The organism is Pseudomonas azerbaijanorientalis, assembly GCF_019139795.1.
Taxonomy (GTDB): Bacteria; Pseudomonadota; Gammaproteobacteria; order Pseudomonadales; family Pseudomonadaceae; genus Aquipseudomonas; species Aquipseudomonas laurylsulfatiphila.
In genome coordinates this window covers 2230858-2342988 of record NZ_CP077078.1, presented here as the reverse complement: position 1 = coordinate 2342988, position 112131 = coordinate 2230858, and the positions used below count along the sequence as shown (strand labels likewise).

The following is a 112131-nucleotide window of genomic DNA, read 5'->3' as shown; positions in this document are numbered from 1 at the left end:
TCCCGCCATGCTCAGCGCAGAACCGACCCCGGTTGAAGGCGGCAAGGCACGCATTGAATATCGCCCGCTCGGCCCGATTCTCGCCGTCATGCCGTGGAACTTCCCCATCTGGCAAGTGCTGCGCGGCGCGGTTCCCACCCTGCTCGCCGGCAATACCTACGTACTCAAGCACGCGCCCAACGTCATGGGCAGCGCCTACCTGCTGCTGGAAGCCTTCAAGCAGGCGGATTTTCCTGAAGGTGTCTTCGAGGTCATCAACGTCACCCCGGATGGTGTATCCAAGGCAATCGCCGATCCACGCATCGCGGCTGTCACCCTCACCGGTAGCGTGCGTGCAGGCATGGCCATCGGTGCTCAGGCCGGAGCCGCGCTGAAGAAATGCGTATTGGAACTGGGCGGCTCCGACCCGTTTATCGTGCTCGACGACGCGGACCTCGATGAGGCGGTCAAAGCCGCCGTAATCGGGCGCTATCAAAACACCGGACAAGTCTGCGCCGCTGCCAAACGCCTGATTGTCGAGCAAGGCATTGCAGAGGAATTTACCCGCAAGTTCGTCGAGGCCACCCAACGACTGGTCGTCGGTGATCCGCTCGCCACCACCACTTACATCGGCCCGATGGCGCGCTTCGATCTGCGCGACGAACTGGACCAACAGGTGCGCGACACACTGGAAGAAGGCGCGACCTTGCTGCTGGGTGGAAAGAAGGTCGAAGGCACCGGCAACTACTACGAACCCACTGTACTGGGCGACGTGACCGATCAGATGACATCCTTCAGACAGGAGTTGTTTGGTCCCGTGGCTTCAATCATCACGGCCCGCGACGCCGCCCATGCGCTGGAACTGGCCAATGACAGCGAGTTCGGCCTCACCGCCACTATTTATACGCGCAATGGCGAACTCGCCCGGCAGATGGCTGGCGAACTTGAAACCGGCGGCGTATTCATCAACGGCTATAGCGCCAGCGATCCGCGTGTCAGTTTTGGAGGCGTGAAGAAGAGTGGCTTTGGCCGGGAACTCTCGCACTTCGGAGTGCGCGAGTTCTGTAATGCTCAGACGGTTTGGCTGGATCGGCGTTAAGGGCAATACAGTGCTTCGATCTGGCTCAATCTGGCTCAACGAACGCAGCGCAAGCAGTCAGCCTGACATCGCGATCCTCAGCGCCACTGCTGCTTCAAGCAGCTTGTTCGCCTGGGTCGAGACAGCTGCAGCCATTTCTTCATCCCCTGCTTCTCTGAGCGTTGCAGCCAGATCGAGCAGCTTCCCCACCTCGGCCTCGATAGTGCGGACGGATTCGCCTATTTGGTATTTAAGTGAATGAGCCATCTCGATCAGACCTCGGACCGGATTAAAGACAAATCCCACCTGGGCGAATACTCAAGCCATTCAGTGGCGCTTCACTGACCGCCATTCGATTGCCCCAAAACCATTGTGGAGTACTGAGCAGAGAGTATCGAAAGTTTTGATGTCGTGTCGTACTCCAGTAGCACTTGGCCCAACGGTTACGCCACGGTATTTCGTATTCAGCTGTCACACCTTCGTCACACCGATCAAGCACAATACGGACAGCCAAAGGGATTTGGCCCATCTACAGAAAGCCCGGCCCAGCGCCGGGCTTTTTACTTTCTGGCCCATGTTCCCCAAGGCGGACGACTGATTCAGAGTACAGGGTGGTTCAATTCAACCCGCTCTGATGGTGCCCGGCGAATTGTCTCTGGAACCAGTCCGAGAGCATCGCCTTGATCGATGCTCGGCCAGGTAATGTCGCGCATGAAGCGCACCTCATAGGCGTTTATCCTCCAGGGTTCGTAACGACCGGCCAGGTCGATGTTGCGTATTTCAATTTGCAGCTGCTGGTCGGCTGGCAGGTACCGCTCGCCAAGCGTCTGGAGGTAGCTGCGCAGCTCTTTCATGACATAAGGATCGGCCACACGTTCATAGCCCGGACTGTCCAGGCTGGCATCGCTGAATTTTTCGGGGTTATTGAAGATGACTTCGACCGAAGACGCTGCGGTGGCCGGTGGCAACTTGAACAGCGCCAGCAGTGCGATCGAGGGGCAAAAGGTTATTGAGCGCATGGCATCCCCTTCGGGTGCAACGCTTTTCAATGCATGCGGCACCCTGTTCAGTTTACGCCTGAAGCGCATGCCCGCTGCGTGTGTTTCCACCTCCTGTCGTGGGTCAGCGCCGCTCTTTTCACACCAGCCGAATGAGCAGCAAGACCATCAGCGCATTCAATGGCCGTGCGCAGGCGATCCTGGCGCGCGCGACCTGACTCAACCGCAGCACGCTCCATGACCTCGGGATGAACTGAAGACTTCACCCGTAACGCGCCTACACTAAAAGGTACAGCGATTGAGAGGACATGGAGCTCCACGCATGCGCCCTAGCGCCCTTGTGATACTCCTCATCAGCTATGGCGTGCTGATGGTGGTTTTTTTCAAGCTAAATGCTCGAAACAATCGACGCCGCAGAGAAGGTCTTTACGAAGCCTTTGAAACTGCAATGCGACAGCATGGGATCAAGTCCTTCGAGATCATCAAGGAAAGTATTCATATCGGTAACAACTTTCGACCATCAGAACTCTACCGGATATTGTTAGACGACTCAGGGCACTACTTTCTTTACTTGCACGCCAGTAACGCGCAGCCAACTTTAATGCCACTGACCGAAGAGGGAGCGTTACAAGCTGCACAGGACGAGATGGGAATTCAGGCATAGACCATCGCAACCGCCACCACCAGGGACCATGAAGAAGCGGGGATGGTGGTTAAAACAACTCGTACCAAAACAGAATCATGCTCGTAGCCAAGCCGCTGGTAACGATCCCGACTCCAAACATGACGCCCAGAAGCAGAGTTTTTGCCCACATGGCTCGAATCTCCGGATACCGCATTCAATGAATGCTTCAGTATCAGCACCCGAGCAAAATCCAAGCCATTTGGCACAGGTAAAGCCCGGGCCCAGCGATTGCACTGAAAAAGGTCTATTCGGGTCGTGAAACATTCCCCAACAAGGGGTTCGCTTACCCTACATTTTGGGCTGAAACACCCAATGACTGGGGCTCGGTTTGATCTAGGCTTGAATGAGATCACCCGGGAGAAAAACACCATGTCCCTCTCTCTCAGAAATCCATTGGCCTTTGCTTTGGCGGTGTTCTTTTGCACAGCCGCGCGCGGGGAAGGAGCCACAGACACCTACCACCCACCGGCAATACTTCCTCTGGAATCCGAGACGGCGCCAAGACTCATTGCCGAGCCGCCGCTTGCCGAGCCCCTTGCCCGCGGAGTCGTCATTATCCAATACCGCACAGAGCACGCGAGGATCATGCCGGTATTTGGTAAAGCGGCGGCTGATGTATCACCCCGCCTCGGGCACCTTCACGTGACCGTCGACGACTGGAAAGGTACATGGGCGCACACCAGCGAAGACCCGATAATCCTGGTCGGACTGCCCCCCGGCACTCACCAGGTTCTTCTTGAAGTGGCCGACCCGACTCACAAAATCCTTACCAGTACGACAGTGCGGTTCATCGTTCCGGAAAAGAAACCGGCTGACGCCCCTCATTAATCGCCACTCCGCCTCAGTTGTCTTTTTGCCGCAATCGAAGAAGTTTGCCTCCAATACTGACTGTTCCCCAGTCAATAGCGGAGGTTTGCTTAATGGCCTACGCTCAGATACGGCAGTAAACCAGCTGGAGTCTCGGCGTGTTCAAACGCTGATCAAGACGTCCAGGGCAGAGAGGATCTTGGTCGGGAGCGACAAAGGATGAAACCGGAATATTCATGCATCAAATGGATCGCCATCGCTGCCGTTTCGGTGGCGCTTGTATCAGGCTGTGCCAGCAAAAACGACCCCGTGGCCCAGGCCGAGAAAGCCGATGCAGCCAAGGGCATCGCCGCGCCCAGCCTCACGGAAACGAAGGCCATCGCCGAGGAAGCCTTCATCTATGGACTGCCGATCGTAATGAACTATGCGGTGATGTATGAGTACGCCGTGGACAAAAGCGGCCCGCAGTTCAAGGCCCCCTTCAACCAGATCAAGAACGAACCCCGTGTCTTCACTTACCAGGATACGGCCATCGTCACGCCCAACAGCGATACCCCCTACTCCTTCCTATGGCTGGATCTGCGCGCCGAGCCCATGGTGCTCACGGTACCTGCAGTAGAAAAGAAACGTTATTACTCGGTGCAACTGATCGACGGCAACACCTACAACTACGGCTACATCGGCAGCCGCACCACGGGGAACGGCCCGGGTAACTATATGGTGGTCGGGCCTGACTGGAAGGGCTCCATGCCACCCGGCATCAGCAAAGTCTTCTATTCGACAACGCCCTTCACGGTGGCCGGCTACCGAACCCAGCTCTTCAATCCCAAGGACATGCCGAATGTGATCAAGGTCCAGTCCGGCTACAAAGTCCAGCCGCTGTCGGCGTTTTTGAAGCAACCGGCGGCGCCTGCTTCGCCGGTTATCAATTTCCCTCCAGGCACCACCGCGGGGATCAAGGAGAACTTCTTCGAGTATCTTGACGCCGCACTCCAGTACGTACCGCCAACACCGGAAGACCGGGAAATTCGGGCTCGAATCGCGAAAATCGGCATTGGACCGGGCAAGAGCTTCAAGCTCCAGGACCTCTCGCTCGAGCACAAGGCCGCTGTCCTGCTGGGCATGAAGGAAGGTGACGAGAAGGTGGACAAGTGGTTGTCCGGCGGACTCAAGAACGTCAATGGCTGGGGCATCGGCTCGTACTTTGGCGACCGCCATTTCTACAATGGTGACTGGTTGAAGCGCGCGGCCGCGGCCAAAGGCGGTATTTACGGCAACGATGCCGTGGAAGCCACTTACCCCATCACCCGCACAACCGCGACCGGCAAGCCACTGGATGGCAGCAAGCATAACTACACACTCACCTTCCCGGCGGGGCAACTACCTCCAGTGAACGCCTTCTGGTCGGTGACCCTGTACGACGGCAAGACACAGCTCCTTATCAAGAACCCGATCGACCGCTATCTACTGAACTCGCCCATGCTGCCTGGCATGAAAAAGAACGCCGACGGATCGCTGACCCTCTACATCCAACGGAACTCGCCCGGCAAGGCGCTGGAAAGCAATTGGCTGCCCGCCCCCGACGGCCCGATTTACCTGGTGATGCGCCTCTATTGGCCCAAGGAGGCACCGCCTTCAGTCCTGCCGGCTGGCGAAGGCACCTGGAAGCCAGCAGGCATCGTGGTATCGAAATAGAACACGCGCCAGATCGCGCAGCCCCCCGGCATTTGTCGGGGGGTTTACCGTTCCAGTACAAGCCTGTCTTCGCTGACAGGCAACAGGTGCGGTGCATTTATCCGGCCTTCCAATCTGCTCACGAACGCCAAGGCTTCGGCATAGCTGCGAAACGTGACGCACCACGCGTTCATCCAGACATTCCAGTCTTGCGGTGTCCTCGCTTTTTCGATTTTTATCAGCATCCTGGCATCCCTCCTTTTTGCGGTTTAACCCAGCCTCGAACCTGGAAAAACCGAAATGCGGCGTGTGAACTGTTGTCTGTGTGTCCCGGTTGAAGGTGTGGGGAGAACGGCCCACAAGGTGAGGAGGAGCAGATGCGGATTTGGCGGCATTAGAAGCTTGCGTCAAAGCGAACGGCAGGACCTGCCTTTGCTTACCTTCCTCGAGGCGCATTTAAAACGGCTGAAGGGGGGATTAGAAAATCAATAATCATCAAAAATATGTCTATGGGAGCCTTGGCGGGACTTGCAGGGGCAATCTGGGGGGATGGTGGTCAGCCCGGATGTTGACGCATCCGATCAGGCTGTTTTTTTGCTTCGGTGTTGAGACTTCGTTGGTGTAGGCCTGGCAGGCTGCCGGCTGAACCGTCGGCAAGGAGGACTGACAGCCGCAGGTCCACAGTGACAAAGCGATCACGCAAGCGCTTATCGGAAAACAGAGCATGGCGTTTGATCGTATCGAGCTGGATGAGTGGGCGGACGCCTACAGTACGGTCAGAGTAAGGACTGGTTTTTTTCGTACAACGGCAATGCGATGCACCGGATGAATGATTCGGCCTGGAAGAAAGCGCGGGTGAGAGCGGCGAATCTCTGGCGGGAGGAAAACCTTCGCCCCGCTCACCAATGAAAAAGCCCAACTGGTTAGAGTTGGGCTTTTTCATTGAATAATATGGTCGGGACGGAGTGATTCGAACACTCGACCCCTAGCACCCCATGCTTGAAATGGGCATAAAGCCCAGCATTTGCTGAGTCTTCTACTGGCGCTCGCTGCAAACGGTGCCTTACAGAGCCAAACCGGGATTAGCGAATCCCCGAAAAAGTCCCCACACTCTATCCGTACTCCCTAGCGTCTGGGCAAATGCTCCCTTCTACCTATTTTACGATCAACCTCTAGGCGAATCAGGTCGAGCAACGCGGATCGGCGGACTTGATATAAGCGTCGATCGTAACGCCCGTAGCTCTCAGCTTTCGACGTATTCAGTACACAGTCTGGGGGTCGATACTGCCACTGAATTACCTTTGCGTAGCCCAAATAGGGGATGGGGATTAGAACATTTTTCACATCCACGAGGGATTTTAAGTCCCAAGAGAAAACCAATCAGGACGCGCCTTTCAATAGTTTTTCCGGACCGCAATCACGCCTTTTTGGCTGCCATCCTGGCCAATGTTTCCGCATACCTTTCAGAGATTGCGGACCGAAAAAAACTCCATTTCAGCGTCAAAGTATGGTATCGCTCCGAAGCGACTTACACCGCAGATATGCCGATCACGCATACCGTAGCGTTTCGCTGTGTGGTTTCGTTCAAAGCGTTGGGCGATCTTCTGGAGAGAGTCGCCTTTCTGCTAGTGATCCCACATCAATTTTTTCTGGCTTTCGGTGTAATAGATCCGAGGTCTCTGCTTCATCTGCAACACTCCTTCTGCTTACTGTGTTGCATCGACCCGTTGAATCCACAGCCAAAAACAGCCATTCCGTTGTGTCTACGAAACAGGGGTGATTCAGTTCGACAACGTCTGAAAGCCCCCAGATCTTCTACCCATGATACCGTCCTTATCAGAGTAAACCGTCCGGGCATCCCGTCTGGACTGGCCCCGCCAAGCTAAGAGATGGTGTCCACTTTTCAAGTAAACACCATCCTGGTCGCTCCGCGAAGCGCTGCGCATTAGCGCTTGGTCGACAGGTAGGCGAGGCTTCCTTCAACTACTGCTTCGTCTTGCCCTGCCCGGGAAACAACGACTCGAATCGCGGCGTCGCCCGGGCAACGAATCCCTGCCCCTGGCGCATGATGAAATAGGCAGCGAGGTCATGCCGCTCGGCGAAGGCATAGCCTTCCTCCGGGCCGAGCACCATCAACAGCGTAGACAAGCCATCGGCATGCAGCCCCGAAGGGTCGACTACCGTCACTGCCGCCAGCGCGTGCTTAACCGGCCTGCCGACACGTGGATCGAAGGTGTGCGAATAGCGCTGGCCACCTTCCTGGAAATAGTTGCGATAATCGCCGGAGGTGGAAACGCTGTAGCCATCCAGTGCAATGGCCCGCTCCATTTGCTGCTCGCTTCCGCCGCTCGGCACCTCCAGGGCGATGCGCCAGGACGAGCCATCCGGCTTGCGGCCGAGCGCCTTGAGTTCGCCGGTGATCTCGACCAGATAGGCCTGGATACCCAGGGCCGAAAGCCTATCGCCGACCCGATCCACCGCATAGCCGGCGACCATGCTGTCGAAATCCAGTTGCGCCGCCACATCCTTGCACAGCTTTTCGCCATCCAGGCGCAAGTGCTGATGCCCTACCCGTGCCCGCTCCCGTGCCAGCGCGCTAGCATCCGGCACGTGCTCCCCCCGTGACTGCGGACCGAAGCCCCAGAGGTTCATCAATGGCTGCACCGTCAGGTCGAAAGCCCCACCACTTTCGCGGAACAGAAACTCACCGTACGCCAGCAAGCGATGCATATCTTCCGGCAACGCCTGACAGGCGCCGGCCGGCAGATCGTTGAAGTGGGAAACCACGGAGTCGTCGCGCCAGTTGGAAAACTGCTGGTCGAGCGCCCCGAGTATCGTCTCGACTTCGGCCTTTACTCGCTGCGAGTCGGGCGTCTGCGCGGCGGGTACGTACTGGATCGAATAAGTGCTCCCCATGGTCGGTCCGGAAACGCGCTCGATCCGTTCGCCACAGCCATACAGCAACGTCAACAGCATCACCAGCAGGCTTACGCGCATCAATCAACCCCTCTCTGATCCTGGCTGCCCCTTCGCGGCGCGCTTTTTTACCCAAACTGCAGGCACCACTGCTTACAAGAGATTAAAGCTGCATTGCTGGGAATAGCGCCCGGCACGCCCCGCACGCTGGCGCTACCCGCCACGATCACTGCCTGACATCGTTCCCATGCTCCCACATGGGGTGACCAACCGTTCATCAGCAAATTTGATCAAAAAATGAACAAAACCTCCATTCGGCACTCTGAGTTCCGCGGGTGATCAATTGTCCCCCTCTCTTTCCGCTCTACGTCCCGGAAGCAAAAAAACATTATGTGCATTAGCGCATAGGGGTGTTTTTTGCCAAAAAATTGGAGGACAGAAAATGTCTAGCCATTCGTTGCAGAGCGTCGAACGCATGCAGAGCCGCGTCCGCGCCCAGCGTCAGCCGCAACAGAAACCCTTCTGGCGCAGCCTGCTGGCCATCGCCTCACCCTCACAGCGTAGTTGGCACGGAGGGATCGAGCTCAGGGGCTACAAAGAATTATCCAACGCCACGCCGGTTGCCCCGGTCGCGGTCGCAAACATACAGCTGGCGATTCCGCTCGAGCGGGGTCGCCGGTCTGTCCAGCCTTGCGTGCAGCCGGGACAGCATGTGCGCAAGGGCGAGGTGATCGGTATTGGCGATGACAACACCCCTTGGGTGCATGCCAGCACCTCCGGCATCGTGGAACGGATTGATCTCGCCTTCGCGGCCGACTCGGCCGAGCCGGTCATGGCCGTCATTCTGAACGCAGATGGTCTGGATGAGTGGATCGAACGCCCAGTGCTGGGGCTACCGCAAACGCCCGAGGCGCTGGTCGAACGAGCATTGCAGATGGGTATAGTCGGCCTTGGTGGGGCGGGTTTCCCGACGGCCCTCAAGCTGGCCGGCGCCCAGCAGCCCGATCTTCTGCTGATCAACGGTGCCGAATGCGAGCCCTTCCTTACTTGCGATGACCGTCTCATGCGCGAACGTGCCGAGGCGCTGATCGAGGCCGCCGACTATGTCGCCGCACTGATGGGAGTAACGCTGACCCGCTTCGGTATCGAAACCAACAAACCTCAGGCGATGGCCGCGTTACGCGCCGCCGCTCGCCAGGCGCGCACCCGGGTCGAGATATGTCCGCTACCGGCGCGTTACCCGGCAGGGGGGCAGCCGTTGATGATCAAGAGCCTTAGTGGCCGCAACCTGGCGCCAGGGACCCTGCCCGCCGATATCGGCGTACTGGCGATGAATGTCGCGACGCTCTACGCACTGGGCCGGGCCATCTTCCATGGCGAACCACTGGTAAGACGCGTGCTGACGCTGACCGGGGACTGCGAGCGCCCCGGGAATGTCCTGGTGCCGGTGGGTTACCCGGTCAGCGCACTGCGCGCAGTTGCTGGCGCGGCCCCCGAAGGCCAGTTGACCCAGGTCGGCGGGCCGATGATGGGACAGCCGTTACCGGCCCCCACTGCCGTCATCAGCAAGACCAGTAGTTGCCTGATATTCGGCGCCGAGCGCTACTTGCCGGCACCTCAGCCCGTAGGCAGTTGCATTCGCTGTACGCGCTGTGTGGATGTCTGCCCGATGTCGCTCAGACCGCTGGATCTCTACGCTGCTGCCGAACGCCTTGACAAGGCCAGCCTGCAGGAACTGCGATTGGATGCCTGTATCGAATGCGGTAGCTGCAGCAGCACCTGCCCGAGCAATCTGCCGCTGCGCGAACGTTTCCGCCAGAGCAAGACGGAGCTACGTGCATGAGCCTGATACTCCGTCCTACCGCGCACCGACAACTGCGCACAATGATGCTGCTGGTCAGCCTGTGTCTCCTGCCAGGCACCGCACTGTACGCCTGGCAATTTGGCATCGTGGTCTGGTTGCAGACCTTCTGGTGCGTGCTGCTCGCCCTGGGCTTCGAAGCCGGCCTGCTACGCCTGCGCGGACGTAATGTCCGCGAGGGTTTGAGCGACCTGAGCTGGCTGGTGCTAGGCCTGATACTGGCTCGGGCATTACCGCTGCTGGTGCCGCTGTGGATGATCGCCCTGGCCAGTTTTGCCGCGATCGCACTGTGTAAACACGGCAGTGGAGGCCTGGGCCGCAACCGCCTCAACCCCGCCATGGTTGGCCTGGGGATCATCGCTATCTGCTTCTACCAGCTATTGTACCCAGCGCCTTCGAACTATGCCCCCTGGACTCTCACCCTGAACGCCAAGGCGGTTCTTCTACAACAGTTACAGCTGGCGCCACGCCTTAACCTCGATGCGTTCGCCGGCGCCACTCAGTTGGCCAAGAACCAGTTCACACTGATCACCCCCAATCTGTCGGGGTACGGCTACATTGCCGGCGGTTTGCTACTGGCAGCCCTGCGGGTGATCCGAATCGAGATTCCGCTGGCGATGCTCGCGAGCACAGTATTGCTGTGCATGGCAGCCGGCCATAGCCTACAGGAAAGCCTGTACAGCCTCAGTCTCGGTGGCTATCTCTTCACCGCCTTCTTCATCGCCACTGATCCGGTCACCAGTCCCGATACACGCGCCGGTCGCATCCTCTTCGGCGCGGCCATTGGCGCGTTGACTGAATTGATTCGCGAATTCGGGCTTTATGCCGATGGTCTCTGCTTCGCCGTGCTAGCCGCCAATCTGCTGGTGCCCCAGATCGATCGGTTGGTGCTGCGCATACAGCGCCCCGTACATACGAACACTTGGCACTGAGAGCGTGCGCAGCGAGTAGCCCGCGCCTTTTCGGCGGCTAAACGCCCCTTCAGCCACATCAACTCGACGTTGTGTTCGGCCTCGCGTTCTAGCCGACGGCTGAACTGAATCCGATTGAGATAGCCGTGAATGTAGATCTTCAGCAAGACCGCTGGATGGTAGGCCGGACGCCCCGTTGCAGCAGGATCGACACCCTCAAACCCAAGAGCACCCAGGTCGAGTTCATCGACGAAAACGTCGACCACTTGCACTGTATTTTCATTGGCAACGTAATCGTCCAAGCACTAAGGCAGCAACGTGACTTGCGTCCGAGCCTCCCCCTAAATGAATCGCTTCATGATCGCCCCCGATACGATCTTGTAGTGGTCAACTGATCCCGGACACGACGTTAAGTTTTTTCTCGGTCTGAGCTGGGGCCAGCCCACCGCAACAGACTGCAATCGGCCAAAATCAGCCCTTTTCGACCAGTCAAATCCTGTCGTCTCAGGGCAAGAAGCCTCAACCAAAAACGGTCGGTGAAATAGGGCCTCAAGTATCTCCATAAATGGGGCACTAGACCCACCCAGCCAAACGTTCACCACCAAACCTGAGGAATATTCCCCACTCCCCCGCTACTCTCGCCTGTAATATTTAGAAACAGACTGCTAATTAATTTGAACTTTTTCTTCCCTCTATGGTGGTGGCTCATTAGTTGCACCACCCCCTGATACCCGCAACAGCTGTCGTCCCGGACATCATGGAGACGGCGGGGGCCTGCCAGCTTCGGCATGACGCGAGGGGTGAAAAAATGAAACGCGCGACACTACGATGCAGCTCCATCACCTTTCTGCGCAGGTCAAGCCTGCCCTGGGCGATGCTCCTTACCCTGACCACCGTCAACGCCGTACCGCTGGATGATTTCGGCCCGCCACCACCGACGGACCCCTCGGCGTTTAGCAACCCGCCGGCCGATCTCGATGCCGCGGCGGCTGCCATACGGGCCATGCCACCCGTCAACCAGGGCGCCATCGCCCTGCCCAATGGTGTTTTTGGCACCCGCACCACGCCGACGACCGACAATGTGCTGCCGCCAGCCCTGCAGACCTCCTTCAAGATCCCCACCAATGGCAAGCCCAGCCCATTGTTCGGGGCTCAGCCGTACACTCAGCAATTGCTGCTGTTCGAAGAATTCGGCACGGAAAAACTCGACCCGACACTGCCGGCACCGCCCCTGACCTTCCCGGTTCCGCTCGTCGGCCCGGCGCCCACACAGGACCCGAACAACATCGCCCGCAGTGGTCCTTCGGCCGCAGCGCTGGTAGCCTTCATGCGCCAGCCGGGGCTGTTCCCGTTTCCGTCGCAGTTTTCCAACGTGCTGGACCGCAACCCGTGGAAAGCGCAGATCGAAGCCTTCCTCAACCGCCATCCGGTCGGTTCGCCGGCCGAAGGTCGTCCGCCAGGAAAAGGCTGGTCGCACCAGCGCTGGAACGAGTTCTACCCACAGGTCGCCTTCAAGACCGTGCAAGCGGGCGCCCAGCTCAACAGCGGCATGCGCGACCGCCGACAGTTGCACAACTACGCCGTCGGTGAGTTCGGGCCTGGCGGGCTGTACAACCAGACCTCGAACACCCCGGTCATTGCGGGCACCACCAAAGGCATAAATGTTCGTTTTCACCCCAACATGCCGATCCAAAACCACAAGGCGCTCTGGACCTTCGACGGCACCTTTCCGCCAAAGCTGTTGATGGTGCGTTACGGTCAAGCCGCGCTGATGCGTCACTACAACGCCCTGCCGATCGATCCGTCGGCCAACATGGGGTTTGGCCTGCACACCCTCAGCACCCACGAACACAACGGCCACTCCCCTGCCGAAAGCGATGGCTTTTCCGGTGCGTTTTTCTTTCCGGGGCAGTACTACGACTATCGCTGGCCGATCCAGTTGGCCGGTTACGACACCATCAACACCAGCGCCCAGGATCCGCGTGCAGCGTTCCCCTGCGCCCCGGGCGAAACCCTGTTCGTCAACGATGCCACCCCGGGCCTGAAGACGTGCAACAACGGCAGCATCAAGATCCGTGGCGACTGGCGCGAAACCATGAGCAGCCACTGGTTCCATGACCACATGGTCGATTTCACCGCGCAGAACGTCTACAAGGGCAACGCGGTGATGATGAATTACTACAGCGCCCTGGATCGTGGCAACGAAGCGCTGCAAGACGGCGTCAACCTGCGCCTGCCCAGCGGTTCGGCATTGCCCTGGGGCAACCGCGACTATGACGTCAACCTGCTGGTAGCCGACAAGGCCTGGGATCAAAACGGCCAACTTTGGTTCAACCCGTTCAACACCGACGGCTTTCTCGGCGACCAGATCCTGGTCAACTGGCAGTACCAGCCGCGCCTGAATGTGCGCGCGCGCAGCTATCGCTTCCGCATCCTCAATGGCTCGGTGTCACGCTTCTTCAGGATCGCGCTGGTGCGTGAAGTCGTCGGCACCGGTGGCGAATTCCCCGGCCCGACAGGTTCCGGCCTGTCTTACACCCGCGTGCCGTTCCACTTGATCGCCAACGACGGCAACATAATGGAACACGCCGTGCCGTTCGACGGCAGCCTGGATCTGGAAGGTAACGGCGACCTGCAGGACCACAACGCCATCTTGCCCAGCATGGGCATCGCCGAGCGTTACGACATCATCGTCAACTTCGCGAAAAACGGGATCAAGACCGGCGACAAGCTGTACTTCGTCAACCTGATGGAGCACCAGAACGGCAAGGGGCCGGAGGCCACACTGCTGAGCCTGGCCGACGTACTGTCCGGGAGGTACAAGGCAGTGCTCAAACTGGGCAGCAAAGGGCTGGAATGGGACGCCGGCGACCCGGCGGTGGGCAAGTTCATGCAGATGGTGGTCCAGCCTTATGCTGGCCAGGACGTGAGCATGAACCCCGCCGACTACGAACCCGCCAAACCGGGCAAACCGGCCGGCAAGACCATGATCCCGCTGACCCTCAACCGCGACGACCCAGCGATGCAGGCCAAGCTCAAGGTGGCGCGGCATCGCGAGTTCATCTTCGGCCGCTCCGACGGTACCGACGAAGCCCCCTGGACGATCAAGACGGACGGCGGTCTGGGCTTCCAGATGGACCCTCGAATCATCAGCGCCGCTCCGCAACTGGCCAACGGCCCGACCGCTGCCGGGTTCTCCGGCGATGGCACCCTGGAAGTGTGGAAAATCAAGAACGGCGGCAACGGCTGGAACCACCCGGTGCACGTGCATTTCGAAGAAGGCATCGTCCTCAACCGTGACGGCAAGGCACCGCCGGAATGGGAAAAATGGGCGCGCAAGGACGTCTATCGCATCGGTCAGGGCATCGACAGTTCGGTGGACGTGGACATTGCGATCCGCTTCCGGGAGTTCGCCGGGACCTACATGGAGCACTGCCACAACACCCAGCACGAGGACACCTCCATGCTGCTGCGCTGGGATGTCGAACACCCCGGCCAGTTCCAGTTGATGCCAACCCCCCTGCCTGGCTGGGACGGCGTCACCTACGTCAATTCCGCCGCGCTGCCGACCTTCCGCACTGGCGATAGACGTGAAGAGGACGGCGATAACCAAAAACCTGTCGCCAACCCCGACAGCGCCATCAGTAACACCGGCCAACCGGTGATCATCAACGTGCTGGCCAACGACACCGACCCTGACGGTAACGTGCCACTCAAAGTGGTGGGCCTGGAGCAACCGGACTCCGGCAAGGGCGTGGTCAGCACCGATGGTCTGCGTGTGATCTACACACCACCGGCCACGGTCCCCGCGCCGTTCACCGCGACCTTTTCCTATAGGGCCAGCGATGCCAGGAACGCGGAGTCGACACCGGCGACGGTGTCCGTGGCGGTCTCGGCAGCGATCAACGAGAACCTGATCGTCACCGGCGCCACCGTCACCGCCCGCAGCAACAGCCGCTACTACTGGGTACTGTCAGGCACCACCTCGCGTGGCACGGGCAATAGGATCACGGCGACGGCCACGACCACCACCGGTACGGTAAACCTTGGCGCCGCCACCCTGACGCTGACACCGACAGGCGCGCGCTGGAACATAGCGGTGACGACCGCCGGCAGTGGCCCGTCGCCTAACCCGACGGCGACCATCAAGTCGGCCTTCGGCAAAACCGTGACAGTGCCAATAAAGCCGAACTGAGTACAACCAGGCTTTAGCAATGAGGGCCTCCTTGAGGCCCTCATTGCTACAAGCAAATTGGCAACTTACCTGATTGTCAAATATCAAGAATACCGGCATTTCAAGCCGTATCCATATGATTGTCAGTATTAGGCCGACCGAGGCCCCTCGCACCAGGCCACAATCGGCCAGCAGCAGCTACTCCTGGTAGTTAATCGGAGGGTGGTATAAGGCTGTCGGGCGGGCGACCATCGAGACACGGCATAGGATCTGTTTCTACAGCGTAAAGCAGCAGGGCCCAAGCATCATATGCGGCCTTCTGGCGCATTGCGGCTTCATTCCATCGGGGACCTGAGACCTCTTTTGCTACCACGAGCATCATCAGGTGGTTCGTCGCGGCATCGAGGTCCAGCAAGAGATGGTGAGATTTGAACCGGAAATCATCGATATTGACCATGAATCACACATCCGGACAGGAATGGTTCGGTACTACGAACCGTTATTCCTATGACATCAGTGTGGCCAAAATACCTCGGGTTGGAAAGTAGGTAACTCAAACAAGCTCTTTGCTACCCATGATTCTCGATCAAACGGCTAGAAATCCATTGCCTAATGCCGTGACTGCGATCTTCAAAATGCTTATGGCTCCTGCTTTCCGTCTACGGATGGTACCAATGAGCTATCGAGTACCCGTTGCATTTTTCTATATGCCTCGCGCTCTCGCTCAATGGCGGCCTACCACTGCTCCCCAAATGCTTTTCCTGCTCTAACGAAAGCCATGACGACTTCCGTCGCAGCTTTCACTTCCGCACTGGCTTTAGCCAATTCTTCTTGGTCTGCTATGGGTCGCAAGACATTCGGGTATGAGCAAAGCGTGGCACAGTTTCCGGGGGTATTTCGACGTCGTAGCGTCGCCGCGGCAAGGAATTTTACTGAGTTGGAATGGCTGGGAAATAGCAGTTGCGAGAGAAATAAATCTCATTCGATACTTATCTGACGCACGCCTGAAAATCGTCGGATAAATGGCGTTTCGCGTTGAGCTTTTACCCTCCTGACCTAGGCTCAAGCCATGTGGGGAGGAGGTGCAGTCCATGCCGCGTTTCATGGGCAATAGGATCACGGCGACCGCCACGACCACGACCGGTACGGTGAACCTTGGCGCCGCCGTCCTGACGCAGACACCGACAGGCGCGCGCTGGAACATAGCGGTGACGACCGCCGGCAGTGGCCCGTCGCCTGGTGCGACGGCGACCATCAAATCGGCCTTTGGCAAAACCGTGACGGTGCCGATAAAGGCGAACTGAGCACAACCACGCGTTAGCAATGAGGGCCGCCTTGAGGCCCTCTTGCTACAAGCAAATTGACAACTTATCTGGTTGTCAAGTCTCAAGAAGACCGGCATTTCAAGCCGTAGTCCGGAGCCAGGCTTTCCATCGTCGGCAGACAAAATGACCGTTATAGGTCGGTTACAGCCCTTCGTGACAGGCAAAAGGCGGCCAGAAATAGCCTTGCTCAAAAGCCTCAAAACCAAAAAGGCTCGCACAACCGCAAACCTCTACCTGTAATCTTCCATTCCCGCGATTATCACTCTGTTTTTTTTGCTGTTGGAGAAATCGACCGGAGATCGTTGTCATATCACCTGCAGGCACAACGTTACGTTTGAAGCTGATACGGTGGACTACGGGAAAGCTTGGCCTGCTGCGTCGTGTGTTTTATTACAGAGGTGGTGAGATGAGTGTGAGACCCATGCTTGGTATGTGGGTGGTGGCTACACTTTGCTTAGTCATGTTGATGCCAGCGTCAGCGGACTACCGGCGAGGCGGACACGAAGGTGGCGAGTGGAAGGACGAGTACAGAGACGGGCCATGCAAGGTGAAGATCGAATCCAAAAACGATCAATACAAGGAAGAGGTCAAATGCCCGGATGGCCGCGGCGCCAATTGGCGTCGGGGCGAGTGGAAAGACGAATACTGGGAGCGTGGCTGCAAGGTCAAGATCGAGGCCAAGCGGGATGAGTACAAAAAAGAGGTCAAGTGCGATGGCGATGATTGATCGGTTGCTCCAGCAACGCGTGAAATGGTGAAGTAAGCGCGATTAATTTTCTCCTCTTCATTGAACATACGCCCTGTTCGCCAACTGAAAGCCGAGTTTTGTGGTGGAGAACCCATTGCCTATGAAGTTCCGGTGGGATGAATCATAAAAAACCATCCAACAAGAAACCCTGCAAGCGCTTATCCGCGACCAGGTGCTACGTATGTTGCGCACTTGGGTGTAAGGGTCAATTAATCTCGGACACTATGTTAATTTTTCTCTCGGCCTGAACTGGCGCCTCGTTTGGGGCCCTTCAGGCGAGCCTGACGGCTGGCCGGCAGCCTAATTACGGCAGCATGGGAAGCATTCGAGTGTGTTGGATATCGATACGGTTGTGGTCGTCGCAATGGTGCAGACGTGCCGATACCCCCCTAGACTGAATCACTAGTCCCCCTGACACTGGTTTACGCAGAGACCGCCACTCACTCGAAAAGGACACGTCATGGCCAGCCCTGCCCTGCTCGATGCACCGCCCGAACTCTTCGTCAAGGAATCGCTGGGCTTCGGCCTGTTCGCGGGGTGGCGCTGATGACCTTCTCCTATCGCGGTTTCGTCGACGTGGTGTTGGTCGGTGCGGACGGCAGTAACCATGTTGAGCGCTTCCCGGCCATCCTCAATGAAACCCTGCCCGGCCTGTTTGAAATGAGCACGCCGTACAGGCTGCCGGCGGCTCGCGGCTCGCACACGATCTGCATCACCGTGGACGATGGCCAGACCCTTAGCGGTGATGTCGGTTATGTCGGCGACTACGGCCTGACCTTCAGCCGACCCCGGGGTGAGGGATGATCAGCACTTACTCACTGCGTGAGGTTTATTTCCCCCCTTCAAACTCAAAGGGTTTGAAGCCAACAACCTCTTCACCCAGCCAGTCATTGACCTGCTGCAGACTCGCCTGAATCGGCTCCAACTCATTCATCGCCCAGATCTACGCCGCTTCCTTGATCGATCCGACCCCACCCGCGTTCTGCGGTACGATCACCATCAACTGCGGCTGAATCCGCAAGGCAGCCAGCATGTCGTCGCGGCTGATGTTTTTGATTGAGCCAAACTCATCCTTCGCTACCACTTCACTGACCGGTATCAGCTGTCACGTTAAAAACAGCCCTCCTAACGCTGCTGGCTCCCAGTTCATGATCACCAATTCACCGCTGACTTCAGCCTTACCCTGCCGCTGATTGGTCGTGGTGTAACGAATGTCCAGCGTCTCAAAGTGAAAGCCCTCGAACACCCGCCGGATGTCTGGGTGGTCATTGATACTGACCATTACCCTACCCTTGCAGCGGCGCATGAAGTCGGCCATGCGTTCGTAGTTCTCAAACGGAAAATCCACCCCATACCCTGCGGTCTGCCAATACGGCGGGTCCATGTAGTGGAAGGTGTGCGCCCGATCGTAGCGTTCGGCGCATTCCAGCCAAGGCAGGTTCTCCACGTAGGTGCCTGACAGGCGTTGCCACGCGGCGGAGAGGTTTTCCTCGATACGGAGCAGATTGATGGCCGGGCCGGTGGTCGCGGTGCCGAACGTCTGCCCAGACACCTTGCCGGCGAAGGCATGGTGCTGCAGATAGAAGAATCGCGCGGCGCGCTGGATGTCGGTGAGGGTTTCGACGCGGGTCATCTTCTGCCACTCGAACACCTGCCGCGAGCTGAGCGCCCACTTGAACTGGCGCACGAACTCCTCGAGGTGATTCTGCACCACGCGGTACAACGTCACCAAGTCGCCGTTGATGTCGTTGAGCACTTCAACCGGCGCAGCCTGGGGTCGCATAAAGTACAGCGCGGCGCCGCCGGCAAAGACTTCGACGTAGCATTCGTGGGGTGGAAACAGGGGAATAAGGCGATCGGCCAGGCGGCGTTTGCCGCCCATCCAAGGGATGATGGGTGAAGACATGGATAGCAAGACCTTTACTGTATAAATAAACAGGTGCTAGGCTCGCTGTGCTTTGTGCACAGAGCAGGAGCCTTGGCGGGACTTGCAGGGACAATCTGCGGGGACGGTGGCCAAGCTGGATGTTGACGCATCCAGCTTGGCCGCTCCTTTTACTTTGATTTTTGAAACTTCTGACTCGGGCCGACTCATGCGCCCGGGCGATCAATCCGGCACTTCAAGTACGACCTTCTGCGGTTTCCCTGACGCCTTGGCCTTGCCCTCCTTGCCGCCGTTGCACTCCACCGACACCATCCACCCGGACGGGGTAAAAGTGTGATCCACCGACTCCGCCAAATACTCACCATCGAGCCCACGCTTGAAGCCCTGCGCCTCGATCATGATTTCGGCAAACAGGTCAGTTCGACCCGGCAGGTCCAGACGCACCGAGGCCGTCGAGCGGTTGAACGCGGCCAGGCGTGCCTTGGCCGCTTCATCGGCCGCCGTGCGGTCCGGGTAGAGATGACGATCGGTATGCACCGGCGGCAGGCCTTCCGGCACGTTGGGGTTGTCCAGGTGCGAAATCAGCAGTTCGCCGCTGGCCGAGTCCTGGTACTGGGTGCTGACCCCTTGATGGGCGCTGCGGTCGCTCAAACGAAACTGCCAGCGGGTGACATCACTGCGTTGCAGGGTGATCATCGCCAAGGCCTTGCCACTGGCGCTCTGTCCGCCCTGTCGCGGCAAGACCAGCAGCTTGCCGTCGGCCACCTTGGCCGTGCAGTCGTGCTTCTTGGCCACCCGGGTGATGAAATTGAAGTCCGACTCATTGAGCTGATCCATGCGCGGCACCCGGGTATCGACCGGACACGATGGCTGCCAGCCATTGCGGGCCGCCACGTCACCGACGATCTCCGCCAGGCTGACATCCTCCCAACTGCCACTGCGGGTGGTTTTGCCGCTGCCGCGCATGTCGCTGGCCTTGCCGCTGATCACCAGCGTGTCCGGCGGGCCTGAGACGGCCACCTCGTCCACGGTGTAGCGGCCCATGCGCGTCAGCTCGGCGCCGGCGTAGCCGAGGTAGATTTCGATACTCGCGCCACGCACAGGCAGCGACACCGCGCCGTCGCGATCATCAATGCGCAGTTCGAACGAGTCCGAGGCCATCCCGGGCCGGTCGGCCAACTGCAGCGAGACCAGCCGATCATTGATCAAGCTGGTGATGTCGTTGCCGTCGGCGACGATGCGGAAAAGTGGTTGCATGTCGGTACCCTAGACAAGAAAAAGCCCGCACTCGGCGGGCTAGGTAACGGGATCAATCCCACAACGAAATGACGCTGTCAGTCTCGACCACCAGATCCGGCAGCGTGATCAGCACGCCGGCCCGGAACGGTTGCGGCTCATCGGCCAAGCCCTGATTGGCCGCCAGCACCGCCTCGACGCAGCGGTTCAGGTGGCCGTAATAGTGGTGGCACAGGGTATCGAGCAAATCCCCGTCAGCCGTTCTGCAGGTCATCGCCATAGCGGACAAACTCCAATGAAAAGCCCTGCTTGCGCGGGATCGCCCCGGGCAGTAAGGCGCTTTGCTCTTCTTCAATATTGGTCAAACACCAGTTGCCCAACACCTCGCCATAACCGGTAGTCAGGTTCAGTGGCAGCAGCTTGGCGCCGATGCTGCGCAGCGTATCCAGCTGCTTCAGCCCGCCTTTGAAGCTCGGGTAGATCGCGCCCTTGATTGTGATTTTTTCCTCACCCAGGCCCACCGCCTGTTGCGCCGGGCGCCGCGTCAGGCGCTCCTGCGCGGCCCAACGAAACGACGTCTGCCGCCGCAGTTCGTCAAACGCGGCGGTGTCCAGGTTGAAGTAATACGGCCGCTCATTGGCCTTGAGCGGGTAGAGAATCAGCAGGTGAGGGAATGGCTTCACCGCGTCGGGAATTGGCGTCATGTCGCCGGCAAACCACTCCGTGGGAAAAATGTTGCCCAACGCGGCATTGGCCTTGCCGGCGACTTTGTTGAATGCCGCGCCAAAGCGGGCGATCTGTTCGGTCAGGGCGGAAAAGTGCTCCTCAAACTGGGCCAGCGCGCGCTGGGTCTGGTTATAGAAACTGGCCACTTTGCCGATCTTGGCCTGCGCCGAGTTGACCGCATCCTGCAGACGCCGGGTCTTGTCGCTCAGGTCCTCACTGAGAAAGGGCAAACCTTCCAGCGCATCGGCCGCTCCGCTGATTTCATTCAGCGCGCCATTCATGGGCCCGGTCATCGACTCGAGGTCAGTGCGCCCGGCCTCCCCGGCGTCGACCATGTATTTCAACCCGCCCTGCAGGTGCTGCAGGTAAGTTTTTTCATCCGCCATTTCACGTCCTCAACCCACGTGGGGTGCATCAAACAACTGCCGGGCGCGCGCCTCCCGGGCGAAGTCGTCAAACTGACGGCGCAGGTACGGCATCAATTCCTGAACCAACTGTGCCGGGTCTTTCACATCGCCGTGCACCTGAAAAACAGGGGCCGGGGCGAAGGTGAATTGCTGATCGACCTTCGGCCATTCGGGTGTCTTAGCCGCGGTGCTCGACATCAATGCCGCCGCCGTGACCGGCGCGGCGGGCGCGCTGTCCATCGAGCGCACGACCGCGCCAACCCCCTGGCCGACGGGCATGGGAAAGAGGCCGAGCGGTGCTTTGGGTACGACCGGGGTGTCCGGTCCGCCAAACAACGCCTTGCCCATGGTCGCGCCCACGTCACCGCCGCCCATCGCCCCAAGCCAGGCACCGATCATCCCGCCCACCGCGGTACCGAGCAGCGGGATGACCGAACCGATGGCCGCGCCGGCCGCTGCACCCGCCAGGCCACCGGCCAGGCTACCCGCCGCCTCGCCGTAGCCTTCGGCCTTTTCATCACGGGTGGTGGCGTTCTGGTAAGTGTCCAGCATCTGAACGCCGGCACCGACCACCGCCAGCGCCCCGCCCACTTTCATGCCACGGGACGGCCGACTTGCGGGGCCTTTTCCCTTTCGACCTGGATCGTAATCCAGCCCGTCGTCATCGCCGTCATTCGCGTTGGTCACGAATACCCGCTGCACGATGTTGGACCGGTCACCGGCCGAACCACGGGCAATGTTCAGCAGCCCCCGACCGATCTTCAGCGTGGCCCAGGCCTTGCCCAGCACCAACGCTCCGGCAGTGAGTGCAGCCAGGCCCAGCACCACCTTGGGCGTCTCCTCGGACAAGGCGGTCAAGCCACGCGCTGCCGCGCCAATGCCAGTGGCCAACGCATCCGTCGCCGGACGCAGGGCATCCCCAATGGCCCGCAGCGAATCGTTGAACGCCTGACCGGTTTCGGCCCAGCGTTGTGACGAGGCTTCGCGCCGCTCGCTCAGGTTTTTGTCGAGAATATCCTTGCGCTGGCCGTTGGGGTCCGAGGCGTCCCTTTTCAGGTCCGCATACAGCTTTTTGTTCTGGGTGTACGCCATCAGCGCGGTCTTGACCTGCATGTCGGCAAACACGTCGCCGGTACGCAGTGTCGCGGCCAGGGCATCGGCCATCGCTTGCGCCTTGGCCGGGTCCGTCTCTTGGCTGATCTGGGTCAACCCCTGATCCAGCTGCTTGGCCTTTTTCGGGTCGGTCTTTTCCACGTACCGGCGGGCCAGTTCAAAACTGGCTTCAAAGGTCGACAGGCCCTTGGCGATGGCGGCGTTCATCGAGCCCTGATAGTCAATCCCGGCATCGGCATAACCTTTGACCGTCTCCCCTGAACCGATTTTCGCAATCCAGTTTTTCAGGTTGTTCGCCGCCTCATCGGCGCTGCCGGCGCTCTTGACCTGCACCTGCAGCATGGCGCCCAGCTGGGTCACCGCCTCCTGACCGGTGATGCCGCTGCTGGCCATCTGCGCCAACAGTTCCGGAAACCACTTGGCCATGTCGGCCGCCTCGAAGCTGCCTTGCTGGCCCAGCAACGCGACCGACGCCAAGGCCTGTTCCATTTTTTTTGGGTCGGTGATCTTAGCGTTGTTCTGCATCGCCAGAATCATCTTCGCCGTGTCGGTGCCCGACGCGCCCTGCCCGACTGCAAACTTGGCCGCCACCGGGGCGTACTTCAGCGCTTCGGTCAGATCCATGCCGCCACCGACCAACTGGTTCACCAGGTCCGCCACTTGGGTGTTGGCCATGCCGGTGTCTTTTGAGGTCTGAACGATGTCGCGGGCGGTGTCCATTTCCTGCTGGGTGTTGGCGGTACCGGACTTGATCGCGATGTCCCGGATGATCGCCTGAAAATCCGCGCTGACTTTGGTCGGTACCGCGGCCAGTGTGGTACCGGCCACCGCCGTACCGAATCCGCTGCGCAGGCTCTCCCGTCCCTCTTCGATCTGCCCCATGCCTTTGGCTTTGAACTCGGCACTGCGCACCACCTTGCCCAGCGCCAAATACTCCTGACGTAGCCGCCCGACTTCGACACCCTGCTTGCGCAAGCTGTTGGTGTTGGTTTCCAGTTTGCGCAGCAAGGCGTCGGCATTGGCCGCCCCGCTGTCGTGGGCTTTTTTCCATTCATCGCGCAGACGCATGGTCTCGCCGATGACTTTCTGCAAGCCCTTGGCGCGGGTGGTTTGCGCCTCAAGCTTTTTCATTTCGCCGCTGACGTTCTTGAAGGCGGCGCCCAGGGAGGAATCGACGGCACCGCCAATCACCAGCCCGAGCGAGAGTTTGTTCGCCATGCAGGTTACCTGTGTGCGACGGGATTAGGCTCAGTCCGTGAGCCACCAGACCATCTCGGAAAACGACAGCCTCTGAATCTCGGCCGCCGAAAAGTTCAGCTCGACGGCCAAGCGTTTGGCCAAGGCCTTTTGCAGCCGGGGGTTAAACCCCGTCATCTGCTCCCAGACGAAAATAGGCGGTCTGCAAACGACGGTAATCACGCATCAGCAGCCCCTCCAGATCCGCACGGCCGATGCTCGCCAGGCTGCAGAACAAGACCATCTCCTGCTCCTCTTCGTTGATCCCGCCCTGCAGGGTGGCGGCGCGCATCTCACGCACCGTCGGTTCGCGCAGGGTCAGTTTGTCGACCTGAATGCCGTTGGCCTGACTCGGCCGAGACAGGGCCACGGTGGCAATGCCATCACCCAGTTGCAGCCACTTGGGCAGGACGTTGTCTTTCACGTTGTTCATGGTGTTACTCCTTACATGCCCAGGGCAGACCGCACAGCGGCCAATTGGTCGTTGCCGTCAATGACGCGGATCGAGTTGAGGGGATCGATTTCAAACATCACACTGCCGTCGATTTCCAGCTTGTAATAGGTCACCGCGACGGCGTACTTGAACTCGCCTTTTTCACCCGGTTTCCAATCCCCCGGATCGACTTCTTTGAGGCTGCCACGCAGGGTGGCGACCACCGATTTAACCGAACCTTTCTGGCCTTTGAAGGCGCCCCGGAACGAAGCGTTGAACCCGGTCAGGTCGGCCTGGCCGAAGAACTTCAGCACCTCGCGGCGCACGCCATTGGTGAGGAAACTGGCTTCCAGCTTTTCCATACCCATGTCGAGTTCCACCGCCGCGTCCATGCCACCGGCGCGGTACTCGTCGGTCTTGAGGGTCAACTTGGGCAGGGTCAGGCTCGGCACATCGCCTTGCAGGCTGATACCGTCGACAAACAGGTTGGTGTTGTAGAGCACTTCCGGAATCATAAAGCGGCCTCCTTAGGCGGCGGTATCGAGCACTTCAGTGATCCACTGATCGGTCACCTCCACGCGAAAGTTCGGGTTTTCGGCCGGCGGTACGTCAGTGAACCGAATGTTCCAATACACCTTGCCGTCGCTGAGTTCGCTGGAGGTGTTCAACTCTTCGTCGGCATACACCTCGAAGTTGATGATCGCGCCCTGACTCTTCAGGTCGCGCATGAACGCCTGCAGGCCTTCGGTCACGTCCTTGACGTAGGTCGCGGTGATCGAGCGGTCGACGGCCCACTTGTGTGCGTAGAGGATGGCGTCCATGACGATGTCCAGCGTGCGCACGCGGGTGACGAACTTCCATTTCGGGTCACTGGACAGTGTGCGGTTGCCCCACAGGCGGTAGCCGTCATCGCGGATGATGGTGGTGATGTTGGCGTTATTGAGCACGTTGGCCCGGCAGGAGGGGTCGCCATCGAGAAACTCGATCGGCCGCGTGGTGCCGGTGATGCCGACAAACTCCTTGTTCGACGGCGAGGCCCAGAAGCCGTAGGTGGCATCGGTCCACGCAAACAGGCCAGCGGTCCAAGCCGAAGCCGGTGCATTGACCGTGGCACTGGTTCCGGTGTCCCAGAACTGCACGCCAGGGTCGACCATGTAGGCGTGTTTGCTGCCGAAATTTTCGGCATAGGCGATCGCGGCTTCATCGGTGGTGTTCGGCCCGTCGATAAGGGCCATGGCGCGCATCTTATCGCCCAGCGCAACCAGCTCGGTGGCCACCGCCAGCGTCGCCGAGTACCCCGGCGTCACCAACAACCGTGGCTGGGCGTTGAACTTGCTTTTACCGTTGAGCAACGCCTGCATGCCGGTACGGCTGCCGTCGGCCCACACCCCGCCGATGATCGCCGAGAGTTGTTCGGCCGGATCCTCCAGCACCGGCACGCCGACGGCGACAATCACCGCCTTGGACCGTTTGAAAATGGCCTTGCAGTCCTGGGTGATCGCGGCGTCCGGGCCCCAGGCGGCGACCGCTTCGCTTTCGCGGGTGATCAGCAGCAGTTCGTTGGCCGCCGCGGTCGCCGGCGGCCCCACGGTGAAGGTGTTGCACAGGCCGATGATCGATGCGGACGGGGTGGCGATATGCCGGGCGCCGGTGTCCACCAAGGTCACGGTGACGCCGTGGAAAAAACTCATAGAGTGATGCTCCAGAAACGAAAAAGCCTCGCATAAGCGAGGCCGTGGGGATGTGCGGTGACGTGCAGCATGGAAAAGAAAACGCCCCGGCAATGCGGGGCGTCAGGACGCGGTGTTGGTCGATCCGTCCGGCTTTAGCGGCCGTTTATCACTGACCGGAAAGTCTGGCGAAAGAGGCCAGGCCCGCAGTTCATTGCGGTAGGTGCGCCAGGCGAGTTCGGTGTTCAGCGCAGTCGGGTCAGCATCCAGATGTTTGTCGATCTCTCGGCCCGCCCAATGCAGTTCATTTTCGATCCACGATTGTTCTCGACGGCTCTGAAGCGCCAGATCGCGTGCAGCATCCAGCACCCAAACAAGACCATCCCAGATATAGGCCGCACTCGGTCGCGGCACATCAGTCAGCTCGGCCGGTAACTCACCCGGCAGCGAATGCGACACTTCGGCACCATCGGTGGTGCGGAAAACCACGCCCCGGAAGTCGGGTACGACGCCCCATGCATCCTGCTGCCATACGACCACCTGTTGCTCCGGGGCTTGTGGTGGTTCCTCCAGCGTGGCGCCCGCCGGTAAACCGCAGCCGCGACTCACATAGATATCGTGCTGTCCGAGGTATTCACCGGTGGTTTCACTGAATGTGTAAACGTCGATCCAGCCACTCTCATCAAAAAAACCATTCACTAAAGTCGTCATCAGTACATCCTGCAGATGTAGTTGTACGCCACGTTGCGCATGCGGGTTTCCGTGCTCACACGGGCGACCGCCGACGGATTGAAAATTACAGACATATTGCTCGTTGCACTGACGCGGGGTGCCGCAGGGATATCACTCGTCATGTAACCACCCGCCGTAAATACGCCGGTCGCCGTATTTACAATCAACACCGAATCATCGTCTTGCAGTCTGAGTTCACCCGTCATGTTTTGTAGCGCGTCGGTCTGAAGGCTCAACACGGCGCGCCCAGAGTCGGGGTCAATTCCACGCCCGCCATCCAGACCACGAATCGACTCGGCGCGCATGTCTGGCAGGAAGCCGCTGGGATACACGGCGGCCAATGCCGGGTACCACTCGACATTGAACGGCTGCCCCCCCATCAGAACGCATTTCTCGGGTGGCGTAGCGGTTGGCCATGGAAACGGCACGCCGACAGGGACGGCAAAGATGGAGGTAGGATCAAAATTGCTTTCAGTCCAGATCTTCCCAAAGTCGGATGCATCAACCTGTAAACCCACGTCGCTCGAGGCGGGTCGATAACCAATGTAGACCTTGTTCGACTCCTGACCTGCACCACCACCTTGCTGCACGGGAGTGAAACCCAATGCCGCCTGGTACGCCGCAGGGTCAAAGTTACTCGTGTCCCAGCCCGTTACCCACGCACTGAATACGTATCCCTCTGGGGTCTGAACACCGCCACGGGCATAGGTTGTACCGCTGTTGTAACTGGTGATTTGTTGCCAGAGGGTGTCTTGACTGACCGCAACCAGCATGGGGGAGAATTGACCACCAGCGGGAACGTTCGGTCCGGTGTTCACCCGGTAAATACCCACGGTGGTGATGGTGTTTAGATCGGTGCCTTCGGGAAGGATAATCCCCCCGTGACCGATGCCATAAGCACCCGTAAGCAATACACGGCCTGGCGTGTCATCTTGGGGGTAGATTTGTTTAACCAGATTGGTTGTGTCCCAGGTGCTTTCCCATTCGCCCCAAACACCGGCAGTCAAGGCCCGGCGGTGTAGGGTGTGGTCGGCATTCCCATAAATCTCCTGGAAGGCGTATTGACCGGGTGTAATTGCCGAGACGCGAACCCAACCCTCATAGATCCCGCCTCCTGGCCCTCCAATGCCATTGCTGATGAAATAGAGGGCCGTCTCCGCGTTCAAGCCACCGATGTCAACATCACTGACCGCATAGGCAGGCCCGCCCCAGCCGAACGCTCCGACCTTCATCAGCGCATCAGGCGTTGCATCGTGCAGATCGAGCTGCACAGCAGCGGTCGCGGCGGTGCCCAGCCCGAGGTTAGTCCGAGCCTCGACCACATCCGCAATATCGCCCAGGTTTTCGCTGACGGCCAGGGCATCGGTGATGCCGTAGCCGTCCAGGGTGGTCGGGTTGGTACCGGCGATCACACGCCCAAGGGCATCGACGGTGACACTGCGAAACGTGCCCACGCCCACTCCACTGCCGCCCGCGATCATTTCAAACTGCAAGCCGGTGGTGCCGAGGGTGATCGGCGCGTCGGTGACCAACTGCCAGAGGCTGTCGCGATTGGCGGTGCCCTCTTCCACATGGATAAACAACCCGGGGGTCACTTCCAGACTGTTGTCGGCATCGGCGGCGCGCGTCCAGCCTTCGGCGCTGACCACATAGACACCGTTGTCCTGAGCCTGGGTCTGGGCGGTCACCAGCACGCGGTCACCGACGACCACGGCCAAGTCATCAATGGTCTGCACATTGCTCAGGGTGATTGGGACCGTGGCCGCCACCCGCACCGACTGCTTGTGATCGAGCTTGTTCAGCTCTTCCTGAATCTTGGTGTCGACGTATTCGCGGGTCGCCAGGACCACCGCCGGGTCGATCTTCAGCACGATGTTCGCCGAGCTGCTGACGATGAAATTCATCCGCACGACCTGAGTTTTGCCACTGCCCTGGTCCAGCAACGGTTTATAGCTCGGCGCGCAGTTGGCCACCGCCACCAGATCACCGTCGACATCGTACAGACCGATCTCGCGAATCCATTCGCCGCCGACTTCAGGCGGAATGATCTGCTCGGTGATGACGGTGTTGGGGTTGGCCGGATCGACGCGGATCTGGTTGATCGGCGCCCGGCGCCATTCGTTGATCAACTGGGTCTGCAGGCGATCGGGTATCGGGTCGGTGCCGTTGGCATCGCCCAAGCCCATCTCGGTGAACATCCAGTCCAGGCCCATGGCGATGGCATTGGCGTGTTTGGCTTCACCGACCGCCGTGAGAATGGCAAAAAACTGACTGGTCTTATCAATCATGGGGATAAACGTCCAAAGTATCGGTTTCATCAACGCAGAGCGCCGGGCCAAAAGAGCCGGTCACGTCGATGTCTTTCGGGGCCGGCGGATACACGTCGATCTCTTCGCCTTCTTGCACGCACACGGCAATGCCCAGCACCCCCTCGGTCTGCAGGCTGAGCGCCAGGTTGGTCATGTGCCGGCTGACCGGACGGGCGTCGTCAATCAACCACGCCAGTTCCTCGTACAGTTCTTCGGTGATGCCGGCGTCATTCAGGCCCACCTCCAAGGCGAAGGTGCCGGGCACGCCTTCCGGCACGGTGTCGAACCACTCGACCACGTCGATCAGGTAGCCCAAAGGCTCGACCACCCGACGCAACGCACCGATGGTGCCTTTGCGCGCATGCACGTCGTACGCCGAACGGATTGCCGTGCGCTTGGCCTCCTGGGACCAGTTGTTGCTCCAGCGGTCCACCGACCAGGCCGAGGCCAGGTACGGCAACAGGTGTTCGGGACAGGTGTCGGCGTTGTACAAACTGCGCAGCGGAATCAACGTGTTTTCGTAGTTGGCCGCTTCCACGGCCAGCTCCAGCGGCGTGCTGTTGAGGGGTAGCTGACTGCTCATGTCAGGCCCCCAGTGTCACGGTGTAGCCGGTGCAGTACGCGGCCTCGGCCTTGCTCGGTTTGATGTCGGTCCAGCCCAGCAGCTCAACCCGGGCGATGCCGGGAATGTGCAACTGCGCATCGATCCCCGAGCGCGCCACTTCGAGCCCCAGACGGCGGCGCGGGTTGATCCACTCGCTCAGGCGTTTCTGGCTTTCGGCCAGATAGGCTTCGTTTTCCGGCCCCGGTGCCTGCGGGTACAGCACCGCTTCAATGCGGTAGTCGATGACCACGGCGCTCTGCACCGTGAGCCGATCGGCCACCGGCCGCACGTCCTCGTCATTCAGATGCAGCCGGACCTGCTCCAGCAGTTCCGGCGAGGCGGCGCCGCTGCCTTCCAGGCTGAGCACGGTGACCACGACTACAGCCGGCGAAGGGCTTTCCGCCGTGGCATCGGCCACTAGGCCCGAGGCGTTGCGCGCGTGCAGGATGTAGCTGTTTCGCGGTCCCGCCGTGGTCAGTCCCTCATACGACAGCTGCACCCGCTCGCGCAGGGCATCGTCCTCTTCGAGCACCTGCGGCGTCGGCGGCACCGTGCTTGGATCTCCGGCCTGAATCACCAGGCGCTGCAGGTTGACGTTGGCGGCCAGGTGATCGAGGTCGGCCCGCTCGGCGTGCGCCAACAGCAAGGCCTTGCCCGCGTCGTTGACCCGTGCCCGGTTCTGTAAGGCACCATACGCGGACTGCTCGATCAGCTTGAGCACCGGGTCGCTTTCCAGCTCCGCGCTCCAGTTGTCGCCCATGCTCAGGCGGAAGGCTTCGAGTTTCTCCTGGTAAACCTCCTCAAAGTCGAGGTCCTCCAGTACTTGCGGCGGCGGCAGGGCCGCCAGTTCCATGGTCATGCGGACACCTCCAAAGTCACGTCGCTGCCCAGGTACTGCCCGGTCAGCTCAAAGGTGATACGCCCGTCGAGGATGGCCACGGCGCGCACCCGGCCCAGTTTCAGGCGCGGCTCCCAACGCCCCAACGTGCTGGCCACCTCGGCCTGCACGGCACTCTTCCAGCCGTCATTGACCGGCAGGTCGACAAAGCGCCGCAGCTTGCTGCCGTATTCCGGGCGCATACGCCGGCTGCCCAAGGGCGTGGACAAGATGTCCTCAATGGACTGGCGCAGGTGATCGAGGCCGGAAATGAGTTGGCCGGTGCGGCGGTCCAGTCCGATCATCCCGATCATTCGATCAGCCCTCGACCGCGACAAAATCCTTACGGCCGCGCAAATACTCGAGCGCGACCGTGTCATCCGAGGCCACCGCAACCTGGCCTTTTTCGACTTTCAAGGTGCGCTCGGCTTCCAGCAGGACCAGCACCCGCGAGGTGTACAGCGTGTCGCGAAAGAGACTCAACGTGGCCGGCGCGGGCGCCTCACTGGCGGCTGAATCCTTGGTTTTGCTTGTCATGGATTTACTCCAGGTATAAAAAAACCCGCACGCGGCGGGCTGAAGGTGAATGTTCACTCAATGCGAGTGGTTGCTGCTGTTGCCGCCGGCATCCATGATCGTGCCAGCGCCGGTGATGTCGTCGGACACACTCAGCGTACCGTCGATGCTCACCGCACCCGCCAGAGTGATTTGGCTGGCCGTCACCCGCACTTGATCCGGCGTCACTTCAAACTGCGAGCCACCGACCGTGATGGTCGCGTGGCTGCCATTGGGTAACGCGATGCTGTAGCTGCCGGCTTGCCAGTCGTAGACCAGCGAGCCGCCATCATCGAAGTACCAGGCCTCGACGTGATCACGGTTGTCCGGCGGCGCCCCGGCGTTGCCATACAGTCCCGGGATAAAGGTACCCATGGCCGGATCACCGCTGGGGCTGAACAATGCGCCCTGCTCCCCCGGACTCGGCGCCCGCCAGTGACGGGCTTTGCCGGCCGCCAGGCTGTGCCAGCGCACCCAGGCACTGACCCAGGTACCGGCCTTGACCCGCACCCGCCCGGCCATCAGATCGACGCCGACCACCACGCAGGGCATCAGCATCGCCGCGATCATCCGGTCATGTTCGGCGCTGGCGTATCCCATGCCAGATCCTCCGGTTGAAAGTAGTGATCTTCATTGCCGGTACCCGTGCAGCCATCGACATTCAGGTACAGCGTGCCCGGAGGCTCGACAGGCCACAGCCACTCAACCTCACCGAGGTAGATCTGCTGGGTCCACTCCACCGTCCACACGGTGTAGCCATCCAGTTCGGGTTTGGTCCAGTCCTGACGCGACGCCACAAACTGCGCCTGTTCGACGTTATCCAGCCCCCAGGTCTGTGCTCGTAATAGAACCGCAATTTGCGCCGCCAACTGCGCACCCAGTTGCTGATGGCGGGCCAACTCGGGCGCGACAATGACCCGCGCTTCAAAGCGCTGGACCAGTACCGTTTCACCGGTGCCGATGTCGGGCCCGGGCTCAAACTCAACCGGCTCGAGAAACACCGCCGGCAACGCTATCCGGTCCTGAATGTCCGGACAGGTCGCCACAAACCGCACCGAGGGCAGTGCTTGGCGGATGTGGTCCTCGATGGCGGCGTACAACGCATCCAGCGAAAAGGCAGAATCAGACACGGGCGCTCCCCTTCAGGTATTTGTGCAGTTCAAAGTTCATCTCTTGTTTGAACACGACCAGTAGACGCTCGTCGGCCTTGTTGGCCCAGGTGTAAAACGGACCTTCAACGTCTTCGAGCGAGACCTTGGCCTTGGCCAGTGGAAAGCGATTGTCGTTTTCCGCGATCCAGCCCGAACTTGTGCCTCCACCCGCGGACGCGCTGCTGCCGGGATAGTCATCCGGGTTGAAATGTTTGCTGGAGGTGCGAATCCAGATATCCGCCTTGTTGCCATAGACGCGTTTATAAAACGCACCCTGATAACGTCGCCCCGCCACTGAGACACCGGCCTTGCCCTGCCGGGGATTACCAATCCGGCTGGCCTCCATCGGGTTGGTGCCGAACCAGAGTTTGCCCAACTGGCCCTGGCCTTTGATGGGATAGCTACGTAAGCGCTGACGCACTGCCCGAACGGCAATCCGTTCCTGCTTGCTGACATCCCGCGCCATGTGCGTGGCCAGCCAGCCCAACGTCTTGTTGATCGCCCGCCGTTGAGCCGCGGCAGCGGCCTTGGGCATCACCTTGGCCAGCTGTTTAAAAGCCTGCATATCGTCTGCGGAAAACTGCAGAGAAACCGGCACGGCACTCATGCTTTTAACCTCAACGACAAGGCCACCAGACCATCACCCGCCGGCTCTAGATGAATCAGGGTGTACTCGCCACCACCGTCCAGTACGGGCAACTCGATCAGTACCGTCTGCGTTTTTTCAACGCCCACGGCATCGGCCACCCGAATGTGAAAACACGGCTCGCGCAAGCCGGTATTCAAGCGTCCGATTTTGGGCTGCAACCAAGGCGCCGAGAACATGCCCAGCACGCGCCGGCCTTCGATGAAGCCGACATCGGCCAGGGTGTCGAACACCACGCTGTCGATCTCCGCGACCAGGTCTCGAAAGGCCATGATCAGAGCGTCAGCAGGATCTGTGCCCGTGGACGCGTGCACAGGTGCAATGGGTTGGATTGGGCTTCACCGGCCATGCCCTTGTTGAACGGCAGTGGTTCCAGCTTGCTGTAATACGGCAGGCCTTGGGTGTTGGCCGTTTCCATGTAGTCCGCCGGGGCAAAACAGGAGATGTACAGCTCCGGCACGCCTTCGGGAATCAACAGGGCTGTATCGTCATGAATAAACGAAACGCCAGCGATGCGCCCGCGGTAGCGCTCCCAGACGATGCCACCGAGCTCGAAGCTGTCCCGCGCATCACCACGCAACTCGGCTGCCTGGATCGTATTAAGGTAGGTTTCTTCAACCGATTTGTGCGTGATCAGCTTGTTCCAGAAATTCTTGCCACAGAAGGCTCGCGCGCCCGAGCTGGTGACGCTACCCAGTTCATCGTCCTGCATGTCCAGCGCTTCGGCGCACTTGACCCGGATCTTCGTCGCCGAGTCGTTCAGGCCCATGGACAAGCTTTGTTGCTCCACACCAAACGCCTGATAGATGTTCAGCAGGACCGTCGAGCCATCCGCGTCCAGCACCAGGCCGTTCAGCGCGCCCATGCGTTGAAATTCATGGGTGGCATCGAGCTGACGCTTGGCCTTGCTCAGGCGCGTGTTCACTACGCCCTGCACGGCCTGCAACTCGGTGGTCGTACCAAAGGCGCGAATGCCCTGGATCTCGTCGGCCTTGATGGTGAAACGCTGCGGCAGGTGCACGGTGTTGAACGGAATCATCTGACGCTTGCTTGCACCCACGACCAGACCCGAGGTGCCGCGCTCACCCGCCGGCACCAGGGCCAGGGTGTTGCCGTCCTTTTCGATCTGCACGGTCAGGGTGCTGATCCCTTCCTCGCGAAACAGGCCCAGGCTGCTGATGCGTCCCGGTAGGTATTCCTGCTCATTGATCGCCGCGGTCAGCGAAGATACGGAAAAAACATCGTCGGTAAAAATGCCAATATCGGCCATGAAGGAACTCTCCAGAAAAGCAAAACCCCGCTCAAGGCGGGGTTTGGATGAAAGGGAAATGCCTTAGCGGGCAATCACAAACTGAGCCGCCAAGGCACCCTCGGCCTCAGCATCGAAACCGGTCAAATGCACCTCGCTGACCTCGGCCAGCCGCACCACTGCACTGGCGCGACGCTCTTCGGTCGATTCGCCAAGTGGCCCGTAGAGGATGCAGGCCGCCACTTCGGTGCCGTCGATGGCGGCGGGATCGTATGGGGCAAACTCATTGGTCACCGTGACCAGCCCCAGCACCTGGCCAGCATTCAAAGCAGCACCTGCAGCCACAAGAATGGATTCACGAGAGATCTTTCCGGCCCCTTCGGAGAGCAGAAACTCGCCGGCGTGTAGCGTTTCGTACTTTACGGTCATGCTCGTGCTCCTTTTGCACTGTTGGATTGCCCCGCATGGACGGCCTGACGGGCTGCCCAGATCGAAGACGGATTTGGTTGTTTCGCCAGCACCTTCGGTGCAGGGTCATCGTTGAGGGGCACGCTATTGTCGATTTCGAAACCGTTGCCGCTGCTGACGATCTTGTCGAACAGCCGCGCGCGTACCGCGGGCTCATCCAGCCCCGCGGCCACATACTCGAGGCTGAGTTCTGGCAGTCGTGCCGCGACACACAGGTCATGCACCGCCTTGGCCCGGGTCAGCCCCGCTTGGACGATTTCTTCGCTTTCAAGCTGGGTCGAACTGAGCAATGGCGCGACCAGGTTGCTGATCCCCGCCTCCGCGCAACGTTGAGTGATCAACAACGCCAGCTTGGCCGAGTCGACCACGGGTGCGGGTGGATCGTTTGGCGCCGGCTCCGGATCTGGCTCAGGCAACTCATCGAGCTGGGCCAGCAATTCAGCCGGGGTGTGCTGGTAACGCTGCATTACCCCGCCCTGACCCAGACACGCTTTGACCTGGACGCCGTCACCCACTTCATCGGCCAGCCCCAAGGCAACCGCCTCACTGGCGGTCAACCAGGTTTCGGCAGCCACCAAACCCCGTAACTCCACCTCATCAATGTTCGGTGCCTTGGCTTTGTAGGCCGCGATGATCGCCTCCATGGTTTGGTCGAGGACATCCGCCACCTTGCGAAAGCTCTCAGCATCGCCGGCCGCATAGGTCCATGGATTGTGGATCATCAGCATCGCATTGGACGCGATCACCACCTTGTGTGCGCCGCACACCGCGACACTCGCCGCACTCGCCGCCAAGGCATCGACACGCGCCGTGCAACGTTCGCCCAGCCGCGACAAGGTGTTGTGCATGGCCAACCCGTCGAACAGGTCGCCACCGATGCTGTTGAACGCGGCGATCACCGGCGACACGCCGTCATCGACGGCTCGCAGATCCTGCATGAACTGACTGGCGGTAATGCCCCAGGTACCGATCTCGCCGTAGACAAAGACTTCAATCAGCCGCTCGGTGGCTTCACCGCTGGCATGCACGGCGTACCAGCTTTTATCCTGCACCGGCACCCGCTGGCCGGCCTTGTTGTAAATGCGCGGCGGCGTTTTCTTGCTCATGTCTGCTCCTTGTCGTCGAGCGCCTGGAGCAGTTCGACGAGCGTGCTGTAATTAAGACCTTTGCCCCGAGCCCGCTCGGCATCGGCGGCGTTTTCTTCGTCCACCGTTTCGGCGTCATAGCCGGTGCGCAGGACCATCTCACTGCGCGAAGCAAAGCCGGCGTTCACTTCCATCGTGCGTGACTGAACATCCTGAACCGGATGGATATACGCCCAGCCTTGGGGCACCCAGCGTGTACGCAGGTACTCACGGCGTCGTTGGGCGTAGTCCGGCAACAACACGGCGCCGCTGAGCACCGCCATGTCCATCCACGCGGCCCGCACCGGGCGACACAACTGGTGCACATACACACCAAATTGCAGCTGTTCCAGTCGACGCCGGAACTCAGTGAGCACCACCCGCAGCGCTCGGTCGTTCACTTCGCGCATGTCGCCAGTGAGGATCTCGTACGGCATCCCGGCGCCGGCCGCCGCCGCCATCAATTGCTGACGCATGAAATCCGGATAGTTGTTGCCGGCATCTGGCGGCGAGGAAAACTCGACCTCCTCGCCCGGCAGCAACTCCTGCATGGTCCCGGGTTCCAACGCCACCATGGGCGTGAAACCATCCGATGCGAGGTTCAGCGGCGCACCGGTCACTGGGTCTACCGGGGTCTGGATGTCATCCGGGGAAGGCTTTTTGATAAAGCCGGCGAACAGGTTGGCCACCTCCTGGCGGAACAACACCGCATCGTCGTAGTTATCGAGGCTGCGCAGGCGCTTGAGCACCGGCGATAACCGCGGCAGACCACTCAGCTGACCCGGTTCGACCGGCTCAAAAATGTGCAGCACTTGGCTCGCCGGTACGCGCACCAGCTGGTTGAAGCCACTGTTCGTTGAGGAGGCATCACCGGGATGCGAGCGATACATCCAGTACGCCACCCGGCGACTGTCCGGGCTGAACTCAATGCCGGCGCGAATGACGTTGCCGTTCCGGGCCATTTCGGACTTGTCGTGCGGCACAAACTCCGGCGCCAGCACCTGGAGTTGCAGCGGCACCACCAGCCCCTCATCAAGGCTGCGCGGGCGCAGGCGGACAAAACACTCACCGGCTGTTTCCACTGTCCGGGCAATCAACGCCTGCTGTCCGTAGAAGTCGGTTAGGCCATCGGCGTCGGACTCTTCGGTCCAATCAGCCCAGAGCTCCTGCAGCTGATGCCGAAGCTCGTCATCCTGGGTTTTCGGCCGCGGCGTGATGCCGGTGCCGATCAGGTTGCTGACCCGTTTGTCGATGATGTTGAAGGCGTACGGGTCGTTGCGCACCGCCGCGCGGGAACGCGAGCGCAGGTTGCGCAGCGCCGGAATGGCAATGCTGTTAAAACCGGCGTCGGGCGCATCCCAACTGGCGGAACGACGCCCTTCGGCCGCGCCTTCATAGCTGGCCTTGATGTTCGACGGAATCAAGAATCCGCTGCGGCCCAAGGTGGGAAAGTGACGAGCCATTACAGTCCCTTGCCTCCATGGTAAAGCCGTACGATGCGGGACCGAGGGCCTGCCGCCGCGATCAGCGAGCTACGAATTTCGTCGCGTGCCCTGAGCAATTCGTCGATGTCGCGGTACTCGACGTTGCGATCGGCGTAGCGCACGATTTTTTCGCCGCGCGCAATTGCCTTCTCGACCGCATCGAGCTGCTGTTGGGTAAAGGCCATGGGAATCGCTCTAAAGAAAGAAGACAACGTGGAGGCAACGACGCGATTTCACTCAGCGTCTTTTTTTGAGGTAGCCGCTGCTGGAGCTTCGACGCTGTGGCGGTCGTGCAATCGGCAGCAATACTGCGGCTGGCTTGGCCGGTGGCGGCACGGGATCCGCCGGTTGCTGTGGAGATGACACCGGAGCGCGGAGGCGTTCGACTGCAATGGGTTTTTCACCCGGCGGCGCCGCCTGCAACAGGGCGCTTCTCACCCGCTCCCAGTCGTGTTCCTTGTAGCGATTCAGACCCAGGTAATGCGCCATCGCCAGGCTGTACACCATCAAGTCGAGGGCTTCGTTGCGCTCCGCCTTGCCCTTGACCCATTCGATTTTTTTGTAGCCTTTGATGTACCGAGTCACCTTGCGCTCGGCGACGCACTGGGCGAAGAAATCATCCGGCAGGTCGTTGGCAAAGTGCAACGCGCCGGGACCGTCCTCCACCGGATAGCGGTTGTAAATCCAGTCCTTGGCCGTGTCGGTACCGATGAACCAGAGCTCGACACCTTTGCGCTCGGTCAGGCCTTTCCAGGTGACATCCATCATCGATGGCCGCTGCGCAATCACCGGCCGACCCGACTTACTCGCGCCCTTGACCGCGAAGATGTTGCGCCAGCGCCGCAGCCGGCAGAACTGGTACACCTCGTCGGTGTGGTTGCCGCCGGAGTCGATACCGGCTGCCCGGATTGTCAGGTCCGCGCCACACGGATGCGGATAACGCGCCTTGAGTTTGTCGTCGAGCACGGACCAGGTGCGTTCGTCGGAGGGATCGCCCCAGATCACCTGGTAGTCGATGATCCAGCGCTCCATGCCGGCGCCCCAGCCCACCACCATGAACTCCAGCCGGTTGGCCTGGACATCGACCGCGGCTGTGAGCATCAGCACGGCGAACGGCATCGACCCCAGCCCGTAAGTTTCCAGGCGGGCCCGAGCCATCAGCACATCGGCTTTGGTTTGCTCTTGGGCGCTGTCCCAAACCTTGGCCAGACGGGTGTTATAAAACACCTGCATCGGCTCCAGATCGCCGCGGGACATGGCGGTCTTGGCCTTCTCGAACTGCTTGGCCAGCGCGGCCCAGCCTGTCCAGCCGGGCGGCGAGTACAACGCATTGAGGTTGAAGCCGACGGTTTCACCATCGCCCTGGGCATGGGCGCGCCACTCGCCTTTGGCCAACATCTCACCCTTGTGATGTTCCTCGATCAGCACGTCACAGTCAGGCCCAGCGCACTCGTAGTGTGCCCGTTGGCAATCCGCCGAATAATGCAGGCGTTCCCATTCGAGGACTTGCATGTGCCCGCAATTCGGGCACGGCACGTAGTAAAAACGCTGGTCGCTGGTCTCAAACAGATCGGCAATGCGCGAGGCGCCCCGGATCGTCGGCGAACTGGAAAAGTAGAACTTGGCGTTACGGCCAAACGTACTCCCCCGGGTTTCAGCCAGCTCAATCGGGTCGCCCTCCTCGCCCACGTCCACCACCCAGCGATCCACCTCATCGCCATAGATGTACCGGGCCGACAACTCCGACAGGTTCGCCGCTGAGCCCGCGGTGGTGACATACAACGAACCACCTTCGAACTCTTTGGTGTCCATGGTGTTGCGCGCATCCCGCGAACGGTTCGCCGCCACGCGTTCACGTAGCACCGGGGTGGCTTTGATGGTCTTGCCGATGCGCGATGAGACTCGTTTGGCCAGCCCCAGGCTGGGCAACAGCGTGAGAATGTTCGACGGCGCCATATGGATCAGACCGCCAATCCAGTTCAAAGCGATCTGGGTTTTCATCAACTGCGAGGCCACCATGGTCACCACGCGCTTGCACGGATGGGCCGGTGACAAACAACGCATGGGCTCGCGGGCATACGGCGTACGCGCCGTGCGGTACTGCCCGGGTTCGGCGGCCCCTGCATCCCGCGGGATGCGCATGAACTCGTCAGCCCACTGATCGATCCAGACATCCGGCTCTGGCCGCAGCCCGCGGAAATATGCCTCCCGGTACACCGCTGCACCGTCGGGCATTTCCGCTGACATGGATTAGCTCGCTGCAGTCAAAGAATGGATGAGGTCTGTCGAGGACATCCGTTCGGCATCGTCCAACACCCGGCGCAATGCGGCAGTGAGGTGCTTCTCGATTTGCCAGTGATCACTCATGGCGGCCAATTCGGGGGCCAACTGTGGCGGCATACCCAGCAACAGATCCCGCAACATCCGCCCGGTCGTGTACGCCGCCGTTTTAACGGCCTCCAACTCGACGTGAGCGCCGCGATTCTTGTGAAACTCGCTCTCGGTCAGGCGTGACTCATAAAACTCGCGATAGGCGCGAGACTCCTGAAAGTCCGGGATGCCCTCGACGGACAATGGCGCCTGGTGCGAAAGAACGGCTGAAGGATCGTATTCGATCTGGGGGCCCGGGGTATTGCCTTCCGGCCTGCGCTGTATCCGTTCGCGCTCGTGCCGCGCCGCCACATTGGCTTTGCTCGGATCCGCGGTGCTGAACAGCAATCGGTCCGTGGCCTCGACATCCACCATGCCGTCTGCCAGCAAAACCAGGCGACCGCTCTTGGCCAACTTCGACACATAGGGTTTCGACCAGCCTTGGCGCGTGGCGAACTCCGCTTTGGTGAGTGCTGTCATGTCCATGCCTTTCGGTTAACCCGGCGGGGCCGAGAGTTAACTGAGTAAATTAGTCGGTTAACTCCTAGGTTAACCACCTCAAGGCCACGGCTTGCCTGGCTTTCAGCCAAACTCATTGCCGTTTTTCCAATCGCTTAGTTAACTCTTGGTTAACTGCCTTAGTTAACCGGGCTGAAAGCCACGGCCCGCTTGGCTTACAGACGAATCAAGAATTTACCGAGTTAACCTGGTTAACTCCTAAGTTAACCGCTCTGTAAGCCACAGCCCATAAGGCTTTCAGCCGAGTTAACCAAGGGAGTTAACCAGTTAACTAACTCTGGAGGGGTGCCGCTAACGCGTTTGCGCGAGTCTTATGCCCCGTGTTCCTTGGAAGTTCCCAGGGTCCCCGGTGGGTTTGGAAACCGTGATCCTGCGTTGATTGAAGATCGCGTTTGAAACGGCGGCAGTCGGAATCGCAGGTATGAGGCTCATGCGGGTAGCGCCGCAATCTGACGTGCGATCTCGTCATGGATCTGTTTGGCTGACCAAGCATGTGCGACAAGATCGGTACCGGCTTCCAGCAGCGCGGTATCACCCTCGGCTGGAATGACTGGCTGGTCGGTCAAGTCGTTGTAGCTGCCCGAGAAATCGGAAGTCCCACTGCCGATAGCAACACGAGCAGCGGCGGCGTCGACACTCACCAGCACGGCCTTGCCGACCTCCGAAGCATCCGAGATGTTTTCAGAGGTGATGTCGTCTGGCGTGCCGGCTGCATTGTTCGTTCCCTTCACCACAGCCTGAAGCACTTGAAAGCCTTCAGTGATGGAGACAGGGCTACCGTAAGGCTGCCAGCCTTCTGCAATGGCCTGTGCCAGCTTGGCCGTCAACTCCTCGGGAGTGTTGGCGACGACAGTTTCGTATTGGGTGTAAGCCATTCTCTAAACCTCACGATTGAATGATTGAGCGGCGAGCGACGAGCGGCTGACATGCCGGCGAATCACCACAGTGTTGTGGCCCGTGACGGCGTAGGCCAGCAGAAGCACAAGAGGCAGCACCCAAGAACAGCGCTTCATGGCGCCGAATCCGATTTGCAAAACCTGCTTTCAGCAATCCGATCAGCCCAGTAGGCGACTTTCTTCACCCCAAGGAAGCCCACCCAAATACCGACTGGCTGGGCCAGCGATGGCGACAAGCCCATCAGCTCGAAGCCCCAGATAATGCTCAGTGAAAGCAAGACACACATAGGGCCTTCTATCAGTGCGTCCTTCCAGTTGCCACCGGTGTAAAACACACGCAACACTGTCATGCACAGCGACAGAAATGCCGCCCAGATGGTCTGCGAATGCTGACTCAGCCACATAAAAACAATGGCCCAGGTGTCTGGTCTGTCCGGCATTGGCGTCATCTCAGTGTGTTCCCGACAGGGGAATTGATGAATCAAAAAGATGCATTCGTCGCTGATGGGAATCCCAAAAACAAAGAAGCCCCGCACAATGACGAGGCTTTAGAGCAACAAATAAAAAGCCCGACACAATGGCCGAGCTCCTCTGGTGTCGCGCTGTACAGCTGAACACGTTGCTATAAAAACAGAGCTATTCCATATGGACAACTGTTTTTATAGGTATCCCGAAATCCTATTCTGCTTGCGAAATTGACACAATTTGTTCACTCGTTTCACCGCGGTTATGAGAGGTTTTACTAGCAGATAACGACCAAAAGCAGCCTTCGATGGGTCAAATTACTTCACTTTCCTCGAGTCCCCGCAAGATCTCAATCCTGCCCCCTCGGGGCTGAATCTAAATTTCTCCGCTGTAAAGCCTGCCTGACCAGACTAGATAAGCTTTCCGACATATGATATCAAATCGCCTCATGCAGCATCGAGCCAGAAGGGTGCAATCCCTTGGTGACTCGTGATGAGATCGAGTTTTCGACGCATGAATGCAGCCTACTCTTGTCGAATCGGGAAACTCTGACGTCAATTTAGCACTGGAAGGAATCGGCATGACTAATAATTTAAATAGAAGAAAGGCTGCAATGGTGCTTCATGATATGGAGCAAGCTTTAGGTAGTTATGTCTTAGATAGCGAACTGGATGTATCAAGGTTTCCGGAGCAGCTAATACAGGATATTGCCGATAGAGAAAGAGATAGCAAAAGAGTATTTGATGCAACCAAAGTCAAAGATGTTATCGAAGCCACTTATCTAGATGAGCTTTTTCAAATCCTCATCGAACTGACAAAAGACACATCTGCGAATAACTACCTAATTGCGCTAAGAGAACTTTTTGTTAAATTTGAAGTTTATGAGATAAGAAACTCTGTATCTCATCCAAATCGTAGATTCATAGATCCATACTGGTACAGACTAGCAGCTGTAGCATCCGATCCTATTATTGACATCCTAGGCATGGAGAGTGTGCATCGATCTCTCGTTTCAGCAGAAAAAGGGGAAATTACCGACCCCCCGGAGGAGTGGCTTTCAAGGTCGATATGGCAGATCAAGAACAACATGCCAGACAGATTTGATCATGCTATAACCGGGCTAGTCGGAAGGCAGAAAGAGGGCGGCGAGCTACTGAAACTGCTAAAAAACCCAAGGGTTAATACAGTCGCCATTGTTGGTCCCGGCGGGTTGGGAAAAACGGCTTTAGCTCTAGACCTGCTGGACAAGCTAGTTAAGCTCCCTGAAACAAGCGAGTGGTGTGACTGCTGCATTTTCGTGTCAATGAAAACTGAGATGTTGACCTCAGAAGGCCTGAAAAAATTAGACGCCGTCGAAACAATAGATGACATAAAAACCAATATTTTAGAAGAACTAAATGAAATCTTTGAAGTCGACTGCACTACATTCGAGGAAGCTCTGAGTGCTTTTGAAGCACATAAAATCGTGTTATTCATAGACAATCTCGAAACATTACTAATTGATCACCCAAAAGAATTCGAAGATCTTAATTACTCCCTACCGCAATCTTGGCGACTTCTTGTCACCAGTAGAATCTCTATTAACAATGCAAGCATAATTAGCCTAGAGGCTCTTAAACCAAAATCAGCCTCTTTGTTGGCTAGAATGTACTCCTCACGCAGAGGTGGGGGAAACATCCCTGAGCCTAAGCTGGACGAAATTGCAACCAAATGTCACTGCAACCCTCTAGCCATTAGATTGACACTTGACCTTTATATCGCCGGCAAGGATATTCCGCAATCCATAAATGTAGCCAATAAGGAAATTGCAGATTTTTCCTATAACAACTTGATTGAAAGCCTTTCCCAAACCTCGATCAAAATACTTGAAGCTTTATTCGTAGCAGGCAAAAGCGACCGGTCTGATCTATGCGAATTATTAGAGCTATCTCGGGACGAGCTTGCGTCAGCCATATCGGAATTAAGCAACACCAGTTTGTTAACCAGAGATATCACGGACGACGGCGAAGTATTCCGCCTCAGTGGTTCAATCACGGACTTACTGCTAACGAACGCGAAGAACATAAATACACGCCGTGAAATTCAAATTTTAGTGAGTCGCCGCAAAGCTCAAGCTCGTGAAATCGATGCAAGACAAGCCCACCAACGTATTCCAGCTCACCGCTGGGATTTCATACCTACGACTCTGCACCAAAGCTTGAAGATCTTGCTTACAGAGCTCAACCGATCAATGCAAAAATTTTATCTGAAGCCAGAGAGAGCCATCCTTTTAAGCAAAAAGTTCGCTGAAGCTGATCACCTTTACAATGGGTTTGCGATTTTTAACCGTGGCTACGGCAAAGTTTACGAATCTCTAAATGCAAAAGACCTTGCTAAAATTAGGTACGAAAAAGCTATAGAGCAAGACGCTCAAGATCCAAATAATAAGTTGTTTTTGGCTATGCTTTATCATTCCATAGGTGAATATGAAGATTCACGCGATGTTTATAATGAGCTTATAGCGGAAGGATGGGCAGAGGAAAAGGAATCCGATGTTTCTGTCGCAAGTGAAATCGTGAACGGGCGCTTCCTGACTTTACTGTACGATCATAAACATGATCGCCTCATTGAAGAAACAACCGAATGGAAAACGCAAGGTAAGTTGCGTGGTTTGTACGGAGCCTTCAGAGCGAGTGCTTTGAAACGGCAGGCTGAGGGCTTTGCTAACGATGACCCTAAAGTAACTTCGCAAACTTTGCAGCGGGCTATAAAAATACTCGACGACGTCTTCAGAAACGACGGTTATACAAAAAGCATTTGTTTGCTAGCAAAAAACATCTTCAACGAGCTAGCTTTCTTGCTTGATAGAAAGGAGTATAAAAACGATTCAGCATTCGCAACTGCAACGCTTGATTTTATTAGCAAGCATTTGATCAACTCTACAGAGTACGTAAAATATCGCGAAGGTGACTACGTATACTTACTTGTCCGAAATCTCTCTAAACTAAACTTACCTAACAACCCTTTTAAAGACAATTCCTGGACACAGATTGCGTCAATCAGCTCGGACGATGATCTTCACGAAGTTGAAGCGCAGGACAAAGACCTTACAATTACCACGGTAACAAGACTGCCAAAAGGAAGAGCCGGGGGCGTCAATACCTTTCTTTTCGCCGTTTGCGAAAAGAAACTAGAGTACTTTGTGCATTTCGACAATCTCAGCAATGGTGATTTTCAGAGTTGGAGGAAAGTTAAAATCGGAACAAGGCTTGGAGTCAAAGCTGCCCCAGATAATATCCAAGAAAAAGGGCGAGCTGTAAAAGTCTCCGAAGCGCATATTTTGTCCTAAAATTTTGGTGCGATAGTGCTGACTTTACGCACTATCACTTGACACTTTTATACAAAAATCATCCCGCCGCCAGTTAAGTTTAGCGGCGGGATGTTTTATAGTTTTTTATTTTTTAAACTGTCGACAAGTTTGAATAAGCAGCAATTGAGAATGACCGTTTAGGTCGCAATCGATCGTCACTACGATGTGACAGCTCAGCCTCCCGCAAAGTTAGTCAATAAATGCAATACTAAGTCAGTTTGTATGCAATTGGATGCTCAAGTCGTTGCACCTATCAGCTGTAATTTCGACAAGCCCTATGAGTGGGATATCAATATTTTTTCGTACGTCTTGTCCAGCCCCATCCTTAATGCTTTCTAGAACGCAATCAATCCACGCCACCCCGGCCTTCATCAGCTCCCGAGCTTTACCCTCGCTCACCTGGTGAAATCGACCGACTCGAATTGCCGGCCACTTCGCCCCGAAGTACAGCCAAACAACATCCCCCATTTGCTGATCACGTTTGCAAAGGCGAGCCAACGCGGCATCCACGACACAGGCAAGCTCGTCGGTGATGCAATACGACTTGGCTGGCGACGGCATTGCATCGCGCATCAGTGCCAACATGGGCGACGCATAACTGGGGACTCCCCTTCCATCCATACGCCACCATCCCCATTGCTCTAAAAGGTATTCCGTATCACCTAACGGGTGCAGCGCTGGTTTTCGAACCATCATGTGTTGTACCCCTCAATCCCCGGTGAAGTTTGATCCGCCGGCACCGCGGCGGTTGTTCTGTTGGTAGCAGTCGGCTGGGCCCGATATCGACAAGCCCTGCTGAAGCACTTCAATCTCGTGTTGAGCCTGCTGCAATTTGAAGCTCAACTGGGTCACTAACTCGTCGGAAGACAGTACCAGCCTGCTTCCCGAAACAACCCAACCTGAGCCGTTGCAACCGGTGCAGATCAACTCATAAGAAACACCCTGGACCACCGCTTTGCCTTTGCAGACAGGACAGGGTTCCAGCTCGATCCGCTCCCTCTTAAAGCCAAGCCCCTGCCCTTTACTCATGATTTAAATCCTCGCCTATGGTTGATTCTTGAATCGCCTTGCAGCCCTTGCCCCGTGTGGCTTCCAGCGCATTTCCGGAATCTCCGAATCTAACGCCTGTCTGCCCGTGAATACCCTTAAAGCCGCGACTGTCTAACATGTGATGCCACCTCGTTAAGGCATCACGCTTACGACTCATCACGTCAGACTGGATGTAAACCTTCACGTTGTGGCCCATCGCGTGGTTGATGAGTAATTCACCAATCAAGTGGTCAATACCAATGTCTGCCCAACCAGTGCGGGCCAACTTGCGCAAGTCATGACTGGTCCAGGCGCCTTGACCCAGACGTGTGAACACCGCGCTGGCCTGCCCTTCGCTCAGCGCTTTGCCGTTGCGCGCCGGGAATAGGTATTGGCCGTCATAACTGCGGGTGGTCTGGGTTTCGCGGTACAGAATCAACAGGGCGCGCGCTTGATCCGTTAGCGGGAGGTGATGCTCGACACCGGTTTTTGTGTGTTCGGCAGGAATGAACCACTCTCCTTCCGCCAGGCAGATGTGCGACCAACGCGCCTGTCGGGTTTCCCCGATTCGCGTGCCGTGGCAAAGCATCATCAGTGCGAGCATGGCATCAAGTGGCGCCGTTTCCATGACCCCAGCGAGTTGCACCAGCAGCCCTTGCAACTGCACGCCGCGCAAGCGAGATGGCTTGATTCCGACCTTGGCCTTGGAGAAATCGTTGAACCTGATGCTCGCCATCGGGTTGAATGAGATGTGGCCCAGCTTGAACGCTTGACGGAAGGCCAGGGCCAGCAGCTGAAAAACCGAGCGCACGTAATCGATGGAAATGCTTTCTTGCAGCGGCCACATCAGGTCGCTGTCGAGGGTTGCCTTGTCGATGTCAGCCAGTGGCAGACCACCGAGGCGCGGCATGAGGTGGCACTTGAGCATCGAGGCGCCGGTCTTTTTGCGCTTCTCGGACAAGCTGCGATCACGCGCCATGCGCTCGGCGTACCATGTCAACAACTCACCGGTCGTGACCCACTTCGAAACGGTCGAACCTTCTTCGGCAGCAACTCGAAGACGGACAGTCGGCAGCGCCGCAACCACCTGCTTGGTGCTCAAATCCGGGAATCCACCAATACGGTGCCAGGAGCGCTTGCTGAGCAAGTACCACGAGCCACGAGAGCGATTCTTTGCGAAGCGAAAATGCAACGCTGGATGACTCGCATCACGCAGATCGCGGACGTGCAATTTTTTGGCGTTGCGCTCGATCTCGGCGTCCGACAGCTTCACCGTCAGGGTTTTCACCACGGCCGTTCGAGTGCCCATTAGCCCCCCTTCAGCAGAGATTGCAGGAGCTTGAATTTATCGAGTGCTTCAGCATTGACCTCGCGCTCTGCCTCAACGGACAACGCCACCTCTTCGATACGCGCGGCAAGCTTTTTCATGCGCTGACCGACTTCCTCGGCAAAGCTGATGACCTCGCCAGACAGCACCGCCAATGTATCCAGAGCGCTACCCTCAGGTTTCTTGGTAGTAGCCACGGCCGGCTTGGTATCTCTCGACATGCTTTGTTCTCTCTGGGGCGTGATGGTGATGGCGGTGCGCTGGAAGTGTCCGTTAACGGGTTCGTGAATGAGACCAGCGTCCTTCAACTCACCCAGGCCGCGACGGACGGCCGGAAACTGGGCGCCCGTGGTTTCGGCAACCATCAACGAATTGAAAATATCGTGAGCACTCCAGCGCTCCTGGATTGGTACGACTTGGAATACTTTGCGGGCGAGCGACGATTGCCCGGCGAGCATGTTTTGTTGCTTGGCCGCGTTCATCAGAAGCCCTCCTTACCGCGTTGAGATTCCCACTCAAATGCCACACCAATGCAGCCGTTTTCCCGGATGCGGTCGACACAGCGCGCACCAATGGCGTCGTTCAATTCGGTGGGAGACAGGTTGCTGACGATGATCGTCGGACGGCATTGTTCGTAACGACCGTTGATGATGCTGAACAGGGTGGCCAGCTCGAACTCGCTCTGCTTGGTAGCACCGACTTCATCGAGCACCAGCAGGTCCGCACCGATCACCTCACGCAAGATGTGCGCCTCGGACTCATCTGAGCGATCATTGAACGTCGCCCGGATCTCGCCGATGAGCGTGCCCACCGTGCGGTAAATCGCCTTGACCATGCATTCGTTGATCAGATGGTTGGCCGAGGCAATGGCCAGGTGGGTCTTGCCCGTGCCGACCTTCCCCAGCAGCAACATGCAGCGACCTTCCCGGCGATGCTTCGAAAAGTTGTCGACATAGTCGGTGCACGCATCCAGGGCAATCTGCTGGGCCGGATTCGACACGACGAAATCGGTAAATGTCTTTTCCGCGAAGCGCTTCGGAATCCGGGCGCTTGATTGCTGAACTATCCGAAACTGACAGCGCTTGCGTTCGAGCTCTTGCATGTCGCGCTTGTTGCTCGCGCAGATGGGACACCCAGACAGGTTGCCCCCCTTGAGGATGACCGCCGAGTATTCGCCATGATCCGGGCAGCTCGCTGGCTGACGGCCGATGACGCCGAATTTGCGGTCCATGTGAGCGCCGAAGTTAGAGACGGAAGGTGCCATTGGCGTTCTCCTTGGTACCGGCCTTGTAATCACGAGTGTCGAAGCCCGAGTGGCGACTGGTCGGAAGTTGATATGCGGGGCTGACCGTTTTGTCAGGGAAAATCCCCGTCCATCCGTTGCTGATCGAAAGGGTCAGCACCGAATCGGGGGTTGGATGGCTCGCCAAGGCCTTGGCCTGTTGTTCACAGCTCTTGGCGGTGAGGGGTCTGTGGATTTCCTTGCGGTGTTGGCACCAGTCGGCCCAAACCCCGACGCTGACGTTTTCCGGCTTGGCCATCAGCGGATCAAACTTTGACGATTTGCGTGGCGCACCAGCGCCCTGCTTCTCCTGATTAATGGTTACCTGATTGGTACCCTGATTACTGGTACCCTGATTTGTCGGAAATTTTTCCGACCCTTCGCGGATTTTTTTCCGACCCTCTTCGGATATTTTTCCGACCTTGCTCGGAGATTTTTCCGAGGTAGATCGGATTTTTTTCCGACCCTCAAACGCCTCGGAGGTCGGATATTTTTCCGACCCGTCCAACTTGCGATTCCACTCTTTGGCCTTTTCGGTCAAACGAAACAAACTGATGTTGGAAGTGTGGGATAGCTCGATCAGCCCGGCGGTCTCGAGCCCTTTGAGAAGTCGGTACGCTGTATCTGGTTTGTCGGTGAGCAAGGGCAATTCCTCCACGATCTTTGCCTTGCTCAAGGCAAAGAAAATCCCGTTATCAGTCTTGATTGGCCTTGCCCAGCTAGGACACTCGTAGACAAACGAAAACAGCAGCGCCTGCTGGGAGTTCAACCCCCACTCCAGTGCTTTCACCTGGTTGATCGTGATAGTGAACTGCATATCAACCCTTCCCGGTTGACGGTCGGGCTGGGCGCTTCGATTTGTGCAACTCAATCAGTGCGGTCACCTCCTCGTGCCGGGCAGCCAAGTGCTTCGCGTGCAAGGCCAGAATCTCTGCGGCTTCAGCTGCATTGATTTCGCCGTCCTCCAGCGCCAAGGCAAGAAACTGATCAACCCGGCCGCGCTTCACAGAAGTACGCAAGGAGCGCAGGTGCATGTCGACATTGTCCAGATCGCCAACCTCAGGCAGGCGAACAAATACGCCGCCATACATCGCGCAGATGTAATCCGGTAGGTGCGTGGTGCCCTGCTCGCTTTCGAGGACGTAAACCTCCTCATCGCTAAGCGGAACCACACCGCCGCTCTCATAAACCTGATTCTTAAAACGCTTCAGATCGAGACTCAGGCGAGCTGAAGCGCATACCTGACCGCCTGGGTATTTCTTTGCGACCTCGATCACCACTGCGCGACGGGTTTCTAGTACTGGCGATTTCATTGTCTAGTTTTCTCTCGGCGCAGTTGCGCTAAAAATGGCTTCAGTTACTCGCTGTGATGTCCGTTAGGTACTCAGCTCGGCCCAAGGAAATGAAGGACAAAGGGTTTCTTTCTTAAATGCACCGTTGGTCAAGGCTTCAGCCCGTTTGGCAACCACCGGAGACATCCCGTGCTTTTCACGAACCCAACCGGAAACGGTGCTTTGATCCACCTTGAGCTTCTCTGCGGTGGCCTCTTGTGTCCCGAAGAAAGCAACAAGGTCTTTAAAGATGGTGTTCATATCGCCCCTAATTATGTGAATACCCATATCGTAGATCATAGGCATACCACTTTGCAACGATATGGGTTCGCCAGTAATAATCGGAAGATGGAATATAAAGAACGAATCAAGGCCGCTCGACGACACGCCGGATTTACTCAGGCCCAACTAGCGAAGCTTGTTGGCATCGATCAAGCGTCTATTTCTGACCTTGAAAGAGGCAGATCACAGCGCTCCTCCTATAACGCCTCCATTGCGAAAGCGTGCGGAGTTTCGGCCATATGGATTGAGAGTGGGTCTGGCCCAATGGTTTCAGAAACCAACGAACAGTCCAACGTAAAGGATGTTGTCCAGCCTCAAATGCTTTATCGATATCCAGTGATCAGTTGGGTATCAGCGGGTTCTTGGGAGGAAGCTGTTCAGCCTTATCCGGATGGTTTTTCTGACAGGTATGAAATATCTGACTACGACTCCAAAGGACCTGCGTTTTGGCTTGAGGTTAAAGGTGATTCGATGACCGCACCTGCAGGCGTAAGCGTTCCTGAAGGGATGATGATCCTGGTAGACACCGAGGCAGATGTGAAACCCGGCAAATTGGTTATTGCCAAACTGCCCGCGAGCAACGAAGCGACTTTCAAGAAGCTGGTAGAGGATGGCGGTGTACGTTATCTGAAGCCGCTGAACCCAGCTTATAAAATGGTCGAGTGTGATGAAAATTGCCGCATCATTGGCGTAGCAGTACGTATGACAGGAAAGCTTTAGAGCGACACTCATGCACCGCCATTCATGTGATAAACAAGCCCGCACTAAGCGGGCTTTTTTTTGCTTCGACTCAAAAGAGAACAAGCGTGCTCTTTCCGGATTGTTGCTTTCCCTTCAACAAAATACTGTCTATCCACACAAAAAACAAAGGAAGACAGATGAGCAATGGCAGCAACTCCCTCACGTTGAACACCTATGAACAAGTCGGCCGACGCATTCAACGCATGGTGTCCGACCCAAACGTGCAGAAGGTTCAGACAATTACGATCGCCAGGCGTGATGACGAGTCACCCGATGCATGGGAACGCGTCATCCAAGAGTTTGAGGAGACAGGTGAGATAACTGTCGAGCGGTTAGAAGACGACAGCGTGAGAATTGCCTGGCAGGCATACGTCGACCTATAAGCGAAGCCCGCGATTTGCGGGCTTTTTATCGCCGACCATAAAATTTATGGGTTTACCCATTGACTAGAAATATGTGCAAGCCTATATTTTATCCCATGTCGACACATAATCGACTCAGCAGCGAAAGCCGCGCAGCTCTTTAACAGTCAGGTCAACAAACAATAGACAGGCTCCGCCAGCCAGCTCACGACATGAGCAACCTGTGCGGCAGCTCGATGGTGAAACGCCAGAACCACGTGAATGGCCTGGCAAGTAATGCACTTAGCAATAGGCCGGACAGCATCACCGCTGCACCTTGGCGACAGGTTGCATCGGGATGTACCCCACCAAAGGAAACACCATGTTCGGAATGAAAAAACTCTTCGGAAAACAAATGGGTAATGCCCAGGCCGAAATGAAGAAAGTCGTTAACCGCGACTTGATGCAGGCCATTGTCGGTGGCGGCCTATTGGTCGCTGCGGCTGATGGTGAAATTGAAGCCAGCGAGGTTTCCAAGCTGGATGAGTTGATTCGCTCCAACCCGAATTTGACGCACTTCGGCAGCGAGATCACCGAAACCATCAATCGTTTTACAGGCCAGTTAAACGCTAACTTTCAAGTAGGACGATTGGCGATCAAGCGGGAACTGGCCGACATCAAAAACTTTCCGGCCGACGCGGAGGAAGCCTTCGTCAACATTCTTGCAGTTGCCCAGGCTGACGGCCAGATCGAGCCAGCAGAGTTAGTGGTGTTGAAGGAAATAGGCATGCACTTTGGTCTGCGCCTGGCTGATTACGGTATCGAGGCGTGAGGTACTCGACAAATGCTCTGCTGATCCTGCTGGCACTGATCGTCGGCTGCATGTTGCTAAGCAACGTAGCCTCTCGGGCCACTTGCTCCTACTACGGCTTCCAGACGGACCGAGAAACCCGCTACGCCGCCTTCGTTGGCTGCATGGTGAAGCTTGACGGTGCGTGGTTCCCTCGTAATGAAATCCGCGTAATGCAGTGATGTTTCACTGATGCCGCTTTTTGCAAGGCGGCATTGGGAAACCCACTCACGCAAGGAAATGGACAATGCTGATTTTGACTCGCAAAGAAGGCGAAAGCATCAACATAGGCAACAACATCACTATCACCGTGCTGGGTGTGAGCGGCAAACAGGTACGTATCGGGACTAGCGCACCCAAGGATGTCCCGGTGCATCGAGAGGAAATCACGCAGCGCATTCAGGCGGGTTCGTCGAAGCCCGCAATGGCAACACCTGCGATCACTTAAGCAGGTCTTTTTGACACAAACAATGGCCCGGTTCCGATCGGGCTTTTTTACGCCTGCCTTTTATCAATCAGCCCTTCTGCCCAATGGCCACCAGCAGATGATCGGAGAGCTGATGAATACACCTGACCTATTCCGAGGGATCACACCATGCATCCATCATTTCAAGAGCGCATCGATGAAGTTGGTGAGCTGCTGCAACGAACAAAAACCGCCCGCTCCGGGTTCTACAGCCGTATTGATCGACGAGCCCCGGCCAAACCGGTGCGCTACCAAGTCGCCGGCAGAAGCTTCGGCATGTATCAGATTAAAGACCTCACTACCGGCAAGACTCGCGCCTTCCGTAACAAGTACAAGGCCGCTCATGACCTTGCCATGCAGTTTGAAGCCAAGGCCAATCGCCAGATTACGGTGGCGCTATGAAAAAGCGAAAGCCCAACAACATGCGTACCCGGAGAGAGCGAGCGAGCCGGGCACTGCTCAATGCCAATCACGTCGCGGTGGTCCACATCGACCCCAGCGGACGCCAAGGGATGATCAACAGGAAGACCTGCACGAGCATCCCGCCAGGACAACGCATGGCCGAAGCAGTCTGCGACGTTGCCCATCGCTGGACGATCTATGTCAGCGTCCAGTGTCGAGATCAACGCGGGCACCGCTACACCAAATCGGTAGAGGTCGCCCCTCAAGGCAATTATCTGGCCGTCCACCTCGAAGACGTGATCGAGGACACCTACAAAGTCCTGGTCGCCGAGAGCAATCCGAATCATCGAGTCGCGTCGGGCTGGATCGCCATTCCCGCGGAGATATCGCTGACTGAAGAACAGGCCGCCCAGGTGTTCGATGCCGTAGGTGCCTGGAGTCAGCAGAGAGCCGCATGATCAGACCTGCGCGGAGCGGATGACGTTCTCGCTCGGTGTGCGAATACCTGACCTCAAGTCTTTCGCGAAACGGGACAAATTGATAATTGTCATCCCCACCTCACTGCCTCCGTTTAAAACGAGAGCAAGTTCAACCACCTTCTGCCGCCACACCCCGCATGGAGTATCCCCATGGCAAACGCCACAGCGGCCAAGGCCAGTAACATCCCGCCAAGGTTCATCCGATTTATGGATGCGCCAGGCTATCTCGGCATGTGTCGGGACGAATTTAACAAAACGGTCAGGCCGAACGTACGTGAATTTCCTATTGGGAAACAGGGCGTCGCGTTTGACCGTATCGAACTCGACGAATGGGCAGACGCCTACATTGAGAGCAAGTCGATTGAAAAGGCAGCCAATCAGGACAACAATCGGCCTCGCAGCGAGCGCCAGGGTGAAGCCAAAGGAGTTAAACCATGGCGAGAAAAGCGATCTCCGGTCTCTACCAGAAGGGTGGAGTCTGGCAAATCGACAAAGTTTTCCGAGGCGAGCGCCTTCGAGAGAGCACTGGAACTGGTGACCGGCAAGAAGCCGAGCAGTACCTGATTCACCGACTGGAGCAGCTTCGACAACAGAAGGTATACGGCGTACGCCGCACCAGAACGTGGGAGGAAGCGGCGACAAGGTTTCTGATCGAGAGCAAGGACCAGCCCTCAATCAAGTTAACGGCGCATCACCTAAGCCAGCTCCACCCATATCTTAAGGATCTGCCATTGACCCACATCGATGACCAGGCACTTGAGCCGTTCATAAAGGATCGTTTAAAGGGAATGGTCTTGCCAAACGGAAAGCAATTGAAGCCGGTAGCACCTCGCACGATCAACATCTCGATCGAGCGGGTGATACGGGTACTTTCGCTTTGTGCAAGGAAGTGGCGAGATGAAGAGCGCAGGCCCTGGCTTGAATCGGTGCCGATGCTAGCCAAACTGGACCTGAAGAAAAAGGTTCGCGAGCCCTACCCTATGACATGGGAAGAGCAATCGATCCTATTCGGAGAGCTACCAGCGCACCTGCAGTCAATGGCGCTATTCAAGGTGAACACCGGCACTCGGGAGCAGGAAGTCTGCAAGCTGAGATGGGACTGGGAGATTTCGGTACCGGAACTTGGCACCAGTGTATTTCTGATCCCATCAGATTTTGGCGGGAGACACGAACGGTCCGGGGTGAAGAACGGTGATGAACGACTGGTTGTGCTCAACAGCGTGGCAAAGTCGATCATCGACAAGCAACGCGGCCTGAGCAAGGAATGGGTTTTCCCGTACAAAGATAATGCGATGCACCGGATGAACGACTCGGCCTGGAAGAAGGCGCGGATGAGAGCGGCGAAACTCTGGCAGGAGATTAACCTTCGTTCCGCTCACCCAGGTTATGCGTCTATAAGGATTCACGATCTCAAACACACGTTTGGCCGACGATTGCGCGCAGCAGGCGTAACCGAGGAAGACCGCAAGGCACTTCTTGGCCACAAGAATGGCAGCATCACCAGTCACTACTCGGGCGCTGAGCTCGGACATCTGATTGAGGCTGCGAATATGGTATCAGCAACTGATTCGCGCGGACCGGTGCTAACAATCTTGAAGAGGAGAATTGGATGAAGTCCCGAAAAACTCCCCACAAATGAAAAAGCCCAACTGGCTAGAGTTGGGCTAAGTCATTGAAAAATATGGTCGGGACGGAGTGATTCGAACACTCGACCCCTAGCACCCCATGCTAGTGCGCTACCGGACTGCGCTACGCCCCGACTAGGCGTGTTACTCATCCCTCACCTCGAGGAACGCTCAAGAATATATCGCAAGCTTTTGAAAACTGGAAGTATTTAAAAGCAGGAATTTATTTCTTGAGTACCACCAGAACATCTTCGAGCTCGGCGATCATCTGGCGGATCATTTGCTTGTATTGGGTGGTGTCGTCTTTGGCTTCATCACCGGACAAGCGCAGGCGCGCTCCGCCGATGGTGAACCCCTGGTCATAAAGAAGCGCGCGGATCTGCCGGATCATCAGCACGTCCTGGCGCTGATAATACCGGCGGTTTCCGCGGCGCTTGACCGGGTTGAGCTGAGGAAACTCCTGTTCCCAGTAGCGCAGCACGTGTGGTTTTACCGCACACAGCTCGCTGACTTCACCAATGGTGAAGTAGCGTTTGCCCGGGATGACGGGGAGCTCGTCGTTATGACTTGGTTCCAGCATAAGCCTCAACTCGGGCCTTCAACTTCTGCCCTGGACGAAAGGTGACCACACGGCGAGCCGTGATCGGGATTTCTTCCCCCGTTTTCGGATTGCGGCCAGGCCGCTGGCGTTTGTCCCGAAGGTCGAAATTGCCGAAACCGGACAATTTGACTTGTTCGTTGTCTTCGAGAGCGTGCCTGATTTCTTCAAAAAACAGTTCGACCAATTCCTTGGCCTCCCGTTTATTCAGGCCCAGCTCTTCATACAGACGTTCCGCCATCTCAGCTTTCGTCAGAGCCCCCATACGTCACTTCCTTAACGTGGCGTTCAACCTTTGTTCGAGCGAGGTGAGGATGTTTTGCGTTGCGGTATTCACCTCATCGTCATTAAGAGTGCGCGATGGATGCTGCCAGGTCAAGCCGACTGCGAGGCTTTTTCTATCAGGATCAATGCCTTTACCCTGATACACGTCAAATAGCCTGAGGTCTGTCAGCCATTCGCCTGCATTTTCACGGATTACGTCCAGTACAGCCGTGGCTGCAACATCTTTGTGCGCAATCAGTGCAAGGTCACGACGCACTTCAGGAAAGCGCGATAACTCGTGGAATTTAGGCATTTTGCCCGACGCGACTTCCGCCAGAACCAATTCGAAGACGAAGACCGGACGGTCGAGACCGAGGGTTTTCGACAATTCGGGGTGGATCGCGCCAATGAAGCCGACCAGACGACCATCGCGTTCGATGCGTGCGGTTTGACCCGGGTGCAATGCCGGGTGCTTGCCTGGCACGAAAGTGAACGCATCCAGGGCACCGGCGAAGCCCAGCACCGCTTCCACGTCAGCCTTGACGTCAAAGAAGTCGACGGTATCGCGACCCTGCGCCCAGCCTTCCGGCAAGCGACTGCCGCAAACCACACCCGCCAGCATCGGCTCTTGCTTCAGGCCTTCGAGCTGACCGACAAAACGCAGGCCGCTTTCGAACAGACGTACGCGATCCTGCTGGCGGTTCAGGTTGTGCTGAAGCGCCTTGACCAGACCCGGCCACAAGGACGAACGCATGGCGGCCATGTCATTGGAGATCGGATTGGCGAGCAGCAACGGCTCAACACCCGGATTAAACAGTTCGAACTGTTTCGGATCGATGAAGCTGTAGGTAATCGCTTCCTGATATCCACGGGCAACCAGCAGGCGGCGCAGTTCAGGCAGATCGCTACGGGCTTCGGCCTTGGCTTGCGGCGCCAGACGCGCTTGCGGATAACGAACCGGCAGACGGTTGTAGCCGTACAGGCGTGCCAGTTCTTCGATCAGGTCGACTTCCAGGCTGATATCGAAGCGATGGCTTGGCACTTCTACACGCCACTGCCCTGCCCCGTCAGCAGTAATGGCCAGGCCCAAGGCATTGAGCAGACGCTCCACTTCAACCGAATCCATTTCCATACCCAGCATCTGGGTAATGCGCTGGGCACGCAGGGTGACCGGAGCAATTTTCGGCAGGTGCTGTTCACTGACGGTCTCGATGATCGGACCCGCTTCACCGCCGGTGATTTCCAGCAGCAGGCCAGTCGCGCGCTCCATGGCCTCGCGGGCCAGTTGCCAGTCCACGCCACGCTCATAGCGATGGGATGCATCGGTGTGCAGGCCATAGGAACGGGCCTTGCCTGCCACGGCGATCTGGTCGAAGAAGGCGCTTTCCAGGAACACATCACGCGTGGTCGCGGACACACTGCTGTGCTCGCCACCCATGACGCCGGCGATTGCCAGTGCGCGGGAGTGGTCGGCAATCACCAGCGTATCGCTACGCAGGCTGACTTCCTGACCGTCGAGCAGCACCAGCTTCTCACCGTCTTCGGCCATGCGTACACGGATGCCGCCGTTGATTTCGGCGAGATCGAAGGCGTGCAGTGGCTGACCCAGCTCCAGCATCACGTAGTTGGTGATGTCGACGGCAGCATCGATGCTGCGCACATCTGCGCGACGCAGGCGCTCGACCATCCACAGCGGCGTAGGCCTGGACAGGTCGACGTTACGGATCACACGCCCCAGATAACGCGGGCACGCGGCTGGCGCCAGTACTTCTACCGAGCGCACTTCGTCGTGCGCGGCAGGAACCGAAGCCACTACCGGACGGCTGACCGGAGCGGCGTACAAAGCACCCACCTCACGAGCCAGACCGGCCAGGGACAGGCAGTCGCCGCGGTTCGGGGTCAGGTCGACCTCGATGCTGGCGTCTTCCAGATCCAGGTAAACGCGGAAATCTTCGCCCACCGGCGCATCGGCCGGCAGTTCCATCAGACCGTCGTTACCTTCACCGACCTGCAGCTCGGATTGCGAGCACAGCATGCCGTTGGATTCAACGCCACGCAGCTTGGCCTTCTTGATCTTGAAGTCACCTGGCAACTCGGCGCCGATCATGGCGAAAGGAATCTTCAGGCCCGGGCGCACGTTGGGCGCACCGCAAACCACCTGGAAGGTTTCCGAGCCGTTGCTGACCTGGCATACGCGCAGCTTGTCGGCGTCCGGGTGCTGCTCGGTGCTCAGCACCTCGCCAACCACCACGCCACTGAAAACACCGGCGGCCGGCGTAACGCTATCGACCTCAAGACCGGCCATCGACAGACGAGCAACCAGCTCGTCGCGACTTACCTGCGGGCTAACCCAGCCACGCAGCCATTGTTCACTGAATTTCATCCTGCTCTCCTAAGAATTCGTTACGACTAGCGAAATTGCGCGAGGAACCGCAAGTCGTTGTCGAAGAACAGACGCAAGTCGTTCACGCCGTAACGCAGCATGGCCAGACGCTCAACGCCCATGCCGAAGGCAAAGCCCGAGAACTCTTCCGGGTCGATACCGGACATGCGCAGCACGTTCGGGTGAACCATGCCGCAACCCATCACTTCCAGCCAGCCGGTCTGCTTGCAGACGCGGCAGCCTTTACCGCTGCACATCACGCATTCCATGTCGACTTCAGCGGATGGCTCGGTGAACGGGAAGTAAGAAGGACGGAAACGCACCGCCAGCTCTTTTTCGAAGAACACCCGCAGGAATTCTTCGATGGTGCCTTTGAGGTCGGCGAAATTGATGTCGCGATCGATCAGCAGGCCTTCGACCTGGTGGAACATCGGCGAGTGGGTGATATCGGAGTCGCTGCGGTATACGCGGCCTGGGCAGACGATGCGGATCGGCGGCTGTTTCGACTCCATGGTGCGGACCTGTACCGGTGAGGTATGGGTGCGCAACAGCATGTTCGCATTGAAATAGAAGGTGTCATGCATCGACCGGGCCGGGTGATGGCCTGGGATGTTGAGCGCTTCGAAGTTGTGATAGTCGTCTTCGACCTCAGGGCCTTCGGCGATGCCGTAGCCGATACGGGTGAAGAACTGTTCGACGCGTTCCAGAGTGCGGGTAACCGGATGCAGACCACCGGAGGTCTGACCGCGGCCAGGCAGGGTCACGTCAATGGACTCGGCGGAGAGTTTGGCAGCCAGATCGGCTTCTTCAAACAATGCCTTGCGCGCATTAAGGACCTCTGTGACACGCTCCTTGGCAACGTTGATCAGCGCACCGACCTGCGGACGCTCTTCTGCCGGCAAATTCCCCAGGGTCTTCATCACCTGAGTCAATTCACCCTTCTTGCCAAGGTAGTGAACCCGGATTTGCTCCAGGGCATTGATATCTTCAGCGCTTTGCACAGCCTCTAGTGCTTGAGAGACGAGCGCATCCAGGTTTTCCATGTACAGACTCCAGATACAAAATAGGGGAAGAGCTTGAAGGCTCTTCCCCTATTTATGACGTTTAACACCTGGCCCCACAGATGCGAGGCCGGGTGACTGTCGGGGGTACTTAAGCCAAGGTGGCTTTAGCTTTCTCGACAATCGCAGCAAACGCCGCTTTTTCGTTCACTGCCAGATCAGCCAGAACCTTACGGTCGATCTCGATGGACGCTTTTTTCAGGCCGGCGATGAAACGGCTGTAGGACAGACCGTTGATACGAGCACCAGCGTTGATACGAGCGATCCACAGAGCGCGGAACTGACGTTTTTTCTGACGACGGTCACGGTAGGCGTATTGGCCTGCCTTGATTACCGCTTGCTTGGCAACACGGAATACGCGGGAGCGTGCGCCGTAGTAGCCTTTAGCAAGTTTCAGAATTTTTTTGTGACGCTTACGGGCAATGACGCCACGCTTTACACGAGCCATGAGTTACTTCCTCTATTCTTGACTAAAATTAACGAAGGCGCAGCATGCGCTCGACTTTTGCCACGTCAGACGGATGCAGCAAGCTGCTACCGCGCAGTTGACGCTTACGCTTGGTCGACATTTTGGTCAGGATGTGGCTCTTGAAAGCGTGCTTGTGCTTGATACCGTTAGCAGTTTTCAGAAACCGCTTAGCAGCACCACTTTTGGTCTTCATTTTTGGCATGTTCGGATACTCCGCATTCAGTTGATAAACATAATCAGAAGGCCTGCCGTGCCCTGTTGATTACTTCTTCTTTTTCGGGGCGATGACCATGATCAGCTGGCGTCCTTCCATCTTAGGATGCTGTTCGACCGAACCGTACTCGAGCAAGTCACCTTCAACTCGCTTGAGGAGTTCCATCCCCAGCTCCTGGTGGGCCATCTCACGGCCGCGGAATCGCAAGGATACCTTGGCCCTGTCCCCGTCACTCAGGAAACGTACCAGGTTGCGCAGTTTTACCTGGTAATCCCCTTCCTCCGTCCCTGGACGAAACTTGATTTCTTTAACCTGAATCTGCTTCTGGTTTTTCTTGGCCGCAGCAATCTGCTTCTTCTTTTCGAAGATCGATTTGCCGTAGTCCATCAGTTTGCAAACAGGTGGTACTGCATCGGCGGAAATTTCCACCAGATCCAGCTTGGCCTCTTCAGCCTTAAGAAGCGCGTCTTCGATTGACACAATCCCGAGCTGTTCACCTTCAGCCCCAATTAACCGAACCTCGCGTGCCGAGATATTCTCGTTGATCGGGGCTTTCGGTGCAGTTCGTTTATCTTGTCTCATTTCACGCTTAATAATAATTACTCCGAATCTTGGCGACCACGCCGGGAAACCGCTTGGGCGAGGAACTCAGCGAACTGGGCGACGGGCATCGAGCCCAGGTCAGCACCTTCACGAGTACGCACAGCGACAGTCTGCATCTCGACCTCCCGATCTCCGATAACCAAGAGATAAGGAACCTTGAGCAAAGTATGCTCGCGGATTTTAAAGCCGATCTTTTCATTTCTCAAGTCAGACTTGGCACGAAACCCGCTTTCGTTGAGAGTTTTTTCCACTTCGGCGGCAAAATCAGCCTGTTTATCAGTGATATTCATCACTACTGCCTGGGTCGGAGCCAGCCACGCAGGGAACGCACCCTCGTAGTGCTCGATCAGGATTCCGACGAACCGCTCGAAGGACCCCAGGATCGCCCGGTGCAACATCACCGGGTGCTTGCGGCTGTTGTCTTCGGAGACGTATTCGGCTCCCAGACGCACAGGCAGGTTAAAATCGAGCTGCAGGGTACCACATTGCCAGACGCGACCGAGGCAATCTTTCAGCGAGAACTCGATCTTCGGACCGTAGAACGCACCTTCGCCCGGCTGCAGATCGTACGGCAGGCCCGCGCTGTCAAGGGCTGCGGCCAGTGCCGCTTCGGCGCGATCCCAAAGCTCGTCGGAGCCGACGCGTTTTTCCGGACGAGTGGACAGCTTCATCTCGACATCTTTAAAGCCGAAATCGGCGTAGACGTCCATGGTCAGCTTGATGAACGCGGCGGACTCGGCCTGCATCTGCTCTTCGGTGCAGAAGATGTGGGCGTCGTCCTGGGTGAATGCGCGCACACGCATGATGCCGTGCAAGGCACCCGATGGCTCGTTACGGTGGCATGCACCGAACTCGGCCAGGCGCATCGGCAGCTCGCGGTAGCTCTTCAGGCCCTGGTTGAACACCTGCACGTGGCAAGGGCAGTTCATTGGCTTGATCGCGTAGTCGCGGTTTTCCGACTGGGTGGTGAACATGTTGTCGGCGTAGTTGGCCCAGTGCCCGGATTTCTCCCACAGGCTGCGGTCAACCACTTGCGGCGTCTTGATTTCGAGATAGCCGTTGTCGCGCTGAACCTTGCGCATGTATTGCTCGAGCACCTGGTACAAAGTCCAGCCGTTCGGGTGCCAGAACACCATGCCCGGCGACTCTTCCTGGGTGTGGAACAGGCCCAGGCGCTTGCCGATCTTGCGGTGGTCGCGTTTTTCGGCCTCTTCGATGCGCTGGATGTAAGCCGCCAGCTGCTTCTTGTCCGCCCATGCGGTGCCGTAGACGCGCTGCAATTGCTCGTTCTTGGCATCGCCACGCCAGTAGGCGCCGGACAGCTTGGTCAGCTTGAAGGATTTCAGGAAGCGGGTGTTCGGCACGTGCGGACCGCGGCACATGTCGACGTATTCTTCGTGATAGTACAGGCCCATGGCCTGTTCGTTCGGCATGTCCTCGACCAGGCGCAACTTGTAGTCTTCGCCACGGGCCTTGAACACTTCGATCACTTCGGCGCGCGGAGTGACTTTCTTGATCACGTCGTAATCTTTTTCGATCAGCTGCTGCATGCGCTGTTCGATGGCCGCCATGTCGTCCGGGGTGAAAGGACGCTCGAAGGCGATGTCGTAATAGAAACCTTCGTCGATGACCGGACCGATGACCATTTTGGCGGTCGGGTACAACTGTTTGACCGCATGGCCAACCAGGTGGGCGCAAGAGTGGCGAATGATCTCCAGCCCCTCTTCATCCTTTGGCGTGATGATTTGCAGCGACGCGTCGCTGTCGATGATGTCGCTGGCGTCGACCAGCTTGCCATCGACCTTGCCCGCAACGGTGGCCTTGGCCAGGCCTGCACCGATGGATGCGGCGACCTCGGCTACGGAAACCGGGTGATCGAATGAACGTTGACTGCCGTCGGGAAGAGTAATAGTTGGCATGGCGCCTCCTCTCCTAGTGGTGACCCCTACCAAAGGTCACGTGGGTTGGGATGAGCCAGTACAAGATCCGGTCCAGGCCATTCAATGACGAACGCCTGCCTTACAGCGGCAGGAGCCTTGCGGCCAACCGGAAAACCGAACCAGAGTGACTGGGATTCAAATCAGGGTTAATCGCGCATCTGCCGCTACCGGGACTGAAGGTCCATCGGAGCCTGCAAACGCCCGAGCGGGGCATGCTAGCACAGATGAACGGTGGTAGCTGCGCAGAGGCTTTCCAACGCGGCAAATCAGCTGTTTTTATGCCAGAGTGATGAACTTGAACCGCGCGTTAGCGCTCAGATAACAAGACATCGACCTCAAAGGAGCATCCTGGCATGCGTCTGAATCGTTTATTCACTGTAGTCGCACCAATCGTTCTGCTGCTGCCGCTGGCCGCCCACGCCGAATGGCCAAAAGGTGAACGCGAGAAGTACATGTCTCAGTGCGTTCCTGCGGCCGCGCAAAAAATCGGTGAAGCCGCGGCCAAAGCCCACTGCGCTTGTGGTGCGGATGCAATCAAGTCGTTCCCGGCCAGCGACATCCAGGCATTGATGGATAACAAAGCCAGTGACGCCATGAAACAGAAAGCCTTTGACCAAATTGCAGCCTGCAAGGCTGGGAATAAACCGAAAAAATAAGCACAGATCGGCGTTTTCAACCCTGTTTTACTGGCAAAAAGCCCCCGAAACAGGCCATTCCGTACAATTTATGCAGGTTTTACAGCTTTTTTTATCGCCTTCACTTTCGGCTAGAAGCCTTATAAAACGGGGCTTCCAGCCATTTCAAGGCATAAAGAAACCACGACTGATCGGCAAACAGCTCACCCGGGGGGGTCCCAAACCGAACATTTCGACTATGATACTCGGGTGTGCCCAGTTGGCCTGAGCAGCACAGTACTACTGAAAATATATGTTTCTTGGAGATACACCATGTCTAATCGCCAAACCGGCACCGTTAAATGGTTCAACGATGAAAAAGGCTTCGGCTTCATCACTCCTCAAGGTGGCGGTGACGACCTGTTCGTACACTTCAAAGCTATCGAAAGCGACGGTTTCAAAAGCCTGAAAGAAGGCCAGACTGTTTCCTTCGTGGCTGAGAAAGGCCAAAAGGGTATGCAAGCTGCTCAAGTTCGCCCAGAGTAATTTCCAGGCGCACTAAAAAAACCCCGTCCATGTGACGGGGTTTTTTATGGGTGAAACAAAAGCCTGGGGATCAACCGCAGTTGACCCGGGTGACCACCCTGCTGGCATCGGTGTTCAGGTTCAGGCGATCGGAACGATACTCCAGCGTCACCATATCGGTTGGCAGCAGGAACCGCGCGCTTTGCGCCCCTGCGCGGGTACGTGCCTGCTCAAGCAGCTGCGGCGATGCCTGTTTGCCGATGGTGAACTCGGCAGCCTTCGCCTCACAGCGGCTGTGCCCCGTGTCAGTCGTCGCAACATCCGCAGGTGCCGACTCCGTAGAGGCAGTGCTGCAACCGGCCAGCGTGGCAACGGCCAGCAAAGTACCCAATGACGCGAGCTTCCAAGGCATGAAGCCTCCTTATTCAATGATTAGGCTGAGATCGTGCGACAACCAGACTGGCGTTTGGTTTCACAGGCAGGCAGTGCCAGCACCCTGCCCGCAATCCGGACGAGCCGAGATTCTGCCTGAGCGCCGCCCTCCCCTTAATCACTGAATCGTGACTGAATATGAACAACGCTCAATAGACGTCGATGTAGTCGTAAGGCGGATTGGGCCAGTTCTCTTTCAAGGCATTGAAGATCTGCATGACCCAGACTTCATCGCTGGCCGCGACCCGTCCGACATATCCGGAGCCCTTGGCCCAGGTTTCGAGCCGGAACGACAACCCGCCGATATCGGTACCGCCCACGACACCCGAGGAGATATAGGCAATGCCTCCCTTGGTGACCCGCAACTGGGTGTGCTCATCGTCACTGGCGCCGGCCAGCAACTGACGCACCGCCTCGAGGGTCAGGCCATCCGGGGAGTTCAAATCGATCTGCACAGAGTGCTCCTTGAAAATTCGACAGAAACCAAGTGTCGCATAGCCCTTCTTTCATGCCTAAGTCGACGTGTCAAAAGCCCCGCAAAATGGTTAACTCGGCACTCAGACTTCCCCCGACTTCACGAGTGCCATCATGACCACCGTAAGTATCGACGCTGACATCAAGGCAAAGTGGCAGGACGGCCACAGCTCCTACAGTCCAAGCAGCACGGAAGAGCTTGCCATTATCGGTATCGACCTGCTGGTCAGGGACCTGGGAACCGAAGCTGCCCAATCGTTCATCGAGCAGATTTTCGAGAAACATCTGTCGGACCAGAAGGCCGACACTGCCAGCGGGCGGGAGTGAACCCCGCAGGCAGACACCTGCGGGGCATGCAGCTTATTTCAGACGGGCCAGACGCTCGGTCAGCAGATCGAAGAAGCCCTGGGCATCGCCGCTTTCAACCCAGAACGCATTCTTCGGCGCTTTCAAGCCGTCATACCAGTCAACGATGGTTTGCCCGAAAGTCGGCCCCTCGCGGCTGTCGACCACCACATTGACCGGGCGGCCGCTGAACAATTGCGGCTTGAGCAGGTAAGCGACCACCGTGGCGTCATGCACCGGGCCACCCGCCATGCCGTAGTGTTCCATGTCGCCTTTGATGTATTCATTAAGAATGTCGCCCACCAAACGGCTGGCATTGTTGTTCAGCGCAGCAATCTGTTTCAGACGCGCTTCGCTGGTAAGGATCTTGTGGGTCACATCCAGCGGCAGGTAGGTCAGCTTCACGCCACTCTTGAGCACCACTTCGGCGGCTTGCGGATCGGCGAACAGGTTGAATTCGGCCACCGGCGTGATGTTGCCGCCGTTGAAGTGCGCACCGCCCATGACCACCACTTCCTTGATGCCCTGGACGATACCTGGCTCCTGGATCAGCGCCAGGGCCAGGTTGGTCTGCGGGCCAAGCATGGCGATGGTGATGCTGTGGGGCTCGGCTGACTTCAGGGTATCGATCAGATAAGTGATGGCACTGCCCTTGGCCAGGCCTTGCTTGGGCTCATGCACGGCAATGCCCGAGAGCCCTTCCTTGCCATGAATGTTCTCGGCATAGATGGGTGTGCGCATCAGGGGTTTCGGCGCGCCCGCATAGACCGGCACTTCTTCACGCCCCGCCCACTCCCGGGCCAGTCGCGCATTACGCGAGGTCTTGTCGAGGCGAACGTTGCCCGCAACCGTGGTCAGCGCCCGGACATTCAGCTCGTCCGGCGACGCCAGGGCGAACAACAAGGCAACGACATCGTCAGCCCCCGGATCGGTGTCAATGATCAAGTCGATTTTTTGTGCCGCCTGGGCGTTCGTTGCGGTAATCAGGGACAAAAGCAGCAGACTCCGGAGCAGTTGGTGCAGTTTCTGGGCATAGCGATACATGGCGCACTCCTTGTGCATGGGAAATCAAAATGCAGGCAGTCCGTCAAAACGTAACCCCGGCGAACAGCACGATGTTGCAGTACGGCTGACACTCGCCTGTACGAACAATCGCCCTTGCCTGTCGGCTCAGGACCTTGAATTGTTCATGGCTGAGCACCTCACGGCGCCCCAGTGCGCCTTCACCGTTCAGTTCATCCAGGGCAATCAGGGCCGACGGCTTCTTATCGAAAATCTCCTGAGCCAGCACATGGCTTTCGACCTGCATCTCACTGAGCACCACCTTCAAGGTGCTGACAAAATCCGGAATGCCCTGGGTCAAGGCCAGGTCGATCAATTCAACGCCCGGTGGAACCGGCAAACCGGCGTCGCCGATGACGACCATGTCGCCATGCCCCAATGAGGCGATCAGCCGCGACAAGGCGATGTTGAGCAAGGGTGTCTTTTTCATGGAGTTTTAAACGCCTGCACATCGCTCAAGGCGGGAATCGAAGGTTGCGCGCCGGCACGGGTGACCGACAGCGCCGCAGCCACCTGCCCGAAGCGGATCGCCTGCACTTCATCCTGACCCGCAGCCAACGCCGCAGCGAAACCACCGACGAACGTATCGCCCGCCGCCGTGGTGTCGACAGCCTTTACGACGGGCGCGGGGAAATGCTCGAATCGCTGGCCATCGGCAAACAGCGAACCTTGCGCACCGAGGGTGATGATCACCTTGCCAGCACCCAGGGCAATCAGCCGGGTCGCCGCGGCTTGCGCGGTCTCCAGGGAGTCCACCGACAGACCGCTCAAGGCCGACGCTTCGCTCTCGTTGGGAATCAGGTAATCGATAGACCCGTACCAGTGCGATGGCAACGGACGGCTGGCCGGCGCCGGGTTGAGGATGACCGTCTTGCCCAGCTCGCGCCCCCGCTTGAGTGCATGACCAACGGAGGCATCGGGCACTTCCAGCTGGCAGATGAGTACGTCCGCCGCTTGTATCACCGAATCAAAACGGTCAATGGCTTCAGCGGTCAATGCACCGTTGGCACCAGGGACGATCACGATGGTGTTCTGACTGCTGTCGTCGACCACAATCAATGCCACGCCGCTGGAACCGTCAATGGTGCTCACCGCCTGGCAATCGATCTGCTCGGCCAACAGCGCCCCGCGCAACGCCTCACCATAGGCGTCATTGCCCACACAACCGATCATCGACACCTGGGCTCCGAGCCGTGCCGCAGCCACAGCCTGATTGGCGCCCTTGCCGCCGGAGACGGTGGCAAACGACTGACCAATCAGCGTTTCACCACCCCTGGGCAAACGCGGCGCCCGGGTCACCAGGTCCATGTTCAAACTGCCTATTACCACTACTTTTGCTGGCATACGTTGCTACTCATCGATTCTGTTTCGGCGACGCTGTCGGTTCAGCGGCTCTCTGTTTTCAACGGCTTTCTGTTTCAACGGAAGTGGTCAAACACGCCGGACAACGGCGCCGTCGATTCACGGATGACAATACTCGGCGTCACGATCCGCTGATCGGTCGCCAGGCCCGACGTGGCGATTCGCCGTAAAAGCACTTCGGCAGCCATTTCACCGAGCTGCAGGATCGATTGCCCCACCGTAGTCAACGACGGGTAGACATACCGACTCATCTGGATATCGTCGAAGCCGATCACCGACAACTCGCTCGGTACGCGAATATTGCGCTCGGCGGCGGCCCGCAGCACACCGATGCCGATCATGTCGTTGGCGGCAAAAATGGCGGTAGGCGGATGGCTTTCCAGCAAAATCGCGGCAGCGCTGTAACCGCCGGTGCTGGTGAAATCGCTTGCCAGCATGCGTTCGGGGGAGACTTCGACGCCCGCCTCCTTCAAGGCCCGGCGATAACCCGCCAGACGCATCTGCGCCACACTGGTATTTACCGGTCCGCTGATCGTGGCGATATCCCGGTGACCCAACTCCAACAGGTGTCGGGTGGCCAGGTATGCGCCGTATTCATGGTCGATGCGCACCAGGTCGGCATCGACACCGTCCAGTCCGCGGTCGACGATCACCATGGGAGTGCGTACGCCTTTCAGACCTTGTACCAGGCCACTGTCGCCGCCGGCCGAGGCGAAGATCAGGCCGTCGATGCGTTTTTCCAGCAACACACGCAGGTAGCTGCGCTGCTTGTCCGGATTGTCGTCGGAGTTGCACAGGATCACGCAGTAACCGTTTCGCTCGCAGTAATCCTCAATCCCCCGGGCCAGCTCGGCGAAGTACGGGTTGAGGCTGTTGGGGACCAACAGGCCGATGGTCGCCGTGGTCTTGGCCTTGAGTGAACGGGCCACGGCGCTGGGGACGTAGTCGAGGGTCTTGATCGCGGCCTCGACCTTGATCCGGACCTCTTCACTGACCGGGCGGGTCTTGTTCACCACATGGGAAACCGTGGTGTAGGAAATGCCGGCAAGGGCTGCCACATCTTTGATAGTCGCCATGACTCAGGTCCGCCGGCTTGCGCGTTGACTGCGATAAGTGTCCAGCACCACCGCGACCACAATCACGGCGCCGGTAATGATGCGTTTGGTCGGTTCGGTTGCCCCGATCTGCGCCAGCCCCGCGGCCAGCACGGAAATGATCAGGACGCCAAAAAACGTGCTGATCACCGAGCCGCGCCCGCCCATCAGGCTGGTCCCGCCAATCACCACGGCGGCGATCACCTGCAACTCAAGACCGGAGCCGGCATTCGGGTCGGCGGCTTCCAGGCGAGAAATCTGGAACAGCGCGGCAATGCCGGCCAGCAACCCCATCAGGCTGAAAACCAGGATTTTATAGGGCTTCGGATTGATCCCCGCCAGCCGCACGGCCTCTTCGTTGGTGCCGATACCGATCAGGTAGCGACCGAACACCGTGCGGGTCAACACGGCCTGGGCGATGAATATGATCAGCAACGCAATGATGAACGAGGGTGAAATGCCGAAGGCGATCGGATTGGACAACCAGGCGAACGCATCGCCGATGTAGGCCGTACGCGAACCGGTCATCTGGTACGCCACTCCGCGCGCCATTTCCAGCACGCCCAGGGAGACGATGAACGACGGTATCCGCCACGCCACCGTGATCGAGCCGGTGATGGTGCCTGCGAGCGCCGCGACGGCCATGCCGAGCAACGCTGCGGGCAGCACGCTCCAGCCCCAGCCCAGTATCGCCACGCTGACGGTCGAGGCTGCCAGTGCCAGCACCGAACCCACCGACAGGTCGATGCCTCCGATGATCAACACAAAGGTCATGCCGACTGCCAGCACCATCAGGTCCGGAATCTGGTTGGCCAGGGTGCTGAACGTATCGTAGGACAGGAAGTGACTGCTCAACACCGAGAACAGCACAATCATCGCCAACAAGGCACCCGCCAGGCCCAGATAGGTGCCCAGGCCATAGAAGTTGCCACTGCGTGTGCCGGCCAAAGAAGCGGTTTTCATGGAAGATCCCTAGGCGCGGCGTCGAAGCGCTGCGCATCACGTTTTTGATAGCCGGCAAAAGCAGCGGCGAGCAACTCATCCTGGGTCCAGCTGTCGCGATCGAACGTATCGATCAGGCTTCCTGCCGACAGCACACCGATCCGGTCGCAGATCAGCATCAGCTCGCGCAAGTCGCTGGAAACCACCACCAGCGCCTTGCCCTTGCGGGTCAATTCACCGAGCAGGTTGTAGATATCGAATTTGGCGCCGACGTCGATGCCACGGGTCGGTTCGTCGAACAGCAGTACCGAGCAATCGCGCTCCAGCCAGCGACCGATGACGACTTTTTGCTGGTTACCGCCGGACAGCTCGGACACCAACTGTGCCGGACCGGAGCTGCGAATGCGCATGGCGTCGATCTGCCGCTGGGCCAGGGCGTTTTCGCCATCGTTGTCGACAAAGCCGGCGCTGGAGATGGCGGGCATGTTGCCCAAGGCGATATTGGCACCGATCGACTGCGTCAACAAAAGACCTTCGCCCTTGCGATCTTCGGTGATCAGCGCGATGCCATGCCCGACCGCATCCACTGGCGAACGCACAGTGATGACCTGCGCCGGCGAGCCCAGGGCTATCGTGCCGCTGTCGGCGATATCGGCACCGAAGATCAGGCGCAACAACTCGGTGCGCCCCGCGCCGATCAAACCGGAAATGCCGAAAATCTCTCCGGCACGCACTTCGAACGACACGTCGCGAACCTTGTCGGATCGGGTCAGGCCCTTGACCGTCAACACCGGGGCGCCGATCTTGCGCGCCCCCATATCGATGTGTTCACCGAGTTCGCGACCGACCATCAGGGTGACCAGTTGTTCGCTGTTGTAGTTGGCCATTGGCGCGACACAGACCAGATTGCCGTCGCGCAGCACGGCAATGCGTTGCGCGACCCGCGCCAGCTCTTCGAGGCGATGAGAGATATAGATGATCGATACGCCGCGAGCCTGCAGGCGGGTGATCTGCTCGAACAGCATTTCGACTTCGCGTGCAGTGAGCATCGCGGTGGGCTCATCGAGAATCAGCACATGACAATCGCCGATCAGGTTGCGGGCGATCTCCACCATTTGCTGGTGACCGATGCCCAGTTCGCCGACCAGGGTATCCGGGTCAATGGCGTCGAGCCCGACCTGAGCCATGGCCTCGATGGCAGCCTTGCGCAATTGCTTGCGACTGATCCAGCCGCCGTTGTTGGGCAGATTGTGAAGGAACAGGTTTTCCGCCACCGACAGGGTCGGCAGCAGATTGAGTTCCTGCATGACCATGCGGATGCCGAGGTTTTCCGCCTGGCTCCGGCTGCCCGGACGATAGGCCTGCCCCTGAAACTGCATCTGCCCGGTGGTCGGCGCGACCAGCCCGCCAATGATTTTCGACAGCGTGCTTTTGCCTGCGCCGTTCTCGCCGGTAAGCGCCAGCACTTCACCGCGCATGAGCGTCAGATCAATGCCGGCCAGAACCGGTTGGGCGTAGGTCTTGCCGATACCGCTGACCGAGAGGACAGCGTTCGTAGCGCAAGCGGACATAAAAACTCTCCACGCGCCCGTCCGGCTGGACGAGCGCCGTTGCGTCGCCAGAAGGTTACTGTGTGACCGACTCTTTGGTGACCAACTCTACCGGCGTTTCGATCACGCCATTGGCGCCGCCGTCGACTTTCTCGCCCTTGAGAATCTTCAATGCCGTCTCGATGCCGAACACCGCCTGCCTGGCTGCAAACTGGTCGGCAGTGGCGAGCACCCGACCATCCTTGAGCATCGGCTGGATGGCATTGATATTGTCGTAGCCGACCACTTGCACCTTGCCGGCCTTGCCCGCGGCGCGCACGGCAGACACCGCGCCGACCGCCATGCTGTCGTTGCCGGCCAACAGGGCCTTGGTTTGCGGGTATTCGCTGAGAATCGAGGCGGCCACCTTGTTGCCTTTGTCGATTTCCCAGTCACCGGATTGCAGCGACACGACCTTGATCTGCGCCGCCTCCATCGCATCCTTGAAACCTGCGGTGCGCTGCTGGGCATTGGTGGTGGTGGACACACCTTCGATGATGCCGACTTCGTCACCGGCCTTCAGCTGTTTGGCCAGGTAATCGCCGACCAGGCGTGCACCCTTGCGGTTGTCCGGGCCTACGAACGGAACACTGATGTTTTTGCTTTTGACGACGGCGGGGTCCAGCTGGTTGTCGATGTTGATCACGGTGATACCGGCATCGATGGCTTTCTTGATCACCGGCACCATGGCCTTGGAATCTGCCGGCGCAATCACCAGCGCATTGACCTTGGCCAGGATCATCTGCTCGACGATACGCGTCTGGCCTGCGGTGTCGGTTTCATCCTTGATGCCGTTGGAGATCAGCTCGAATTCGCCGGAGTGATCTTTCTGATAGGCCTTGGCGCCGTCTTCCATGGTCAGGAAAAACTCATTGGCCAGGGATTTCATGACCAGTGCGACTTTCGGTTTATCTGTGGTTTCAGCGAAGGCAGAGCAGACAGGCAGTGCAGCGGATGCGGCAGCCAGCACAGCGACAGCGAGAAGACGTCCAGCAAATGGCAGCTTCATGGGTTCACTCCGATCTTATGATTATTGTGAGCAACGCTTGCGCCGGCGTAAGCTTCACGACCCACTGTGATGGAAAGCCATTACAGCGAGTCGCGCAAACGTTTGCGTGACCCAGACTATGCGAATCCTGCCGGTATTTGTCAACGTCCTGAAAAGTGCTTTCAGAGAGGATTGGCGAAAAACGGCATTCAGCTCATGCCGTGGTGTTGATCACCGATCCCGTGCCGGAACCCTTGCTCATCTCTTTGATCAGACTCGCGCTCACCTGCAGGATGGCGCCGTTGGTTTGGGCGACCTGCCCCTGAATGGCCGCTACCGCGGTGGTCTTGGCTTCCGGGGTCGGATAGGACGTCGCCTGGGCCTGGGCCAATTGCTGCTGTTGCTCACGCAATTGCTGCTGCAACTCCTTCAGGCGCTTGAGCAGGACCTTCACCGCAACACTGGTGTTATCGCTGGTTTCCGATTCGGCCTGTGCTCCGGCACTTTGTCCCAGACCTACCGGACCGGTTTTAACCTGGGCGCCGTCGCCTTCCTTTACACCCAGCGCTTTGGCAGCCGCACCCTCTGTTGCATCGCCCAAGGCACGAATGGTCGCCGCAGACTTCCCCCCGATGGTGATGCCCGCGGCATTCGGAAAACCAATAGATAACGACATGTGAACTCCTGCAGAAATAGATCCCTTGAAGGAGCATCGACCGACGCGCGCTTTTCTTTAGTCGTTAACGACGATTTGACACCTTTAAATCTTAAACATGACCGCCATCCGTTTCGGAGAGCCGAACGCAAAAGTTAAACATGTTCGGCAATCCGGACGCCCGGCCCCGGAACCGCCTTCGGACACAAACTGTAATACCGTTACAAATCATTAAGTTGCGCGTATTTTTCGATTCAAGGTTTTACTGGTACAGATCCTGCTCTCTTCCTCGCACCTCCGGCGTTCAGATTCGCCCGGGGCGTATCTAGATGAACCTGCATCTGCACCGTCTCACAACTAGAAGAGAAAAATAATGACATCTGCACTCAAGACCTTTGTTCCGGGCGCCTTGGCCCTGCTGCTGCTTCTGCCGACCGCCCTTCAGGCCAAAGAAGCCGAAACCCAACAGAAACTGGCCAACGTGGTGATCCTGGCCACCGGTGGCACCATTGCCGGCGCCGGCGCCAGCGCCGCCAACAGCGCGACCTACCAAGCGGCGAAAGTCGGCATTGAACAATTGATCGCCGGCGTTCCAGAACTGAGCCAGGTGGCCAACGTTCGTGGCGAACAGGTCATGCAAATCGCTTCCGAAAGCATCACCAACGAAAACCTGCTGCAACTGGGCCGCCGCGTAGCCGAACTGGCCGACAGCAAAGACGTCGATGGCATCGTGATCACCCACGGCACCGACACCCTGGAAGAAACCGCGTACTTCCTGAACCTGGTGGAAAAAACCGACAAGCCGATCATCGTCGTGGGCTCCATGCGCCCGGGCACTGCGATGTCCGCCGATGGCATGCTCAACCTGTATAACGCGGTGGCCGTGGCCAGCAGTAAAGATGCGCGAGGCAAAGGCGTGCTGGTGACCATGAACGATGAAATCCAGTCGGGTCGCGACGTCAGCAAAATGATCAACATCAAGACCGAAGCGTTTAAAAGCCCCTGGGGTCCGCTGGGCATGGTGGTAGAAGGCAAATCCTACTGGTTCCGTTTGCCAGCCAAGCGCCACACCATGGATTCCGAATTCGACATCAAGACCATCAAGAGCCTGCCTGACGTCGAGATCGCCTATTCCTACGGCAATGTCAGCGACACGGCCTACAAGGCCCTCGCCCAATCAGGCGCCAAAGCCATCATCCACGCCGGCACCGGCAATGGCTCGGTATCGTCGCGGGTAGTCCCTGCCCTGCAAGCCTTGCGCAAAGACGGCGTGCAGATCATTCGCTCCTCCCATGTCAACGCCGGCGGCTTCGTATTGCGCAACGCCGAACAGCCTGACGATAAATACGACTGGGTCGTGGCCCACGACCTGAACCCGCAAAAGGCCCGAATCCTGGCGATGGTCGCGCTGACCAAGACCAATGACAGCAAAGAGCTGCAGCGGATGTTCTGGGAATACTGATTCGCCCTCGCCCGACCGATCCGGTCGGGCACCCTGTGCGCCATTCTCCAGTCCTGGCGATTGGCGCCGTTCGATCTGACAAAAAAACTCCCTGCGCCTTACACCAAATAGAACAAACCGCTGTCAGAGGATTTTCTTGATTTTTAAGCAGTTGCGAAATTGCCTACAGTTAAATACTGTATGCACGTACAGCTTAATAAGGATAATTCCGTGGACACTACCTCTGCCTCTTCTGACACCTACGTACGCATGGGCCTGCGCGTTCAGAAAATCATCAACTCCCCCACCGCACAAAAGGCCAGGGCAGCACTGATCTTCCGCCTGCCTGACGAGCCGGTGGATGAATGGGAACGCTTGCTGGAAGAAATCGACGAGAACGACAACGTCACCCTCGCCTATCGCGACGATGGCGGCGTGCAGATTTTCTGGGTTGTGCCGAAGGAAGATTGAGTCGATGAGTGCCCGCTGGTTTGCTTTGTTTTTTGTGTTTTTTGTCATGGCTGCGCAAGCCGACGCTCCGCGCACCTTCACCGAAGCGAAAAAGGTCGCGTGGAAGCTCTACGCTCCCCAATCCACCGAGTTTTACTGTGGCTGCAAATACACCGGCAACCGGGTGAACCTTGCCGCCTGCGGTTATGTACCGCGTAAAAATGCCAAGCGCGCATCCCGCATCGAATGGGAGCATATCGTTCCGGCCTGGCAGATCGGTCATCAACGCCAGTGCTGGCAAGAAGGCGGTCGCAAGAACTGCACCCGCTACGATCCGGTTTACCAGAAGGCCGAAGCTGATTTGCACAACCTGGTGCCCAGCATCGGCGAGGTCAATGGCGATCGCAGCAACTTCAGTTTCGGTTGGCTGCCCGAACAGTCGGGACAGTATGGTGCGTGCCTGACCCAAGTCGACTTCAAGGCCAAGAAAGTCATGCCCCGCCCTTCCATTCGCGGCATGATCGCCCGGACCTACTTCTACATGAGCAAGCAGTATGGCTTGCGCCTGTCGAAACAGGATCGACAACTGTACGAAGCCTGGGACAAAACCTATCCCGTACAGGCCTGGGAACGGCAACGCAACCAGAGCGTGGGGTGCGTCATGGGACGCGGCAACGAGTTCGTCGGCCCGGTGGACATGAAGGCCTGCGGCTGAATCCAGGCGACACCAGAAACAAAAAAGGCCTCGAGGCTAAAGCCCCGAGGCCTTTTTTTGTTTGCCCAACATCTTCGCTGCCGACTGTTATTGAGCGGCCGGACGTTCAAGCACCAGCAATTCGATGTTCTGTTTCTTCGAGCGAGTGAGCACAGCACGGACCTCATCCTGTTTGGCTTCGGCCTCGGCTTTCGAATTGAACGGCCCCATCAGGATTCGCGTATTGCCATTTTCCTTGACGACGCTGGACATGAAACTGTGTTCGATCAGCCAGCCACTCAAATCACTGACCGCCTGAGGGGTTTCACCTCGCACTTCAAGATCCCATTGCGGGCCGGACGCTGCCGCGGGTACGGCAGCCACGGCCGGCTTTGGCTTCGGCGCATCCACACTGCTGCCCTCTCCACATCCCGCCAGTGCCAATATCGCGAGTACCAAGACCATTTTGCGCACGGCGTTTCCCTCTAAATGCTTAAAGCGGGGATTTTAACATCCATGAATACTTCACGAGTGCCATAAAATGGTCTCAAAACAACGAGAATCATGGTGGCGGCCTCTGTATAGTTACGCCTTGGGAATTAATGCCACATCTGCGCGTCAGAAAGAGGCACCCAAACTGTGAGACTTCGCACTAATCTATACATACCACCGACCTCTGCACTGTCCGAATCAGGTGCCCCACGAAGCAATCAAGGAGAAGACCATGCTGATACTCACCCGCAAAGTCGGTGAAAGCATTAATATCGGTGATGACATTACGATCACCATCCTGGGCGTAAGCGGCCAGCAAGTCAGGATCGGCATCAACGCCCCGAAGGACGTTGCAGTGCACCGTGAAGAAATTTATCAGCGCATTCAGGCCGGCCTGACCGCCCCGGAAAAGCCGCAATCCTGAATTCTGTTGCAGTCAGTAGCCAGCCCGTTCAGTGCGCAACCACGGCTGGCTAAAGATTCAGCATCGCTTCCGCATGCTTTCGATACTAGCGACAAGCTCAACGTCCTGGCTGTCAGACATTTCTTGTTTATCCTGGGGAAGTACGCGTTCGCTGCGTGGCTAACCGAACATCACCCCGCGCGCCATGCCAGTCGCCGCCACCACCATCAACAGCACCAGCAGTGCCTCGACATGACTGATCCGTGCAAACAGCTTCGCACGGCCAGTATCGAAGGCGACTTTACGGCCCAGCGCTATCCGCCATTTGATCAACGTCACCATGGGCGCAATCTCCAGCAGCAAGATCAGCACGAACAGCGTCATCTTCAGATGAAACAGCGGCTGATGCAGGTAATAGTCCGTGCCTTTCTCGTACCCGCCAAAGGCTCGCCACCCCCCGCTGATCAGTAACACGACAGCTGAAATACCCCAGATATTGTCCGCCATCAGGACACTGCGCACTTCTGCGGTCCCATCGGCCAGACGCCGAAAAGCCGTGCCTCGAGTCAGCACCGCCCAGAATCCCAACGCAACCGCCAAAAGATGAACCGCCGCCAGAAACCAATTAGTCAGCATCGAGAAACTCCTGCCAGGTAGAAGCTCTATGAGCCTGACAGTAGTAGCCCATGAAATGGCTGCTTGCACGGCATCCTCGGACCAGGCCCGGTACACAATATGACAGACCAACTAGACTCCACTGCGCTGGCATTGAGCGACCGTGGCAGTCCCAGCCCCAACAGCAACTCACTCTCACCGCATTGAACTGAGTAAACAAAATCATGTGTGAATCATGTGATTCAAGCTCTGCTTCAAACACAACAGGCCGTCGTCGTTTTCTTCAATTTGCCGGATTGAGCGCAGGCGCCCTGCTGCTGACCGGCACACTGCCCGGCAGGATCATCCAGGCAGCCGAAAAAGCGACAGCCCCGCCCAAACCACAAAACGTGATCAGCCCCGACATGGCGCTGAAAAGACTGATGGAGGGTAATGAACGATATGTAAGCGGTACATCCAAGATTCATGATTTCAAGGCTGAGCGAGAGGCCCTGGTGTCAGGTCAAAATCCGTTCGTGGCCGTGCTGAGCTGCTCTGACTCGCGCATCGCCCCGGAGTATGCGTTTGACACTGCGCGCGGCGATCTTTTCTCCATCCGCGTCGCGGGCAATTTTGTCACCCCGGAAGGCCTGGCCAGTCTTGAATACGGGGTCGCCGTACTGGGCGCCCCGCTGATTCTGGTACTCGGCCATGAGAGCTGCGGCGCCATCGAGGCCGGCATCAAGGTTGTCAAGGACCAGACGGTTTTCCCCGGCCATATCCCGAAACTGACCGACGCACTCAAGTCAGCCATCGAGGCCGTGCTGAAGCAACCCGGGAGCCTGATGGAAAACGCCACCGCGCAGAACGTCAAAAATTCGGTCAACAGCCTGAAACAGGCCTCGCCCTTGCTGACCGATGCGCAGAGCAAAGGCATGCTGAAGATCGTGGGAGGTGTCTATCGCCTGGCGAGCGGCAAGGTAGAGCTCATCGCCTGACCCACAACGCGCACATTGTCAGCATCGGCGCATAGCCCCGCATGCAAAGAGCCCAGCGCTATGGCTGGGCTCTGGTTATTTCCGGTTTTCCATCATTTTGTCGGCCAGGGCTCTGGCCCTCTCGATCAACAGGTTCTGCCTGTCTTCGTGCGTAGCCCCGCCCACAACCGGGGCTGTCAGATTGCTTTCGGCAATCAATGCAGCGCAGAAGTATTGATCCCAAACGGCTTTGTCTACGGGTGCCTGTTTGCTGATTTGATCGACGTTCATGGGCGGCTCCTTTCAATGAGGCAGCCCCACTAGTTTACGCCTGAATGGCCAAGAATCCGGACCAACATCCACCATTACCCGCCATTCGTCGCCTGCGAAAACACCACGATGAGTTCAACCGCATCCGTGGCTTGAGGATTGCACAGATCGCGCGTAGCAGCGACGGAACGACATAATTCTGACGCAGCAGCCATTCAATCAACGCTTAAGGACTCCAGCGATACGCTTGGTCAGTCACCGGGAGATGTAACGTGTCAACGCTCAACGAAATCGCAATGAACCACGCGAGAATGGCTAAGGAAAAGGCAGCAGAGTCGACCGAACTGAGCGAGCGACACCTCCAGATTGTAGGGAGCTTCGAGGTACCGTCCATTGATGTACAACAGAACGTCCCAATGCACCTGATCGCTGGAGCGCAGGAGGTGCATCTGATTCATGCGACGGGTTTCGCGCTCTGAGCTTTTATGGGGCAAGCGTTATTCAGATCTGGAAGAGTCTGGATCTACTTAAATCCGGTTCCTGTATATCTCGGAAAGATAAGTTCAGCCTGTGGCTTTCTTTTCGTGCAGGCAGATAGCCTCTCAGTATTAAATTCCGATGATATTTTTGGCGTCGTTCATCCTGTATTACGCTGTCGAAGTACCTTCGAGAAAACTGATGCGGGACGGGCAGACACGAAAAGGTTGAAATCCGTTAGCGCAAGAGCGACATTATTTCCACCCTGCCATTCCTGCACATTCAGGAGTGGGCCGAACAAGCCTCGCCAGAGAAATCTGCCGGGGCTTTGTCGTCTTCGGCTTAGGAGAAAGACATGTCTAGAGCTCAACGACGACACGATACACGCCGCATAAAGGCTCGCTTTGAAAGAAACCAGAAAACCAAAGACTGGGAAGCCACTGCTCGAGAGGCAGGCGTCTTCGCAAATCATGGCAAGGTCTGCTCTTGCTGGATGTGCTGCAATCCAAGAAGGCTGGGTGAGCTCACCCTACAGGAGCTGCGGGCTGACCGCCCCATACAAGAGTGAAAGCAGGCCCCTCATCTGATTTCACAATCCACCTACCAGCCTACCGATGAGCGGCGAATAGTCACCGGCACCACTGCGTCTCACAAGGTATCCCGTCGTGGTCTCCATCCATTTCCATTCCTGGGCAATTTTGCAGAAAGTTCTTGGCCTCTGCGCACGAGGTCATCTGCGAGCAATATTTGCGCCCGTCACATTTAACTGGAGCCGAGACAGGCTTCGGCGCAGTCACGACCGTAGAAGTTCTTTGGGGACTCGACAGCCGAGCCTCAGCCCAGGACTGTAATTCAGGAGAAAACTTCCAAGCCAACAGACCAACAACAAGCACTATCAAAATCAGTTTCATCTTGATCCATCCATGACGAGAGACCGTTTGCGTTCTCACGCTGCCTGCTTTCCAGCGTAACCCACAAATCCAAATACAGCCCGCCGGTGAACGGCGGGCGAGGAATCGTCATGTCCGATTTTCAAACCGAAACCACGCCCACCGCCCGTAAAACGCAAAACGCAAAACGCAAAACGCAAAACTACGGGAAGCCTGTGCACCTGGAGATTGCCATGGGACAGGGCGCTACGTGAGGTGGTGCTGGAATGTATGAGATCGCCTGTCGCCTGCCCGTACCTGATCCACTACTCGCCCAAGGCACGCAAACGCTCCCAGCTCGACGCCAAGCTACACTGGAACGCAGTGACAGCGGATTACCTGACCCAGTCATTTGCCCAGGCTCGGGACGATTCGCCCCCCCCTACGACGACATGCCAGCCGGCGAGCGCCCCAACTTCCACGAGATCCACGAGATCCGCGAACTAGGTGCATGGCTGTACGAGCAACAGGGTTTCGAACAGGAATACATTCAGGGTTTGATGGGGCACGCGGACGTGAAGACGACCGAGCACTACCAGGCAGGGCACGGCGATGACGCGGTGGTTTATATGAAGGTCAAAGCCGACCTGAAGATGTAGCGCGGCGGTCGTTTGCCCAAAACATTCCCAATGCTTGCCCAAACACCAGACAACAAAAAAGGGCCCACCTTTCGGTGAGCCCTTCCAGACCGCCCAGCAGAGCGGATTTTGTTTGGTAGGCGCGATTGGACTCGAACCAACGACCCCCACCATGTCAAGGTGGTGCTCTAACCAACTGAGCTACGTGCCTGCTGTGAGGCGGCATTCTACGGAATTCCGGAGGGGTGTCAACACCTTTTTTCGCGCTAACCCTATGAATATGCAAAATATTTAATTTTGCCGGTACAAAGAAGATTTTCCGGGTGGCTGGCGGGCGATTTTCAACTCGGGTAGGATCAACGCACTCGTAAAATATATTAAACAGAGGCTGCCGGATGGCTAACACTCCCTACCCAGAGTCCTACTACGCCGCATCGGCCAATGCGGTTCCGCCGCGCCCGGCGTTGCAGGATGATGTCGAGACCGATGTCTGTGTGATTGGCGCCGGTTACACGGGGCTGTCCTCTGCCCTGTTTCTGCTGGAGAACGGTTTCAAGGTCACGGTGCTTGAGGCCGCCAAGGTGGGTTTCGGGGCGTCCGGGCGTAATGGCGGGCAGATCGTTAACAGCTATAGCCGCGACATCGATGTCATCGAGCGCACGGTCGGTCCCAAGCAGGCTCAGTTGCTGGGGCAGATGGCGTTTGAAGGTGGCCGGATCATTCGTGAGCGGGTCGCCAGGTACAACATCCAGTGCGATCTGAAGGACGGTGGCGTGTTCGCCGCGATGACCGCCAAGCAGATGGGTCATCTGGAGTCGCAGAAGCGCCTGTGGGAGCGATTCGGCCACAGCCAACTCGAGTTGATGGATCAGCGCCGCATCCGCGAAGTGGTGGCCTGTGATCAGTATGTCGGCGGCATGCTGGACATGAGTGGCGGCCACATCCATCCGCTCAACCTGGCGCTGGGTGAAGCGGCGGCGGTCGAGTCCCTGGGCGGGACGATCTACGAGCAGTCGCCGGCCGTGCGCATCGAGCGCGGAGCCAACCCGGTGGTGCACACGCCGCAAGGTAAGGTCCGGGCCAAATTCATCATAGTCGCCGGCAACGCCTATCTGGGTAATCTGGTGCCGGAACTGGCCGCCAAGTCGATGCCTTGCGGCACGCAGGTGATTACCACCGAGCCCCTGGGCGAAGAACTGGCCAGGACCCTGCTGCCTCAAGACTACTGCGTCGAAGACTGCAATTACCTGCTCGACTACTACCGCCTCAGCGGTGACAAGCGCCTGATCTTCGGCGGCGGCGTGGTGTACGGCGCGCGGGATCCGGCGAACATCGAAGCGATCATTCGACCGAAGATGCTCAAGGCCTTCCCGCAGCTCAAGGACGTGAAGATCGATTACGCGTGGACCGGTAACTTCCTGCTGACCCTGTCGCGCCTGCCTCAGGTCGGACGCCTGGGCGACAACATCTACTACTCCCAGGGCTGCAGCGGCCATGGCGTGACTTACACGCACCTGGCGGGCAAGGTGCTGGCCGAAGCGTTGCGCGGCCAGGCCGAGCGTTTTGACGCGTTTGCCGACCTGCCCCACTACCCGTTCCCCGGCGGACAATTGCTGCGTACGCCGTTCGCGGCATTGGGCGCCTGGTATTACGGATTGCGGGACAAGTTCGGGTACTGACCTTTAAAACAAAAAAGATCGCAGCCTGCGGCAGCTCCTACAGGAACCATGATCCCTGTAGGAGCTGCCGCAGGCTGCGATCTTTTGATCTTAAAGCCGGTCCCGCGCGATACCGCTGCGAATCCGCAGGATATCCGCCAGCACCGCCAGGGCAATCTCCGCTGGCGTCTTGCTGCCCAAGTTCAGCCCGATTGGCGCATGAATCCGCCCCAACTCGACCTCCCCCAGACCGCCGATGCGCCGCAAACGCTCGAAGCGCTTCTGCGAGGTCTGCATGGAGCCCATCACACCGATATAGAACGCCTCGGTGCGAACCGCCTCCATCATCGCCAGGTCATCGATACGCGGGTCGTGGGTCAACGCCACCACCGCCGTGTCGCTGTGGCAGCCGCCGTCGGCGATGAACACCGACGGCAGTTGGCGGCGAATCTCCACGTTCTCCAGCACGACGCCTTCCAGCACTTCGTCCCGCGGATCGCACAGAATCACCTCGAAACCCAGGCCCACGGCAAACTCCGCACAGGCCTGTGCCACACTGGAATAGCCGGCCAGCAACAAGCGCTGGGCCGCGCCGACACGCACACGCACACGCACGCGGTCGATTTCACGTTCGATACGCACTCCCTGCTCACGATCATCGAACAGGCTGCGCGCACCGCTTTGCAGATCGACTTCGCGGATCAATCGACGTCGACCCAACAACGCTGACTCCAGCTCGCGCAAATGCGCCTGCACCTCGCAATCGGCCTCAAGCTTCTCGACCAGCACATCCAGCACCCCGCCACAGGGCAGGCTGACGCGCGAGCGTGGGTCGTCGCCTTCGCCGTAACGAACGACGCTGACCGGCTGCAGAAACGCGCCCTCGGCGACTCGCTCGAGAAAATCCTCCTCGACACAGCCACCGGATAGCGAGCCAATCCAGTGCCCGTCAGTGTTCACTGCCAGCAGCGAACCCGGTGCGCGCGGTGCCGAGCCGTAAGTGGCCAGCACCGTACACAGCCAGATGCGCTGACCGGCCGTCGACCACTCCAGCGCCCGGCGCACCACTTGCAGATCGAGATGCTGCATATCAGTGCGCCTTGTGCTCGAGCGGCGGCGCATCGGCCCGCAACTTCTGCACGTCGTTCAGCGCCAGGTCATTGGGCTGACCGCCCCAGCCCTGACGCAGGTAGTTCAGCAGATCCGTGAGTTGCCCGTCGCTCAACTTCTCGGCGAAGCCCGGCATCGGCTGCATGTGCTCGAACCCGGAGAACTTCTGCTCACCGATACCGTCGTCGATTACCCGCAGCAGGTTACGCGGGTCTTCCAGGCGCAGCGTGGTGTTGCCACGCATGGCTACGGCAATGTGCGGCTTGCCCTCGCCGCCCGGCGCATGGCAACCGGCGCAGACGTTCAAATATTCCTGACGGCCACGCTGGGCACTCGGGCTCAGTTTGTCCAACGGCACTTCGGTGAGCACTTTCGCCGCCGGTGGCTGATCGCCGAGCAGGAAGGTCGCCATGGCCGCCAGATCCGGATCGCTCAGGCCCTGGGTGCTGTTGTGGAACACCGGGAACATCTCGTTGAACATCGTGCCCTGGGCGCTCATGCCGTGCTTGAGGAACGAGCTCAGGTCCTGATGATTCCAGCCACGGGCCGCCAGGTCAGTGGCCAGCAGGCTTGGCGCCAGATAACCATTGAGAATGCCGCCGGTCATGCGCTTGTCCTGCTGCATCGCGCCAGGCAAGCCGCGCGGGGTGTGGCACTCGCCACAGTGACCGAGCACGTCGACCATGTACTGGCCGCGTTTCCAGGCTTCGCTTTTGCCTTCGGCAGACTCCAGCTTCACATCCTTGCCGTACATCATGTTCCAGCCCATCAGGCCCAGGCGCACGTTGAACGGGAAGCTCAGGCGGGTGACCGGGGCGGCGCGCTCGATCGGCTCGACGGTTTTCAGGTAGGCATGAATCGCATCGGAATCGGCGCGCGGCATCAGGTGATACGAGGTGTACGGCATCGCCGGATACAGGTTCGCGCCATCGCGGCGCTTGCCTTCGGTCAGAGCGGCGAAAAACTCGTCATCGCTGTACAGGCCGATGCCGTGCTCTTTGCTCGGGGTGATGTTGGTGCCGTAGATCGTGCCGAACAGCGACACGATCGGCAGGCCGCCCGCATAGGGTGCACCACCCGGCGCGGTGTGGCAGGCCATGCAATCGGCGGCGTGGGCAAGGTACGCGCCTTGCTTGACCTGCGCCTCATCGGCGTGGGCCAGCAACACAGGCGCAGCCAGGCCGACCGCCAGCGTCAGGCGGGACAATAGTGACTTCATGCTTAACCCTCCTTGACCAGGCCGAGATCGGTCAGCACGTTGCGGGTGGCGCTGTAGTAGCGCACGTACCCGGTGCAACGGCAGATGTGATGACCGAGGCTGTCCTCGATGACTTTTTCCAGCTGGCTTTTGACGATCGGCTGACGCTGCAGCTTTTCCACCAGCACGGTCGCGGCATTGACGAAGCCCGGCGCGCAGTAGCTGCACTGGAAGGCGAATTCGTCGACGAAGCGCTGCTGGATCGGGTTCAGCTCGGTGACCTTGCCCTGCTCGTCGCGGGTCGCATGGCCTTCGATGGTCCGCACTTTCTTGCCTTCGAAATAGTGCGCACCGGTGATGCAGGTGCGCACTTCTTCGCTGGTGCCGTCGGGGTTGTCGACGATCACCACGCAGGCGTGGCAGATGCCCTGGCCGCAGCCCAGGCGCGAACCGGTGAGGTTCTTGTATTCGTGCAGGTAGTCGATCATCGGCAGGTCATCAGGGATGTCCACCGGGCCGACGGATTGACCGTTGAGGGTCAGTTGAAGCGGACGGTTAGCCATTGAGGGCCTCCTTGATGCGTGCAGAAGTGATAGGCAGGTCGCGGACACGTTTACCGATGGCATGGGCCACGGCATTGCCGATGGCACCCACCACAGGAATCATCACCACTTCGGCGATGCCCTTGGACGGGTCGCTTGGCGAGAGTGGCGGCAGGATCTCCGCCGTCTGCTTCCACACCGCGACGTGCCGCGCCATGGGCAGGCGGTAACGGTTGAAGTTCCAGTCACCCTCCCCCGGCCCGCCTTCGTACAGCGGCATTTCTTCCATCAACGCATGGCCGATGCCCATGGCGATACCGCCTTCGAGCTGGCCCTTGACCAGCTCCGGCACCAGCACGCGACCGCACTCGACCCACGAGTGATGGTTGAGTACCGACACTTCGTTCGAACCCTTGTTGACCTTCACTTCCACCAGCGTCGCCACCGGGCTGTAGTACGTCACCGCCGCGTTGTTCAACTGGGTTGCCGGGTAGGCGATGTTCTGCCGGTCCAGCAAATGGAAACCGGCGCTGTTCATCTGCGCCTTCTTCGCTTTCGGTGCACCGTCGCCGTACTTCACGGCCAGGCCGTCGAGCGGCAAGCGCTCACGCACGCCGTCGATACTGAACTCGGCCTCGGCCCAGCTCCAGCGGTTGAAACCGTGCACCGTGGCGCCGCTCACCAGGCCGCGCTCGTGAACACGCTTTGCCAGCATGGCGAACGGCAGGGGTTCCATGCCGTTGGCGGTGAGCTTGCCATCGACCCAATGGGCGTCTTCGCGGCGCACCACGTAAGGGTTGGCCTGACCACCGAAAGGGCCTTGACGCCAGATCTCCATCGCCGCCGGCCACAGGCCGTGGTTGAACAGCACGCGCGCCGCTTCACGGGTGGCGTGGCTGAAGTAGTACGCCGAGTTGGTGGCCGACGATGCCGAAGCCACCTTGCCGACCCAACGCGGGTTGCGCAGGACATTATCCTGTTCGGCCTGGCTCATGATGTACGGGTTGCCGCTGCTGATCAGTTGCAACTCTTTCCATTCGGTTTCACCGGTCTTCACTTCGTGCGCCGGGATACCGAGGAAATCGGCCACGACCATGGCCTGCGAGGTCGACATGCCGGTGCCGATCTCGATACCGATGTGGCGCAGGCTGATGCGACCTTCGGCGGTGAATTCAATACTGGCCATCGGCGCTTCGGAACCGGTGCCGAAGTCTTTCTGGCAGATGGCGAAACCCACCCCGTACCAGTTGTCCGGATCGGCGGCTTCGCGTTGCTTCTTGATCGCGTCGCGGTTTTTCCAGACCTCGTGGACAGCCGCCTTGTCGAGAATTTCGTGCAGGCGCAAGGCACCGGCCGGGATCGCGCCCTGGGTGTTTTTCATGCCCGAACGCAGTGCGTTCTTGCGGCGCAGCTCAATGGCATCGACACCGAGGCGATCGGCGATTTCGTCGACCATCATTTCGGTCGACGCCATGCTCTGCAGGGTGCCGTAGCCACGCATCGACCCGGCTTCTACCGCGCGGGAATGGTAAGCCGTGACCTGCAGGTCGTTCTGCGGCATGTAATAGATCGATTGCGCGGCCGTGGCGCCCACCGCCGCCACCGACGGGCTGTAGTTGATTCGCCCGCCACCGTCGACGCTCATTTCAGCGCGGAAGATCTTGAAGCTGTGGTCGTTCTTGTCCACCGCCAACTGGTAACGAATGTCGAACGGGTGACGCTTGATGCCGCTCTGGAACTGCTCGTAGCGGTCGTTGGCCAGGCGCACCGGCACACCGGCGCCGTACAACGCGGCCAGCGCTGCGTAGTAGACGAAAATGTTGTGGTCTTTGGAGCCATAACCGACGGTGTAACCGGGGTGCATGTTCAGGTTGGCCAGGCCGAAACGCGACGGCGCAATCATCTTCGCGGTCTCGGTCGCGGTTTCCAGCGGGCACTGGGTGGCGACAACGAAATGCAAAGTCTTGGTGGCCGGGTCGTACCAGCCGTTACCGTTGTCCGGCTCCAGGGCGGCCGGTTCGATCGACGGGGTCTTGTAGCGCTCGTCGAACACCAGCCAGTTGTCCGGCGGCGTGTCGATCTGCTGCTTCATGCGCTCGGCGTAGAACAACCCGCGCTCGGTCAGGTTGCCGTGCAGGTTCGGCTGGGAGTTCCACACCGGACGACGGTTTTTCAGCATCGGGAACAGGATCGAATCCTTGAGGCTGGCGAACTCATCTTCGTCGGCCGAGGTCGCACCGCCGACGCGCACATAGCGGAAGCTGCCGTATGGATCGCCTTCGTAGAACGGCACTTTTTCGCCGTAGCGGATGGCCTTGTCATTGAACTTGAGCTGGTTCTTGGCCTGACGGAAACGCTCGAAGTCGTTCCAGATCAGGATCGCCACCGGATGACCGATGAACATCGGCACCTTGCCGGCCGGCAACAATGGATCCGGGGCGTGCTCCTCAGGGAACACGATGCCGTCCTTGACCAGGTCTTCGGCGGTGACGATGCGGTCCGGCTGCAACCCGGCGCCCAGCCACGACAGGTCGATGCCGGCGAAGATGTGGTCGGCCTTGATGGTTTTGAGCAGCATGGCGTGGCCTTGCTGCTGCGGCCAGCCCGGCATGTCCTTGGCGCGGATGTCGCGGGCAAAGACCTTGCTGCCGCAGACCTTGGACAAGGCATCGTTACGGGCGCGCGCCTGGCCATTGTTGCCGAGCCACTGCTCGGACGGCACGGTCACGCTGTTTTCCATCAAGGCGGCCAGCGCCTGGCTGCTCAATGGCGTGAGCGTCACGCTCACACCCGCTACCAGCCCGCCCTGGAGGAACGAGCGCCGGGATATTTCACGGTTGGACATGGATCATCCTCTGGGCGGTTATGGGGTCCGCCCTTCTGGTTATGTACTGGAAATCTCGAGTCTTGCAGAAGCCCTTTTCGACGATGCAAAGGGCTGTTGTTGACAGTGCAAAGCTGACCGAAAGGTTAAGTTTATAGGCTTATGCCTTCGCGGAAAACTAAAAACTGACCAAGGAATCAAAAAACCGCGACTTTTCGACGCAGCAGTTCAATGAACAACCCCAACTCCCGGCTGATGTGCTCGCCCTTGCGCAACAACAACCCGAATGGCGCCATCTGCACATCCAGTTCCACCGGCAATGCCACCACCAAGCCCATTTTAAGATAGTCGCGCAATGCGGTTTCCGACAGAACCATGATCGCGTCGGTCAACTGAATAAGCTGCTGCATGGAGTACACCGAACTGCATTCGATGATGTCCGCCGGTAACGGCAAAGCTAACCGCTGCAAGGCCTGATCCAGGCCGATGCGCGCCGGACTGGTTTCCGGTTGCAGGATCCACGGCCAACCGCTGACCAGCTCGGCCATGTCCAGTTTTTTGCGCCGGGCCAGCGGGTGGCCGGCGTGCACCACCACCAGCAAGCGTTCGTTACCCAACTGCTCGAAGACGTAGTGCTCACTGTCGGTGGCGGCATTGCGCCGGGCGATGGCGAGGTCGATGCGGCCCTGTTCCAGCAACTGGATCACCTGGTCGCTGGTGTCGCCCATGATGCGAATCCGCAGCTGCGGATTGAGCGCCTTGATCTCGGCAATCGAATCCATGACCAGGCCCGGCGCCGCGCCCATGATGGTACCGATCGACAGATAGCCGTAGCCGCCCTGCTGCCGCGCCATCAGGTCCTCGGCGCAACGGTCCAGACCACTGATGGCCGACTCGGCAAAGCGAATCAGTTCCTGGCCCAGCGCTGTCGGGCGCATCCCCCGCGGCAGGCGCTCGAACAGATCGCAGCCGAACATGTCTTCAATCTCATGGAGCATGCGGGTTGCCGCCGGTTGCGACATGTTCAGGCTTTGCGAAGCGCGGTGCAGGTTCTGGCTGGAGCTGAGCGTCACCAGCATGTGCAGATGCTTGTAGCGCAGGCGATTGAGCAGGCTGCGGGAGATGATCGGCGTGGTCATGGCGGGCCTTTTTTATCGATACCCTCAAGGTATCAGTTGTGAGCTAGATTCGATTTGTAACGCATCGATCAGCGGCCGTACAGTCTTCCCCATAAGAACAAATGCCCTACCAAAGGAAAACTGCGATGAAGACTCTACCCGCGCCTCTGCTCGCCAAAATTTCCTGGCGGCTACTCCCGTTTCTCCTGCTGATGTACATCATGGCCTTCCTCGACCGCGCCAACGTCGGGTTCGCCAAGCAAGCCTTCCAGGCCGACACCAATATCAGCGATGCCGCCTTCGCCTTCGGCGCCGGGGTGTTCTTCGTGGGCTACGCGTTGCTTGAAGTGCCGAGCAACCTGATCCTGCACCGCGTCGGCGCCCGCCTGTGGATGTGCCGGATCATGGTCACCTGGGGCCTGGTCTCCGCCGCCATGGTCTTCGCCCACACAGAAACCAGCTTCTACATCCTGCGCTTCCTGCTGGGCGTGGCCGAAGCCGGCTTCTTTCCCGGGGTGATCCTCTACCTCACCTACTGGTTCCCCAGCGCCGTGCGCGGCAAGGCCATGGGTTTCTTCTATTTCGGTGCGCCGCTGGCGTTCATCTTCGGCAGCCCGTTGTCCGGCTTGCTACTGGAACTGGACGGCTTCGCCGGCTTCCACGGCTGGCAGTGGCTGTTTGCCGTTGAAGGCCTGATGGCGACGGCGGTGGGCATCTGGGCCTACTGGTACCTGGACAACCGGCCGGCCGATGCCAAGTGGCTGACCGTCGAGGAACGCCAGCAAGTACAAAGCCTGCTCGATCAGGAAGACAGCCATAAACAGAACCACGGCCGCAGCCTGCTCAACGTCATTTGCCAACCCTCGGTGCTGTACCTGTGCCTGATCTACCTGTTGATCCAGGCCAGCGTCTACGGCGTGGTGTTTTACCTGCCAAGCCAGGTCGGCGGACTGCTGGGGACCAAGGTCGGGCTGATGGTCGGCCTGGTCACGGCGATTCCATGGATTTGCGCCTTGATCGCCGCCTACCTGATCCCCGGCTACAGCGACCGCACCGGCGAGCGCCGCCGCACCGCGTGCCTGACCTTGCTGATGGCCGCCGCCGGGATCGCCTGCTCGGTGACCTTCAGCAATCCGCTGCTGGGGATCATCGCCCTGTGTTTTGCCGCCTCCGGCTTCATCGCCGTGCAACCGGTGTTCTGGACCTTCCCCTCCAGCTACCTCGCCGGCAATGCCGCCGCGGCCGGGATCGCCCTGATCAACTCGTTCGGCGCCCTCGGCGGCTTCATCGCCCCCATCCTGAAGAACTGGGCCGAGGGCGCTTTCCATTCACCGGCAGCTGGTTTGTACGTGCTGGCCGTTACCACCGTCATCGCCGCGTTGCTGGTGCTGGGCGTACGCGCGCCCGGCCATGAAGCCTCGAACAAACCGGCCACCGTTTAAACCTGACCGCCGTTTAACAAAAGGAATCACACCATGGGCATTCCAACCATCAAACACGTGCGCGCTTTCACCCTGCGTGGCGGCGGCGCGGATTATCACGACCAGGCCGACGGCCACTGGATCGACGATCACATTGCCACGCCGATGAGCAAATACCCCGAGTATCGCCAGAGCCGCCGCACCTTCGGCATCAACGTACTCGGCACCCTGGTGGTGGAGATCGAGGCCAGCGACGGCACCGTCGGTTTTGCCGTGACCACGGGCGGCGAGCCGGCCGCCTACATTGTCGAGAAGCACCTGGCGCGCTTCCTCGAAGGCGCCCGGGTCACCGACATCGAAAAGATCTGGGACCAGATGTACCAGTCGACCCTGTATTACGGGCGCAAGGGCATCGTCATCAACACGATCTCCGGCGTCGACCTGGCGCTGTGGGACTTGCTCGGCAAGATCCGCCAGGAGCCCGTGCACCAGTTGCTCGGCGGTGCGGTGCGCGACGAATTGCAGTTCTACGCCACCGGCGCCCGCCCGGACCTGGCGCAGAAAATGGGCTTCATCGGCGGCAAGATGCCGCTGCACCAAGGCCCGGCCGAAGGCGAAGAAGGCCTGCGCAAGAACCTCGAAGAACTGGCGACCATGCGCGAGCGTGTCGGCCCGGACTTCTGGCTGATGCTCGATTGCTGGATGAGCCTGGACCTCAACTACGCCACCAGACTGGCGGTCGGCGCCCACGAACATGGCTTGAAATGGATCGAAGAGGCCCTGCCGCCGGACGATTACTGGGGCTACGCCGCCCTGCGCAACAACGTACCCAAGGGCATGCTGGTGACCACCGGCGAACATGAAGCCACGCGCTGGGGCTTCCGCATGCTGCTGGAGATGGGCTGCTGCGACATCATCCAGCCGGATGTCGGCTGGTGCGGCGGGATCACTGAACTGGTGAAGATCTCGGCCCTGGCCGACGCCCACAACGCGCTGGTCATCCCCCACGGCTCTTCGGTGTACAGCTACCACTTCGTCGCCACCCGGCATAACAGCCCGTTCGCCGAGTTCCTGATGATGGCGCCGAAGGCTGACGAAGTGGTGCCGATGTTCCACCCGCAATTGCTCGGCGAACCGGTGCCGGTCAATGGCCGCATGCGCCTGTCCGCGCTCGACCAGCCTGGTTTCGGCGTGACCCTCAACCCGGAATGCCAACTGCATCGGCCGTATAACCGCTGAGAAAGGAGTTCGTGATGAACATGCCGCACAACGCGTTCAAGGCCGCACTGAACAACAGCGAAACCCGGTACGGCATCTGGGCCGGGTTCGCCACCGGCTACGCCGCCGAGATTGTCGCCACCACCGGCTACGACTGGATGCTGATCGATGGCGAGCACGCGCCCAACACCGTGCCCGGCGTACTCGCCCAGTTGCAGGCCGTGGCGCCTTACCCGACCGCGCCGGTGGTGCGCGCGGTGAATGGCGATGCCAATCTGATCAAGCAACTGCTGGATATCGGCGCGCAGACGCTGATGATCCCGATGGTCGAAACCGCCGAACAGGCACAGGCGCTGGTGCGCGCCATGCGCTACCCGCCCCACGGCATTCGCGGGGTCGGCGGCGGCCTGACCCGGGCCACGCGCTGGGACGCTGTGCCGGATTACCTGAATACCGCCCACGAACAACTGTGCCTGATCGTCCAGGTGGAATCGCGCACCGGCGTGGAAAACGTCGCTGCGATTGCCGCCGTCGAGGGCGTGGATGCGGTGTTTATCGGGCCAGCGGATTTGTCGATCGGCCTGGGTCACGCCGGCAACCCCGGCCACCCGGAAGTCCAGGAGCGGATTCAACACGCCGTGAACGCCACACTGGCGGCCGGCAAGGCCTGCGGGATTCTCGCCCCCAACGAAGAAGACGCCCGCCGCTACCAGCGCTGGGGCTGCCAGTTCATTGCAGTGGCCATCGACATCAGCCTGCTGCGCCAAGGCGCCATGGCCACCCTCGCCCGCTACCGCGAACCTGCCGCCACTCAAGCGCCGTCACGCACTTACTGATCTGCCAAGGAGTCGCACCATGTCATCCGTGCCTGTTTACGAAAACTTCATCGACGGCCAGTTCGTGGCCAGCGCTGCCCACCTCGATGTGATCAACCCGGCCACCGGCGCCGTGCTGTCGAAAGTCCCGGCCTCGACCGCCGAGGACGTCGACCGCGCCCTTGCCGCCGCCCGCGCCGCCCAGAAAGACTGGGCGCGCAAACCGGCGAATGACCGCGCCGGCTACTTGCGCCGGATCGCCGCGAAACTGCGGGAAAACGTCTCGCACCTGGCGCGCACCATCACCCTGGAGCAAGGCAAGATCAGCGGGCTGGCGCAAGTCGAAGTCAATTTCACCGCCGACTACCTCGACTACATGGCCGAATGGGCGCGGCGTATCGAGGGCGAAATCATCACTAGCGACCGCCAGAACGAAAACATTCTCCTGCTGCGCAAACCCTTGGGCGTGGTGGCCGGGATCCTGCCATGGAATTTCCCCTTCTTCCTGATCGCCCGAAAAATGGCCCCGGCCCTGCTGACCGGCAACACCATCGTCATCAAGCCCAGCGAAGAAACCCCGAACAACTGCTTCGAATTTGCCCGGCTGGTCGCCGAAACCGACCTGCCGCCCGGCGTGTTCAACGTGGTCTGCGGTGACGGCCGAGTCGGCGCGGCACTGAGCGCGCACAAGGGCGTGGACATGATCAGCTTCACCGGCAGCGTCGACACCGGCTCGCGGATCATGGCCGCCGCTGCACCGAACATCACCAAGCTCAACCTGGAACTGGGTGGCAAGGCGCCAGCCATTGTACTGGCGGATGCAGACCTCGACCTGGCGGTCCGGGCGATCCGCGATTCGCGGATCATCAACAGCGGCCAGGTGTGCAATTGCGCCGAGCGGGTCTATGTCGAGCGCAAGGTGGCGGATCAGTTCATCGAACGCATCGCGGCGGCCATGAGTGCGACCCGTTATGGCGACCCGATTGCCCAGCCCGACGTGGAGATGGGCCCGCTGATCAACCGCCAGGGGCTGGACAGCGTCAACCGCAAAGTCCGCACCGCGTTGAGCCAGGGCGCAAGCCTGATCAGCGGCGGGCAAATGGCCGACCTGCCCAATGGCTTCCACTTCCAGCCCACTGTTTTAGCCGGTTGTCGCGCGGACATGGAGATCATGCGCGAAGAGATTTTCGGGCCAGTGCTGCCGATCCAGATAATCGACGACCTGGACGAAGCCATCGCCCTGGCCAACGACTGCGACTATGGCCTGACTTCGTCGATCTACACCCGTGACCTGAACAAAACCCTGCAGGCGATGCGCGAGCTGGATTTTGGCGAAACCTACGTCAATCGCGAGAACTTCGAAGCCATGCAAGGCTTCCATGCCGGTGTGCGCAAGTCCGGCATCGGCGGCGCGGATGGCAAGCATGGGCTGTACGAATACACCCATACCCACGCGGTCTATCTGCAAGGCTGAGCCAGGCACTTTCTGTGAAGGGCACGCGCCTGAGCCATCGTTCAGGCGCCTGCCCCATCACCCTGAATGCACATCTCATCGGCATTTCCCCGGACGTAGCAACGGGCAGGTTGAACAGTACTCAGCGGGTTCGGTGGCCAGGTAGTAAAAGCAACAGGTTCGGCGAAAGCGAATGCTGCGTTGCCCATCGTCCACCAGCGTCGGCGGTCGGCGGAAATGGCTCAGCGGGTTGTAATCGAGACCGAACAACGCAGGCTCGGCTTGTGTCAGCAGCCAATTGAAATCCGCTTCACAGCGCTCGCGCACTGACGGGTCTTCGATCTTTGCCATGCGTTTTTCATACAGCGAGTAAACGCGCACGGCCGTGTTTTCCCAGAGGATGCGCCGGGAGACACCGGTGACACGGTTGAAGGTGTGCCACAACGGTTGCAGCAGTCCCGCGAACAATCCCCGCACCAGGGCCTCCCGCCAGGCCTCGCGCTCATTGGCCCCATAGGTCAGCGGCAGACCGTGATGCAGCGGCATCGACGACGTCCACTGCCCCTCATCGTGGCCGTATTCAATCAGCGTGTTGTCGAGCGTCAACAACAGCCCCTTGTCATACACCGACAGCGCATACAGACAGGCACCGTTCGCCAGAAACGACAAGCGCTTGCCCAGCAACGAGGCGGTGATCGCCCGGGTCGGCGAACCGATCACCGGGCCCAGGGTGTCCAGCAGTTGCTCGCACACGTCTTCCTGCAACAAGTCCCGGGCCATCAGCGAACGCAACGGGTCGCGCTCGTCGCCGTCCTTGAGCCGCAAGCCGCCGGACAACACCGTCCACTGCGGCGCGGTGAAATGACGTGCCAGACTCATTGCGGCAATTCCCGGCCAAACGGAATGCACAACGGCGTGCCGAAGAACGGATCGGCAATGATCCGGCAATTGAGGTCGAATACGGTTTTGACCAAGGGTTCGGTCAACACCTCGTCGGGCCGCCCCTGGGCAAAGGCCGTCCGGTTGTGCACCGCAACCATGTGGTCGGCGTAACGACAGGCCAGGTTGAGGTCGTGCAGCACCATGATGATGGTCTTGTTTTCGAGCCGGTTGAGGTCGCGCAGCAGGTCCAGCACTTCGATCTGGTGCGCCAGGTCGAGAAACGTGGTGGGTTCGTCGAGCAGCACGATGCCAGTGTCCTGGGCCAGGGTCATGGCGATCCACGCGCGCTGGCGCTGCCCGCCGGACAACGCGTCCACCGGTCGGTCCGCCAGGGCCTGGAGGCTGGTTTGCGTCAGCGCGCGGTTGACCATGGCCTCATCTTCAGCCGACCACTGCTGCATCCAGCTCTGATACGGATAACGTCCCAACGCCACCAACTGCCGCACGGTGATGCCCTCCGGCGCGCTGGGGGTCTGAGGCAAAATGGCCAACTCCCTGGCCACGGCGGCCGTGGACTTTTGCTGGATATCCACACCGTTGAGAATCACCGAGCCCTGCTGCGGTTTGAGCAGTCGGGCGAAGGATTTGAGCAAGGTGCTTTTGCCGCAGCCGTTGCTGCCGATCAGTACCGAAATCTTGCCCTGGGGCAGTTGCATGTCCAGCGCGTCAATAATGACCTGGCGCTGGTAACTCAGGGTCAGGCCGCGACTTGCAATCGACGTCATGCGTTGAATTCCTTAATGACGCTGTTTAATCAACAAATAGAGAAAAAAGGGTGTGCCCAGCACGGCGACAAAAATCCCCGCCGGCAGATCCAGCGGCAAAAACAGGACACGCCCGGCGAGGTCGGCCAGCACCACGAGGCTCGCCCCGACCAACGCCGCCATCACCGCCTGGCCGCCAAAACCCGGGGCTACCAGGCGCTTGGCAATGTGCGGCGCAATCAGCCCGACAAACGCGATCGCCCCGCCCCAGGCAATCGCAGCTCCAGCCAATGCCACGCTCACCAGCAACAAACCGGCGCGCAGCCACTGCACGCGAACGCCAATGCCCTGGGCCAGAGCGTCATCCAGTTGTTGCACCCTCACCTGCCGGGCCAGCAGCACCAGCAGCGGGCAGATACCCAACAACCAGCGCCCCAGCGCCAGCGGTTCCGGCCAACTGGCGCCGTACACGCTGCCGGTCAGCCAGACATAAGCCGACAGGGTCGTGGTCAACGGACTGAAGACCAGGATGAAGGTGGTCGCGGCGGTCAACATCGCACTGATGCCGACCCCGATCAACACCAGGCGCAGCGGTGAGGCCCCCTGCTTCCGGGCCAGCAGATAGATCGCCAATGCCGCCAGCCCCGCACCGGACATCGCCGCCAGCGGCAGAAACTGTTGGCCCAGCGCCACGGAGAAAAACGCCAGATACAGCACGGCCGCCGCACTGGCCCCACTGGTGATACCCAGTAGGTCAGGTGAAGCCAGCGGGTTGCGGATGATGCTTTGCAGAATCAACCCCGACACCGACAACGCCGCACCGACCAACGCCGCCAGGAGCATGCGCGGCAAGCGCAGTTGCTCGACGATGAACGTCAGGCTGGCGTCCTGGGTCGACAGCAGAATCCGCAGCACCTCCAACGGCGACAGCATGACTTTGCCCAGCGACAGTGAGCCGAGCATGATCAACGCCGTCACCATCAACGCCGCCAGCAACCGCCACAACGTAGTGACATTGATCCGCCGGGAAAAGCCGCTGCGGCGCCAGGTCAGGACCTTATCCATAACGACCTCCACGCCGGGCCAGCAGAATGAAAAACGGTGCGCCGAACAGTGCCGTCATCACGCCCACCGGGACCTCCTGCGGCAGGATCAACACCCGCGACAAGGTATCGGCCAGCAGCAGGACAATGGCGCCGAGTAGCGCACACCCCGGCAGCAACCAGCGATGATCGATGGACAGGCCCTTGCGCACCATGTGCGGCACCAGCAGGCCGATAAACCCGATGCTGCCGGCCAATGCCACGGCACTGCCCGCCAGACAGACCACCAGCACGCTCATCAGCAGCCGGATCAAACCGGTGCGCTGGCCCAGGCCGGTGGCGATCTCCTCGCCTGCGTCAAGCACGTTGACCTGCCCCGCCAGCAACATCGCGCCGAACAACCCGAGTACGCCACAGATCAGTAGTGGCGCGGCGACCGACAGGCTGCGCTCGGTCAACGAACCCGCCAGCCAGAACAGCACCGTGTCCAGTCCATCCTGATTGACCACCAGCAACGCCTGACTGAACGCAGAGAACAAGGCGGCCATTGCCGCACCCGCCAGCACGATGCGCAGCGGGCTGAGACTGCCCTGCCCCATGTTGCCGATCAGCCACACCAGGCTGCCGGCCACGGCCGCGCCGATGAACGCGCTCCACAGCCAGGCATCCGGGGATGACAGGGAAAACAGCGAGGAGCACAGGATGATAAAAAACGTCGCGCCGGCGTTGATCCCGAACAACCCGGGGGACGCCAGCGGATTGCGCGTCAGCGCCTGCATCAAGGCCCCCGCCACGGCCAGGCTCGCGCCCACGGCCATTGCCATCAAGGTGCGCGACAGGCGCGTGGTGGTCACCAACACGTGACTGACGCTCAGCGGATCGGGATGCACGAACGCGGCGGCAATGTTCGACAACGGAATCCAGGTGGCTCCGACCGCCAGGCTCAGCACGCCGCTGAGCAGCAACACGACGGCGGCACAGCACAACTTCAAACCATTGCTCATCAGGACAGGTCCGCCTTGACCAGCCGCGCAACGTCATCGAGCATCAGGTTCGCCCCGAGCATCCCGCCCGACAGGCTCCAGGCCACCCCGTCGACCCGCCACACCTGCCCCTGTTGCGGCGCACGCATTTGCTGCCACAGCGGATGCTGCATCAGGCTTTCATAGTTTCGCTGCACTGCCGGTTTCTCCGCGCGCAAGAAGACAAAGAAAATGTCGGCATTGACCACCGCCAGACTCTCCTTGCTGGTGAGTTTGATCGATACCCCGTTCGCCGCCCGACTGGCCTCACTCCAGCCAAACCCAAGCTCGGTGATCACCGAACCCGGAAAACTGGCCGGCAGATAACTGCGGATATGGTCCTCACGAACATCCAGAATCGACACTGTCGGCGGCCAGCGCCCGGCAAATTCCTGCTGCAGTTGCTCGCGCAGTTGTGCCGTGCGCAACTGCCAGCGGGCCAACACCTCGTCGGCGCGCTGCTGGCGGTGCAAGGCCAGCCCCATCAACGCCAGGGTCTTTTTGAACTCGAACACTTCCTCGAGCATCACCACCGGGGCGATCTGCTTGAGCAACGGCGCGATGCGTTCATGGCGAAAGCGCGAGGCGATGATCACGTCCGGCTTGAGCAGCGCGATATCCTCAAGGCTGGGCTGGGTTTCCAGCCCGACATGAGGCACCGGCTCCAGTGCCGAGCGCAGATAGCGATAAGTGGGCTTTTCACTCCAGGAATCGACGATGCCGCAGGGTGTGATGCCCAGCGCCACGGCACTGTCCGTGGCCCCCTGAAACAGGGTGATCACCCGCAGCGGCGCGGCGTCGGTCCGGGCCCACGCCGACGGGGCAAACCTGAGTGCAAGCAGGCCCAGGGACAGGCGCAGCAGCGTGCGCCTGGAGGGCGTATCGGGCTGTTCTTTCTTGGGCAGGTAAGTCACGCCGGGCATGCTATGGTCCTCTGCAATCGATTCATGACACAACTCGGTCGCGCCCTTCCCTGTGGCGCAATCCACGGTTGAATCGATTCAGAAGTCGACGGTCGCCGACAGCAGGTAGGTTCGTGGAGTCGCGAGCGTCAATCCAGGCTCGCTGTCATCCGAGGCCCCGGCCGAACTCCAGTAGCGCTTGTCGGCCACGTTCTCGATATTGGCACGCAGGGTGATGTTCTTTTCTTCAACCTTGAAGGCGTAGCGCGCGCCCACGTCGATACGCGTCCAGGCATCGATTTCCTTGTTATTGGACTGGTCCAGATACTGTGAGCTGGAATAGATGCCGCGGCTGGTGAGGGTCAGGCCTTGTACATTCGGCACGTCCCACTCGCCCCCCAGGCTGACGTTGTATTCCGGCGTGGCCGGCGCGCGGTTGCCGTCAAAGGTGCCGTTGGTGGTGTCGGTCAACTCGCTGTCGATGTACATGACGCCACCGAGCAGGCGGAAACCTTTGAGCGGCTCACCGAACACGTTGACTTCCACACCCTTGTTTTCGCGTTTGCCGTTCGGGCCGAAAACCCGCGTGGTGGCGTTGGTTTCATAGGCCGGCTGCTTGATCCGGAACACCGCAGTGGTAATGGCGAACGCACCCGCATCATATTTGGCTCCGACTTCGACCTGCCGACTGATGAACGGCGGGAAGATCTCGTCCTCGTTCACCGAGGTCGACGGGGCGATCTTGCCCTGGCTCAGGCCTTCCATGTAGTTGGCATACAACGAGAGCTTTTCGGTGGCCTTGAACAGGATGCCGCCCGAGGGCGAAACCTTTTCTTCATCGTAGCCCGTGTCGCCTTTGACATTATCCGTCCAGTCGTCAACCTGCACTCGCTGCCAGCGTGCGCCGAGGGTCAACAGCACCTGGTCATCGAAGAAGCCCAATGTGTCGGACAACGCCACGCTGCTGGAACGGTTCTCGGTATAAACCTCCGAGTCGAGTCGCGTGGGCGTGATGGGTGTAGGTGTTTCCACAGGGTTGTAGAGGTTGCTCGGGGCGGCGGCATAACGGGCGCCACCGTTTTCGAAGTCCATGTAGAAGTAGCTGGCAGCCAGGTTGATTTCATGGCTCACCGGACCGGTATGGAACCAGTTGCGTACCCCGGCGTTGGCTGTCCGGACATTTTCGTCGCGGGTGAAGTCACGTGGCTGAACGCTGAAATCGCCCGCGTTGTTGGTGACCGCTACGGCGTGCCGAAGGAAGTCGTGATTACTTTTACGCGCACCCGCCCCGGCGTACACCATGACGGAATCGCTGACATCGTACTCGCCGGTCACCGTACCGAAGGTGTCCTTGGTCCGCGCCTTGCTCCACGGCTGTGCATAGTTGTGGCGAACATCGCTGGCGTGCGGAACCTGAGCTTTGGCGCCGACCTGCACACGCTCCTGCGGGGCGTCGGTGTCACGCTCGTTATGTCCGACGTCCGTCGAGAGCCGCAGGCGCTCACCGCGAAAATCCAGGCCCAGCACTGCCATCTCGCGGTCAACACTCTGGTGATCCCATTCGGTGTCGCCGGACTGCTTCACGCCGTTGAAACGAACACCGAACATGTCCCCCTCACCAAAGCGCCGACCGATATCTACCGCACCGCCGACCTGGCTGTCGGAAGCGTAGTTGCCGGTAAACGAAGTAATGGGCACGTCGGTGGCGCGCTTGGGCACCACGTTGATCCCGCCGCCCACGCTGCCCCGCGGCGAGATGCCATTGATGAGCTGACTCGGGCCTTTGAGGACGTCGACGCGATCGGCCATTTCCATGTCGATGGTGTACGTCGGCAGAATGCCGTAGAGACCGTTGTAGGAGACATCACTGTTGAACAGGCTCATTCCGCGAATGGTGAACTGCTCATACCGCCCACCCGCCGGGTTGGTGGCGCGAACCGAGGGATCGCTGGCAACCAGGTCGCCCAAGGTACGAGCCTGCAGGTTTTTCACCAACTCACTGGTGTAGGTGGTCTCGCTGAACGGCGTCTCCATGAAGTCTTTCGAGCCCAGCAAGCCTTGCGACCCACGGCGTGCGACCTGCCCGCCGACGTACGGATCACCATGCGCCGTGTCCGCCGTCGCGTAAATAGAGGTAGCGCCCAGTTGCAGGGTGCTACCTGTTGGCGCCGGGGTCAGCATGTACGCCTGTTCGCCTACCGGTTGCAGTTGCAGACCGGAACCCTGTAGCAGTTGGGCAAAGCCCTCCTCCACCGCGAAGTCACCGGAAAGGCCAGGGCTGGTGCGCCCACTCACCAGTGCCGGGTCCACGGACAGATTGACCCCGGCCAACCCGGCGAAACGGGTCAGCGCCGCGCCGAGGCTACCGGCTGGAACCTGATAGCTGCGCCGTGGCGCGTCTTCGGCCCAACCGGCAGTGATGAACAACGGACAGGCACTCAGGCTCAACAACAGACTCAAGTGCAACAACGGGCGCAACCGGGATGGGGCCAGACGCGTACTGCAAGGCATCACTACAGGCATTGAGAATCTCTCTGATTTAGTTTCACTTGCCTTGAATGACAAGCGCCGCGAAAAAAGGGGACACGCGTTAAGCATTATTTTTGCGCGGCACCAGCGTTACCCAATAACGCGTACGCGAATGCACCTCCAGCGGCAGGCTGACCGCCAGAAGCGCGAGGATGCGATCGGTGTCTTCCAGGCGAAAACTGCCGGTGATGCGCAGTGATTCCAGCTCTGGTTCCCAACGCAACACGCCCGGACGATAGGTGCTGAGTTCACGCAGGAAGTCCCCCAAGGGTTGGTTCTGCGCCATCAGCACGCCGTCACGCCAGCCAGGGGCCAGCACGTCGAATGGCTCCACAGCGCCGGCACCCGCCGCTTGAAGGCTGACTTGCTGGCCGCCGCGCAACGAAAAGACCGGCCCGTGCAGAGGCTGCAACTGCACCGTGCCTCGAAGCACTGACACCTTGCAGCCCGTCTGCCCCTGACGCACACACACTTCACTCTGACTGACGGTCACTTGCCCGAAGCGCGTGAGGATCGTCAGCGGCGCAGTCCCGGGCACGTTCAGCGCCATTTCGCCTTCCACCAGTGTCAGGCGCCGGCTCTTCAGATCGATATCGACGGCACTGGCCGTGTTCAGTTGCACAGCACTGCCATCGGCCAACCGGACTTTTTTGCTTTCCCCGGTGGCGGTGCGCAGGTCGGCCCCCCAGGCATCCAGAGGCAACTGCCGACTGATCAACCAGGCGGTCGGCAGCAACGCCACTGCACCGACCGCGCGCTTGAGCACCGCGCGTCGACTGGCTTGCGGCCGGTCCAGGCTGGCCATGGCCAGGCCCGATGGCAGGTCGGCAAAACGTTGACGCAAGCATTGCGCTTTCTGCCAGGCCTGTTCATGGCTGGAATGGCTATCGCGCCAGCTCTGCAACTCCTCCCGGTCCCGCTCATTGGCACAGCCGGATTCCATGAGGGCCAGCCACTGCGCGGCGGCCCGCACGACTTGTCGGGCCTGGGCCGAAGGTGCCGAACCGTTCACATGTCCACCAGCAGGCAATGCTCGTAGGCTTGAGCCATGTAGCGCTTGATCGTGCGTTCCGAGACTTGCAGGCGCTCGGCAATCTCCTGGTAGCCCAGGCCTTCGAGCTGACTCAAGAGAAACGCGCGGCGTACCGGCCCGGGCAATCCATCGAGCAATTCGTCCAGGGCCTGCAGGGTTTCCAGCAGGATCCAGCGTTGCTCCGGGGACGGCACACAGTCCTCGGGCAGCAGCGCCAATGCATCGAGATAGGCTTGCTCCAGGCTGCGGCGCTTGTAGAAGTTGCTCAGCAGTCGTTTGCCGACGGTCGCCAGGTAGGCACGTGGCTCTTGCAAGTCGGCGATGCGCTGAGAGCTGGCTAGGACACGAACGAAGGTATCCTGGCTCAGGTCCGCCGCATCGCTGCCATTGCTCATGCGTCGTCTCAACCAGCCTTCGAGCCAGCCCCGATGGTCGCGGTACAGGTCGTGGAAGGCTTGCTCCGGCGGCATCGCGGCATCACTCATCTGAAGGAACCCTGGGTGAAGAAATATTTTAAATGAGACTCATTCTAATTAGTGTTGTGCGGGCAAACCAAGCCCTTTGTGCGAATTGCACCCGGTAAATGCTTGAATTATTTAATGACAGGCAGGCATTTCGGCCACGCAGGCGCCGGTTTAACAGGGCTGCGGGTTATTAAGGGAGATTTTCGAGAGTCATCGGGCATCTGCGCCAGGCTGGCAGATGCGAACCCTGAGGGGCGCGAGGCAGGAGAAAAAGCCAAATCGCAGATACAAAAAACCCCGGTCTTTCGACCAGGGTCTTTGCTATCGACTCGAAGTAACCAGTGGTTTCTTCGTAGCTCCAAGGCGTTCAGTAGGCCTCGGGGCAGATATGGCGCAGCGGACGGGACTCGAACCCGCGACCCCCGGCGTGACAGGCCGGTATTCTAACCGACTGAACTACCGCTGCGTATCGCTTTGAGCAGATGCTCAAGTAACTCGTCTGATTGAAAACTCAGTAGCTTTTCAATCTCGAATCAGAGCATGCCTGATTCGGAAAATATGGCGCAGCGGACGGGACTCGAACCCGCGACCCCCGGCGTGACAGGCCGGTATTCTAACCGACTGAACTACCGCTGCGCGTCGGTGGAGGCATTTCAGCCTACCTCTTGCTTTCGCAAGTATCTCGGGAGTGGTGGGTGATGACGGGATCGAACCGCCGACATTCTGCTTGTAAGGCAGACGCTCTCCCAGCTGAGCTAATCACCCGTTTGCATCTCCGAGGCCGCGAAATTTACGCAGGTAGCGAACCTAAGTCAATAGCAGGATTGAAGTTTTTCTGAAAAAGACAAATTTATGTATATGCGGCAAGACCGCTTTGGCGAGCAAGCCCGCTCCCACCATCTGGAATGCATGCCCCTGTGGGAGCGGGCTTGCTCGCCAAAGCGGCAGCACATCCGAGATCAATCCCGCAGCTTACTCGCTGTAAATCATCTTCTTGGTCATGCCGCCATCGACCACGAATTCCTGGCCGGTGACAAAACCGGCATTCCTTGACAGCAGCCAGGCCACCATCGCCGCCACATCCTCGACCGTCCCTACCCTGCCCGCCGGATGCTGGGCATGATCGGCCTCGGTCAAGGGTTCGGCGCGCCGCACCGAGGGGTCGCGCGCATCGATCCAGCCTGGGCTGACGGCATTGACCCGGATCTCCGGGCCAAGGCTGATGGCCAACGCATGAGTCAGGGCCAACAAGCCGCCCTTGCTCGCCGCATAAGCCTCGGTGTCGGGTTCCGACTGCGCGGCGCGGGTCGAGGCCAGATTGACGATGGCGCCGCTGTGAGCGCGCAGGTACGGCGCACAGTGCTTGGCCAACAGCATCGGCCCGCTGAGGTTCACCGCCAACACCCGATTCCAGTGGGCCAGGTCGAGGCTTTCCAGGGTGATGTTGTGCGGATCGGCAACCGCCGCATTGCAGACCAGCGCATCCAGGCGCCCGAACTGGCCGAGCACCTCGGCCACGCCCAGCGCGACTTGCCCCTCGTTGGCGACATCCATGGCGATGAACCAGGCGTTGTCACCCAGCACTTTCGCCACTTTCGACCCGCGCTCCCGGTCCAGATCCGTCAGCACGACTTGCCAGCCTTCGCTGATCAGCCAGGCCGAAATCCCCAGGCCTATGCCCCGCGCAGCACCGGTCACCAGCGCTACGCGGCCATTGGAGCCGGTGTTTGGCGCAGACAACTCGATCACAACGCAGCCAGGCCGCGCGCCAGATCGGCTTGCAGGTCCGCCACGTCTTCCAGGCCGACCGCAATGCGGATCAGGCTGTCACGAATGCCCGCCGCTTCACGCTCCTGCGGCGCCAGGCGACCATGGGACGTGGTGCTCGGATGGGTGATGGTGGTTTTGCTGTCGCCCAGGTTGGCGGTGATCGAAATCAGGCGCGTGGCGTCGATAAAGCGCCAGGCGCCCTCTTTTCCACCCTTGACCTCAAAACTGACCACAGCACCGAAACCCTTCTGCTGGCGCAGCGCCAGCTCGTGCTGCGGATGGCTCTTGAGGCCGGCGTAATGGACTTTCTCGATGCCTTCCTGCTGCTCCAGCCACTCAGCCAGTTGCTGGGCGTTGGCACAATGGGCCTTCATCCGCAGGTTCAGGGTTTCCAGGCCTTTGAGGAAGATCCAGGCGTTGAAAGGGCTGAGGGTCGGCCCGGCGGTACGCAGAAAGCCAACCACTTCTTTCATCTGCTCGCTGCGACCGGCGACCACGCCACCCATGCAACGGCCCTGGCCGTCGATGAATTTGGTGGCCGAGTGCACGACGATGTCCGCGCCCATTTTCAGCGGCTGCTGCAAGGCCGGGGTGCAGAAGCAGTTGTCGACCACCAGCATCGCGCCTTTGGCGTGAGCGATTTTCGCCAGTTCGGCAATGTCGACCAACTCGGCCAGCGGGTTGGACGGCGATTCGACAAACAGCAGTTTGGTGTTGGACTTGATCGCCGCGTCCCAGCCGGACAGATCCGCCAGCGCCACGTAATCGACCTCGATACCGAAACGCTTGAAGTACTTTTCGAACAGGCTGATGGTCGAGCCGAACACGCTGCGCGACACCAATACGTGATCGCCGGCGCTGCACAGGCTCATCACCACGGCCATGATCGCAGCCATGCCGGTGGCGGTGGCCACGGCTTGCTCGGCGCTTTCCAGAGCGGCGATGCGCTCTTCGAAGGCGCGTACGGTCGGGTTGGTGTAGCGTGAGTAAACGTTGCCCGGTACTTCCCCGGCAAAACGCGCGGCTGCGTCGGCAGCAGTGCGGAATACATAGCTGGAAGTGAAGAACATCGGATCACCGTGCTCGCCTTCCGGCGTACGGTGCTGACCGGCACGTACGGCCAGGGTATCGAACGCTACGCCTTCGAGGTCGCTGTCCAGCCGACCGGCATCCCAATCCTGACTCATGCTGTCACTCCTTTCCCTATTCTCGTCAATTAAAAGCCGGATACAAAACCGGCCCCTCAGGGCCGGTAGAAACTCAGTTGTTGTACAGATCGATGATCGCGCTGACTGCCTGCGTCTTGACCTTGGAGGCATCGTTGCGTGCCTGTTCGATCTTGTTCAGGTAAGCCTCGTCGACGTCGCCAGTGACGTACTGGCCATCGAACACCGCGCAATCGAACTTCTCGATCTTGATCTTGCCGCCGCCGACCGCTTCGATCAAGTCAGGCAGGTCCTGATAGATCAGCCAGTCGGCGCCGATCAGGTCAGCCACGTCCTGGGTCGAACGGTTGTGTGCGATCAGCTCGTGAGCGCTCGGCATGTCGATGCCGTAGACGTTCGGGTAGCGAACCGCTGGCGCCGCGGAGCAGAAGTAGACGTTCTTGGCGCCGGCTTCGCGGGCCATCTGGATGATCTGCTTGCAAGTGGTACCGCGCACGATGGAGTCATCCACCAGCATCACGTTCTTGCCGCGGAATTCCAGTTCGATGGCGTTGAGCTTCTGGCGTACGGATTTTTTCCGCGCGGCCTGGCCCGGCATGATGAAGGTCCGGCCGATGTAGCGGTTCTTCACGAAGCCTTCGCGGAACTTCACGCCCAGGTGGTTCGCCAGCTCCAGCGCGGCGGTGCGGCTGGTGTCTGGAATCGGGATGACCACGTCGATGTCGTGATCCGGACGCTCGCGCAGGATCTTCTCGGCCAGTTTCTCACCCATGCGCAGACGGGCCTTGTAGACCGACACGCCGTCGATGATCGAATCCGGACGCGCCAGGTAGACGTGTTCGAAGATGCACGGGGTCAGGGACGGGTTGGTCGCGCACTGACGGGTGTACAGCTTGCCCTCTTCAGTGATGTAGACCGCTTCGCCTGGCGCCAGGTCGCGAATCAGGGTGAAGCCCAGCACGTCCAGGGAAACGCTTTCCGAGGCAATCATGTACTCGACGCCTTCGTCGGTGTGACGCTGGCCGAAAACGATCGGGCGGATGCCGTGCGGGTCGCGAAAGCCGACGATGCCGTAGCCGGTGATCATGGCTACGACGGCATAACCACCAACGCAACGGTTGTGCACGTCGGTGACGGCGGCAAACACGTCTTCTTCGGTCGGCTGCAACTTGCCGCGCTGGGCCAGCTCGTGCGCGAACACGTTGAGCAGCACTTCCGAATCGGAGCTGGTGTTGACGTGGCGCAGGTCAGATTCGTAAATCTCCTTGGCCAGTTGTTCAACGTTGGTCAGGTTACCGTTATGCGCCAGGGTGATGCCGTAAGGCGAGTTGACGTAAAACGGTTGAGCTTCAGCCGACGTCGAGCTGCCCGCGGTCGGATAACGCACATGGCCAATGCCCATGTGACCGACCAGGCGCTGCATGTGACGCTGCTGGAACACGTCACGCACCAGGCCGTTATCCTTGCGCAGGAACAACCGGCCATCATGGCTGGTCACGATACCGGCAGCGTCCTGGCCGCGGTGCTGGAGGACGGTTAGCGCGTCATACAGCGCCTGATTGACGTTCGACTTACCGACGATACCGACGATGCCACACATGCGACGCAACCCCTACTTAATGGATCTGAACTGAACAACACTTACTGAGGCGTTTTGGCCGTCGGCAAGAGTTGCTCCTTGAACGGAATATCAGCGGGTACGCTGATTCCGCTGGCAAGCCACTGACTGCTCCACCCGAGAATCAGGTTTTTGGACCAGTCGGCGACCAATAGAAATCTTGGCACGAGCTGTGACTCTTTCCACCACCCGTCCTGCTGTACCGGCCCCAGGCTCAACAGCCCGACGGCGATGACCACCAGCAACCCGCCACGCGCGGCGCCGAAGGCCATGCCGAGGAATCGGTCGGTCCCGGAGAGCCCGGTGACGCGAACCAGTTCGCCGATAAGATAATTGATCATTGCGCCTACGATTAAAGTGGCGACAAACATGATGGCACAGCCCGTGATTATACGAGCCGATGGCGTTTGAATGTACCCGCCGAGGTACTCGGACAGTGAGCCACCGAACATCCAGGCAACGACTCCTGCGATGATCCAGGTCAGCAGCGACAGTGCTTCTTTGACAAAGCCGCGGCTCAGACTGATCAATGCGGAGATGGCGACGATTGCTACGATCGCCCAGTCAACCCAGGTAAATGGCACAGTGCAGCCTACAGACGGATAAGGCGGCGCATTTTAGCAGAGCCCATGCTTATCGGTAAGCTGCGATTGTCAGTGCATTTCATATCGGGGCGATAGTTTTAGCCACGTTCCGGCTGAAAGCGCACGACAAACCCCTTCAGGTTCTGCTGGCGGTTCAGCAAATCCCGCAGCCGGTCGGCTTCTGCGCGCTCGATCAGCGGCCCGACAAACACCCGGTTTTTGCCGTCGGCGGTCCGGATGTAGGCATTGTAACCCTGGCTGCGCAGGGTTTTCTGAAGCTTTTCCGCGCTTTCACGGTTCGCCAGGCTGGCCAGTTGCACCGACCAGCTGACCGACAAACCATTGGCATCGACACGGCTTTGCGTGGTGTCCGGCTTGCCGGGTGCTGCCGCGATGGGTTGGGCAGGCGCGGTCGCAGGCTTGGCGGCCAGCGCCGGGACTGGCGCAGGCGCAGGAGGCGGCGTAACCGGTTTGGCAGCAGGTGCCGGAGCCACCGGCACAGCGGGCACAACCGATTCCTGCTGGGCGATTTCGTCATCGCTCGGCACGGGTTCCTGGGGCAAGGCTTGCGGCTCAGGCACCACCACGGGCTCGACCTGCACCTGGGGCAATGCAGGCGCCTGCGGAGCCGCCGGCGCTTCGACCGTCACCTGGCGCTGTTCGTCCTGGCGGGAAAACAGCATCGGCAGAAAAATAACCGCCAGCGCGACCAACACCAGGGCGCCAACCATGCGCTGTTTGTATGCCTTATCCAGCAATGCCATTTGCCGCTTCCTCCGTGGAGCGCCGGGCCAGCCATTCAAGGGCCTCGGCGACACAATAAAATGATCCGAACAACAGGATTTCGTCGTCGCTCGTGGCCTGCGCGCACTGCCCTTCCAGGGCGGCCGCTACACTGTCGTACGACGTGACCGAGGCACCAAGACCTTGCAATGCATCGTGCAAATCCGCAACCGGACGCGCCCGAGGCGAATCCAGCGGTGCGACAGCCCAGTGCTGGACACTAGCATTCAATTCGCCGACAACACCACCCAGATCCTTGTCCGCCAGCAGCCCGAACACCGCCAGACGCTTGCCGACCGGTGGACGGCTGGCCAGACGACGGCCCAGATACTCCGCCGCATGCGGGTTATGCCCCACATCCAGCAATAAATTCAAACGCTTGCCCTGCCACTCGAACGCGCGGCGATCCAGACGACCGACCACCTTCGTAGCCCGCAGCGCTTCGATAATCTGCGCATCCACCCAAGGCAAGCCAAGCAGCAGGTAAGCCTGCAACGCCAGCGCGGCGTTTTCCATCGGCAGATCGAGCAACGGCAGGTCGCGCAGCTCAACCGCACGCCCTTGCGCATCGACACCGCGCCATTGCCAGTTGTGATCAGTCACGCCGAGATCAAAGTCGCGCCCACGCAGGAAAAACGGGCAATTGAGCTCGCGCGCCTTGTCCAGCAGGGGTTGTGGAGGATTCAGATCGCCGCAGAGCGCAGGCGCACCCTGGCGGAATATACCGGCCTTCTCGAAGGCCACGGACTCTCGGGTGTCACCCAGGTAATCGGCATGATCGACGCCAATACTGGTGACCAGCGCCATGTCGGCATCCACCACGTTGACCGTGTCCAGACGACCGCCCAGACCGACTTCCAGCACCACCGCATCAAGCCCGGAATGCTGGAACAGCCAGAACGCCGCCAGGGTGCCCATTTCGAAGTAGGTCAGCGAAGTGTCGCCACGCCCGGCCTCTACCGCAGCAAAGGCCGCGCACAGCTCGGCGTCAGTGGCTTCGACGCCGTTGACCGTTACCCGCTCGTTGTAGCGCAGCAGGTGCGGGGAGTTGTAAACCCCCACTTTCAAGCCCTGGGCCCGCAGCAAGGACGCCACGAACGCGCAGGTGGAACCCTTGCCGTTGGTCCCGGTGACCGTAATCACCCGTGGCGCCGGCTTGCCCAGTCCCATGCGGGACGCTACCTGCTGCGATCGCTCCAGCCCCATGTCGATGGCCGAAGGGTGCAACTGTTCGAGGTAGGCGAGCCATTCGCCAAGGGTACGTTGGGTCATAGGCTGGCAGGTACCGGTGGAACCACGATTGGAACGATGGGTGCAGCCACGAACTTCGGCGTCGGCAGGCCCATCATTTGCGCCAGCAGGTTACCCAGGCGCGGACGCAGCTCCTGACGGTCGATGATCATGTCGATGGCACCGTGCTCCAGCAGGAACTCGCTGCGCTGGAAGCCTTCCGGCAGTTTTTCACGCACGGTCTGCTCGATCACACGCGGACCGGCAAAACCGATCAGCGCCTTCGGCTCGCCGACAATCACGTCGCCCAGCATCGCCAGGCTGGCGGAAACGCCGCCGTAGACCGGATCGGTCAGCACGGAGATGAACGGGATGCCTTCTTCACGCAGACGCGCCAGCACCGCAGAGGTCTTGGCCATCTGCATCAGGGAAATCAGCGCTTCCTGCATCCGCGCACCGCCGGAAGCCGAGAAACAGACCATCGGGCAACGTTTTTCCAGGGCGTAGTTGGCGGCGCGAACGAAACGCTCACCGACAATGGCGCCCATCGAACCGCCCATGAAGGAAAATTCGAACGCGGAAACCACGATCGGCATGCCCAGCAACGTGCCGCTCATCGAAACCAGCGCGTCTTTTTCGCCGGTCTGCTTTTGTGCAGCGGTCAGGCGGTCCTTGTACTTCTTGCCATCGCGGAACTTCAGACGGTCAACCGGCTCCAGGTCTGCACCCAGCTCGGTACGGCCTTCAACGTCGAGGAAGATGTCGATACGGGCGCGAGCGCCGATACGCATGTGATGGTTGCACTTGGGGCAAACGTCCAGGGTCTTTTCCAACTCAGGACGATACAGCACAGCCTCGCAAGACGGGCATTTGTGCCAAAGACCTTCAGGCACCGAGCTCTTCTTGACCTCGGAACGCATGATCGAAGGGATCAGTTTGTCTACTAACCAGTTGCTCATGCTTTCTTTCTCCAGTACCGGCGGCCCGAACGCTCTGGTTCGCAGCCCCGTGTATGCCCTAGCGCTAAATTCATGTGTGCGGCGATGATCAGTGAATGGCCGGATCAGCGAAACGTGACCTGCGTACCACCCCATGACCCTCAGCCGTTTTGTACAGTGCAGTGGACGGCGGCAGTCTGCCAGCCGTCACATCAACAGGTGCTACCGCGTACCGCCTTGATAAATGCCTGGACCTTTGCGTGATCCTTGATGCCCCTGCTCGCCTCTACCCCGCCGCTGACATCCACGGCATAAGGCCGGACGCGGGCAATCGCTTCGGCGACGTTATCCGGCGTCAGGCCGCCGGCCAGAATGATCGGTTTGCTCAAGCCTTGCGGTATCAGTGACCAGTCAAACGCCTCACCGGTTCCTCCGGGAACGCCTTCGACATAGGTATCGAGCAGGATACCGCTGGCACTGGCATACGCATCACAGGCCGCGGCGATGTCATCCCCCGCCTTGACCCGCAACGCCTTGATGTACGGACGGTGCCAGCCTTCGCAATCCGCCGCGCTTTCATCGCCGTGAAATTGCAGCAGGTCCAGGGGCACTGCGTCGAGGAGCTCACCCAGTTCGCAACGGCTCGCATTGACGAACAGGCCCACGGTGGTCACGAACGGCGGCAGCGCCTGGATGATCGAGCGCGCCTGCTGGAACGTCACCGCACGGGGGCTTTTGGCATAGAACACGAAGCCGATGGCATCCGCCCCGGCCTCGACGGCTGCCAACGCATCCTCTATGCGGGTAATCCCACAGATCTTGCTGCGAACGGCTGACATGTCGACACAACTCCAAGACAAATCCGGGAAAGTCCCGGATGGTAACAAAAGCATTCGAGGGCGTCAGCCGCCAAGTTCGGAGAAGCCGGTCAGGAAGTGTGGACCGATGTAACGTTCTGGCAATTGGAACTCGTCACGGTACTCGACCTGCACCAGGTACAAGCCGAATGGATGCGCCGTCACGCCCCCGGACCGCCGAATCCGGCTCTCCAGCACCTCTTTCATCCACTCCACCGGACGCTCACCGGCACCAATGGTCATCAGCACACCGGCGATGTTGCGCACCATGTGGTGCAGGAAGGCGCTGGCGCGAATGTCCAGCACGATCATCTTGCCGTGACGGGTGACGCGCAGGTGATGCAGTTCCTTGATCGGCGACTTGGCCTGGCACTGGCCGGCGCGAAAAGCGCTGAAATCATGGGTGCCGAGCAGGTATTGAGCCGCCTCGGCCATGCGCTCGACGTCCAGCGGCCGGTGGTTCCAGGTCACTTCTTCGTTCAGGTGCGCGGGGCGGATCTGATCGTTGTAGATCACGTAGCGATAACGCCGGGCAATGGCCTTGAACCGCGCATGGAAATGCGCCGGCATGACCTTGGCCCAACTGACACTGACGTCGTGGGGCAAGTTGATGTTGGCGCCCATGGTCCAGGCCTTCATCGAACGCTCGACCTGGGTGTCGAAATGCACCACCTGTCCGCAGGCATGCACCCCGGCGTCGGTACGCCCGGCGCACATCAGCGAAACGGGCGAGTCGGCGACTTTGGACAAGGCGTTTTCGAGGGTTTCCTGCACGGTGAGCACCCCGGACGCCTGGCGCTGCCAGCCACGGTAGCGCGAGCCTTTGTATTCGACGCCCAGCGCGATCCGGAAAAAGCCGTCGGCTGCCATTTCGGCGGCCGGGTTATCTATATTTGCCAAGGAGGGACAGCCTGATGATGTACCAAAGGCGGGCATTATAAGGCCACCGGGCGGGGATACCAGAGAGATCTCCTTTGACTGTTCCGGCCTCTTCGCGAGCAAGCCCGCTCCCACAGGTATAGTGTGATCCTGTGGGAGCGGGCTTGCCCGCGAAGAGGCCACAGCAGACGACATCAATTCATCGCCCAAACAAAAACGGCAGCCTCACCGGGCTGCCGCTTTGTTTACAACGTACCGATCACTCAAGCCAGACGCGAAAGCATCTCCCTGGCTTCGCTTTTCTGCTCGTCACTGCCTTCGCTCACGACCTCTTTGAGGATGTCGCGGGCACCGTCGCTGTCGCCCATGTCGATATAGGCCTGGGCCAGATCGAGCTTAGTAGCGGCTTCATCGGTACCCGAGAGGAAGTCGAACTCGTCATCGCCATCCAGTGCGGCATCGGCTTCGGTAAAGGTCGGTTCGCCGATGCTGTTGGACAAACTTTCCAGCTCGGCATTGACATCATCCAGCTCTGCGGCGAACGCATCCGGTGTGCTCATTTCGTCGGCCAGCGAC

The 112131-nt window shown here is 59.1% G+C and carries 120 protein-coding genes, 5 tRNA genes and 5 pseudogenes (2 of these 130 cut by a window edge); 38 read left to right on the top strand and 92 right to left on the bottom strand.

Annotated elements, in window-relative coordinates:
- On the top strand, positions 1–1078 hold the 3' portion of the coding sequence (locus KSS91_RS10305) for an aldehyde dehydrogenase family protein (protein WP_217837831.1). It extends 314 nt beyond the left edge of the window; the window shows 1078 of its 1392 coding nt (coding positions 315–1392); its start codon lies beyond the left edge, outside the window; the stop codon is at positions 1076–1078.
- 57 nt (positions 1079–1135) lie between these two features.
- Here KSS91_RS10305 and KSS91_RS10300 read toward each other — a convergent pair whose 3' ends face one another.
- Both KSS91_RS10300 and KSS91_RS10295 read right to left on the bottom strand, forming a co-directional pair.
- Positions 1136–1324, bottom strand: coding sequence for a hypothetical protein (locus KSS91_RS10300; protein ID WP_015095786.1), 189 nt, complete (start codon positions 1322–1324; stop codon positions 1136–1138).
- 332 nt (positions 1325–1656) lie between these two features.
- Positions 1657–2076 carry a DUF3016 domain-containing protein gene (locus KSS91_RS10295; RefSeq protein ID WP_437179738.1) on the bottom strand — a complete coding sequence of 140 codons (420 nt, stop codon included), beginning with the start codon at positions 2074–2076 and terminating at the stop codon, positions 1657–1659.
- A gap of 301 nt (positions 2077–2377) precedes the next feature.
- Here KSS91_RS10295 and KSS91_RS10290 point away from each other — a divergent pair, with 301 nt between their 5' ends.
- From KSS91_RS10290 to KSS91_RS10280, 3 genes are all read left to right on the top strand, one after another.
- Positions 2378–2719 carry a hypothetical protein gene (locus tag KSS91_RS10290; RefSeq protein ID WP_217837830.1) on the top strand — a complete coding sequence of 114 codons (342 nt, stop codon included), beginning with the start codon at positions 2378–2380 and terminating at the stop codon, positions 2717–2719.
- Positions 2720–3109: 390 nt separating this feature from the next.
- Positions 3110–3568: a DUF6130 family protein gene (locus KSS91_RS10285; RefSeq protein ID WP_217838381.1), complete on the top strand. Its 459-nt coding sequence runs from the start codon at positions 3110–3112 to the stop codon at positions 3566–3568.
- 198 nt (positions 3569–3766) lie between these two features.
- Positions 3767–5242 (top strand): DUF1254 domain-containing protein, encoded by a 1476-nt coding sequence (locus KSS91_RS10280; RefSeq protein WP_217837829.1) that lies wholly within the window; start codon positions 3767–3769, stop codon positions 5240–5242.
- Between the two features lie 44 nt (positions 5243–5286).
- Here KSS91_RS10280 and KSS91_RS10275 read toward each other — a convergent pair whose 3' ends face one another.
- Positions 5287–5466 (bottom strand): hypothetical protein, encoded by a 180-nt coding sequence (locus KSS91_RS10275; RefSeq protein WP_217837828.1) that lies wholly within the window; start codon positions 5464–5466, stop codon positions 5287–5289.
- A gap of 523 nt (positions 5467–5989) precedes the next feature.
- On the opposite strand from KSS91_RS10275, the pseudogene KSS91_RS28165 reads away from it, so the two are divergent.
- A pseudogene (locus KSS91_RS28165) lies at positions 5990–6124 on the top strand (tyrosine-type recombinase/integrase); the annotation flags it as partial.
- A 1080-nt stretch (positions 6125–7204) separates the two neighbouring features.
- Here the strand turns inward: KSS91_RS28165 and KSS91_RS10265 are convergent.
- Positions 7205–8218 (bottom strand): FAD:protein FMN transferase, encoded by a 1014-nt coding sequence (locus tag KSS91_RS10265; protein ID WP_217837826.1) that lies wholly within the window; start codon positions 8216–8218, stop codon positions 7205–7207.
- Between the two features lie 361 nt (positions 8219–8579).
- Between KSS91_RS10265 and rsxC the strand changes: the two genes are divergently transcribed.
- Both rsxC and KSS91_RS10255 read left to right on the top strand, forming a co-directional pair.
- A complete protein-coding gene (gene rsxC, locus KSS91_RS10260; RefSeq protein ID WP_217837825.1) occupies positions 8580–9980 on the top strand; it encodes an electron transport complex subunit RsxC in 1401 nt (466 codons plus the stop codon).
- Positions 9977–10930 (top strand): RnfABCDGE type electron transport complex subunit D, encoded by a 954-nt coding sequence (locus KSS91_RS10255; protein ID WP_217837824.1) that lies wholly within the window; start codon positions 9977–9979, stop codon positions 10928–10930. The genes rsxC and KSS91_RS10255 overlap by 4 nt, the downstream gene beginning before the upstream one ends.
- 38 nt (positions 10931–10968) lie before the next feature.
- On the opposite strand, the pseudogene KSS91_RS10250 reads toward KSS91_RS10255, so the two are convergent.
- Positions 10969–11226: pseudogene (locus KSS91_RS10250) on the bottom strand (transposase); the annotation flags it as partial.
- 491 nt (positions 11227–11717) lie between these two features.
- Here KSS91_RS10250 and KSS91_RS10245 point away from each other — a divergent pair.
- The gene (locus tag KSS91_RS10245; protein ID WP_217837823.1) at positions 11718–15104 is read left to right on the top strand and encodes an Ig-like domain-containing protein; all 3387 of its coding nucleotides are present in this window, start codon (positions 11718–11720) and stop codon (positions 15102–15104) included.
- Between the two features lie 190 nt (positions 15105–15294).
- Here the strand turns inward: KSS91_RS10245 and KSS91_RS10240 are convergent, their stop codons facing one another.
- A complete protein-coding gene (locus tag KSS91_RS10240) occupies positions 15295–15540 on the bottom strand; it encodes a hypothetical protein (RefSeq protein ID WP_217837822.1) in 246 nt (81 codons plus the stop codon).
- Between the two features lie 640 nt (positions 15541–16180).
- Here KSS91_RS10240 and KSS91_RS10235 point away from each other — a divergent pair.
- From KSS91_RS10235 to KSS91_RS10225, 3 genes and pseudogenes are all read left to right on the top strand, one after another.
- Positions 16181–16387 (top strand): annotated as a pseudogene (locus KSS91_RS10235) (hypothetical protein); the annotation flags it as partial.
- A 568-nt stretch (positions 16388–16955) separates the two neighbouring features.
- Positions 16956–17135: a hypothetical protein gene (locus KSS91_RS28160; RefSeq protein WP_225923734.1), complete on the top strand. Its 180-nt coding sequence runs from the start codon at positions 16956–16958 to the stop codon at positions 17133–17135.
- 567 nt (positions 17136–17702) lie between these two features.
- A complete protein-coding gene (locus tag KSS91_RS10225) occupies positions 17703–17960 on the top strand; it encodes a hypothetical protein (protein ID WP_217837819.1) in 258 nt (85 codons plus the stop codon).
- 25 nt (positions 17961–17985) lie between these two features.
- On the opposite strand, the pseudogene KSS91_RS10220 reads toward KSS91_RS10225, so the two are convergent.
- The 28 genes and pseudogenes from KSS91_RS10220 to KSS91_RS10085 all read right to left on the bottom strand — a co-directional run.
- Positions 17986–18261: pseudogene (locus KSS91_RS10220) on the bottom strand (phage portal protein); the annotation flags it as partial.
- Entirely contained in the window at positions 18262–19062 is an 801-nt protein-coding gene (locus KSS91_RS10215; RefSeq protein WP_217837818.1) for a DNA adenine methylase, read from the bottom strand. It lies immediately after the preceding pseudogene.
- 201 nt (positions 19063–19263) lie between these two features.
- A complete protein-coding gene (locus tag KSS91_RS10210) occupies positions 19264–20298 on the bottom strand; it encodes a phage late control D family protein (protein WP_217837817.1) in 1035 nt (344 codons plus the stop codon).
- Positions 20299–20350: 52 nt separating this feature from the next.
- Positions 20351–20557 (bottom strand): tail protein X, encoded by a 207-nt coding sequence (locus tag KSS91_RS10205; RefSeq protein WP_217837816.1) that lies wholly within the window; start codon positions 20555–20557, stop codon positions 20351–20353.
- Positions 20532–21389 carry a phage tail protein gene (locus KSS91_RS10200; RefSeq protein ID WP_217837815.1) on the bottom strand — a complete coding sequence of 286 codons (858 nt, stop codon included), beginning with the start codon at positions 21387–21389 and terminating at the stop codon, positions 20532–20534. The genes KSS91_RS10205 and KSS91_RS10200 overlap by 26 nt, the downstream gene beginning before the upstream one ends.
- Positions 21390–21398: 9 nt before the next feature.
- Entirely contained in the window at positions 21399–23741 is a 2343-nt protein-coding gene (locus tag KSS91_RS10195; protein WP_217837814.1) for a phage tail tape measure protein, read from the bottom strand.
- Positions 23742–23883: 142 nt separating this feature from the next.
- Positions 23884–24192, bottom strand: a complete 309-nt coding sequence (locus KSS91_RS10190) for a phage tail assembly protein (protein WP_217837813.1) — start codon at positions 24190–24192, stop codon at positions 23884–23886.
- A gap of 11 nt (positions 24193–24203) precedes the next feature.
- The gene (locus KSS91_RS10185) at positions 24204–24707 is read right to left on the bottom strand and encodes a phage major tail tube protein (protein ID WP_217837812.1); all 504 of its coding nucleotides are present in this window, start codon (positions 24705–24707) and stop codon (positions 24204–24206) included.
- Between the two features lie 12 nt (positions 24708–24719).
- Positions 24720–25883 (bottom strand): phage tail sheath subtilisin-like domain-containing protein, encoded by a 1164-nt coding sequence (locus tag KSS91_RS10180; RefSeq protein WP_217837811.1) that lies wholly within the window; start codon positions 25881–25883, stop codon positions 24720–24722.
- A 102-nt stretch (positions 25884–25985) separates the two neighbouring features.
- Complete coding sequence (locus tag KSS91_RS10175; protein WP_217837810.1) at positions 25986–26573, bottom strand: hypothetical protein; 588 nt, start codon at positions 26571–26573, stop codon at positions 25986–25988.
- Entirely contained in the window at positions 26573–28882 is a 2310-nt protein-coding gene (locus tag KSS91_RS10170; RefSeq protein WP_217837809.1) for a phage tail protein, read from the bottom strand. The genes KSS91_RS10175 and KSS91_RS10170 overlap by 1 nt, the downstream gene beginning before the upstream one ends.
- A complete protein-coding gene (locus KSS91_RS10165; RefSeq protein ID WP_217837808.1) occupies positions 28875–29486 on the bottom strand; it encodes a phage tail protein I in 612 nt (203 codons plus the stop codon). The genes KSS91_RS10170 and KSS91_RS10165 overlap by 8 nt, the downstream gene beginning before the upstream one ends.
- A gap of 1 nt (position 29487) precedes the next feature.
- Positions 29488–30366 (bottom strand): baseplate assembly protein, encoded by an 879-nt coding sequence (locus KSS91_RS10160; RefSeq protein ID WP_217837807.1) that lies wholly within the window; start codon positions 30364–30366, stop codon positions 29488–29490.
- Positions 30363–30689: a GPW/gp25 family protein gene (locus tag KSS91_RS10155; RefSeq protein ID WP_043302559.1), complete on the bottom strand. Its 327-nt coding sequence runs from the start codon at positions 30687–30689 to the stop codon at positions 30363–30365. The genes KSS91_RS10160 and KSS91_RS10155 overlap by 4 nt, the downstream gene beginning before the upstream one ends.
- 13 nt (positions 30690–30702) lie before the next feature.
- Positions 30703–30921 (bottom strand): hypothetical protein, encoded by a 219-nt coding sequence (locus KSS91_RS10150; RefSeq protein ID WP_217837806.1) that lies wholly within the window; start codon positions 30919–30921, stop codon positions 30703–30705.
- A 57-nt stretch (positions 30922–30978) separates the two neighbouring features.
- Positions 30979–31539 (bottom strand): phage baseplate assembly protein V, encoded by a 561-nt coding sequence (locus tag KSS91_RS10145; RefSeq protein WP_217837805.1) that lies wholly within the window; start codon positions 31537–31539, stop codon positions 30979–30981.
- On the bottom strand, positions 31506–32069 hold the full coding sequence (locus tag KSS91_RS10140; RefSeq protein ID WP_217837804.1) for a hypothetical protein: 564 nt from the start codon (positions 32067–32069) through the stop codon (positions 31506–31508). Before KSS91_RS10140 ends, KSS91_RS10145 begins: the two co-directional genes overlap by 34 nt.
- Positions 32062–32697: a hypothetical protein gene (locus KSS91_RS10135; protein ID WP_217837803.1), complete on the bottom strand. Its 636-nt coding sequence runs from the start codon at positions 32695–32697 to the stop codon at positions 32062–32064. Before KSS91_RS10135 ends, KSS91_RS10140 begins: the two co-directional genes overlap by 8 nt.
- A complete protein-coding gene (locus tag KSS91_RS10130) occupies positions 32694–33008 on the bottom strand; it encodes a head-tail joining protein (protein WP_217837802.1) in 315 nt (104 codons plus the stop codon). Before KSS91_RS10130 ends, KSS91_RS10135 begins: the two co-directional genes overlap by 4 nt.
- A 2-nt stretch (positions 33009–33010) precedes the next feature.
- Positions 33011–34006 (bottom strand): major capsid protein, encoded by a 996-nt coding sequence (locus tag KSS91_RS10125; protein WP_104449527.1) that lies wholly within the window; start codon positions 34004–34006, stop codon positions 33011–33013.
- A 63-nt stretch (positions 34007–34069) separates the two neighbouring features.
- The gene (locus KSS91_RS10120; protein WP_217837801.1) at positions 34070–34414 is read right to left on the bottom strand and encodes a head decoration protein; all 345 of its coding nucleotides are present in this window, start codon (positions 34412–34414) and stop codon (positions 34070–34072) included.
- A complete protein-coding gene (locus KSS91_RS10115) occupies positions 34411–35559 on the bottom strand; it encodes a head maturation protease, ClpP-related (RefSeq protein ID WP_217837800.1) in 1149 nt (382 codons plus the stop codon). The genes KSS91_RS10120 and KSS91_RS10115 overlap by 4 nt, the downstream gene beginning before the upstream one ends.
- Complete coding sequence (locus KSS91_RS10110) at positions 35556–37040, bottom strand: phage portal protein (protein WP_217837799.1); 1485 nt, start codon at positions 37038–37040, stop codon at positions 35556–35558. The genes KSS91_RS10115 and KSS91_RS10110 overlap by 4 nt, the downstream gene beginning before the upstream one ends.
- Positions 37040–37246, bottom strand: a complete 207-nt coding sequence (locus KSS91_RS10105; protein ID WP_027923826.1) for a phage head-tail joining protein — start codon at positions 37244–37246, stop codon at positions 37040–37042. The genes KSS91_RS10110 and KSS91_RS10105 overlap by 1 nt, the downstream gene beginning before the upstream one ends.
- 52 nt (positions 37247–37298) lie before the next feature.
- Positions 37299–39308, bottom strand: a complete 2010-nt coding sequence (locus KSS91_RS10100) for a phage terminase large subunit family protein (RefSeq protein ID WP_217837798.1) — start codon at positions 39306–39308, stop codon at positions 37299–37301.
- 3 nt (positions 39309–39311) lie between these two features.
- On the bottom strand, positions 39312–39911 hold the full coding sequence (locus tag KSS91_RS10095; protein ID WP_217837797.1) for a terminase small subunit: 600 nt from the start codon (positions 39909–39911) through the stop codon (positions 39312–39314).
- Positions 39912–40378: 467 nt separating this feature from the next.
- Entirely contained in the window at positions 40379–40825 is a 447-nt protein-coding gene (locus tag KSS91_RS10090) for a DUF1737 domain-containing protein (protein ID WP_217837796.1), read from the bottom strand.
- Positions 40826–40959: 134 nt separating this feature from the next.
- Positions 40960–41295 (bottom strand): phage holin, lambda family, encoded by a 336-nt coding sequence (locus KSS91_RS10085; protein ID WP_217837795.1) that lies wholly within the window; start codon positions 41293–41295, stop codon positions 40960–40962.
- A 27-nt stretch (positions 41296–41322) separates the two neighbouring features.
- On the opposite strand from KSS91_RS10085, the gene KSS91_RS10080 reads away from it, so the two are divergent.
- On the top strand, positions 41323–41460 hold the full coding sequence (locus KSS91_RS10080; RefSeq protein WP_217837794.1) for a hypothetical protein: 138 nt from the start codon (positions 41323–41325) through the stop codon (positions 41458–41460).
- 431 nt (positions 41461–41891) lie between these two features.
- A complete protein-coding gene (locus KSS91_RS10075; RefSeq protein WP_217837793.1) occupies positions 41892–44639 on the top strand; it encodes an NB-ARC domain-containing protein in 2748 nt (915 codons plus the stop codon).
- Positions 44640–44975: 336 nt separating this feature from the next.
- Here the strand turns inward: KSS91_RS10075 and KSS91_RS10070 are convergent.
- From KSS91_RS10070 to KSS91_RS28150, 8 genes and pseudogenes are all read right to left on the bottom strand, one after another.
- Positions 44976–45356, bottom strand: a pseudogene (locus KSS91_RS10070) (antiterminator Q family protein); the annotation flags it as partial.
- 12 nt (positions 45357–45368) lie between these two features.
- Positions 45369–45689, bottom strand: a complete 321-nt coding sequence (locus KSS91_RS10065) for a hypothetical protein (protein ID WP_217837791.1) — start codon at positions 45687–45689, stop codon at positions 45369–45371.
- A complete protein-coding gene (locus KSS91_RS10060; RefSeq protein ID WP_217837790.1) occupies positions 45682–46998 on the bottom strand; it encodes a tyrosine-type recombinase/integrase in 1317 nt (438 codons plus the stop codon). The genes KSS91_RS10065 and KSS91_RS10060 overlap by 8 nt, the downstream gene beginning before the upstream one ends.
- The gene (locus KSS91_RS10055) at positions 46998–47498 is read right to left on the bottom strand and encodes a hypothetical protein (protein ID WP_217837789.1); all 501 of its coding nucleotides are present in this window, start codon (positions 47496–47498) and stop codon (positions 46998–47000) included. The genes KSS91_RS10060 and KSS91_RS10055 overlap by 1 nt, the downstream gene beginning before the upstream one ends.
- Positions 47498–48280 (bottom strand): ATP-binding protein, encoded by a 783-nt coding sequence (locus KSS91_RS10050; RefSeq protein ID WP_217837788.1) that lies wholly within the window; start codon positions 48278–48280, stop codon positions 47498–47500. Before KSS91_RS10050 ends, KSS91_RS10055 begins: the two co-directional genes overlap by 1 nt.
- Positions 48261–49115, bottom strand: coding sequence for a phage replication initiator YdaU family protein (locus KSS91_RS28155; RefSeq protein ID WP_225923733.1), 855 nt, complete (start codon positions 49113–49115; stop codon positions 48261–48263). The genes KSS91_RS10050 and KSS91_RS28155 overlap by 20 nt, the downstream gene beginning before the upstream one ends.
- A gap of 1 nt (position 49116) precedes the next feature.
- Positions 49117–49611 carry a YmfL family putative regulatory protein gene (locus KSS91_RS10040; RefSeq protein ID WP_217837787.1) on the bottom strand — a complete coding sequence of 165 codons (495 nt, stop codon included), beginning with the start codon at positions 49609–49611 and terminating at the stop codon, positions 49117–49119.
- A 63-nt stretch (positions 49612–49674) separates the two neighbouring features.
- Complete coding sequence (locus KSS91_RS28150) at positions 49675–49890, bottom strand: YdaS family helix-turn-helix protein (protein WP_225923732.1); 216 nt, start codon at positions 49888–49890, stop codon at positions 49675–49677.
- Between the two features lie 87 nt (positions 49891–49977).
- Between KSS91_RS28150 and KSS91_RS10035 the strand changes: the two genes are divergently transcribed.
- The 9 genes from KSS91_RS10035 (at position 49978) to KSS91_RS10000 (ending at position 54803) form a co-directional block, all read left to right on the top strand.
- A complete protein-coding gene (locus KSS91_RS10035) occupies positions 49978–50631 on the top strand; it encodes a LexA family protein (protein WP_437179735.1) in 654 nt (217 codons plus the stop codon).
- Between the two features lie 158 nt (positions 50632–50789).
- Entirely contained in the window at positions 50790–51035 is a 246-nt protein-coding gene (locus KSS91_RS10030; protein WP_217837785.1) for a DUF1654 domain-containing protein, read from the top strand.
- Positions 51036–51375: 340 nt separating this feature from the next.
- Positions 51376–51825, top strand: coding sequence for a tellurite resistance TerB family protein (locus KSS91_RS10025; RefSeq protein WP_217837784.1), 450 nt, complete (start codon positions 51376–51378; stop codon positions 51823–51825).
- Complete coding sequence (locus KSS91_RS10020; RefSeq protein WP_217838487.1) at positions 51822–52025, top strand: hypothetical protein; 204 nt, start codon at positions 51822–51824, stop codon at positions 52023–52025. Before KSS91_RS10025 ends, KSS91_RS10020 begins: the two co-directional genes overlap by 4 nt.
- A gap of 65 nt (positions 52026–52090) precedes the next feature.
- Positions 52091–52291, top strand: a complete 201-nt coding sequence (gene csrA, locus KSS91_RS10015) for a carbon storage regulator CsrA (RefSeq protein WP_217837783.1) — start codon at positions 52091–52093, stop codon at positions 52289–52291.
- Between the two features lie 147 nt (positions 52292–52438).
- Entirely contained in the window at positions 52439–52711 is a 273-nt protein-coding gene (locus KSS91_RS10010; protein WP_217837782.1) for a hypothetical protein, read from the top strand.
- Positions 52708–53169 (top strand): hypothetical protein, encoded by a 462-nt coding sequence (locus KSS91_RS10005; RefSeq protein ID WP_217837781.1) that lies wholly within the window; start codon positions 52708–52710, stop codon positions 53167–53169. Before KSS91_RS10010 ends, KSS91_RS10005 begins: the two co-directional genes overlap by 4 nt.
- Before the next feature lie 171 nt (positions 53170–53340).
- Positions 53341–53754: a hypothetical protein gene (locus tag KSS91_RS28145; RefSeq protein ID WP_225923731.1), complete on the top strand. Its 414-nt coding sequence runs from the start codon at positions 53341–53343 to the stop codon at positions 53752–53754.
- Complete coding sequence (locus KSS91_RS10000; protein WP_225923755.1) at positions 53640–54803, top strand: tyrosine-type recombinase/integrase; 1164 nt, start codon at positions 53640–53642, stop codon at positions 54801–54803. Before KSS91_RS28145 ends, KSS91_RS10000 begins: the two co-directional genes overlap by 115 nt.
- Before the next feature lie 69 nt (positions 54804–54872).
- Here the strand turns inward: KSS91_RS10000 and KSS91_RS09995 are convergent.
- The 9 genes from KSS91_RS09995 to thrS all read right to left on the bottom strand — a co-directional run bounded on the left by KSS91_RS09995 (position 54873) and on the right by thrS (position 62326).
- Positions 54873–54949, bottom strand: a tRNA-Pro gene (locus tag KSS91_RS09995).
- Between the two features lie 89 nt (positions 54950–55038).
- The gene (locus tag KSS91_RS09990) at positions 55039–55395 is read right to left on the bottom strand and encodes a MerR family transcriptional regulator (RefSeq protein ID WP_003179985.1); all 357 of its coding nucleotides are present in this window, start codon (positions 55393–55395) and stop codon (positions 55039–55041) included.
- Positions 55376–55678: an integration host factor subunit alpha gene (gene ihfA / locus KSS91_RS09985; protein WP_002553164.1), complete on the bottom strand. Its 303-nt coding sequence runs from the start codon at positions 55676–55678 to the stop codon at positions 55376–55378. The genes KSS91_RS09990 and ihfA overlap by 20 nt, the downstream gene beginning before the upstream one ends.
- A 3-nt stretch (positions 55679–55681) precedes the next feature.
- The gene (pheT, locus tag KSS91_RS09980) at positions 55682–58060 is read right to left on the bottom strand and encodes a phenylalanine--tRNA ligase subunit beta (RefSeq protein WP_217837779.1); all 2379 of its coding nucleotides are present in this window, start codon (positions 58058–58060) and stop codon (positions 55682–55684) included.
- 26 nt (positions 58061–58086) lie between these two features.
- Complete coding sequence (gene pheS, locus KSS91_RS09975) at positions 58087–59103, bottom strand: phenylalanine--tRNA ligase subunit alpha (RefSeq protein ID WP_007975711.1); 1017 nt, start codon at positions 59101–59103, stop codon at positions 58087–58089.
- 109 nt (positions 59104–59212) lie between these two features.
- Positions 59213–59569 (bottom strand): 50S ribosomal protein L20, encoded by a 357-nt coding sequence (gene rplT / locus KSS91_RS09970; protein ID WP_007905879.1) that lies wholly within the window; start codon positions 59567–59569, stop codon positions 59213–59215.
- Positions 59570–59597: 28 nt separating this feature from the next.
- Positions 59598–59792 carry a 50S ribosomal protein L35 gene (gene rpmI / locus KSS91_RS09965; RefSeq protein ID WP_002553160.1) on the bottom strand — a complete coding sequence of 65 codons (195 nt, stop codon included), beginning with the start codon at positions 59790–59792 and terminating at the stop codon, positions 59598–59600.
- Positions 59793–59852: 60 nt separating this feature from the next.
- Positions 59853–60404 carry a translation initiation factor IF-3 gene (gene infC / locus KSS91_RS09960; protein ID WP_172435703.1) on the bottom strand — a complete coding sequence of 184 codons (552 nt, stop codon included), beginning with the start codon at positions 60402–60404 and terminating at the stop codon, positions 59853–59855.
- A complete protein-coding gene (thrS, locus tag KSS91_RS09955) occupies positions 60404–62326 on the bottom strand; it encodes a threonine--tRNA ligase (protein ID WP_217837778.1) in 1923 nt (640 codons plus the stop codon). Before thrS ends, infC begins: the two co-directional genes overlap by 1 nt.
- Positions 62327–62700: 374 nt before the next feature.
- Here thrS and KSS91_RS09950 point away from each other — a divergent pair, with 374 nt between their 5' ends.
- On the top strand, positions 62701–63003 hold the full coding sequence (locus tag KSS91_RS09950) for a hypothetical protein (RefSeq protein WP_217837777.1): 303 nt from the start codon (positions 62701–62703) through the stop codon (positions 63001–63003).
- Between the two features lie 291 nt (positions 63004–63294).
- A complete protein-coding gene (locus KSS91_RS09945; RefSeq protein WP_003179963.1) occupies positions 63295–63507 on the top strand; it encodes a cold-shock protein in 213 nt (70 codons plus the stop codon).
- Positions 63508–63577: 70 nt separating this feature from the next.
- On the opposite strand, the gene KSS91_RS09940 is transcribed toward KSS91_RS09945, so the two are convergent.
- Positions 63578–63898 (bottom strand): I78 family peptidase inhibitor, encoded by a 321-nt coding sequence (locus KSS91_RS09940; protein WP_102674384.1) that lies wholly within the window; start codon positions 63896–63898, stop codon positions 63578–63580.
- Between the two features lie 169 nt (positions 63899–64067).
- The gene (locus tag KSS91_RS09935; protein WP_217837776.1) at positions 64068–64373 is read right to left on the bottom strand and encodes a hypothetical protein; all 306 of its coding nucleotides are present in this window, start codon (positions 64371–64373) and stop codon (positions 64068–64070) included.
- Positions 64374–64506: 133 nt separating this feature from the next.
- On the opposite strand from KSS91_RS09935, the gene KSS91_RS09930 reads away from it, so the two are divergent.
- Positions 64507–64719 (top strand): hypothetical protein, encoded by a 213-nt coding sequence (locus KSS91_RS09930; RefSeq protein ID WP_015095845.1) that lies wholly within the window; start codon positions 64507–64509, stop codon positions 64717–64719.
- Between the two features lie 33 nt (positions 64720–64752).
- On the opposite strand, the gene KSS91_RS09925 is transcribed toward KSS91_RS09930, so the two are convergent.
- The 8 genes from KSS91_RS09925 to KSS91_RS09890 all read right to left on the bottom strand — a co-directional run bounded on the left by KSS91_RS09925 (position 64753) and on the right by KSS91_RS09890 (position 72450).
- Positions 64753–65781: a nucleoside hydrolase gene (locus KSS91_RS09925; protein ID WP_217837775.1), complete on the bottom strand. Its 1029-nt coding sequence runs from the start codon at positions 65779–65781 to the stop codon at positions 64753–64755.
- A 43-nt stretch (positions 65782–65824) separates the two neighbouring features.
- Positions 65825–66229: a D-ribose pyranase gene (gene rbsD, locus KSS91_RS09920; RefSeq protein WP_015095847.1), complete on the bottom strand. Its 405-nt coding sequence runs from the start codon at positions 66227–66229 to the stop codon at positions 65825–65827.
- On the bottom strand, positions 66226–67143 hold the full coding sequence (gene rbsK / locus KSS91_RS09915; protein WP_217837774.1) for a ribokinase: 918 nt from the start codon (positions 67141–67143) through the stop codon (positions 66226–66228). The genes rbsD and rbsK overlap by 4 nt, the downstream gene beginning before the upstream one ends.
- A gap of 74 nt (positions 67144–67217) precedes the next feature.
- Positions 67218–68237 carry a LacI family DNA-binding transcriptional regulator gene (locus KSS91_RS09910; protein WP_217837773.1) on the bottom strand — a complete coding sequence of 340 codons (1020 nt, stop codon included), beginning with the start codon at positions 68235–68237 and terminating at the stop codon, positions 67218–67220.
- Positions 68238–68240: 3 nt separating this feature from the next.
- The gene (locus KSS91_RS09905) at positions 68241–69218 is read right to left on the bottom strand and encodes an ABC transporter permease (RefSeq protein WP_217837772.1); all 978 of its coding nucleotides are present in this window, start codon (positions 69216–69218) and stop codon (positions 68241–68243) included.
- A complete protein-coding gene (locus tag KSS91_RS09900; RefSeq protein WP_217837771.1) occupies positions 69215–70768 on the bottom strand; it encodes a sugar ABC transporter ATP-binding protein in 1554 nt (517 codons plus the stop codon). The genes KSS91_RS09905 and KSS91_RS09900 overlap by 4 nt, the downstream gene beginning before the upstream one ends.
- Positions 70769–70823: 55 nt before the next feature.
- The gene (locus KSS91_RS09895) at positions 70824–71795 is read right to left on the bottom strand and encodes a sugar ABC transporter substrate-binding protein (RefSeq protein ID WP_217837770.1); all 972 of its coding nucleotides are present in this window, start codon (positions 71793–71795) and stop codon (positions 70824–70826) included.
- Between the two features lie 193 nt (positions 71796–71988).
- On the bottom strand, positions 71989–72450 hold the full coding sequence (locus KSS91_RS09890; RefSeq protein ID WP_217837769.1) for a hypothetical protein: 462 nt from the start codon (positions 72448–72450) through the stop codon (positions 71989–71991).
- Positions 72451–72802: 352 nt separating this feature from the next.
- Between KSS91_RS09890 and KSS91_RS09885 the strand changes: the two genes are divergently transcribed.
- The 3 genes from KSS91_RS09885 (at position 72803) to KSS91_RS09875 (ending at position 75035) form a co-directional block, all read left to right on the top strand.
- Positions 72803–73891: an asparaginase gene (locus KSS91_RS09885; RefSeq protein ID WP_007975695.1), complete on the top strand. Its 1089-nt coding sequence runs from the start codon at positions 72803–72805 to the stop codon at positions 73889–73891.
- 180 nt (positions 73892–74071) lie between these two features.
- Positions 74072–74341: a DUF1654 domain-containing protein gene (locus KSS91_RS09880; RefSeq protein WP_095965327.1), complete on the top strand. Its 270-nt coding sequence runs from the start codon at positions 74072–74074 to the stop codon at positions 74339–74341.
- Between the two features lie 4 nt (positions 74342–74345).
- On the top strand, positions 74346–75035 hold the full coding sequence (locus KSS91_RS09875) for an endonuclease (RefSeq protein ID WP_217837768.1): 690 nt from the start codon (positions 74346–74348) through the stop codon (positions 75033–75035).
- An 87-nt stretch (positions 75036–75122) separates the two neighbouring features.
- Here the strand turns inward: KSS91_RS09875 and KSS91_RS09870 are convergent, their stop codons facing one another.
- Positions 75123–75488 (bottom strand): hypothetical protein, encoded by a 366-nt coding sequence (locus tag KSS91_RS09870; protein ID WP_015095856.1) that lies wholly within the window; start codon positions 75486–75488, stop codon positions 75123–75125.
- A 250-nt stretch (positions 75489–75738) separates the two neighbouring features.
- Between KSS91_RS09870 and csrA (KSS91_RS09865) the strand changes: the two genes are divergently transcribed.
- Complete coding sequence (gene csrA, locus KSS91_RS09865) at positions 75739–75930, top strand: carbon storage regulator CsrA (protein WP_007975691.1); 192 nt, start codon at positions 75739–75741, stop codon at positions 75928–75930.
- Between the two features lie 159 nt (positions 75931–76089).
- Here the strand turns inward: csrA (KSS91_RS09865) and KSS91_RS09860 are convergent, their stop codons facing one another.
- Entirely contained in the window at positions 76090–76545 is a 456-nt protein-coding gene (locus tag KSS91_RS09860) for a DUF2214 family protein (protein ID WP_217837767.1), read from the bottom strand.
- A 203-nt stretch (positions 76546–76748) separates the two neighbouring features.
- On the opposite strand from KSS91_RS09860, the gene KSS91_RS09855 reads away from it, so the two are divergent.
- Positions 76749–77501, top strand: coding sequence for a carbonic anhydrase (locus KSS91_RS09855; RefSeq protein WP_217837766.1), 753 nt, complete (start codon positions 76749–76751; stop codon positions 77499–77501).
- A gap of 75 nt (positions 77502–77576) precedes the next feature.
- On the opposite strand, the gene KSS91_RS09850 is transcribed toward KSS91_RS09855, so the two are convergent.
- Positions 77577–77771, bottom strand: a complete 195-nt coding sequence (locus KSS91_RS09850; protein ID WP_217837765.1) for a hypothetical protein — start codon at positions 77769–77771, stop codon at positions 77577–77579.
- A gap of 251 nt (positions 77772–78022) precedes the next feature.
- Between KSS91_RS09850 and KSS91_RS09845 the strand changes: the two genes are divergently transcribed.
- Positions 78023–78229 carry a hypothetical protein gene (locus tag KSS91_RS09845; RefSeq protein WP_217837764.1) on the top strand — a complete coding sequence of 69 codons (207 nt, stop codon included), beginning with the start codon at positions 78023–78025 and terminating at the stop codon, positions 78227–78229.
- A 627-nt stretch (positions 78230–78856) separates the two neighbouring features.
- On the opposite strand, the gene KSS91_RS09840 is transcribed toward KSS91_RS09845, so the two are convergent.
- Positions 78857–79138 (bottom strand): excalibur calcium-binding domain-containing protein, encoded by a 282-nt coding sequence (locus KSS91_RS09840; RefSeq protein ID WP_217837763.1) that lies wholly within the window; start codon positions 79136–79138, stop codon positions 78857–78859.
- Positions 79139–79248: 110 nt separating this feature from the next.
- Here KSS91_RS09840 and KSS91_RS28480 point away from each other — a divergent pair, with 110 nt between their 5' ends.
- A complete protein-coding gene (locus KSS91_RS28480) occupies positions 79249–79371 on the top strand; it encodes a hypothetical protein (protein ID WP_263986909.1) in 123 nt (40 codons plus the stop codon).
- Positions 79372–79383: 12 nt separating this feature from the next.
- Positions 79384–79755, top strand: coding sequence for a site-specific integrase (locus KSS91_RS09835; protein ID WP_225923730.1), 372 nt, complete (start codon positions 79384–79386; stop codon positions 79753–79755).
- A gap of 113 nt (positions 79756–79868) precedes the next feature.
- On the opposite strand, the gene KSS91_RS09830 is transcribed toward KSS91_RS09835, so the two are convergent.
- A tRNA-Val gene (locus tag KSS91_RS09830) sits at positions 79869–79945 on the bottom strand.
- Between the two features lie 184 nt (positions 79946–80129).
- Between KSS91_RS09830 and KSS91_RS09825 the strand changes: the two genes are divergently transcribed.
- Positions 80130–81413 carry an NAD(P)/FAD-dependent oxidoreductase gene (locus tag KSS91_RS09825; protein WP_217837762.1) on the top strand — a complete coding sequence of 428 codons (1284 nt, stop codon included), beginning with the start codon at positions 80130–80132 and terminating at the stop codon, positions 81411–81413.
- A gap of 90 nt (positions 81414–81503) precedes the next feature.
- Here the strand turns inward: KSS91_RS09825 and KSS91_RS09820 are convergent, their stop codons facing one another.
- The 5 genes from KSS91_RS09820 to KSS91_RS09800 all read right to left on the bottom strand — a co-directional run bounded on the left by KSS91_RS09820 (position 81504) and on the right by KSS91_RS09800 (position 88205).
- Complete coding sequence (locus KSS91_RS09820; protein ID WP_217837761.1) at positions 81504–82481, bottom strand: XdhC family protein; 978 nt, start codon at positions 82479–82481, stop codon at positions 81504–81506.
- Between the two features lies 1 nt (position 82482).
- A complete protein-coding gene (locus KSS91_RS09815; RefSeq protein WP_217837760.1) occupies positions 82483–83721 on the bottom strand; it encodes a c-type cytochrome in 1239 nt (412 codons plus the stop codon).
- Between the two features lie 2 nt (positions 83722–83723).
- A complete protein-coding gene (locus KSS91_RS09810) occupies positions 83724–84263 on the bottom strand; it encodes a (2Fe-2S)-binding protein (RefSeq protein ID WP_007982256.1) in 540 nt (179 codons plus the stop codon).
- Complete coding sequence (locus KSS91_RS09805; protein WP_217837759.1) at positions 84256–87087, bottom strand: xanthine dehydrogenase family protein molybdopterin-binding subunit; 2832 nt, start codon at positions 87085–87087, stop codon at positions 84256–84258. The genes KSS91_RS09810 and KSS91_RS09805 overlap by 8 nt, the downstream gene beginning before the upstream one ends.
- A gap of 176 nt (positions 87088–87263) precedes the next feature.
- The gene (locus KSS91_RS09800) at positions 87264–88205 is read right to left on the bottom strand and encodes a LysR family transcriptional regulator (RefSeq protein WP_015095870.1); all 942 of its coding nucleotides are present in this window, start codon (positions 88203–88205) and stop codon (positions 87264–87266) included.
- 125 nt (positions 88206–88330) lie between these two features.
- On the opposite strand from KSS91_RS09800, the gene KSS91_RS09795 reads away from it, so the two are divergent.
- The 4 genes from KSS91_RS09795 to aldA are packed head-to-tail and all read left to right on the top strand — an operon-like array spanning position 88331 to position 93112.
- Positions 88331–89626 carry an MFS transporter gene (locus tag KSS91_RS09795; protein ID WP_217837758.1) on the top strand — a complete coding sequence of 432 codons (1296 nt, stop codon included), beginning with the start codon at positions 88331–88333 and terminating at the stop codon, positions 89624–89626.
- 33 nt (positions 89627–89659) lie between these two features.
- Complete coding sequence (gene rhmD / locus KSS91_RS09790; protein ID WP_217837757.1) at positions 89660–90844, top strand: L-rhamnonate dehydratase; 1185 nt, start codon at positions 89660–89662, stop codon at positions 90842–90844.
- Positions 90845–90858: 14 nt separating this feature from the next.
- Positions 90859–91659: an aldolase/citrate lyase family protein gene (locus KSS91_RS09785; protein ID WP_217837756.1), complete on the top strand. Its 801-nt coding sequence runs from the start codon at positions 90859–90861 to the stop codon at positions 91657–91659.
- 19 nt (positions 91660–91678) lie between these two features.
- On the top strand, positions 91679–93112 hold the full coding sequence (gene aldA, locus KSS91_RS09780; protein WP_217837755.1) for an aldehyde dehydrogenase: 1434 nt from the start codon (positions 91679–91681) through the stop codon (positions 93110–93112).
- 75 nt (positions 93113–93187) lie between these two features.
- Here aldA and KSS91_RS09775 read toward each other — a convergent pair whose 3' ends face one another.
- The 21 genes from KSS91_RS09775 to KSS91_RS09675 all read right to left on the bottom strand — a co-directional run.
- Positions 93188–93970: an IucA/IucC family C-terminal-domain containing protein gene (locus KSS91_RS09775; RefSeq protein ID WP_217837754.1), complete on the bottom strand. Its 783-nt coding sequence runs from the start codon at positions 93968–93970 to the stop codon at positions 93188–93190.
- On the bottom strand, positions 93967–94758 hold the full coding sequence (locus KSS91_RS09770; protein WP_015095875.1) for an ABC transporter ATP-binding protein: 792 nt from the start codon (positions 94756–94758) through the stop codon (positions 93967–93969). The genes KSS91_RS09775 and KSS91_RS09770 overlap by 4 nt, the downstream gene beginning before the upstream one ends.
- A gap of 12 nt (positions 94759–94770) precedes the next feature.
- Entirely contained in the window at positions 94771–95802 is a 1032-nt protein-coding gene (locus KSS91_RS09765; RefSeq protein WP_217837753.1) for a FecCD family ABC transporter permease, read from the bottom strand.
- Positions 95795–96784, bottom strand: a complete 990-nt coding sequence (locus tag KSS91_RS09760; RefSeq protein ID WP_217837752.1) for a FecCD family ABC transporter permease — start codon at positions 96782–96784, stop codon at positions 95795–95797. Before KSS91_RS09760 ends, KSS91_RS09765 begins: the two co-directional genes overlap by 8 nt.
- Positions 96784–97725: an ABC transporter substrate-binding protein gene (locus KSS91_RS09755; protein ID WP_217837751.1), complete on the bottom strand. Its 942-nt coding sequence runs from the start codon at positions 97723–97725 to the stop codon at positions 96784–96786. Before KSS91_RS09755 ends, KSS91_RS09760 begins: the two co-directional genes overlap by 1 nt.
- A 78-nt stretch (positions 97726–97803) precedes the next feature.
- The gene (locus KSS91_RS09750; protein ID WP_217837750.1) at positions 97804–100227 is read right to left on the bottom strand and encodes a TonB-dependent receptor; all 2424 of its coding nucleotides are present in this window, start codon (positions 100225–100227) and stop codon (positions 97804–97806) included.
- A 67-nt stretch (positions 100228–100294) separates the two neighbouring features.
- On the bottom strand, positions 100295–101245 hold the full coding sequence (locus tag KSS91_RS09745; RefSeq protein WP_217837749.1) for a FecR domain-containing protein: 951 nt from the start codon (positions 101243–101245) through the stop codon (positions 100295–100297).
- On the bottom strand, positions 101242–101751 hold the full coding sequence (locus tag KSS91_RS09740) for a sigma-70 family RNA polymerase sigma factor (RefSeq protein WP_095965303.1): 510 nt from the start codon (positions 101749–101751) through the stop codon (positions 101242–101244). The genes KSS91_RS09745 and KSS91_RS09740 overlap by 4 nt, the downstream gene beginning before the upstream one ends.
- Positions 101752–102119: 368 nt before the next feature.
- Positions 102120–102196 (bottom strand) — tRNA-Asp (locus KSS91_RS09735).
- A 93-nt stretch (positions 102197–102289) separates the two neighbouring features.
- Positions 102290–102366, bottom strand: a tRNA-Asp gene (locus KSS91_RS09730).
- Between the two features lie 53 nt (positions 102367–102419).
- Positions 102420–102495: transfer RNA gene (locus KSS91_RS09725), tRNA-Val, on the bottom strand.
- 207 nt (positions 102496–102702) lie between these two features.
- Positions 102703–103479, bottom strand: coding sequence for an SDR family oxidoreductase (locus KSS91_RS09720; RefSeq protein ID WP_104449636.1), 777 nt, complete (start codon positions 103477–103479; stop codon positions 102703–102705).
- On the bottom strand, positions 103476–104687 hold the full coding sequence (locus KSS91_RS09715) for an O-succinylhomoserine sulfhydrylase (protein WP_015095883.1): 1212 nt from the start codon (positions 104685–104687) through the stop codon (positions 103476–103478). The genes KSS91_RS09720 and KSS91_RS09715 overlap by 4 nt, the downstream gene beginning before the upstream one ends.
- A gap of 73 nt (positions 104688–104760) precedes the next feature.
- Entirely contained in the window at positions 104761–106266 is a 1506-nt protein-coding gene (gene purF, locus KSS91_RS09710; protein ID WP_093217997.1) for an amidophosphoribosyltransferase, read from the bottom strand.
- 41 nt (positions 106267–106307) lie between these two features.
- Positions 106308–106868, bottom strand: coding sequence for a CvpA family protein (locus KSS91_RS09705; protein WP_015095884.1), 561 nt, complete (start codon positions 106866–106868; stop codon positions 106308–106310).
- A 98-nt stretch (positions 106869–106966) separates the two neighbouring features.
- A complete protein-coding gene (locus tag KSS91_RS09700) occupies positions 106967–107632 on the bottom strand; it encodes an SPOR domain-containing protein (RefSeq protein WP_217837748.1) in 666 nt (221 codons plus the stop codon).
- Positions 107616–108923 (bottom strand): bifunctional tetrahydrofolate synthase/dihydrofolate synthase, encoded by a 1308-nt coding sequence (gene folC / locus KSS91_RS09695; protein ID WP_217837747.1) that lies wholly within the window; start codon positions 108921–108923, stop codon positions 107616–107618. The genes KSS91_RS09700 and folC overlap by 17 nt, the downstream gene beginning before the upstream one ends.
- On the bottom strand, positions 108920–109840 hold the full coding sequence (gene accD / locus KSS91_RS09690; RefSeq protein ID WP_015095887.1) for an acetyl-CoA carboxylase, carboxyltransferase subunit beta: 921 nt from the start codon (positions 109838–109840) through the stop codon (positions 108920–108922). The genes folC and accD overlap by 4 nt, the downstream gene beginning before the upstream one ends.
- 191 nt (positions 109841–110031) lie before the next feature.
- Entirely contained in the window at positions 110032–110658 is a 627-nt protein-coding gene (locus KSS91_RS09685) for a phosphoribosylanthranilate isomerase (protein ID WP_015095888.1), read from the bottom strand.
- Between the two features lie 63 nt (positions 110659–110721).
- Positions 110722–111546 carry a tRNA pseudouridine(38-40) synthase TruA gene (gene truA, locus KSS91_RS09680; protein ID WP_041474918.1) on the bottom strand — a complete coding sequence of 275 codons (825 nt, stop codon included), beginning with the start codon at positions 111544–111546 and terminating at the stop codon, positions 110722–110724.
- 272 nt (positions 111547–111818) lie between these two features.
- Positions 111819–112131: the 3' end of a FimV/HubP family polar landmark protein gene (locus KSS91_RS09675; protein WP_217837746.1), read on the bottom strand. Its footprint extends 2291 nt past the window's final position; the window shows 313 of its 2604 coding nt (coding positions 2292–2604); the start codon falls outside the window, past its right edge; its stop codon occupies positions 111819–111821.

Bases quoted from the DNA above. Each gene is read 5' to 3' on its own strand.
- KSS91_RS10300 (WP_015095786.1), bottom strand. From the start codon at position 1,324: ATGGCTCATTCACTTAAATACCAAATAGGCGAATCCGTCCGCACTATC.
- KSS91_RS10295 (WP_437179738.1), bottom strand. From the start codon at position 2,076: ATGCGCTCAATAACCTTTTGCCCCTCGATCGCACTGCTGGCGCTGTTC.
- KSS91_RS10290 (WP_217837830.1), top strand. From the start codon at position 2,378: ATGCGCCCTAGCGCCCTTGTGATACTCCTCATCAGCTATGGCGTGCTG.
- KSS91_RS10285 (WP_217838381.1), top strand. From the start codon at position 3,110: ATGTCCCTCTCTCTCAGAAATCCATTGGCCTTTGCTTTGGCGGTGTTC.
- KSS91_RS10280 (WP_217837829.1), top strand. From the start codon at position 3,767: ATGAAACCGGAATATTCATGCATCAAATGGATCGCCATCGCTGCCGTT.
- KSS91_RS10275 (WP_217837828.1), bottom strand. From the start codon at position 5,466: ATGCTGATAAAAATCGAAAAAGCGAGGACACCGCAAGACTGGAATGTC.
- KSS91_RS10265 (WP_217837826.1), bottom strand. From the start codon at position 8,218: ATGCGCGTAAGCCTGCTGGTGATGCTGTTGACGTTGCTGTATGGCTGT.
- rsxC (WP_217837825.1), top strand. From the start codon at position 8,580: ATGTCTAGCCATTCGTTGCAGAGCGTCGAACGCATGCAGAGCCGCGTC.
- KSS91_RS10255 (WP_217837824.1), top strand. From the start codon at position 9,977: ATGAGCCTGATACTCCGTCCTACCGCGCACCGACAACTGCGCACAATG.
- KSS91_RS10245 (WP_217837823.1), top strand. From the start codon at position 11,718: ATGAAACGCGCGACACTACGATGCAGCTCCATCACCTTTCTGCGCAGG.
- KSS91_RS10240 (WP_217837822.1), bottom strand. From the start codon at position 15,540: ATGGTCAATATCGATGATTTCCGGTTCAAATCTCACCATCTCTTGCTG.
- KSS91_RS10225 (WP_217837819.1), top strand. From the start codon at position 17,703: ATGACCTTCTCCTATCGCGGTTTCGTCGACGTGGTGTTGGTCGGTGCG.
- KSS91_RS10215 (WP_217837818.1), bottom strand. From the start codon at position 19,062: ATGTCTTCACCCATCATCCCTTGGATGGGCGGCAAACGCCGCCTGGCC.
- KSS91_RS10210 (WP_217837817.1), bottom strand. From the start codon at position 20,298: ATGCAACCACTTTTCCGCATCGTCGCCGACGGCAACGACATCACCAGC.
- KSS91_RS10205 (WP_217837816.1), bottom strand. From the start codon at position 20,557: ATGGCGATGACCTGCAGAACGGCTGACGGGGATTTGCTCGATACCCTG.
- KSS91_RS10200 (WP_217837815.1), bottom strand. From the start codon at position 21,389: ATGGCGGATGAAAAAACTTACCTGCAGCACCTGCAGGGCGGGTTGAAA.
- KSS91_RS10195 (WP_217837814.1), bottom strand. From the start codon at position 23,741: ATGGCGAACAAACTCTCGCTCGGGCTGGTGATTGGCGGTGCCGTCGAT.
- KSS91_RS10190 (WP_217837813.1), bottom strand. From the start codon at position 24,192: ATGAACAACGTGAAAGACAACGTCCTGCCCAAGTGGCTGCAACTGGGT.
- KSS91_RS10185 (WP_217837812.1), bottom strand. From the start codon at position 24,707: ATGATTCCGGAAGTGCTCTACAACACCAACCTGTTTGTCGACGGTATC.
- KSS91_RS10180 (WP_217837811.1), bottom strand. From the start codon at position 25,883: ATGAGTTTTTTCCACGGCGTCACCGTGACCTTGGTGGACACCGGCGCC.
- KSS91_RS10175 (WP_217837810.1), bottom strand. From the start codon at position 26,573: ATGACGACTTTAGTGAATGGTTTTTTTGATGAGAGTGGCTGGATCGAC.
- KSS91_RS10170 (WP_217837809.1), bottom strand. From the start codon at position 28,882: ATGATTGATAAGACCAGTCAGTTTTTTGCCATTCTCACGGCGGTCGGT.
- KSS91_RS10165 (WP_217837808.1), bottom strand. From the start codon at position 29,486: ATGAGCAGTCAGCTACCCCTCAACAGCACGCCGCTGGAGCTGGCCGTG.
- KSS91_RS10160 (WP_217837807.1), bottom strand. From the start codon at position 30,366: ATGACCATGGAACTGGCGGCCCTGCCGCCGCCGCAAGTACTGGAGGAC.
- KSS91_RS10155 (WP_043302559.1), bottom strand. From the start codon at position 30,689: ATGATCGGACTGGACCGCCGCACCGGCCAACTCATTTCCGGCCTCGAT.
- KSS91_RS10150 (WP_217837806.1), bottom strand. From the start codon at position 30,921: ATGACAAGCAAAACCAAGGATTCAGCCGCCAGTGAGGCGCCCGCGCCG.
- KSS91_RS10145 (WP_217837805.1), bottom strand. From the start codon at position 31,539: ATGGGATACGCCAGCGCCGAACATGACCGGATGATCGCGGCGATGCTG.
- KSS91_RS10135 (WP_217837803.1), bottom strand. From the start codon at position 32,697: ATGAGTGCCGTGCCGGTTTCTCTGCAGTTTTCCGCAGACGATATGCAG.
- KSS91_RS10130 (WP_217837802.1), bottom strand. From the start codon at position 33,008: ATGGCCTTTCGAGACCTGGTCGCGGAGATCGACAGCGTGGTGTTCGAC.
- KSS91_RS10125 (WP_104449527.1), bottom strand. From the start codon at position 34,006: ATGGCCGATATTGGCATTTTTACCGACGATGTTTTTTCCGTATCTTCG.
- KSS91_RS10120 (WP_217837801.1), bottom strand. From the start codon at position 34,414: ATGACCGTAAAGTACGAAACGCTACACGCCGGCGAGTTTCTGCTCTCC.
- KSS91_RS10115 (WP_217837800.1), bottom strand. From the start codon at position 35,559: ATGAGCAAGAAAACGCCGCCGCGCATTTACAACAAGGCCGGCCAGCGG.
- KSS91_RS10110 (WP_217837799.1), bottom strand. From the start codon at position 37,040: ATGGCTCGTCACTTTCCCACCTTGGGCCGCAGCGGATTCTTGATTCCG.
- KSS91_RS10105 (WP_027923826.1), bottom strand. From the start codon at position 37,246: ATGGCCTTTACCCAACAGCAGCTCGATGCGGTCGAGAAGGCAATTGCG.
- KSS91_RS10100 (WP_217837798.1), bottom strand. From the start codon at position 39,308: ATGTCAGCGGAAATGCCCGACGGTGCAGCGGTGTACCGGGAGGCATAT.
- KSS91_RS10095 (WP_217837797.1), bottom strand. From the start codon at position 39,911: ATGACAGCACTCACCAAAGCGGAGTTCGCCACGCGCCAAGGCTGGTCG.
- KSS91_RS10090 (WP_217837796.1), bottom strand. From the start codon at position 40,825: ATGGCTTACACCCAATACGAAACTGTCGTCGCCAACACTCCCGAGGAG.
- KSS91_RS10085 (WP_217837795.1), bottom strand. From the start codon at position 41,295: ATGACGCCAATGCCGGACAGACCAGACACCTGGGCCATTGTTTTTATG.
- KSS91_RS10080 (WP_217837794.1), top strand. From the start codon at position 41,323: ATGAATCAAAAAGATGCATTCGTCGCTGATGGGAATCCCAAAAACAAA.
- KSS91_RS10075 (WP_217837793.1), top strand. From the start codon at position 41,892: ATGACTAATAATTTAAATAGAAGAAAGGCTGCAATGGTGCTTCATGAT.
- KSS91_RS10065 (WP_217837791.1), bottom strand. From the start codon at position 45,689: ATGAGTAAAGGGCAGGGGCTTGGCTTTAAGAGGGAGCGGATCGAGCTG.
- KSS91_RS10060 (WP_217837790.1), bottom strand. From the start codon at position 46,998: ATGGGCACTCGAACGGCCGTGGTGAAAACCCTGACGGTGAAGCTGTCG.
- KSS91_RS10055 (WP_217837789.1), bottom strand. From the start codon at position 47,498: ATGAACGCGGCCAAGCAACAAAACATGCTCGCCGGGCAATCGTCGCTC.
- KSS91_RS10050 (WP_217837788.1), bottom strand. From the start codon at position 48,280: ATGGCACCTTCCGTCTCTAACTTCGGCGCTCACATGGACCGCAAATTC.
- KSS91_RS28155 (WP_225923733.1), bottom strand. From the start codon at position 49,115: ATGCAGTTCACTATCACGATCAACCAGGTGAAAGCACTGGAGTGGGGG.
- KSS91_RS10040 (WP_217837787.1), bottom strand. From the start codon at position 49,611: ATGAAATCGCCAGTACTAGAAACCCGTCGCGCAGTGGTGATCGAGGTC.
- KSS91_RS28150 (WP_225923732.1), bottom strand. From the start codon at position 49,890: ATGAACACCATCTTTAAAGACCTTGTTGCTTTCTTCGGGACACAAGAG.
- KSS91_RS10035 (WP_437179735.1), top strand. From the start codon at position 49,978: ATGGAATATAAAGAACGAATCAAGGCCGCTCGACGACACGCCGGATTT.
- KSS91_RS10030 (WP_217837785.1), top strand. From the start codon at position 50,790: ATGAGCAATGGCAGCAACTCCCTCACGTTGAACACCTATGAACAAGTC.
- KSS91_RS10025 (WP_217837784.1), top strand. From the start codon at position 51,376: ATGTTCGGAATGAAAAAACTCTTCGGAAAACAAATGGGTAATGCCCAG.
- csrA (WP_217837783.1), top strand. From the start codon at position 52,091: ATGCTGATTTTGACTCGCAAAGAAGGCGAAAGCATCAACATAGGCAAC.
- KSS91_RS10010 (WP_217837782.1), top strand. From the start codon at position 52,439: ATGCATCCATCATTTCAAGAGCGCATCGATGAAGTTGGTGAGCTGCTG.
- KSS91_RS10005 (WP_217837781.1), top strand. From the start codon at position 52,708: ATGAAAAAGCGAAAGCCCAACAACATGCGTACCCGGAGAGAGCGAGCG.
- KSS91_RS28145 (WP_225923731.1), top strand. From the start codon at position 53,341: ATGGCAAACGCCACAGCGGCCAAGGCCAGTAACATCCCGCCAAGGTTC.
- KSS91_RS09990 (WP_003179985.1), bottom strand. From the start codon at position 55,395: ATGCTGGAACCAAGTCATAACGACGAGCTCCCCGTCATCCCGGGCAAA.
- ihfA (WP_002553164.1), bottom strand. From the start codon at position 55,678: ATGGGGGCTCTGACGAAAGCTGAGATGGCGGAACGTCTGTATGAAGAG.
- pheT (WP_217837779.1), bottom strand. From the start codon at position 58,060: ATGAAATTCAGTGAACAATGGCTGCGTGGCTGGGTTAGCCCGCAGGTA.
- pheS (WP_007975711.1), bottom strand. From the start codon at position 59,103: ATGGAAAACCTGGATGCGCTCGTCTCTCAAGCACTAGAGGCTGTGCAA.
- rplT (WP_007905879.1), bottom strand. From the start codon at position 59,569: ATGGCTCGTGTAAAGCGTGGCGTCATTGCCCGTAAGCGTCACAAAAAA.
- rpmI (WP_002553160.1), bottom strand. From the start codon at position 59,792: ATGCCAAAAATGAAGACCAAAAGTGGTGCTGCTAAGCGGTTTCTGAAA.
- thrS (WP_217837778.1), bottom strand. From the start codon at position 62,326: ATGCCAACTATTACTCTTCCCGACGGCAGTCAACGTTCATTCGATCAC.
- KSS91_RS09950 (WP_217837777.1), top strand. From the start codon at position 62,701: ATGCGTCTGAATCGTTTATTCACTGTAGTCGCACCAATCGTTCTGCTG.
- KSS91_RS09945 (WP_003179963.1), top strand. From the start codon at position 63,295: ATGTCTAATCGCCAAACCGGCACCGTTAAATGGTTCAACGATGAAAAA.
- KSS91_RS09940 (WP_102674384.1), bottom strand. From the start codon at position 63,898: ATGCCTTGGAAGCTCGCGTCATTGGGTACTTTGCTGGCCGTTGCCACG.
- KSS91_RS09930 (WP_015095845.1), top strand. From the start codon at position 64,507: ATGACCACCGTAAGTATCGACGCTGACATCAAGGCAAAGTGGCAGGAC.
- KSS91_RS09925 (WP_217837775.1), bottom strand. From the start codon at position 65,781: ATGTATCGCTATGCCCAGAAACTGCACCAACTGCTCCGGAGTCTGCTG.
- rbsD (WP_015095847.1), bottom strand. From the start codon at position 66,229: ATGAAAAAGACACCCTTGCTCAACATCGCCTTGTCGCGGCTGATCGCC.
- rbsK (WP_217837774.1), bottom strand. From the start codon at position 67,143: ATGCCAGCAAAAGTAGTGGTAATAGGCAGTTTGAACATGGACCTGGTG.
- KSS91_RS09910 (WP_217837773.1), bottom strand. From the start codon at position 68,237: ATGGCGACTATCAAAGATGTGGCAGCCCTTGCCGGCATTTCCTACACC.
- KSS91_RS09905 (WP_217837772.1), bottom strand. From the start codon at position 69,218: ATGAAAACCGCTTCTTTGGCCGGCACACGCAGTGGCAACTTCTATGGC.
- KSS91_RS09900 (WP_217837771.1), bottom strand. From the start codon at position 70,768: ATGTCCGCTTGCGCTACGAACGCTGTCCTCTCGGTCAGCGGTATCGGC.
- KSS91_RS09895 (WP_217837770.1), bottom strand. From the start codon at position 71,795: ATGAAGCTGCCATTTGCTGGACGTCTTCTCGCTGTCGCTGTGCTGGCT.
- KSS91_RS09890 (WP_217837769.1), bottom strand. From the start codon at position 72,450: ATGTCGTTATCTATTGGTTTTCCGAATGCCGCGGGCATCACCATCGGG.
- KSS91_RS09885 (WP_007975695.1), top strand. From the start codon at position 72,803: ATGACATCTGCACTCAAGACCTTTGTTCCGGGCGCCTTGGCCCTGCTG.
- KSS91_RS09880 (WP_095965327.1), top strand. From the start codon at position 74,072: ATGCACGTACAGCTTAATAAGGATAATTCCGTGGACACTACCTCTGCC.
- KSS91_RS09875 (WP_217837768.1), top strand. From the start codon at position 74,346: ATGAGTGCCCGCTGGTTTGCTTTGTTTTTTGTGTTTTTTGTCATGGCT.
- csrA (WP_007975691.1), top strand. From the start codon at position 75,739: ATGCTGATACTCACCCGCAAAGTCGGTGAAAGCATTAATATCGGTGAT.
- KSS91_RS09860 (WP_217837767.1), bottom strand. From the start codon at position 76,545: ATGCTGACTAATTGGTTTCTGGCGGCGGTTCATCTTTTGGCGGTTGCG.
- KSS91_RS09855 (WP_217837766.1), top strand. From the start codon at position 76,749: ATGTGTGAATCATGTGATTCAAGCTCTGCTTCAAACACAACAGGCCGT.
- KSS91_RS09850 (WP_217837765.1), bottom strand. From the start codon at position 77,771: ATGAACGTCGATCAAATCAGCAAACAGGCACCCGTAGACAAAGCCGTT.
- KSS91_RS09840 (WP_217837763.1), bottom strand. From the start codon at position 79,138: ATGAAACTGATTTTGATAGTGCTTGTTGTTGGTCTGTTGGCTTGGAAG.
- KSS91_RS28480 (WP_263986909.1), top strand. From the start codon at position 79,249: ATGTCCGATTTTCAAACCGAAACCACGCCCACCGCCCGTAAAACGCAA.
- KSS91_RS09835 (WP_225923730.1), top strand. From the start codon at position 79,384: ATGTATGAGATCGCCTGTCGCCTGCCCGTACCTGATCCACTACTCGCC.
- KSS91_RS09825 (WP_217837762.1), top strand. From the start codon at position 80,130: ATGGCTAACACTCCCTACCCAGAGTCCTACTACGCCGCATCGGCCAAT.
- KSS91_RS09820 (WP_217837761.1), bottom strand. From the start codon at position 82,481: ATGCAGCATCTCGATCTGCAAGTGGTGCGCCGGGCGCTGGAGTGGTCG.
- KSS91_RS09815 (WP_217837760.1), bottom strand. From the start codon at position 83,721: ATGAAGTCACTATTGTCCCGCCTGACGCTGGCGGTCGGCCTGGCTGCG.
- KSS91_RS09810 (WP_007982256.1), bottom strand. From the start codon at position 84,263: ATGGCTAACCGTCCGCTTCAACTGACCCTCAACGGTCAATCCGTCGGC.
- KSS91_RS09805 (WP_217837759.1), bottom strand. From the start codon at position 87,087: ATGTCCAACCGTGAAATATCCCGGCGCTCGTTCCTCCAGGGCGGGCTG.
- KSS91_RS09800 (WP_015095870.1), bottom strand. From the start codon at position 88,205: ATGACCACGCCGATCATCTCCCGCAGCCTGCTCAATCGCCTGCGCTAC.
- KSS91_RS09795 (WP_217837758.1), top strand. From the start codon at position 88,331: ATGAAGACTCTACCCGCGCCTCTGCTCGCCAAAATTTCCTGGCGGCTA.
- rhmD (WP_217837757.1), top strand. From the start codon at position 89,660: ATGGGCATTCCAACCATCAAACACGTGCGCGCTTTCACCCTGCGTGGC.
- KSS91_RS09785 (WP_217837756.1), top strand. From the start codon at position 90,859: ATGAACATGCCGCACAACGCGTTCAAGGCCGCACTGAACAACAGCGAA.
- aldA (WP_217837755.1), top strand. From the start codon at position 91,679: ATGTCATCCGTGCCTGTTTACGAAAACTTCATCGACGGCCAGTTCGTG.
- KSS91_RS09775 (WP_217837754.1), bottom strand. From the start codon at position 93,970: ATGAGTCTGGCACGTCATTTCACCGCGCCGCAGTGGACGGTGTTGTCC.
- KSS91_RS09770 (WP_015095875.1), bottom strand. From the start codon at position 94,758: ATGACGTCGATTGCAAGTCGCGGCCTGACCCTGAGTTACCAGCGCCAG.
- KSS91_RS09765 (WP_217837753.1), bottom strand. From the start codon at position 95,802: ATGGATAAGGTCCTGACCTGGCGCCGCAGCGGCTTTTCCCGGCGGATC.
- KSS91_RS09760 (WP_217837752.1), bottom strand. From the start codon at position 96,784: ATGAGCAATGGTTTGAAGTTGTGCTGTGCCGCCGTCGTGTTGCTGCTC.
- KSS91_RS09755 (WP_217837751.1), bottom strand. From the start codon at position 97,725: ATGCCCGGCGTGACTTACCTGCCCAAGAAAGAACAGCCCGATACGCCC.
- KSS91_RS09750 (WP_217837750.1), bottom strand. From the start codon at position 100,227: ATGCCTGTAGTGATGCCTTGCAGTACGCGTCTGGCCCCATCCCGGTTG.
- KSS91_RS09740 (WP_095965303.1), bottom strand. From the start codon at position 101,751: ATGAGTGATGCCGCGATGCCGCCGGAGCAAGCCTTCCACGACCTGTAC.
- KSS91_RS09715 (WP_015095883.1), bottom strand. From the start codon at position 104,687: ATGAGTCAGGATTGGGATGCCGGTCGGCTGGACAGCGACCTCGAAGGC.
- purF (WP_093217997.1), bottom strand. From the start codon at position 106,266: ATGTGTGGCATCGTCGGTATCGTCGGTAAGTCGAACGTCAATCAGGCG.
- KSS91_RS09700 (WP_217837748.1), bottom strand. From the start codon at position 107,632: ATGGCATTGCTGGATAAGGCATACAAACAGCGCATGGTTGGCGCCCTG.
- folC (WP_217837747.1), bottom strand. From the start codon at position 108,923: ATGACCCAACGTACCCTTGGCGAATGGCTCGCCTACCTCGAACAGTTG.
- accD (WP_015095887.1), bottom strand. From the start codon at position 109,840: ATGAGCAACTGGTTAGTAGACAAACTGATCCCTTCGATCATGCGTTCC.
- KSS91_RS09685 (WP_015095888.1), bottom strand. From the start codon at position 110,658: ATGTCAGCCGTTCGCAGCAAGATCTGTGGGATTACCCGCATAGAGGAT.
- truA (WP_041474918.1), bottom strand. From the start codon at position 111,546: ATGGCAGCCGACGGCTTTTTCCGGATCGCGCTGGGCGTCGAATACAAA.